The organism is Neoroseomonas terrae (assembly GCF_018129025.1).
GTDB lineage: Bacteria > Pseudomonadota > Alphaproteobacteria > Acetobacterales > Acetobacteraceae > Neoroseomonas > Neoroseomonas terrae.
The window spans coordinates 112,426-194,620 of the sequence record NZ_JAAEDI010000008.1; the positions used below are offsets into that span (position 1 = coordinate 112,426).

55 protein-coding genes (1 of these 55 cut by a window edge) are annotated in these 82,195 nt (G+C 70.2%); 36 read left to right on the forward strand and 19 right to left on the reverse strand.

The window, feature by feature from the left end; translation table 11 throughout:
• The 9 genes in view from GXW78_RS09190 to GXW78_RS09230 are tightly spaced (at most 26 nt apart) and all read left to right on the forward strand, a layout consistent with a single transcriptional unit that may run on beyond the window.
• A protein-coding gene (locus GXW78_RS09190) for an ABC transporter ATP-binding protein (RefSeq protein ID WP_211868093.1) crosses the window boundary here: on the forward strand, window positions 1–1,661 show its 3' portion. It extends 136 nt beyond the left edge of the window; the window shows 1,661 of its 1,797 coding nt (coding positions 137–1,797); the start codon falls outside the window, past its left edge; it ends in the stop codon at window positions 1,659–1,661.
• Complete coding sequence (locus GXW78_RS09195) at window positions 1,658–6,523, forward strand: non-ribosomal peptide synthetase (protein WP_211868094.1); 4,866 nt, start codon at window positions 1,658–1,660, stop codon at window positions 6,521–6,523. Before GXW78_RS09190 ends, GXW78_RS09195 begins: the two co-directional genes overlap by 4 nt.
• On the forward strand, window positions 6,520–18,960 hold the full coding sequence (locus GXW78_RS09200; protein WP_211868095.1) for a non-ribosomal peptide synthetase/type I polyketide synthase: 12,441 nt from the start codon (window positions 6,520–6,522) through the stop codon (window positions 18,958–18,960). The genes GXW78_RS09195 and GXW78_RS09200 overlap by 4 nt, the downstream gene beginning before the upstream one ends.
• Window positions 18,961–18,986: 26 nt before the next feature.
• The gene (locus GXW78_RS09205) at window positions 18,987–24,311 is read left to right on the forward strand and encodes a beta-ketoacyl synthase N-terminal-like domain-containing protein (protein ID WP_211868096.1); all 5,325 of its coding nucleotides are present in this window, start codon (window positions 18,987–18,989) and stop codon (window positions 24,309–24,311) included.
• Complete coding sequence (locus tag GXW78_RS09210; RefSeq protein ID WP_211868097.1) at window positions 24,308–25,441, forward strand: Gfo/Idh/MocA family oxidoreductase; 1,134 nt, start codon at window positions 24,308–24,310, stop codon at window positions 25,439–25,441. The genes GXW78_RS09205 and GXW78_RS09210 overlap by 4 nt, the downstream gene beginning before the upstream one ends.
• On the forward strand, window positions 25,428–26,309 hold the full coding sequence (locus tag GXW78_RS09215) for a class I SAM-dependent methyltransferase (RefSeq protein WP_211868098.1): 882 nt from the start codon (window positions 25,428–25,430) through the stop codon (window positions 26,307–26,309). Before GXW78_RS09210 ends, GXW78_RS09215 begins: the two co-directional genes overlap by 14 nt.
• Window positions 26,306–27,049 carry a thioesterase II family protein gene (locus GXW78_RS09220; protein ID WP_211868100.1) on the forward strand — a complete coding sequence of 248 codons (744 nt, stop codon included), beginning with the start codon at window positions 26,306–26,308 and terminating at the stop codon, window positions 27,047–27,049. Before GXW78_RS09215 ends, GXW78_RS09220 begins: the two co-directional genes overlap by 4 nt.
• Window positions 27,050–27,056: 7 nt before the next feature.
• Window positions 27,057–28,205, forward strand: coding sequence for an efflux RND transporter periplasmic adaptor subunit (locus GXW78_RS09225; protein WP_211868102.1), 1,149 nt, complete (start codon window positions 27,057–27,059; stop codon window positions 28,203–28,205).
• On the forward strand, window positions 28,202–31,318 hold the full coding sequence (locus GXW78_RS09230) for an efflux RND transporter permease subunit (RefSeq protein ID WP_211868105.1): 3,117 nt from the start codon (window positions 28,202–28,204) through the stop codon (window positions 31,316–31,318). Before GXW78_RS09225 ends, GXW78_RS09230 begins: the two co-directional genes overlap by 4 nt.
• A gap of 7 nt (window positions 31,319–31,325) precedes the next feature.
• Here the strand turns inward: GXW78_RS09230 and GXW78_RS09235 are convergent, their stop codons facing one another.
• The 12 genes from GXW78_RS09235 to zapE all read right to left on the reverse strand — a co-directional run bounded on the left by GXW78_RS09235 (window position 31,326) and on the right by zapE (window position 45,944).
• Window positions 31,326–32,531 carry an MFS transporter gene (locus GXW78_RS09235; RefSeq protein ID WP_211868107.1) on the reverse strand — a complete coding sequence of 402 codons (1,206 nt, stop codon included), beginning with the start codon at window positions 32,529–32,531 and terminating at the stop codon, window positions 31,326–31,328.
• A gap of 1 nt (window position 32,532) precedes the next feature.
• Window positions 32,533–34,542, reverse strand: coding sequence for a TonB-dependent receptor (locus tag GXW78_RS09240; protein ID WP_211868109.1), 2,010 nt, complete (start codon window positions 34,540–34,542; stop codon window positions 32,533–32,535).
• Window positions 34,543–35,065: 523 nt separating this feature from the next.
• A complete protein-coding gene (locus GXW78_RS09245; RefSeq protein ID WP_211868111.1) occupies window positions 35,066–35,713 on the reverse strand; it encodes an HD domain-containing protein in 648 nt (215 codons plus the stop codon).
• A 4-nt stretch (window positions 35,714–35,717) separates the two neighbouring features.
• Entirely contained in the window at window positions 35,718–36,110 is a 393-nt protein-coding gene (locus GXW78_RS09250) for a hypothetical protein (protein WP_211868113.1), read from the reverse strand.
• Window positions 36,111–36,234: 124 nt separating this feature from the next.
• Window positions 36,235–36,426, reverse strand: a complete 192-nt coding sequence (locus tag GXW78_RS09255; protein WP_211868115.1) for a hypothetical protein — start codon at window positions 36,424–36,426, stop codon at window positions 36,235–36,237.
• Between the two features lie 178 nt (window positions 36,427–36,604).
• Complete coding sequence (odhB, locus tag GXW78_RS09260; protein ID WP_211868117.1) at window positions 36,605–37,840, reverse strand: 2-oxoglutarate dehydrogenase complex dihydrolipoyllysine-residue succinyltransferase; 1,236 nt, start codon at window positions 37,838–37,840, stop codon at window positions 36,605–36,607.
• A gap of 31 nt (window positions 37,841–37,871) precedes the next feature.
• On the reverse strand, window positions 37,872–40,745 hold the full coding sequence (locus GXW78_RS09265; protein WP_211868119.1) for a 2-oxoglutarate dehydrogenase E1 component: 2,874 nt from the start codon (window positions 40,743–40,745) through the stop codon (window positions 37,872–37,874).
• 156 nt (window positions 40,746–40,901) lie between these two features.
• A complete protein-coding gene (gene sucD / locus GXW78_RS09270; protein ID WP_211868121.1) occupies window positions 40,902–41,798 on the reverse strand; it encodes a succinate--CoA ligase subunit alpha in 897 nt (298 codons plus the stop codon).
• Between the two features lie 3 nt (window positions 41,799–41,801).
• On the reverse strand, window positions 41,802–42,998 hold the full coding sequence (gene sucC / locus GXW78_RS09275; protein ID WP_211868123.1) for an ADP-forming succinate--CoA ligase subunit beta: 1,197 nt from the start codon (window positions 42,996–42,998) through the stop codon (window positions 41,802–41,804).
• A gap of 66 nt (window positions 42,999–43,064) precedes the next feature.
• On the reverse strand, window positions 43,065–44,018 hold the full coding sequence (gene mdh / locus GXW78_RS09280; protein WP_211868125.1) for a malate dehydrogenase: 954 nt from the start codon (window positions 44,016–44,018) through the stop codon (window positions 43,065–43,067).
• 113 nt (window positions 44,019–44,131) lie between these two features.
• Window positions 44,132–44,587, reverse strand: a complete 456-nt coding sequence (locus GXW78_RS09285) for a hypothetical protein (protein WP_211868127.1) — start codon at window positions 44,585–44,587, stop codon at window positions 44,132–44,134.
• 163 nt (window positions 44,588–44,750) lie between these two features.
• Window positions 44,751–45,944 (reverse strand): cell division protein ZapE, encoded by a 1,194-nt coding sequence (gene zapE, locus GXW78_RS09290; RefSeq protein WP_211868129.1) that lies wholly within the window; start codon window positions 45,942–45,944, stop codon window positions 44,751–44,753.
• 104 nt (window positions 45,945–46,048) lie between these two features.
• On the opposite strand from zapE, the gene GXW78_RS09295 reads away from it, so the two are divergent.
• Window positions 46,049–46,816, forward strand: coding sequence for a sulfite exporter TauE/SafE family protein (locus GXW78_RS09295; RefSeq protein ID WP_211868131.1), 768 nt, complete (start codon window positions 46,049–46,051; stop codon window positions 46,814–46,816).
• Here the strand turns inward: GXW78_RS09295 and GXW78_RS09300 are convergent.
• Window positions 46,803–47,489, reverse strand: coding sequence for an RraA family protein (locus tag GXW78_RS09300; RefSeq protein ID WP_211868132.1), 687 nt, complete (start codon window positions 47,487–47,489; stop codon window positions 46,803–46,805). The genes GXW78_RS09295 and GXW78_RS09300 overlap by 14 nt on opposite strands.
• A gap of 227 nt (window positions 47,490–47,716) precedes the next feature.
• On the opposite strand from GXW78_RS09300, the gene atpH reads away from it, so the two are divergent.
• The 7 genes from atpH to GXW78_RS09335 all read left to right on the forward strand — a co-directional run bounded on the left by atpH (window position 47,717) and on the right by GXW78_RS09335 (window position 55,614).
• On the forward strand, window positions 47,717–48,319 hold the full coding sequence (atpH, locus tag GXW78_RS09305) for an ATP synthase F1 subunit delta (RefSeq protein ID WP_338147713.1): 603 nt from the start codon (window positions 47,717–47,719) through the stop codon (window positions 48,317–48,319).
• A gap of 2 nt (window positions 48,320–48,321) precedes the next feature.
• Window positions 48,322–49,854, forward strand: coding sequence for a F0F1 ATP synthase subunit alpha (atpA, locus tag GXW78_RS09310; protein ID WP_211868134.1), 1,533 nt, complete (start codon window positions 48,322–48,324; stop codon window positions 49,852–49,854).
• 25 nt (window positions 49,855–49,879) lie between these two features.
• Window positions 49,880–50,764: a F0F1 ATP synthase subunit gamma gene (locus GXW78_RS09315; protein ID WP_211868136.1), complete on the forward strand. Its 885-nt coding sequence runs from the start codon at window positions 49,880–49,882 to the stop codon at window positions 50,762–50,764.
• Window positions 50,765–50,780: 16 nt separating this feature from the next.
• Complete coding sequence (atpD, locus tag GXW78_RS09320) at window positions 50,781–52,208, forward strand: F0F1 ATP synthase subunit beta (protein ID WP_211868137.1); 1,428 nt, start codon at window positions 50,781–50,783, stop codon at window positions 52,206–52,208.
• Between the two features lie 190 nt (window positions 52,209–52,398).
• Window positions 52,399–52,809, forward strand: a complete 411-nt coding sequence (gene atpC, locus GXW78_RS09325; protein WP_211868138.1) for an ATP synthase F1 subunit epsilon — start codon at window positions 52,399–52,401, stop codon at window positions 52,807–52,809.
• A gap of 137 nt (window positions 52,810–52,946) precedes the next feature.
• Complete coding sequence (locus GXW78_RS09330) at window positions 52,947–53,807, forward strand: ferritin-like domain-containing protein (RefSeq protein WP_211868139.1); 861 nt, start codon at window positions 52,947–52,949, stop codon at window positions 53,805–53,807.
• 676 nt (window positions 53,808–54,483) lie between these two features.
• On the forward strand, window positions 54,484–55,614 hold the full coding sequence (locus tag GXW78_RS09335) for a type III PLP-dependent enzyme (protein WP_211868140.1): 1,131 nt from the start codon (window positions 54,484–54,486) through the stop codon (window positions 55,612–55,614).
• A 235-nt stretch (window positions 55,615–55,849) separates the two neighbouring features.
• Here GXW78_RS09335 and GXW78_RS09340 read toward each other — a convergent pair whose 3' ends face one another.
• Window positions 55,850–56,302: a GatB/YqeY domain-containing protein gene (locus GXW78_RS09340; RefSeq protein WP_211868141.1), complete on the reverse strand. Its 453-nt coding sequence runs from the start codon at window positions 56,300–56,302 to the stop codon at window positions 55,850–55,852.
• 117 nt (window positions 56,303–56,419) lie between these two features.
• On the opposite strand from GXW78_RS09340, the gene carA reads away from it, so the two are divergent.
• The 9 genes from carA (at window position 56,420) to GXW78_RS09385 (ending at window position 65,418) form a co-directional block, all read left to right on the forward strand.
• Complete coding sequence (gene carA / locus GXW78_RS09345; RefSeq protein WP_211868142.1) at window positions 56,420–57,799, forward strand: glutamine-hydrolyzing carbamoyl-phosphate synthase small subunit; 1,380 nt, start codon at window positions 56,420–56,422, stop codon at window positions 57,797–57,799.
• Between the two features lie 85 nt (window positions 57,800–57,884).
• Entirely contained in the window at window positions 57,885–58,643 is a 759-nt protein-coding gene (locus GXW78_RS09350) for an SDR family NAD(P)-dependent oxidoreductase (RefSeq protein ID WP_211868143.1), read from the forward strand.
• On the forward strand, window positions 58,618–59,088 hold the full coding sequence (locus tag GXW78_RS09355; RefSeq protein ID WP_211868145.1) for a hypothetical protein: 471 nt from the start codon (window positions 58,618–58,620) through the stop codon (window positions 59,086–59,088). The genes GXW78_RS09350 and GXW78_RS09355 overlap by 26 nt, the downstream gene beginning before the upstream one ends.
• Window positions 59,088–59,720, forward strand: coding sequence for a LysE family translocator (locus GXW78_RS09360; protein ID WP_211868146.1), 633 nt, complete (start codon window positions 59,088–59,090; stop codon window positions 59,718–59,720). The genes GXW78_RS09355 and GXW78_RS09360 overlap by 1 nt, the downstream gene beginning before the upstream one ends.
• A gap of 44 nt (window positions 59,721–59,764) precedes the next feature.
• Complete coding sequence (locus GXW78_RS09365; protein ID WP_211868148.1) at window positions 59,765–60,019, forward strand: hypothetical protein; 255 nt, start codon at window positions 59,765–59,767, stop codon at window positions 60,017–60,019.
• A 3-nt stretch (window positions 60,020–60,022) separates the two neighbouring features.
• The gene (locus GXW78_RS09370) at window positions 60,023–60,214 is read left to right on the forward strand and encodes a hypothetical protein (RefSeq protein ID WP_211868149.1); all 192 of its coding nucleotides are present in this window, start codon (window positions 60,023–60,025) and stop codon (window positions 60,212–60,214) included.
• Between the two features lie 23 nt (window positions 60,215–60,237).
• Window positions 60,238–63,483, forward strand: a complete 3,246-nt coding sequence (carB, locus tag GXW78_RS09375; RefSeq protein ID WP_211868150.1) for a carbamoyl-phosphate synthase large subunit — start codon at window positions 60,238–60,240, stop codon at window positions 63,481–63,483.
• 122 nt (window positions 63,484–63,605) lie between these two features.
• Window positions 63,606–64,079 carry a transcription elongation factor GreA gene (gene greA / locus GXW78_RS09380; protein ID WP_211868151.1) on the forward strand — a complete coding sequence of 158 codons (474 nt, stop codon included), beginning with the start codon at window positions 63,606–63,608 and terminating at the stop codon, window positions 64,077–64,079.
• A gap of 91 nt (window positions 64,080–64,170) precedes the next feature.
• Window positions 64,171–65,418, forward strand: coding sequence for a threonine ammonia-lyase (locus GXW78_RS09385; protein ID WP_211868152.1), 1,248 nt, complete (start codon window positions 64,171–64,173; stop codon window positions 65,416–65,418).
• Between the two features lie 42 nt (window positions 65,419–65,460).
• Here the strand turns inward: GXW78_RS09385 and GXW78_RS09390 are convergent, their stop codons facing one another.
• The gene (locus GXW78_RS09390; RefSeq protein WP_211868153.1) at window positions 65,461–65,937 is read right to left on the reverse strand and encodes an Lrp/AsnC family transcriptional regulator; all 477 of its coding nucleotides are present in this window, start codon (window positions 65,935–65,937) and stop codon (window positions 65,461–65,463) included.
• A gap of 145 nt (window positions 65,938–66,082) precedes the next feature.
• Between GXW78_RS09390 and trxB the strand changes: the two genes are divergently transcribed.
• Entirely contained in the window at window positions 66,083–67,057 is a 975-nt protein-coding gene (gene trxB / locus GXW78_RS09395; RefSeq protein ID WP_211868155.1) for a thioredoxin-disulfide reductase, read from the forward strand.
• Window positions 67,057–67,947: a LysR family transcriptional regulator gene (locus GXW78_RS09400; RefSeq protein WP_211868157.1), complete on the forward strand. Its 891-nt coding sequence runs from the start codon at window positions 67,057–67,059 to the stop codon at window positions 67,945–67,947. Before trxB ends, GXW78_RS09400 begins: the two co-directional genes overlap by 1 nt.
• A gap of 627 nt (window positions 67,948–68,574) precedes the next feature.
• Here GXW78_RS09400 and GXW78_RS09405 read toward each other — a convergent pair.
• A complete protein-coding gene (locus GXW78_RS09405; protein WP_211868159.1) occupies window positions 68,575–69,369 on the reverse strand; it encodes an SDR family NAD(P)-dependent oxidoreductase in 795 nt (264 codons plus the stop codon).
• Window positions 69,370–69,391: 22 nt separating this feature from the next.
• A complete protein-coding gene (locus tag GXW78_RS09410; RefSeq protein ID WP_211868161.1) occupies window positions 69,392–70,234 on the reverse strand; it encodes an amidohydrolase family protein in 843 nt (280 codons plus the stop codon).
• A gap of 128 nt (window positions 70,235–70,362) precedes the next feature.
• Here GXW78_RS09410 and GXW78_RS09415 point away from each other — a divergent pair, with 128 nt between their 5' ends.
• The 7 genes from GXW78_RS09415 to GXW78_RS09445 all read left to right on the forward strand — a co-directional run bounded on the left by GXW78_RS09415 (window position 70,363) and on the right by GXW78_RS09445 (window position 79,672).
• Window positions 70,363–72,027 carry a flavin-containing monooxygenase gene (locus GXW78_RS09415; RefSeq protein ID WP_211868163.1) on the forward strand — a complete coding sequence of 555 codons (1,665 nt, stop codon included), beginning with the start codon at window positions 70,363–70,365 and terminating at the stop codon, window positions 72,025–72,027.
• Window positions 72,017–73,270 carry an aminopeptidase gene (locus GXW78_RS09420; protein ID WP_211868165.1) on the forward strand — a complete coding sequence of 418 codons (1,254 nt, stop codon included), beginning with the start codon at window positions 72,017–72,019 and terminating at the stop codon, window positions 73,268–73,270. Before GXW78_RS09415 ends, GXW78_RS09420 begins: the two co-directional genes overlap by 11 nt.
• Window positions 73,271–73,275: 5 nt before the next feature.
• On the forward strand, window positions 73,276–74,880 hold the full coding sequence (locus GXW78_RS09425; protein WP_211868167.1) for a flavin-containing monooxygenase: 1,605 nt from the start codon (window positions 73,276–73,278) through the stop codon (window positions 74,878–74,880).
• A 63-nt stretch (window positions 74,881–74,943) separates the two neighbouring features.
• Complete coding sequence (locus GXW78_RS09430; RefSeq protein ID WP_211868169.1) at window positions 74,944–75,852, forward strand: acetamidase/formamidase family protein; 909 nt, start codon at window positions 74,944–74,946, stop codon at window positions 75,850–75,852.
• 72 nt (window positions 75,853–75,924) lie between these two features.
• Window positions 75,925–77,109 (forward strand): sodium/glutamate symporter, encoded by a 1,185-nt coding sequence (gltS, locus tag GXW78_RS09435; RefSeq protein WP_211868171.1) that lies wholly within the window; start codon window positions 75,925–75,927, stop codon window positions 77,107–77,109.
• Entirely contained in the window at window positions 77,097–78,581 is a 1,485-nt protein-coding gene (locus GXW78_RS09440; RefSeq protein WP_211868173.1) for a TAXI family TRAP transporter solute-binding subunit, read from the forward strand. The genes gltS and GXW78_RS09440 overlap by 13 nt, the downstream gene beginning before the upstream one ends.
• Window positions 78,582–78,700: 119 nt before the next feature.
• On the forward strand, window positions 78,701–79,672 hold the full coding sequence (locus GXW78_RS09445; protein WP_211868175.1) for an acetamidase/formamidase family protein: 972 nt from the start codon (window positions 78,701–78,703) through the stop codon (window positions 79,670–79,672).
• A gap of 15 nt (window positions 79,673–79,687) precedes the next feature.
• Here the strand turns inward: GXW78_RS09445 and GXW78_RS09450 are convergent, their stop codons facing one another.
• Both GXW78_RS09450 and GXW78_RS09455 read right to left on the reverse strand, forming a co-directional pair.
• The gene (locus GXW78_RS09450; protein ID WP_211868177.1) at window positions 79,688–79,978 is read right to left on the reverse strand and encodes a hypothetical protein; all 291 of its coding nucleotides are present in this window, start codon (window positions 79,976–79,978) and stop codon (window positions 79,688–79,690) included.
• 45 nt (window positions 79,979–80,023) lie between these two features.
• Window positions 80,024–80,263: a phage baseplate assembly protein V gene (locus GXW78_RS09455; protein ID WP_211868179.1), complete on the reverse strand. Its 240-nt coding sequence runs from the start codon at window positions 80,261–80,263 to the stop codon at window positions 80,024–80,026.
• A gap of 270 nt (window positions 80,264–80,533) precedes the next feature.
• On the opposite strand from GXW78_RS09455, the gene GXW78_RS09460 reads away from it, so the two are divergent.
• Window positions 80,534–81,730, forward strand: a complete 1,197-nt coding sequence (locus GXW78_RS09460; protein WP_211868181.1) for a hypothetical protein — start codon at window positions 80,534–80,536, stop codon at window positions 81,728–81,730.
• Window positions 81,731–82,195: the final 465 nt, after the last annotated feature.

Here is an 82,195-nt window from a genome sequence, read left to right on the forward strand (position 1 = left end):
TGCTGGACCCAGCGCGGCAGCGCCTGCCGGAGTGGCTGAGCGGCCCCCTTGCGCCGCTGTGGATCGGCCTGTTGCTGCTGGTTGCCTATCTCGGCCAGGGCTTCTGCGCGAACCGCGCCGCCGACCTCGGATACGGAGCGGGATATCGCCTGACGGCGCGGCTTCGTGCGCGGTTGGTGGACCATCTCGCCCGCCTGCCGGTGGGATACCTGCGCGGCCGCGACACCGGCGATGTGACCGCCGTGCTGATGCAGGACGTCACCGCGATCGAGATCATGCCGGGCCTGCTGCTGCCGCGCTTCGTCGCCGCCGCGACGCTGCCACTGCTTGGCATCGCCGCAGCCTTCGCCGTGGAACCGATGGCGGGGCTGGTGCTGTCCGGCGCGCTGGCGCTGGCCTTGCTCATCCTCGCCGCCTGCCAGCGCATGTTGCGGGGCGCGAGCGAACGGCGCAGCGCCGCCATGGCAAAGCTCAACGGCCGGTTGCTGGAATTCGTGCGCGGCATCCAGGTGGTCCGCGCCTTCAACCTGGCCACCGGCCGGCTGCGGGAGATGGACGCCGCGCTGGCCGCGGCGCGTGACAGCGGGCGCGACATCACCATGCGCTTCGTGGTGCCCGCCAGCGCGGCACCCGTCGCGCTGGCGCTCGGCACGGGCCTGCTGCTGGCGCTGGTCAGCGAACGGCTGGTGGCCGGCAGCCTGAGTGCGGCCGGTGCGCTGCTGCTGCTGTTGGTCGCGGTGCGGCTGTTCGCGCCGCTGGCCGAAGCGGTCGATTTCTCCGCCATGGTGCGGCAGATGGAGGTGGCGATCGACCGGGTCGATGCGATCCTCGCCGTGCCGCTCATGGCCGCGCCGAACGACGCATCGCTGCCGCCCGATGCCACCATCCGGTTCGAGGATGTGGTCTTCGGCTATGGCGCCACGCCGGTGCTGCGCGGCGTGTCCTTCACCGCGGAGGCCGGCGCCGTCACCGCCATCGTCGGTGCGACGGGCGCCGGCAAGACCACCATCGCCCGGCTGCTGGCGCGCGAATGGGACCCGGAGGCCGGGCGCATCACCATCGGCGGCGTGGACCTGCGCGATCTGCCGGCGGCGCGCATTGCCGAGCTGATCGGCGTGGTCTCGCAGAGCATCGTGCACTTCTCGCTGTCCCTTCGCGACAACCTGCGTATCGGCCGGCCTGACGCGACCGAGGCGGAGATGCGCGACGCGCTGCGCGCCGCGCGCTGCGAGGATCTGCTGGCGCGGCTGCCGGAGGGGCTCGACACCGTGCTGCAGAATGCCGGCGCCGCGCTGTCCGGCGGCGAGCGCCAGCGCTTGGCCCTGGCGCGGCTGTTCCTCAAGGACAGCCCGATCGTCGTGCTCGATGAGGCGACGTCCTCGCTGGACGTCGAGAATGAGCGCCTGGTGCAGGAGGCGTTGGCCGAGCTGACGCGCGGCCGCACCGTGCTGGTCATCGCGCACCGGCTCTGGACCGTGCGTGGTGCCGCGAAGATCGTGGTGCTGGAACACGGCACGCTCCGCGAACAGGGCAGCCACGAGGCGCTGCGCGCCGGCGGCGGCGCCTATGCCCAACTCTGGGCGGCGCTGCGGCAGGCCCCGGGCTGGCGCCGTATCGACTCTGACGCCCCGCCCCTTCTGCTGCCTGGAGCCGCCGGATGAACCACGCCGTTGCGCCGGCGCGCCGCGCGCCCGCCCTGACGCCCGACCCGGCGCAGCGTCATGCGCCCTTTCCGCTGACCGACATCCAATACGCCTACTGGATCGGACGCGATTCCACGCTCGAACTCGGCAACGTGTCCTGCCATGCCTACTTCGAGTGGCAGCTTGGGGCGCTCGATCTCGCGCGCCTGGAGCACGCGTGGAACCAGGTCGTGGCGCGGCACGACATGCTGCGCGCCATCGTCCTGCCGGACGGGACGCAGCGCATCCTGGCCGACGTGCCGCATCATCCGATCGCCATGGCGGATCATGTCGCGCTCTCGCCGGATGCGCGGGCGCATCGGCTGGCCGCGACGCGCGAGGCGATGCAGCAGCGCGTGCCGGATGCATCGCAATGGCCGCTGTTCGAGATCCGCGCGACGCGGATGGCGGCGGATGAGATCCGGCTGCACATCGACCTCGATCTCCTCACCGTCGATGTACAGAGCTTCCACATCATCCTCGGCGAGCTCGAACGGCTCTACGCTAGGCCGGACACGACGCTGCCGCCGCTGTCGCTGTCCTTCCGCGACTACGTGCTGGGGCGCGGCGCCTTCGGCGATGCGGCGCGCCACGCCGCCGATCGGGATTGGTGGATGGCGCGGCTGCCCGACCTGCCGGCGGCGCCGCAACTGCCGCTGGCCGTCGCGCCGCATAGCATTGCGCGCCCTGACTTCATCCGCCGCCACGACACCGTGCCGGCAGAGGCGTGGCGCCGCTTCGAGGCGTTTGCCGCGAAGCGCAACCTGACCACCTCGGCCGCGCTTCTCGCCTGCTACGCCGAGGTGTTGGGGCAGTGGTCCCGCCAGGACGCCTTCTGCCTGAACCTCACGCATTTTCACCGTGAGAGGCTGCATCCCGAGGTCGATGGGATGGTCGGTGACTTCACCTCGGTCGTGCTCGTTCCACGTTCGGCGCCGCAGGCCGGTGCCAGCTTCGCCGAGCGCGCGCGGCGGATGCAGATGGAGACTTGGCAGGCGCTGTCCCATCGCGCCTTCAGCGGCATTGAGGTGATCCGCGAGCTGGGCCGGCGCGACGGCGGGGGGCGTGGCACGCCGATGCCCGTGGTGTTCACCAGCCTGCTCGGCCTCGACATCGACGCGCTGGCCTCGCCGGGTGGCGATGGCCCGCCGCTGCTGCCGGAACCGGAGATCGTCTACACCGCGACGCCGCAGGTGTGGTTCGACCACCAGGCGATGGTCCGCCAGGGCGCGCTGGTGTTCAACTGGATCACCATCGACGCGCTGTTCCCGGACGGCATGGTCGCGGAGATGTTCGCCGCCTATCGCGCCTTGCTCGGCCGCTTCTGCGAGGATGAGGCGGCATGGGACTCGCCCGTCCCGGCACTTCTGCCAGCGGCGCAGCGCGCGGTGCGGGACGCCGCGAACGCCACAGACCGGGACATCCCGCCCCGTCTGTTGCATGACGGCTTCCTGCGCCGTGCCGCCGCCGATCCCGATCGCGCGGCGTTGATCTGGCGCGACGAGAGCTGGACCTATGACCGGCTGACACGCATCTCCGCCGCAATGGCGCGGCGGCTGCACGAAACCGGTGTGGCCCCCGGCAGCCGCGTCGTCCTGTCCTTGCCCCGCGGCCCGTCGCAGATCGCCGCCGTGCTGGGCACGCTGCGCGCTGGCGCGGCGTATGTTCCTGTTGCCACCGACATTCCGGCGGAACGGCTGCGCCTGATCCTCGAGGACGTCGGGGCCGCGGCGCTGGTAAGCTCGCGGTCGGACGTCGACTGGCCGGTACGGATCGCGCCGCTCGCCGATGCCATCGCCGGTGTTGTGCCCGATGTCGGCGTCGATCCGGATGCGCTGGCCTACATCCTTTACACCTCGGGATCGACGGGACGCCCGAAGGGTGTCGCCATCCGCCATGGCGCTGCGTGGAACACCGTCGCGGACATCAACGACCGCACCGCGATGGGCGCGGATGACCGCGTGCTGGCGCTATCCTCCCTCGGCTTCGATCTATCTGTCTACGACATCTTCGGCCCGCTCGCGGCCGGCGCTGCGATCGTGCTTTGCGAGGATGACCGGCGGCTCGACCCCCATCACTGGCTGCATCTGCTGCGCCGGCATGGCGTGACGGTGTGGAACTCGGTGCCCGCGCTGCTCGACCTGTTGCTGGACGCCGCCAACGGCGCGGCGCTGCCGGTGCGCACGGCGCTGCTCAGTGGCGACTGGATCCCGCTGGGCCAGCCCGCGCGGCTGCGGGCCGTCGCCCCCGCCTCGCGCTTCATCGCCATGGGCGGCGCGACCGAGGCCAGCATCTGGTCGAACCTGATCGACGTCGATCGCGTGCCCCCGGAATGGCGGAGCATCCCCTACGGCTTCCCCCTCGCCAACCAATCCTATCGCGTGCTGGATCGGGAAGGGCGCGACCGGCCTGACTGGGTGGTCGGCGACCTGCACATCGGCGGTTCCGGTCTCGCGGAAGGGTACTGGAAGGACGCGGTCCAGACCGAGCGCGCCTTCATCACGGCCACGGATACGGGTGAGCGGCTATACCGCACCGGCGATCTCGCGCGCTACTGGCCGGACGGAATGCTGGAGTTCCTCGGCCGCGAGGACACCCAGGTGAAGATCGCCGGGCATCGGATCGAACTCAGCGAGGTCGAGGCCGTGCTCGCCGAGGCGCCCGGCGTGCGGGAGGCGGTGGCGATCGTCGTCGAGCGCGACGCCGGCGCGCGGCAGATCGCCGCCTTCATGCTGGATGAGCGTGATGCGCCGCTGGCCCCACCCACCGATGCCGGTGCCGTCGCGGCGGCCGGCGCGGCGGCCGAGACCGCCGCATCGACGCCGCTGCTGGATCGGGTGCGGGCGTTCCAGGCCGCCGCGGACCGGGTGGCGCGCATCGCCGTCGCGCATGCGCTGGGGCGGCTGGATGCGGGTGCATTCCGGCCCGACCCGCGCTTCGCCATCCTGCTGCGGCAGTGGCGGCAGTTGCCCGAGGAGCCTGGCGATTTGGTGGAAGCGTGCGAGGCATTGCGCGCGCAGCCTGCCTGGCCCGGCGCCGAGATGCTGGCGGGCTGGATCATCGCCTGTGCCGAGAAACTGGAGCCGCTGCTGACCGGCGAGCAGGCGCCGCTGGAATTGCTGTTCCCCGGCGCCGGGCTGGAGCACGCGGACAGCCTGTATCGCCACAACCCCGCCGCGGAGGCGCTGGGCAGCATCGCCGCCGCCATGATGGCCGCCGCGGACCGGCCCGCACCCCTGCGCGTGCTGGAAGTCGGCGGCGGCGTCGGTTCGGCCACCGCGCCCGTGATGCCGGTGCTGGAGGCGCCGGGCCTGCGCTACCACTTCACCGACGTGTCGCTGTTCTTCCTCGACGCGGCGCGCGACCGCTTCGGCGCGTCGGGCGCCTTGTCGGTCGGGCGGTTCGACATCAATGCCGACCCGGCATCGCAGTCGCTGCCCTGCGAAGCCTTCGACCTCATCATCGCGTCCAACGTGCTGCATGACGCGCAGGACCTGCCGCGGACGCTCGGCTGGCTGCGCGGCCTGCTCGCGCCGGGCGGGCGCCTGCTTCTGATCGAGGCGACGCGGAACACGCCGGTGCAGATGATCACGGGCGGCTTCCTCGAAGGCTTCGCGGCCTTCGCCGATTTCAGGCGCGATGCCGGCCTGCCGCTGCTCGACGCCACGGCATGGCGGGCCGCGCTGCACGAGGCCGGGTTCGACCTGCTGCACGCGGCCGGTGACGCGCTGGCCATCGGCCAGCATGTCATCCTCGCACAGCGCCATGGCGGCGCCGATCCATCCGCGCTGCGCGAACACGCCGCGCAGCGGCTGCCCGGATACATGCTGCCGGCGTTCCTGCGCGTTCTGGATCACCTGCCGCTCAGCGCCAACGGCAAGGTGGACCGCAAGGCACTGGCCGCGTTGGTGCCCCGTGCCGACGCGGCGGTACAGGAGGCGGGTCGTGCGCCGCAGAGCCTCACCGAACGCGCCCTGGCGGAGATCTGGTCGTCGCTGCTCGCCACCCCGATCCGATCCGCCGAGGCGAATTTCTTCCGCAGCGGCGGCGACAGCCTGCTGGCAATCCGGCTGGTGCAGCGTGTTCGGGAGACGCTGGGCGCGGAACTGCCGGTGCGCGCGGTGTTCGAGACGCCGGTGCTGGCGGACCTCGCCGCGCTGCTCGATGCAGCCCCGTCGGCCCCGGCCGGTGCGGATCGGCCCTTGCTGGTGCTGTTCCCCGGCAGTGATGGATCACCGCTGATCTTTGCCGATCTGCAGGCGGCGGTGGGCGACGCGGTTGAGATCCGCGCCTTCGACATCGCCTCCCGCGATCCCGCGCCGTTCCTGGCCGATCCCTTCGCCACGGCCGAGGCGATGCTGCGCGATGCTCTCCACGCCATCCCTGCCGACCGCCGCATCCTGATCGGCGGCTGGTCGTCCGGCGCGGTGCTGGCGGCTGCGGTCGCATCGCGTTGCGACGCCGCAGGTCTCGTGCTGCTCGATCCCGTTGATTGGCAGCGCCATGAGGTCTTCGCCACGCGCGCCGAGGCCCTCGCCCACCAGGCACCGCAATGGCTGCGCGATGTCGTTGCGGCGCAGCTCGCCGCGCTCGCCGCCTTCGCGCCGGCACCGCTCGCCTGTCCCGCGCTTTGTCTATGGGCCGATCGGCGCGAGGCCGACTGGCCGCGACCGGAACCCGCGTGGCGCGGCATCCTTGCCGGCCCCCGGCACGACCATCGCATCGCCGCCGACCATTGGTCGCTGCTGCGCGATCGCGAAAGCGTCGCCGCCATCGCCGAGGCCATCCGCGGCTTCATCTCAATGCACGCAATGACCAGTCTGCCGGAGGCCGCGCAGTGACGACCGGTGCCTTCCCTGATCTTGCCGCCCGCATCGCCGACCATGCGGCGCGGCGCGGCGACCATGTCGCGCTGCGCTTTGGCGGTGCCCCGGGCGCGCCGGCCGGCGAGCGCAGCTACGCGGCGTTGCGTCGCCGACTGGAATGCGTCGCTGCCGCCTTGCACCGCGCCTTCCCGCGCGGCCAGCGCGTCCTGCTACTGCTGCCGACCGGACTTGAGTACGTCGAGGCGATGCTCGGCTGCTTCCGCGCCGGTGTCATCGCCGTGCCCGTCAACCTGCCGGGTCCGTCGCGCGTGCGTCGCGTGCTCGACAAGGTCGTGCCGATCACCCGCGATGCGACGCCCTGCGGCATCGTCACCACCCGGGCCATCGCCGCGGAATCCGGCGCCGCCTTCGCGGAGTTCGCAGCGACCCACGGGCTGCGCCCCTTCTTCCTGGACGATGTCGATGACGGCGATCGCGCGGAGCTGCCTCCGCCGCAGCCGGAGGATATCGCCTTCCTGCAATACACCTCGGGATCGACCGGCGACCCGAAGGGCGTGATGAACACCCACGCCGCGCTCCTCGACAATTTTCGCGCGATCGAACGCATCACCGCCAGCGGCACGCATACGGTGATGGTCAACTGGATGCCGCTCTATCACGATATGGGGCTGATCGGCGGCGTGCTTCACGTGCTGCATTTCGGCGGCACCTCGGTCCTGCTGTCGCCGGCGCGCTTCGCGCAGGACCCGCTGCTCTGGCTGCAATTGGTCACCGAGCATCGCGGCACGCTGATGCCGACGCCGAACTTCGCGCTGGACCTCTGCGTTCGCCGCATTCCGGAGGAGGCGCTGCCTGGCCTGGACCTGTCGAGCGTGGATACCGTGGTGATCGGCGCGGAGCCGATCCGGCCCGCGACGGTGAAGGCGTTCCTGGATCGCTTCAGCGCCGCCGGCCTGCGCGCAGAGGCGATCTGCCCGTCCTACGGCCTGGCGGAAGCCACGCTGATCGCCAGCGGTACGCGCGTTCGCCGCGGGCTCGACCCGCTGCACCTGGATACGGCGGCGCTGCTCGGCGGCCAGGCCGTTCCGGCGGCGCCGGATGCGACGGCAAGCCGCGCCTATGCGACCAGCGGCGACGATTTTGTCGGGCTGGACCTGCGCATCGTCGATCCCGCCACCGGCACGGAGAAGCAGGAAGGCGGTGTCGGCGAGATCTGGCTGCGCGGTGGTTCCGTCGGCCCGGGCTACTGGAACCGGCCGACGCTGAATGAAGAATTCTTCCGGGCCGCGCTGCGGGCCGGCGACGGCACCGAGATCGGCCGCTATCTCCGCACGGGCGATCTGGGATTCGTGCTGGACGGGCGGCTCTGCGTCACCGGCCGCACCAAGGATGCGATCATCCTACGCGGCAAGTGCCACTACCCCGCCGACATCGAGCACACGCTGGAAGGCTTCGACGCGCGGCTGCTGCCGCATGGCGCCGTGTGCTTCAGCATCGAGACGCCGGCCGGCGAAGCCGCGGTCGTGCTGGCGGAGGCGGCGCGAGCGGCCCCCGCCGATGATGAGCGACTGATCGACGCGCTGCGTGCTGCCGTCGCATCGGAGCACGGCTTTCTGCCGCACGCCGTCGGCCTGATTCGCCAGGGCATGCTGCGCCGGACGACCAGCGGCAAGATCCGCCGGCTGGAGATGCGCCGCGCCTGGCTCGCCGGTGAGATCCCGTTGGTGGCGGAACGCCGGTGGGTGGATGACGTGGTCACACCACAAGCCGCCGTGCCCCGCACGGACGATCTCGCCGACCGTCTGAAGCGCGCCGGGCCGGCGCAGCGTCGCCTGCTGCTGATGGATGCGATCGGCGAAGCGTTGGCCCCGCTGCTCGGCCAGGCATCGGGCTATCGGCTGCCGGAAGATGCCGGCTTCTTCGATCTCGGCCTCGATTCCATCTCGGCTGTCGAGCTGGCGGCCGGGTTGCAGGCGCGTCTCGGGGTGACCCTGCCGGAACTCGCCGCCTTCGAGAGTCCCACGCTTGGCCGGTTGGCCGACCATCTCCTCACCCTCCTCGCACAGCGGGACGCGACACCTGCCCCCGTCGCAACCCAGCCGCGCAAGGGGGGTGAGGAAGCTATCGCGATCATCGGCATGGGGTGCCGCTTCCCCGGCGGCGCGCAGGGCGACCGGCGCGATCCGGGCGCGTTCCTCGACATGCTACTGGACGGTACGCCCGCCATTCGTGCGGAGACGCGCCACGGAAGCACTCGCGAAGGCCATCTGCTTCAGGCCATCGAAGGCTTCGACGCCGCCTTCTTCCGCATCTCATCGCGCGAGGCCGCTTCGCTCGATCCCCAGCATCGCCTGGTGCTGGAGACCGCGTGGCACGCGCTGGAGGATGCCGGCGTTCCGCCTGCCTCGCTCAAGGGCAAGGCAGCGGGCGTCTATCTCGGCATGACAGGTGGCGAGTACGGCACGCTGCCTTTCGGCACCGACGACCCCGCCGCCTTCGATGCGCATTACGGCACCGGCAATGCGCCGGCTGCCGCGGCGGGCCGGCTGGCGCACATCCTTGGCCTGGAGGGTGAGGCGGTCACGGTGGATACCGCCTGCTCCTCCTCGCTGGCCGCGCTGCACTTCGCCTGCCGCAGCCTGCGCGCCGGGGACACCGACCTGGTCCTGGCCGGCGGCGTGCAGGTGCTGGTCGCGCCGGAGATCGAGGCGGCACTCCGCCGGGCCGGCATGCTGTCGGCCGATGGGGCGTGCAAGACGTTCGACGCCGATGCCGACGGCTATGCGCGAGGCGAAGGCTGCGGCTTCGTCGTGCTTCAACGCCTGTCCGATGCCGTCGCCCAGGGTGTGCGCATCCATGCCGTAATTGCCGGTACGGGACTGCGCCAGGAAGGCGCGCGCAGCGGGCTGACGGTGCCGGACGCCACTGCGCGCGTCGCGCTGATGCGCGATGGGCTGAGCCGCGCGCATCTGCGGCCTGCCGAGATCGACTATGTCGAGTTGCACGGCACCGGCACGCGGCTGGGCGACCCGATCGAGTTCCGCTCCATCGCGGACGTCTTCGCGCCGAGTGGGCGCGTGAAGCCCCTGCTGCTCGGCACGGCGAAGACTGCGATCGGGCACCTCGAGGCCGCAGCCGGGATTGCCGGCTTGATCCGCACCGTCGCCGCGATGCGCCGTGGGACCGTCCCGCCACATCCGATGCGCCGCCTGAATCCGGCGATCGACCTGTCGCGCATTCCCGCGGCGCTGCCGGAACTTGCGGAACCCTGGCCGCGGCATGATCGCCCGCGTCGCGCGATGGTCGCCTCCTTCGGATTCTCCGGCACCATCGCGCAGGCCATCATCGAGCAGGCGCCTGCGCGGGCGGCGGCCGAGCCGCGCCGGCCTGCCCCGCACCTGGTCCTGCCGCTCTCGGCCCGCAGCGCCCCGGCATTCGAGGCGCTGCGCGCGGCCTGGACGTCGCGGATCGAGACCACCGACGACATCGCCGCGCTGTGCCGCGGCGCCGCGCGGCAGCGGATGCATCTCGACTGGCGCGGCTGCGCGGTGGGGTCGGATCGGGAATCCCTGCTGTCGTCCCTCCAACGGCTGCTGCCGTTGGAAGTCAGCGCGCCGCCGCGCATCGGCTTCCTCTTCACCGGCCAGGGGGCGCAATACGCCGGCATGGCGCGGTCGCTGCTGGCCGAGAGCCCCGCCTTTTGGCGCGCGCTGGACGAGGCCGATGCGGCGTTGCGGCCATGGCTCGCCCAATCCATCCGGTCCGCGATCCTCGGCGCCGATGGGGAGGCCCTTCGCCAGACCGCGATGGCACAGCCGGCGATCTTCGCCGTGGGATACGCGCTGGCACGGATGTGGGAGGCCTTGGGCGTTCGCCCCGCCGTCGTGGCCGGCCATTCGGTCGGGGAGTTCGCCGCCGCGGTGATCTGTGGCCAGATCGGCCTCACGGATGCCGCACGATTCGTCGCCGAACGCGGGCGGCTCATGCAGGCGCTGCCGGCCGGCGCGATGCTGGCGCTGCGCGCGACCGAGGACCAGGCCACCGCGCTGGCGCAGGGTCTCGCGGGCGTATCGCTCGCCGCCGCGAACGGGCCCGACGCCATGGTCATGGCGGGGGAGATCGCACAGATCGAGGAACTCGCGCGCCGCGCCGCCGCGGGCAAGGTGCTGCACCAGCGCCTCGATGTCTCGCACGCCTTCCATTCCCCGATGATGGACCCGGTGCTGGGCGCCCTGCGCGACGCCGGGGATGGCATCGTCGCCGGGGAGGAACGCGCGGTCTTCGTGTCCGGCGTGCATGGCGCGCCCGTCGCACCGGCGGAGCTGGCGTCCGGCGGCTACTGGTCCGCGCATGCCCGTCAGCCGGTGCGCTTCGCCGCCGCATTGGCCTCGATGCGGGATCTCGGTTGCGACGTGCTGGTTGAGATCGGCCCCCGCCCGGTGCTGACGCCGATGGCACGACGTGCCTGGCCCGCCGTCACCGGACCCTCCATGTTCCCAAGCCTCGATCCGGCGCGCGAGGATGCTGCGGTCGTGGCCGGAACGCTGGCCGCGCTCTACACGGCCGGGGCATCGCCCGACTGGGACGTTGCCTCGCCCGGTCCGCTCCCGGCGCCTGAAGCCTTGCCGCTCTACCCGTTCCAGCACCTGCCGCATTGGTACGGCTTTGCGCCGCGCGCGATATCGGCGCCGGCGACAGACGGTCTGTACGGGATGCGTTGGGCTGCCGCAGAGGCCCCCTCGCCGATCGCGCCGCAGCGCCTCGTCATCGTGCCCGATCACGGCGGGGAAGCAGCGAAGCTGTTGCCGCAGCTTCGCGCGAGCGGTGTCGCGGTCAGCGCCGTCGACGGCCGCGATGCGCGCGGCCTCGCCGCCGCCTTGCAGCCGGGTGATCGCGTGCTGTTCCTCCGGGCGCTCGACCTCGGCGATGCGCCCGATCATGCGGTGGTCGAGGAACTAATCGCGGTCGCCGACCAGCTTCACCGGACCCACGCGGGATGCGCGTTGCACGTCATCACGCGCGGCGCGGTCGCCGCGAAGGCGGATGACACGCCGCGCGCGGCGGCAGCACTGGCTTGGGGCGCGACCTGGTCGCTGATGGCGGAGTGCCGGGACATCACGGTGCGCATCGCGGATATCGACGCCGCGACCCTTGAGGCGAACAGGCTTGGGCACCTTCTCGCCGCACCGGCCGCGAGCGCCTGGCGCGGCGCGCAAATGCTGCGGCCGCGCATCGAACGCGCCATGCCGCGCGGGAAGGCGGCGATCCGTGGGGATGGCACCTATCTCATCGTCGGTGGTTTCGGCGCGATCGGCGGGGCCATCGCCCGAACGCTCGTCACGCTCGGCGCGCGTCATCTGGTGCTCGCTGCACGGCGCGCGCCCGACGCGGCCGGGCAGGCGCTGATGGCGGAACTCCGGGAGGCGGGTGCGACCGTCACCGCCGCCGCCTGCGACATCGCGCGGCTGGCGGAGGTGGAGGCGCTGGTAGCCGGTCTGCGGAACGGCCCCCCGCTGCGCGGCGTGTTTCACGCGGCAGGTCTTGGGCTGTGGGGACCGCTCTGGGACGACACCGCCGCGCAGTATCGCTGCATGGCGGAGGCCAAGGTCGACGGCAGCGTGAACCTGGACCGCGCGACGCAGGGCGTGGCGCTCGACCATTTCGTGCTGTGCAGTTCCATTGCCGGCGTCTGGGGGTCCCGTTGGCAGGTGGGCTATGCCGCCGTGAATGCCTTCCAGGATGCGCTGGTGGCGGAGCGGCGATCGCAAGGCTTGCCGGGCACCGCCATCGCGTGGGGCCCGTGGGACGGCGAAGGCATGGCCGCCGATCCGGCGGCGCGCGAGGCGCTGGCCGTCGCCGGCATCCGCGCCGCCGATCCGGGCTGGTATCTGGAACGGCTGCCGTCGCTGATGGATGGGACGAGCACGGTGTGCGCGGACATCGACTGGGATCGCTTCTCGGCCCTGCATGACAGCGTCACCGGGGCAGGGTTGTTCGGATCGCTCGCGACGCTGCCCGAAACATCGCAGGCGCCGGGCGCCCTGACCGGCAGCCCTGTCGAGAGGCTGACCCTGCTGGTCGCCGAGGCGCTGCGCGCCGACCCTGCGACACTCACGCCCGACACCAACCTGCTGGCGCTCGGGATGGATTCCATCCTGGCCATGGACATCGCGCAGCGCGTGAAGGCGGCGACCGGCCAGGACCTGCCGCTGCGTGCCGTCTTCGAAACACCGACCATCGCGGCCCTCGCCGGGCATCTGGGCAATGCCGGCGAGCCGGCTGCCGGCGGCTTCGTGATCGAGCCCGACGCGGCATCCCGCCACGAGCCCTTCCGCCTGACGCCGTTGCAGCACGCCTATTGGGTGGGGCGCAATCCGGGGCTGGTGCTGGGGAACGTCGCCTGCCACGCCTATCTGGAATTCGATCTGCCGAGGATCGATCCGGCACTGCTGGAATCCTGCTGGAACCTGCTGATCCAGCGGCATGACGCGCTGCGGCTGGTGTTCGACCGGACAGGGCGGCAGCGCATCCTCGCGGATGTCCCGCGTTTCGCTGTGACGGTGCAGGACCTGGCCGGCGCCGTGCCGGATGCCACCGCGGCGCAGCTCGACGCCTGGCGCGAGGCATTGTCCCACAAGGTGCATGCCGCCGATTCCTGGCCGCTGTTCGACCTGCGCGTGTCGCATCTGTCGGATACGCAGTCGCGACTGCATCTCAGCATCGACCTTCTGGTCGCGGATGCGACGTCCGGCCAGATCCTGCTCGCGGAGCTGGAGGCCCTGCTGCGCCATGGCGGCGACGCGGCTGCGGCGGGGCTACCGCCCGTCACGCTCAGCTTCAGGGACTACGTTCTCGCCTGCGACGACCCCCGCAGCGGGCTCGCCGGGCAGCGGGATGCCGACCGGCTCTGGTGGGAAGCGCGCGCCGACGATCTGCCGCCGCCGCCGCGCCTGCCCACCGCGATCCGGCCGGAGAGCATCGCCGCCCCGCGCTTCACCCGCCGCCGCACCACCATGGCCGCCGCGCCATGGGCCGAGGCGAAGCGGCGCATGGCGGCGCGCGGCCTGACGCCGGCCTCCTTCCTCCTTTCCGTGTTCTCCGAGGTGGTGGCCCGTTGGAGCGCGCTGCCCGCCTTCACCCTCGGCCTGACACTGTTCGACCGCAGGCCGTGGCACCCCGGCATGGCGCGCCTGATCGGTGACTTCACCGCGGTCGCGCTGCTGCCGGTGGACCGCGCCACCGCGCAGCCCTTCGGCGAGGCCGCGGCCGCGTTGCATGCCACCATGCTCGAGACGCTGGAACATCGCGCCTTCGACGCGGTGGACGTGCTGCGCCACATCAATCGCGCGCGCAGCGAGGATGAGCGCGTGATCATGCCCGTCATCTTCACCAGCCAGTTCGGCGTGGCGGGTGAGGAAGCGGGGCTGATGGCGCATCAGGCGCATGCGATCACCCAGACGCCGCAGGTCTGGCTGGACCACCAGGTAATGGAGATCGGCGGCGCGCTGGTCTGCAACTGGGATGCGGTCGAAGCCCTGTTTCCCGCCGGCGTGCTGGATGCGATGGCGGCGGCGCATGATGCCCTGCTGCGCCGGCTGTGTTCGGCCGATGATGCCTGGTCGGACGTCCTGGGCGACCTCCTGCCACCCGGTCAGCACGATGCGCGGCGGCAGGTTAACGCCACGGATGCGCCGTTGCCGGACCGCTGCCTGCATGAGCTGTTCTTCGACACCGCCGCGCGCCTGCCGGACGCCACGGCGCTGGTGGCCGCGGATGGTCGCCGCTGGACCTATGCGGGGTTGGAGGCATCGGCGCTCGAGCTCGGTGCACGCCTGGCGGCGACGACGGACGCCGCGCTGCCCGGCCAGCGCATCGCCGTGCTGATGGAGAAGTCGCCCTGCCAGGCGCTGGCGGTGCTCGCCATCCTCAGCCGTGGCGGTGTCTACGTGCCACTCGATCCCGAGCAGCCGGATGCGCGGCTCGAAGCCATCCTGCGCGGTTCGGGCGTGCGTATCGCGATCACGGAGGGCAGCCTGCCACCGCGGCTCGCCGCGCTGCTGGAACGGCTGTCTGTCACGCCGGTCGTCGCCGTGCTGGACGAAGCCGTGCCGGTCGTCCCCGCGCCCCGGCCGCAGCGCCCCGTTCAGCCCCGCGATCCGGCGTATCTGCTCTATACCTCGGGCTCGACCGGCACGCCGAAGGGGGTACTGCTCGATCACCTCGGGCCGGTGAACACCGTGCTCGACATCAATGCACGGTTCGGCGTGACCGGTGCCGATCGCATCCTGGCCCTGTCCGCGCTTGGCTTCGACCTGTCGGTCTACGACCTGTTCGGTGCCTTCGCCGCCGGCGCGGCGGTGGTGTTCCCCGACGCCGGCGCGCGGCGCGACCCCGCCCACTGGGCCGGGCTGATCCGCGACCAGGGCGTGACCGTCTGGAACTCTGTGCCCGCGCTGTTCGACATGCTGGTGACGGAGGACGATCGCGATGCGCTCGCGCGCCTGCGCACCGTTCTGCTGTCGGGCGACTGGGTGCCTTTGTCTCTGCCCGGCCGCTTCCGCGCGGCCAATGCCGATGCGCGGCTGATCGCCATGGGCGGTGCCACCGAGGCATCGATCTGGTCCAACTGGTTCGAGGTGACGGAAGTGGCGGAGGGGTGGTCGTCCATCCCTTACGGCTACCCCCTGACCAGCCAGCGCTATCACGTGCTGGATGGCGCGCTGCGGCACCGCCCCGACTGGGTGGAAGGTGACCTCCACATCGCCGGCCTCGGCCTCGCCATCGGCTATGAGAACGATCCCGAACGCAGCGCCGCCAGCTTCTACCCGCACCCGCAATCGGGCGAGCGCCTGTACCGCACGGGCGACCTCGCGCGGTACTGGCCGGACGGCACGCTGGAATTCCTCGGCCGGCGCGACATGCAGGTGAAGGTCGGCGGCCACCGGATCGAACTCGGCGAGATCGAGGCCGCCCTCACGGCGCATCCCGCCGTCGCCAATGCCGTCGCGGATGCGGTGGCCGATGATGGCGCCGACAAGACATCCCGCACGCGCCGCCTGCAGGCCTGGGTGGTGCTGAACGAGGATGGCGACGACCCGGCGCAGCCGCTGCGTCGCACACTGCGGATGCCGGAGGCGGATGCCGCAACCCGATGGACGGCGGCGCAGGACGCTGCGCGTGAGTCCCTGGCGCATCTGCCCGGCCATGGCGACGCGATCGCCCTGCGTGGCCTGATGACGCGCGTGGCGCAGCAGGCCGTGCGCGACAGCCTTCGCGTGCTGGGTGTGGTCGGGCAATCGGGCCTGCGCCTCGACCGGCGCGACGCGCCGGCCCGCCTCGGCGTGACGGCCGCGATGCAGCCTGTCCTGACGGATTGGATCGTGCTGCTGATCGAAGCCGGCGACCTCAAGCCGCAGCGTGACGGGCTGCACGCCCCGGACGGCTTTGCCGATGTCTCTTGGGATGCGCTGGTGGCGGACGGCGCCATGCTCGGTCTCGACACCGCGCCGATCGGACGGCTGCGGGATGACGGGGCGCGACGCGCGGCCGTGCTGCGAGGCGAGGCAGATGCGCTCTCGCTGTTCTTCGCCGCCGGCGATGCGGTGCTGTCGCCGGAATCGCTGTCGCGTGGCAGCCCGGCCGGGCTGGCGATGATCGCGGCCGGCTGCCGTATCCTGGCGGGCATGATTGCGGCTGCGACGGATGCGCCGTTGCGCATCCTCCATTTGGAAGCGCGCCGTGGCCTCACCACGGTGGACCTGCTGCGCAGCCTGCCAGAGACCGGTTGGGAACTGACCGTTGCCGATGTCTCCCCTGCCTTCCTCGCGGAGGCGCGGGCGACCTTGAACGCGGCCGGACTCGGCGACCATCCGGCGATCGAGTTCCGCATCGTCGATGCGGCGCGGCCACTCGCCACGCAGGGCATCGCGCCGGCCGGCTGGGATGCGGTGCTCGTGTTCAACGCCTTGCATCGCACCACGGACCTCACCGCGCAGTTGCCGCGCCTGCGGGAGATGCTGGCGCCGGGCGGATTGCTGCTGGCCCCGGAGATGACGGCGGACAACGACCTGCAGCGCGTCACCATCGCGCTGCTGGGCGAAGGCGCGGCGAGCGTCACTGATCAGCGCCGCGCGATGCGTGTCTGGCAGATGGGGGCGGCGCATTGGCGCGGCGCGTTGCATCGCGCCGGCTTCGCCGCGGCCGAGGCGATACACCCAAGCCCCGCGCGCGACGATTTCGCGCTGCTGCTGGCCCAGCAGGCACCCGCGGTGCAGGTGCCGGAGATGAGCGTGCTGCGCGCCTTCGCCGCCACGCGGCTGCCGGCCTACATGGTGCCGCAATCGGTGATGGCACTGCCGGCCCTACCGCTCAGCCCGACCGGCAAGGTCGATCGCCGCCAGTTGCCCCGGCCGCCGCGTCGTGCAGCCGTGGCCGATGCAGAGACGCTGCACGGGATGCAGGCGACCGTCGCCGCGGTCTGGCAGGAAGTACTCGGCGTGGCGCCGGCGCAGGCCGCGCAATCCTTCTTCGACCTGGGCGGCGACAGCCTGAGCGCGGTGCGCGTCATCGAGGCGCTGCGCCAACGGCGCGGCATCCCGGTGCAGGTGCGCGACCTGTTCGAGCACCCGGTACTCTCGGCCTTCGCCGCGCAGGTGGAACGGCGCGCCGAGGAAGCTCCCGTCACGGCGGATGACGCGCCGGTGCTGCTGCCCGCGCCGCATGATCGCCACGAGCCCTTCCCGCTGACCGATGTGCAGGAAGCCTACTGGATCGGGCGGCAGGGCGAGTTCGAGCTCGGCGGCGTCTCCTCGCATCTCTACATCGAGATCGAGGTGGATGACCTGACCCATGCGCAGGTGGACGCCGCCTGGCGGCGCCTGATCGCACGGCATCCGATGATGCGCACGGTGGTGGGGGAGGATGGCCGCCAGCGCGTCCTGCCGACCGTACCGGTCATTCCGATCCCGCTGCAGGAAGCGACCGATGCGGCGGGCGAAAGCGCCGCGACCGAGGCCGCCCGCGATGCGATGTCGCATCAGCTGCGCCCCGCGGATCGCTGGCCGCTGTTCGAGGTGCGCGCGCTGCGGCGGGCCAATGGCGGGCTGCGGTTGTTCGTTTCGCTGGAGAACATGCTGTTCGACGGCCGCAGCATGGGCATGCTGCTCGCGGAGTGGGGGATCCTCGCACGGGCGTCAGACCCGGATACGGCCCTGCCGCCGATTGGCTGCGACTTCCGCGACTACGTGCAGGCGCTGCGCGAGGCCGAAGGAGGGCCGCGCTGGCATCGTGCCATGGATTATTGGCTGCAGCGGCTGGAGACGATGCCGGCGGCGCCGGCCTTTGCGGTGCGTCCCGTGCCGGAAGGCCCGCCGCGCTTCACGCGCCGCGCCGGGCTGCTGCCGGCGGTGGCGTGGCAGGCGCTGCGCCGCCGCGCGCAGCAGCATGGTCTCACGCCCAATGCTGTGTTGTTGGCGATCTACGCGGAGGCGTTGCGCAGCCAGGCCGGCAGCGCCGCCTTCACGCTGAACCTGACGCTGTTCCAGCGCCTGCCGCTGCATCCCGACATCGACCGCGTGGTCGGGGACTTCACCTCCCTGATCCTGCTGGAATGCGACGGTGAGGAGGTCGCGGACCTGCTGAGCCGTGCGCGCGCCGTGCAGCAGCGGATCGCCGACGACCTCGCCCATGCGGAGGTCTCCGCGGTGCGGGTGCTCCGCGAAGTCGCGCGCCGGTCCGGTCGCTCGCGCGGCGTGGTCTGCCCGGTCGTGTTCACCTCCGCACTCGGTGCCGCGGGTGCGGGGGATGCGAGGCAGCCGCTCGGGCGCATGGGCTGGGGCATCACCCAGACGCCGCAGGTCTGGATCGACCAGCAGGTGCGTGAGGTTGACGGCGCGCTCGCCTGGAACTGGGATGCCGTGGAGGCGCTGTTTGAACCCGGCGTGCTCGACGCCATGGTGGAGGTGCAACGCCGGTTGCTGGAGCGCCTCGCCGCGGACGACGCCGCCTGGACGCAGCCACTGTTGGCCCTGCTACGGGAAACCGGCGCGACGCCCGCGCGCGCGCATGCACCCCCGGCGCGGCTGCTGCCGCCCCGCGACGTGCAGGCCGTCCCGGCGGCCACGTCAGCGCCGGACCGCATCGAGGCCCTGGTGATCGCCGCGCTGGAGGCCGAAACGGGCCTCGCAACCCCGCGTGACGTGAACTTCTTCGAGGCCGGCGCCACCTCGCTCTCGCTCATCCGCGTCTGCCAGGCTCTGCGCACCGAACTCGGCATCGTGCTGCCCGTGGTGGACCTGTTCGAGCACACCACGCCGGCTGCGCTCGCCGCCCATCTGCGGCGGCTGACGCGACCGACAGCGGCGCCCGACGTGGCGGCCCGCCCGATGCCTTCAGCGCACCGCCCGCAGCCGGCGCGGCGCCTTGCCGCGCGCCAGCGCGCCCGCGCGCTCTGACCCTTCCTCTCGAGACGGACGAAGCCATGCCCGACGTGAACGCCGCCCCGAACCCTGCGCTGGAGGAGATGCTGGAGGAGGATTGCCCGATCGCCGTGATCGCCGCCGCCTGCCGCATGCCCGGCGCGCCCGACCCGGCCACCTTCTGGCAACGCATCTTCGAGGGCCAGGACTTCACCCGCCGCTTCACGCCGGAGGAACTCGCCGAGGCCGGCATCGATGCCGCCACGGCGGCGCGCCCCGACTATGTCGGCGTCGGCGCCGTGCTGGATGACGCCTTCGACTTCGATCCCGCCTTCTTCGGCTACAGCGCTGCCGAAGCCCTCGACATCGACCCGCAACAGCGCCTGTTCCTGGCCTGCGCGGCGGAGGCGCTGCAGGTCGCCGGGCATGGCGGGCGGGCGCCACGCGGCAGCGTCGGGGTGTTCGGCGCGACGCGGCTCAGCACCTGGATGCGGCCGGACCGGGATATGCTGCTGCGCATCGCCTCGCCACGGAACTTCCAAGCGCTGACGGGCAACGACAAGGACTACCTGGCGACGCGCGTCGCCTACAAGCTCGACCTCTCGGGTCCGGCGCTCACCGTGCAAACGGCCTGTTCCAGCTCGCTCGTCGCCGTGCACATGGCCTGCGAGCAGCTCCGCGCCGGCGGGTGCGACATGGCGCTGGCCGGCGGCGTGGGGATCACCTTCCCCCAGGCGCTTGGATACCTGCATCGCGACGGCATGATCTTCTCTGCCGATGGCAGTTGCCGGCCTTTCTCCGCGGAAGCGAACGGCACCGGCATCGGCCATGGCTGCGGCGTGGTGCTGCTGAAGCGCCTCGCGGATGCCGAGGCGGATGGCGACGAGATCTGGGCCGTGGTGCGCGGCTCGGCCGTGAACAATGACGGCGCCGCGAAGGCCGGCTTCACCGCGCCGGGCATCGAAGGACAGGCGGCGGTGATCGCCGAGGCCCTGGACATGGCGGGCACCGACCCCGCAACGATCGGCCTGGTGGAAGCGCATGGCACCGGCACGCCGCTCGGCGACCCCATCGAGGTGGCGGCGCTGACGCGAGTCTGGCGCCGGTCCACCGATGCCGTCCAGCACTGCGCGCTGGGCTCGGTGAAGTCGAATCTCGGCCATCTCGACACGGCGGCGGGCATTGCGAGCTTCCTGAAGGCCGTCCTGGCGCTGCGCCACCGCGTGCTGCCGCCGACGCTGTATGCCGAGACGCCCAACCCCGCGCTGGAACTGGACACCAGCCCCTTCTTCCTGCCCGTCTTCGCGCTGCCCTGGGACAGCGACGGGCCGCGCCGCGCGGCCGTCAGCTCCTTCGGCATCGGCGGCACGAACTGCCACGTCGTGCTGGAGGAAGCGCCGGCCCGTCCGGTTGCCGCCGCCACCACATCCCCCGTTGCCCTGGCGGTGCCGGCCCTCAGCGCCGCGGGCGTCGCGCGCTATGCCGCGCGGCTCGCCGCCCGATTGGATGAGACCGACGCTTGTCCCGCGATACTGGCCGCCACCATGGCGCATCACGGGCCGGCGGCGCGGCAGGGCGACCTCATCCGTGCCGTGGTCGGTGCCGCGTCGCCGGATGCGCTGCCGGCGCAACTCGCGGCGCTGGCCCGGGGTGTGGTGCCCTCCGTCATCATGCGCGGCGACGCGCGGACGCTGCGCCTGACCGGTTGCGCGGCGGAAGCAGCCGCCGCGTGGCTGCGCGCGAGCTGGAGTGGCCGGGCCGACCCGTTCGGCCTGGCCAGGCTTCCCTGTCCCGCTGCGCTGCGCGCGTGGCGCGACGGGCATGACGCCGCCCTGCCGACATCGGCGCTGCTGCTGCCGCAGATGGCGCTCGCTTCGGCGCTGCTCGCCGTCCCAGGCGCGACGGTCGACGGCGAAGGCAGCGGCGGTGTCGCCTTGGCGCTGGCGCGGGAGGCCTTGCCCACCGAGGCGCTGGCCCGCCGCCTCGACGCCATCGATCGGGGCGAGGTGGCGTGCGGCGCTGTCGGGACGGACGCGGCCTGGCCCGTCGCGACGGGCATCATGGTCCATCTTGGCGAGAGCGATCCCGGGGCCCTTCGCCGCTGCCTCGACCTTGCTCTGTGGCAGGCGGGCCTCGGCGCCTGTCCCGTGCCGGTGCCGAGCCATCGGCTCAGCCTGCCACCCATGCCGTTCGAGGATCAGCGCCTGTATCGCCCCGTCGCGGCCGCAATGCCGCCGGCCGATGCGCCCTGGGCTGCCGTGCTTGCCGAGGGTGCTGCGGCCGTCGATGGCATCGCGGTGGATGCGGACCGCGTGACGCGGGAACACGCTGCCGTCGCCGCGCTGCATCGCCACCATGCCGGGCGCGCCTTCCTGTCTCTCGGCTGCCTCGCGGACAGCACGCCGCGCGATCTCGACAGCGTCGTGGCCGAGGCGCACATCGATCCGCGGTTCCGGCAACTCGCCTTCCGCCTGCTCGAGGACCTGGTGAGCGAAGGCGGGCTGCATCGGGACGCGGCCGGCCGCTTCGTCGGCCCCATCCGCCCCGGTGACGCGCCGGAGGCGAGCGACCTCGTCTCGCCGAGCCTCGCCGGGCTGATCGCGCGCACGGCGCCGCATCTCGATGCGGTGCTTACCGGCCGGACGCCGTTGGTGAACCTCGTCTTCCCGGAGGGCGACACCTCCGATGCCGCCGACCTGTATGAGAGCCACCACTACAGCCGCCATCTGAACGACATCGCGGCGCGTCTGGCCGGCGCGGTCGGGGCGGGGCGCAAGGTAACGGTCCTCGAGATCGGCGCCGGCACCGGCGGCACCACCGGCGCGGTGCTGGCCGCCCTTGGTCCGCAGGTCGGGCGCTACGTCTTCACCGACATCGGGCCCCTGTTCCTGGCCCGCGCGCGCGAACGCTTCGCGCAGGTGCCGGGCATGGAGTACGCCCAGCTGGACATGACGCAGGACGTGCTCGCGCAAGGCTTCGCGCCGGCGTCCTGCGATCTGATCGTGGCGGCGAACGTGCTGCACAATGCGGCCACGCTGCCGGGCGTGTTGCGCAACCTTTCCCGCCTGCTGAAGCCCGGCGGCGTGCTGCTGATGCGGGAACTCGTCGAGCGCAAGCCGCTGTTCGACATCGTCTTCGGCGCCCTCGCGCCGGCGGTGGACGACCATGAGGCCCGCGGCGGGCTGTTTGCATCAGCGGCGTTCTGGCGGGATGCGGCGCGCGCCGCGGGATTCGCCGAGACGGCGGCCTTCCCGGAGGAGACGACGCCGGAAGCGGCCATGGGCGAGGCCATCATCCTCGCGCGCATGCCGGGTGCCGTCGCGCCGGTTGGCGCCGACGCGCCACCCCTGTGGGCCGGTGTGGCGGGCGACGGCGACGACCCTCTCGCCCTGCTGGCCGAGGCGGCGCTCGCGGCGCAGCTTCTGCCCGGCACCCTGCTGGACATGGTCCCTGGCGCCCCGCTGCTCGCCGGGATCAGCGTTGAACTGCGACGGACGACCGGCCGTCTGCTGCTGCTCTCCAATGGCAAGGTTGTCGCGTCGGCGCGGCTTTCTCCGGTGGTCCCGCCGCTGCCTACGATAGGTCAGCCGACCGGCCCCGCGCCCGACGGGCTGCGCGCCGCCCTGGGCGGCCTGCTGCGAGATCCCGCCGAGACGCTCACCGTCCTCGCCGCGCCAGGCGATGCCACCCTGTGGTCAGCGTCGTTGGCGGATGGCGGTCGTGCCCTGGTCGCGGAGGGGACGGACTGCGCCCTGGTGTGGACAGCGCCTGCCACGGCACGTCGGTTGCTGCCGGCCACGCCCGCGACGCGCGCGATACTCGCGGCCGAGCGCTGGGACGCCGTTTCGGCCCCGGGAAGGCCCTCCGGGAAACCGATCCACCTGATCGGTGCCATCGGCGGCGTGATGACGGAGGCTTTGTCGGCCGAGGCGCGCCGCCAGGGTCGCGACTGCGTCCTCCGTGACGCCGGCGACGCCACGCTGGCGGGCAACGCACACACGCTTCTGCTGGTCGAGGACCTGATCGACGGCAGCGCCACCACGCCATCCGACCGCCTGCGCCCGGTGCAGGAGGCGCTTGCCGCCCTGGCCCGCGCCGCGCGCGCCGCACCCGATGGCGCGGGCGCCACGATCATCACGCGCAACGCCACGGCCCTGCCCGGCGAGACGGTGCAGGATCCGCTGGCGGCCGTGGCCCTCGGCATGGGCCTGTCCCTGGCGCGCGAGGCGAGCAGCGTTCCGATCGCGCTGCTCGATACCGATCTGAGCGCGACGAGCCTGACACGTCTGCTCGCCCTGCCGCCCGCGCTGTCCGAACAGGCGTCCTTCGGCGCCATTCGGCGCGGCCAGGCGTTCCGTCGCCGCTTCGCGGCGCTGCCCGATCGCGCGGACATCGCATGGTCGCTGCCGACGCAGGGCACAATCGTGGTGACCGGCGGCCTGTCCCGCCTCGGCCGTACCCTGATCGATTGGCTGGGCGGCCTCGGTCTGGCGGATGTGACGCTGTTCCTCCATCGCGAACCGACCGTGGAGGAACAGGCCTCCCTCTCGGCGTTGCGGGAGGCGCATGGCCTGTCCCTGCACCTGCTGCCGGGCATCGACTGCGCCGATCCGGCCGCCATCGCGCGCGGCTTCCGCACGCTGGACGCCGCCGCGACCGCACCGCGCGCCGTGTTCCATCTCGCCGGCATCGTGCGGGATGGGCTGATGGAACGCCAGGGTTGGGACGAAGCCGGGCCGGTGCTCGCGGTCAAGCTGAACGCCGCCGCCGCGATCATCCAGGCGATGACGCCGCATCCCGGCGCGCCGGTCGTATTCTTCTCCTCCCTTGCCGCTGTCGTCGGCCCGCCGGGAGAAGGCGCGCATGCCGGCGCCAATGCCGCGCTGGAGGCGATGGCCCGCCACGCCCGCAGCCAGGGTATCGCGGCCACCGCGATCGCCTGGGACTATTGGCGCGACGCGCTGCGCGACGAGCATCGCGCGCTCGCCGCCCGCTTCGTGACGCAGGGCCTGTCCAACGGGACGGGACTCGCTGCCCTTGCCGCCGCATTGGCGCAGCCGGAAGCGGTTGTAGTCGCGGCCGATCCCGCCGCTCTCGCCCTGCTGAACGGGGCGGCGGCGCGGCCTGTCGTGGAATCGACCGTCGAAGCGGACGACGTGCTCTGCTGGCTGCGGCATGCGGTGGCCAGGCTGGTCGGACGGCCGGCGTCGGAGATCGACGACGCTGCGGGCCTGATCCAGCTCGGCATCGATTCGCTGATGTTCCTCGATCTCGGCGAACGCGCCGGACGGGAACTCGGCGTCACGCTCAGCGCGGAAGCCGCGCTGGGGGCGGAGAACCTCAAGGCGCTGGCCGAGACGCTGCGCCAGCAGCGCGACGCCTCGTGATCGCTGCGACCCAGGGCGCGCCGCTGCGCATCGCGGTCTGCGGCGCGCGGTTCGGCGAAACCTATCTGAAGGCGCTGCGGGACGGCGTGCCGGGGCTGGTGCTGTCGGGCATCCTCGCCCGCGGCTCGCCGCGCTCGGCCCGTCTGGCTGAGGCCCTTCGCGTGCCGTTGTGGCAGGACCCGCGCGACGCGGTGCGCGGCAGTGACATGGCTGCCGTCGTGGTCCGCGCGGGATCGATGGGCGGCGGCGGCACGCAGCTCGCGGAAGCCCTTCTCGATGCCGGATTGCCGGTGCTCATGGAACACCCGCTGCATCCGGTCGAGATGATGCGGCTGCTGGATGCAGCCGCCCGGCGCGGCGTCGCCTTCCATGTGAACAGCGTCTACCCGTACCTGCCGGCGCCGCGGCGCTTCGGCCAGGCGGTCCAGGCCTGGCACGAGCACGCCGCCCCCGACCGCCCCGCCTATGCCGAGGCGACGACCAGCCGCCAGCTTCTCTATTCGACGCTCGACATCCTGGGCCGCGCGCTCGGTGGCCTCGCCGGGCTGCAGCTGGAACGCGGCGATGCGGCGACAGGCCAGCCCTTCGCGACGCTGGAGGGCGAGCTTGGCGGGTTGCCGCTGTCGCTGCGGCTGCAGGGCTATCTCGATCCGCAGGACCTCGACCACCACTCGCTGGTCATGCACCGCATGGCGGTGGGCGGGCCCGAAGGCAGCATCGAACTCGCCAGCAGCTTCGGGCCGGTGCTGCGCAGCCGCGCGCTCTACATGCCGGGCTATGCGGAAGGCAGCGCCTCCATGCTGCTGACGGACAGCGAACCCGCCGAGGCCAGCCCCTTCCTCGACGCGCCGATGCTCGGCATCGAGGCCGCGGAAGCACTGACGGGCCGCGATGCGGCGTCCGAGGCCCTGCCCGCCGCCGTGGCGCTCGCGCTGGCGCAGTTCGCGGCCGCGGTGCGCGGCGGTGGATCGCCGCCCAGCCAGGCGCCCGACTTCCTGACGCAGCTGGCCCGGGCCTGGCTGATGGCCGGGCAGAAGGCGGGCGCGCCGGCGCTCCGGCGCCTCGCGCCACCGCCGCCGCCCGCCAGCATCGGCCTCCATGCGACCGGGAGGGACCATGCCCTTGCCTGACGACATCCTGCGGATCAACGGCCGCATCTATGGCGAGCTCGATCGCGTGCTCGTCGCGCGCGGGCTCGGCGGCCAAGCCTTGTTCCTGAATTGGGGCTATGCGGGCAGCGGAGCCGAACCGGACGAGGCGGCATGCGAACCGCCGCAATACGTGCCGCAGCGCGCACAATGGAAGCTCGTGCTGGAAGCCCTGGGCGACGTCGATCCCTCGGGCCTGGACGTGCTGGATATCGGTTGCGGCCGTGGCGGCGCGCTGGTCGCGCTGGCGCGGCTGTTCGACAGCCGGTCTTTGTCCGGTCTCGACATCGGCGCGGCGAACATCGCGCATTGCCGGCGGCTGCCGGACCTCGCCTCGGCGCGGTTCCAGCAGGGTGATGCCTGCCGGCTGCCCTATCGCGACGCAGCCTTCGACCTGGTGATGAACATCGAGAGCTCCTGCGCCTATCCGGATGTCACCGGCTTTCTACGGCACGTGCATCGAGTGCTGCGGCCAGGCGGGCATTTCGTGTTCGTCGATCTCGTGCCGGCCGAGGCGCGCGGGGGGATGCGGGCGTTGCTGAAGGGCCTGGGCTTCTCGCTGCTGCGCGAACGCGATGTCACCGCAGCCGTGCTGCGCGCCCGCGCCGATGCCGCCTCGGCGGAGGATGCGGTATTCGCGGGCATCGCCGCCGCCTCCCCCGAAACGGCCGACTTCCTCGACACCTACCGGGCCGGGCCGGACACACCGATGTTCCGCGCCATGGGGCACGGCGCAGTGCAGTACATGATCTATCGCCTGCGCCGGATCGACGCGCGTGAGGGACCGCCACCGCCCGCGCCGGATCGCGGCGCGATGTTGCGCGCCCTGCTCGAAGGACAGCCGGCATGACGGGCGACGCCTGGTTCCCGCTGGCGCCCGGCACCGGCGAGACGTTGGTCTTCTGCTTCCCTTTCGCGGGGGGCTCGGCGACCTTCTACCGGCCCTGGATCGCGCCGGCCTCGGCGGCGGGCCTTGCGGTGCTGCCGGTCGAATTACCCGGTCGTGGCCTGAGGCGACAGGAGGCGCCGCAGCGGGATCTGCCGATGCTGATCGAGGCGCTGGGCCCCGCGCTGCGCGATCGCCTCGACCGGCGCTTCATCCTCTTCGGGCACTCGCTGGGGGCGCTCCTGGCTTTCGAGACGGCGCGGCATCTCCGGCGCCGCTATGCCCTGACCCCCGCGGCGCTGGTCGTGTCGGGGCGATACCCCCCGCATCGCCGCGGCAACCCGGACCGCTTCCGCCACGCCCTGCCCCCGCCGCGCTTCCTGGCAGCGTTGAAGGAGCTGGGCGGCACGACGCCGGAGATCCTCGCGCATCCCGATCTCATGGCGCTCGCGGAACCGCCGCTGCGCGCGGATTTCGCCCTGACGGAACTCTACGCGCATGTGGAGGAGGCGGCGCTCGACTGCCCGATCCTCGCCCTGACCGGGGAGGCCGATGCGGAGGTGAGCGTGGCGGAGATGGCGGAATGGTCCCGCCACGCCGCGGCCGGCTTCGAATTGGTCACGATGCCTGGCGATCACTTCTACCTGCGTGATCGTACGCCCGAGATGGTCGCCCATCTCACCCGCTGCGCCGCGCCGGCGTGAGGCCGCCGTGCCCGACACGCTGATGCCGCGATCCTCCGAGGATGCGGCGCGGCGGCCATCCGCACCACGTCGGTGGCGTTGGGTGGTGGTCGGCCTGTTGGCGGTGGCGCTGGCCGGCGGCATCGCGGCCTGGCGGATGCGGTCGCCGGCCGCGGTCGCGCCACCGCCATCCACCCCGACCGTCCTGACCGTCACCACGGTGGTCGCCACGCCGCGCAGCGTCCCGCACCGCATCCCGGCGGACGGGCCCATCGTCGCTTGGCAGGAGATGCGGCTCGGCATGGAACTCGGCGGGCTGCGCGTCACCGACGTCACCGTCGAGGAAGGCGACACCGTCGCCGCCGGACAGCTCCTCGCCCGCCTGGATGACAGCGTGATCGCGGCACAGCTCGACCGCGCCGACGCTTCGATCACCGAGGCGGAGGCCAGCCTGGCGCTGTCCCGCGCCGAGCTTCGCCGCGTCCAGTCGCTCATTGCCAGCCAGAACGCGGCGCGCCAGACGCTGGAACAGCGCGAGGCGGAAGTGCTGCGCAACGACGCCCGCCTCGCCTCGCTGCGCGCCTCGCGCGCCGAAGTCGCGGCGATGCTGGCCCAGACGCGCATCACGGCGCCGGATGCCGGCGTGATCCTCGCCCGCGACATCCTGCCGGGCAGCGTCAGCGTCGCGGGCCAGGTTGCCTTCCGCCTGCTGCGGCAAGGGCGCGTCGAACTGGAAGCGCGGGTGCAGGAGATGGACCTCGCCGCGATCCGGCCTGGGCAGGACGTGCTGGTGCGCCACGGCGCGCGCAGCGTTGCCGGCCAGGTGCGCGCCGTCGCACCCTCGCTGCCGGGGAACACCCGCCTCGGCGTCGTCCATGTCGCCCTGCCGACCGACCCGGGACTGCTGCCGGGCATGTTCGCCCTGGCCGTGATCGATGCCGGCGCCATCGAGACCATCGCGGTCCCGGCGGAAGCCGTGGTGTTCCGGGACGGCGCGCCGGCGGTCTTCGTGCTGGAAAGCGACCGCGCAAGGCTGCGCCGCGTGACCATCGACGCGACGCTGAAGGACGGTGCATTGGCGATCGCCGGCGGCCTTACCGCGGGCGATCGCGTGATCGCCATGGGTGCCGGGTTCCTCGCCGATGGCGACCGCGTGCAGGTTGGGGACGCACGATGAGCATAGCGCCGGACCGCGGCAACATCTCCGCCTGGTCGATCCGCAACCCGGTCGCGACCAGCGTGCTGTTCATCCTGCTCGCCATCTCCGGGATCGCTGCCTGGCCGATGCTGCGGGTGAACGGCATGCCGGATGTCGACCTGCCGGTCGTCACCATCACCGTCACCCAGCCCGGCGCCGCACCGACCGAGTTGGAAACCCAGGTGACGCGCCGCATCGAAGACGCGGTGGCGGGCATCAGCGACATCCGCCACATCTACTCGGCGGTGACCGACGGGGTCTCGACCACCATCGTAGAGTTCTGGCTCGGCAAGGGGATCGACGAAGCGACCAACGAAGTGCGCGACCGGATCGGTCAAATCCGCACGGAACTCCCCGCCGACATCACCGAGCCGGTGATCAGGCGTATGGAGTCGGCCGGTGGTGCCATCCTGACCTACACGGTCGCCGCCCCGGGCATGTCCGCGCCGGCGCTCAGCTGGTTCGTGGACGACACGATCGTCAAGGCGCTGCTCTCGGTCCGTGGCGTCGCCGGCGTGGCGCGGATCGGCGGCGCGGATCGGGAAATCCGCGTGGCGCTGCGGCCCGACCGCCTGCTCGCCTTCGGCATCACGGCGAACCAGGTGAACGCGCAGCTTCGCCAGGGCAACATCAACCTGCCGGCGGGGCGGATGACGCTCGGCAGCGCGGAACAGTCGCTGCGCACGCTGGGTTCCGCGGCGACGGTCGGCGCGCTGCGGGCGCGGCGCATCCTGCTGCCGGATGGCAGGGCGGTGCGCCTCGACAGCCTCGCGGAGGTGACGGACGGGACGGCGGAGACCCGCACCGCCGCGCGACGGGACGGCCGGCCCGTCATCGCCTTCGAGGTATCGCGCAGCCGAGGTTCCTCGGAGGTGCATGTGGCGGACGGCATCGAGGCGCGGCTTCGCACGCTGGGCGCAGCGCATCCCGATGTCACGATCCGTCGCGTGGCGACGACGGTCACAGATGTGCTCGATGGCTACCACGCGGCACTGGAGGCCCTGGTGGTGGGAGCGCTGCTGGCCATGCTCGTGGTCTGGATCTTCCTCCGCGACTGGCCGGCGACCTGGATCGCGGCGCTGGCCATGCCGCTGTCGCTGCTGCCGACCATCGCGGTCATCTGGCTCGCCGGCTTCTCGCTGAACAGCGTCACGCTGCTCGGGCTCACACTGGTCGTGGGCGTGCTGGTGGACGATGCGATCGTCGAGATCGAGAACATGGTGCGCCACCTGCGCGCCGCGCCGGAGCAGGGACCGCGCGCGGCGGCCTTCGCGGCCTCCGCGGAGATCGGCCTCGCGGTCATGGCAACCACCGCGACCATCCTCGCCGTCTTTGTCCCGGTTGCCTTCATGCCGGGCGTCGTCGGGCAGTTCTTCCGCGAGTTCGGACTCACGGTCGCGGCGGCGGTCGCCTTCTCACTCGTCGTTGCGCGGATGCTGACGCCGCTGCTGGGCGCGCACTACCTGCGCGTCGCGGTCACGCGGCCATCCGCGCGGCGCGAGGGCCGGATCTGGCGCGCCTTCCTGCCGCTGCTGTCCTGGTCGCTGCGGCATCGCTTCCTGACGCTGGCGGGCGCCATGGCGCTGATGGCCGGCACGGTCGCGCTGGTGCCGCTGATCCCGCAGGATTTCATGCCGGCCAGCGACGGCGGCCGCACCACGCTGGCGCTCGAACTCCCGCCCGGAACGCCGCTGTCCCGCACCGAGCGCAGCGCCCGTGCGGCGACAGAGATTCTCCAGGCGCGGCCCGAGGTTGCATCGGTCTTCGTCTCGCTCGGCACGATCGTGAGCGGGGAGGCCGGCATCGGTGCCTCGACCCGGACGGGCGAGCCGCGCATGGCGAACTTCATCGTCACTCTGCGCCCGCGGGGTGAGCGCAGCCTGACGCAGCAGCAGATCGAAGCGGCGTTGCGGCCAGCGTTGCGCAACATCCCGGGGGCCCGCATCCATTTCGGCGCCGATGGGCAGGGCGGCTCCCGCCTGCAGGCAACGCTGGTGGGCGATGACGCCGAGACGCTGGCGGCGGCGGGCCGCGAGCTGGAACGGCAGATGCGGGAGGTCCCGCACTTCGCGGCGGTGCGTTCAACCGCAAGTCTCCAGCGGCTGGAACTGCAGATCGTGCCGGATATCGAGCGCGCCGCCGATGCGGGCGTGACCACCGCTGCCATCGCCGCCGCCGCCCGCATCGGCACGACAGGGGATGTGGATCAGAACCTCGCGCGGTTCGACCTGCCGGGGCGGCAGATTCATGTCCGCACCATGCTGGATGAGCAGGCGCGGCAGGACCCGCACACGCTGCGCCAGCTGCGCGTGGAAAGCGGCACCGGGGATGCGGTACCGCTGGGCAATGTGGCGGAGATCCGGCTCGGCAGCGGGCCGTCGAGCATCGACCGCCTCGACCGGGCGCGGCGGATCACGGTGGAGGCGGAACTCGGCGCGATGCCGCTCGGTGAGGCGCTCGCGATCGTCGACGCGCTGCCGATCATGCAGGGGCTGCCTGGCGGCGTGCGGCGGCAGGACCTCGGCGATGCGGAGACGATGGCGGAACTGTTCGCCGGCTTCGGCATGGCGCTCGGCGCGGGCGTGCTGCTGATCTACCTGGTCCTGGTTCTGCTGTTCGGCGGGTTCCTGCAGCCGCTGACCATCATGGCGGCGCTGCCGCTGTCCTTCACCGGCGCTCTGCTCGCGCTGCTGGTGACGCAGCAGCCGATCGGCATCTCTGCCGTCATCGGGCTGCTGATGCTGATGGGCATTGTCGCGAAGAACTCCATCCTGCTGGTGGAGTACGCGATCATGGCGCGGCGGGAGAACGGACTCGGCCGCGACGCCGCGATGCTGGAGGCGGTGCGCAAGCGGGCCCGCCCGGTCATCATGACCACGATCGCGATGTGCGCCGGGATGGCGCATATCGCGATGGGCATCGGCGCCGATGCGGAGTTCCGCGCGCCGATGGCGATCGTCGCGATGGGCGGGCTCGCCACCTCCACGTTGCTGAGCCTGCTGGTCGTGCCGGTGGTCTACAACTGCATGGATGATGTCGAGGTGTGGCTGACGCGGCGGGCCGCGCCGCGCGGCATGGCGGCGGGGCGGTGACGACTTGTCAGGCGCCCCTCTCGGCCCGGCGCGCGAGGCCCGGGAGCAGGACGGCCATCACCAGCGCCAGCGCCGCCGCAAGGACGAAGCAGGCATCAATGCCGATGAACTGGCCGAGCAGCCCGGCGCTCATGCCCGCGATGGCCGCGAGCGCGGCGTCGGCACTCTGCAGCAGGGCGTAGTCCACGCCCGGCTGCGGCCCGGTCGCCCAGCCCATCATCGCGCTGTACAGCACGACGAAGGACGCGCCGGCGATGAAGCCGAGCAGCAGCGGCAGGGCCATCAGCGCCTCCCGCGGCAGGTCCGGCGTCATGGCGGCGGCGGCCAGGAGGATGAAAATCACGCCCTGGGTGGCGACCGCAAGGCGTAGAACCCGCCCCACATCGTGGTGGGCCAGGATGGTGGCGGCGACGATCGTGCCTGCGAGCCCCGCCAGCGTTCCGCCGAGCCCGGTCAGCCAGCCGAGCGTCTCGAGGTCGAAGCCGCGGTCGATCAGGAACGGCCCCAGCATGCCGTAGCCGATACGCAGCGCGATCTGCGCCGCGAGGACCGTCAGCAGCCCGATGCGGAAGGCGGGGCGACGGAGAGCGTCCCGCAGGGAAGGCCGATGGGCGGCCTGCCGAGCCGCGTCGCCCAGGGGCTCCGGCGTCAGCAGCAGCGGAATGGCGAACACTACCATGCAGGCGGCGATGGCCATGGCCGCCGGTTCCCAGCCGAACCGACCGACGGCGATGAGAAAGCCGCCGCCGCCGAGCATGATGCCGAGATAGGCGCCGCCGACCTGCATCGCGTTGCCCCAGCCGCGCGCCTGGCGGGGGAGCTGCTCGACCGCGAAGGCATCGCACGCGATGTCCACCGTGGCGGTGGCGATGGTTGCCAAGGCCAGGATCGCGAACAGCGTCACCGTATCGGTGCCTGCCATGGCGAGGACGGCGAGCAGTAGCGCCGTCGCGAGTTGTCCCGACAGGATGATGTGGCGCGAATGGCGCGTGCCGTCCGGGCGCAGCCGCAGGCTCTCGACCGCCGGGGACCAGAGGAACTTCAGCGCGTGGATCAGCATGAGCAGCCAGACGAGGCCGATCAGGCCCAGCGGCTGCCCCTGCTGCCGCAGCACGGCCGGAACGGACTGGAAGACCAGCCCGCCCACGATGGATTGCGCGGCATAGATGCCGACGACCGCGCCGAGGACGCGGCCGGTGGACAGGACCGCCACGTCAGTAGCTGGCGGTCAGGCGGACACCGACCTCGCGGCCCATGCCGACCTGGTAGAAGTTCCCGGCCGGGCCGGCCGAGAAGCCATAGGTAGCGTAGCGCTCATTCGTCAGGTTGTTGCCGTAGATCGTGGCCGTCAGGTGGCGGCTGGCTTCCCACGACAGGCTCGCATCGAGCAGGGCGTAGCTGCCTTGCCCCACGGTGTTCGCATCGTCGAAGAAGGTCTGGCTCATGTAGCTGACGCCGACGCGCGGGATCAGACGACCCGTCTCGCCCGGCAGGGTAATGGCGTAGGAAACGTCGAGCCCCGCCGTGACCTGCGGCGCATAGGCCGGGCGGTTGCCGACGTAGTTCACGTTGAGGCCGGTCGGGTCCAGGTACTTCGTGTACTCGGCCTGGTTGAAGGCGATGCTGCCCTCGATGCGGAGCCCCTCGACCGGCCGGAAGATCATCCTTGCGTCGATGCCGTAGGATTCGACGTCGCCCGTATTCTGCAGGTGTTGGAAGGGCTGCGCGCCGACGAAGGCCTGATAGCCTGTCGTGTTGGCGTAGTAGATCGCCGCCGAGGCCTCGAATGATCCGTCGGGCAGGCGGGCGCGGACGCCGAGCTCGAAATTGTCGGTGCGGGCGTTGCTGTACTGGAAGTTGAAGTTGTAGGGCGTGACCGTGCGCGTGAAGCCGCCCGGCTTGAAGCCGCTGCTGTAGAGCGCATAGACGCGGAATTCTTCGGAGATCAGGTAGCCGATCGAGATCTTCGGCGTCAGCGCGCTCTCGTTTCGTGTGCCGCGCAGGGAGACGTAACCCTCGGCGGTCGCCTCCGTGTCGATCACGTCGAAGCGCAGCCCGCCCGTGACGTCGAGCCGGTCCGTGATGTGCCAGGTGAGTTCGCCATAGCCGGCGTAGGTCTGCAGGTTCTGGGTCGAGACCTGGCCCGGGATGCGCCGCTCGAAGTCGAGGTTCTGGAACCACAGGCCGGCGACATAGGAGAACGGGCCGTTCTCGCCGGGGGTCGAGGCGATGCGCAGCTCCTGGGTGAACATGCGCTGCGTCTCGGGGGTGTAGGTATTCTGGATGGTGCGATCGAGGTCGCGGTCCTGCCAGCCGGTCATGGAGGAGATGACTGCGGGCCCCAGGTCGTAGGAGGCGACGAGGCCGAGGGTCGTCGTCGAGAGGCGGTAGTGCGAATCGTAGGGCAGCGCGACGCGGTTCCGGATGCCCTCGGTGCCGTAGACGAACTGCTCCTCGGCCGAGTTGGTCACCATGTAGCCGGCGTTGAACATGATATCCCAGGGACCGCCGGTCGGCGCGTAGCGCAGCCGCGCCATGCCGCTCAGATCCCGCGTGCCGCCATAGGCGGAATCACCGCCGGTCGGCGGGTAGTAGTTGCCGAACTGCTCGCGCCAACGGACCGTCACGTCGCCATAGAGGACGCCCGGCACGATCGGGCCGCTGGCCAGCGCGCCGGCCGAGGCCTGGCGGTTGCTGTAGGCGACGTCGCCGACGAGGCGCAGCGTATCGTCCGGGCGCAGCGTCAGAATGTTGATCACGCCGCCGATCGCGCCTGCGCCGTACAGCGTGCCTTGCGGGCCGTAGAGCACGTCCACCCGGTCGATCTGCATCGGGAGGAGCTGGCCGAGCAGCGCGAAGTCCTGCGGCAGCCCGTCCATCAGCACCTGGACCGAGGGGTTGTAGAAGTCGGAGGAGGTCTGGCCGCGAATGGTCACGTTGCCGTAGGCGATGGAGGAGCGGGGCCGGATGACCATGCCGGGGAAGGCACGGTCGATCTGCTCCACGGAAATGATGCCACGGTCCTCGAGAGTCTCCGCCCCGACCGACCGCAGCGTGCCATCCACCCGCATGGGATCCTGATCACGTTTGCCGCCGGTGATGGTCAGTTCGGGCAGCCGAACGGTATCCGGTGCCTCCTGCGCATAGGCGGTTTGCGCCGCCGTCATCGCGAAGGCCGAGACGGCCGCGATGCGGAAGGCGGAGCAAAGGGTCTTGCGGGTCATGGCAGCTCGTATGCTCGGACGGGACTGCCGCCCTAATCCGGCCGCTGCGGCATCCACGCCACCCGAAGCGGGGTTCGGATGGCTGGAATCGGGATCCATTTCGCAAACTGGAAAGAGCGAATTGCCGGCGAGCGCGATGAGTGAACAAATCGCGAAGGCCCGCTTGGGTTTTCAAGGCGATGGCCCGAGTGCCGTTCGGTTAAGGGGTGTCTGCCCCTCCAAGCCACCCCAGCAAAGGCCGAAGGGCCTTTGCAAACCTCAACCTGGTGCGGCGCGCTGCTGGCGGACTGGTTGCCGGAGGCCGCCCTTGCGCACGAAGCGCGCCTGAAACGGGCAGAGAGCCCGTCGCGTTTGGCACCAACAGATTGCGGTCCCGGGGGTCCAACCCCCTAGCGGGGTGGTTCGGAGGGGCAGCGCCCCTCCGATCTCCGATGGCGGAAGTACCGGGAGACCTCTCGACCTTTGGCGGGGCAGGTCCGGAGGATAGAGCCCCTCCTGTCCTTCCCATTCTCCCCGGTCGGGATCAGCCTGCCAGCGCTGCGATCTCCGTCGCCAGATTGGCCCGCGCCGGTGCGTCGTAGATCGCGGCGAGGCGCGTGCGGAACAACTGCTCCGCCGTGACGAAGCGTTCCAGCACGCGGCGGCGGCCGGCGCGCCATTCGGGTTCCGGCACCGCCGCGAATTCGCGCCGCAGCAGGGCGGTGTTGCGCGCGAAGACCGCCGGCGTCTCGGCCAGCGGCGTGAGATCGAGGTCCAGCAGGCGCTGGATACGGTCATCCCCGCCGGCATAACCGATGTGGTCGGCGGTCGCGCGGATCGCTGCCTGCACCCAATCCGATCCACCGGGAACGAGTGTCGCGAAAAGGTCGGCCGAGCGTGCTTCGTTGTCTCGCGCAAGCGGCTCGTAGATCGCGTCGTGGAACAGGATGGCGCGGGCCAGGTCGCGATCCGCCGGGTCGCCGCCATGCATCAGGTGGCGCAGCCAAAGCAGCCCGACATGCGCCGCGTCGTGGTAGCCGCGATGCGGTTCCGCGTGCCGGCGGCGCAGCTCGGCCACCGTCTGCGCCGGGACATCCGCCTGGGCGATCAGCGCGCCGAAGCTGGCCTGGCCTTGTGCCGGGTCAATCGCCAGGGCCTGCGTCGCGCGCAGCGAGACCGAATGGCCGGACATCGGTTCATCCGGCCCGGCGGAATTCGGTGCGGCCGCCGGGATCTTCGAGCACCAGGTGGTCGTTGTCGTATTGCAGGACGCGGAAGGTCTCGGCCGGCAGCATGCGGATGTCGGTGCAGCCGAACAGGCCGCAGGCGCGCCGCGGCGCCCAATCATCGACTGTCAGGCGAAGCCACGGGCCGGGGTCGGAAAGCGACCAGCGGCCGGAGACGGTCATCTCCGGGCCGGACGGACCGCGGTCGCGCCGGGCGAAGGCGCCGTCGGGGGACAGCGTGATCTCGACGGACTGGCCGCCCTCCGTCGCCTGCCAAGTGCCCGCAATGGGGTTGGCCGCGGCGCCGAGGAGGGGTGCCGCGATCAGGGCCAGCGTGAGCACGATGCGTCGGGAAAGGGCCATGACATCCTCCGTAGCAGGAAGACCCGGGGCGGGACTGTGCGGCAGGATGCAGCGCGCGACGATGAAGTGCTTCAGGTGGTGCATGGTACGCCGGAGAGGGGCCAGCCCCTCCCCGGCGAAAGCCTCAGCGTGACGATGGGCCGATCTCCGCCTCCAGTTCCTTGATGCGGGCCTGCAGAGTCGCGCGCATGGACGGGGCGGCGTGCGGCTTCAGCCCTGCCAGGGTTTCCTTCAGTTCGCGGAGCAGCTTCTCCTTCTCCGCGCGGCTGCGCTGGATGGGGCGTGCGTCGGAAAACTGGCCTTCGCGGCTGCGCATGTTGGTTCTCCTGCGTGTGACGACGGCGCGGTGCGCGCGCCATGGGAAGCGCAAAGGCCGCCCGAGTCGGGGCGGCCTCCGCGCCTTGCCGCCCCGCCGCGTGACGGCGGGGCTTCGTATGGATCGGGTGTCGCCCCGGACCGGGGCTACGCCCCGTCCATGGCGACGGATGGCGAGGTCAGATGTCGAGCATCAGCCGGCGCGGATCCTCGATGCTCTCCTTCACGCGGACGAGGAAGGAGACGGCTTCCTTCCCGTCGACGATCCGGTGGTCGTAGGACAGCGCGATGTACATCATCGGGCGGATCTCGACCTTGCCGCCGACGGCCATCGGGCGGTCCTGGATCTTGTGCATGCCCAGGATGCCGGACTGCGGCGGGTTCAGGATCGGCGTGGACATCAGCGAGCCGTAGATGCCGCCATTGGTGATGGTGAAGGACCCGCCGGCCAGCTCATCAAGCTTCAGCGCGCCGTCGCGGGCCTTCTTGCCGTAGCCGGCGATGGTCTTCTCGATCTCCGCGAAGGACATCTGGTCCGCATGGCGCACCACCGGCACGACCAGGCCTGACGGGCCGCCCACGGCGATGCCCATGTGAACGAAGTTCTTGTAGACGATCTCGTCGCCGGCGATCTCGGCGTTGACCGCCGGGAACTCCTTCAGCGCGGCGACGCAGGCCTTCACGAAGAAGGACATGAAGCCGAGCTTCACGCCGTGCTTCTTCTCGAACGCGTCCTTGTACTCGGCGCGCAGCGCCATCGCGGCACCCATGTCCACCTCGTTGAAGGTGGTGAGCATCGCGGCGGTGTTCTGCGCTTCCTTGAGACGCCGGGCGATGGTCGCGCGGAGGCGCGTCATCTTCACCCGCTCCTCGCCTTCCTCCAGCGCGCGCGGGGCGGCCTTCGGCGCGGCGGCGGCAGGCGCCGCGGCGGGGCGCGCCAGGTAGTCGAGCACGTCGCCCTTGGTGATCCGGCCATCCTTGCCGGTGCCCGCGCCGATGCCGGCGGCGGTCGCGCCGGTCTCGGCCATCATCTTCGCGGCGGCGGGGAAGGGGGCCTCGGCCGGGGTGCCGGGCACCGCGACGGGGCCGGAGACCGGGCGCGGCGTCTCGACCTTCGGCGCGGCGGGGGTCGAGGAGGCAGGCTGCGGGGCATTGGCGGGCTTCGCGGCCGCCGCGGCGCCGCCGGCGGCGATGGAGCCGAGCACGGCGCCCGGCTCGACCTCGGCACCCTCATCGGCGGCGATCGCTTCCAGCACGCCGGCCGACGGCGCGTTGACCTCGACCGTGACCTTGTCCGTCTCGAGTTCCACCAGCGGCTCATCGGCGGCCACCGCCTCGCCGGCCTTCTTCAGCCAGCGGGCGACGGTCGCGGTGGAAACGCTCTCGCCGAGGGTGGGAACAAGGATATCGGTCATGGCTTCGGTCCGTTCTTCTGCCCGTGCGCCGTCACAGCCCGAGGGCCGCGCGCACCAGGGCTTCCTGTTGCTGCTGATGGATGCGGGCGAGGCCCGTGGCCGGGCTCGCGGCTTCGTCGCGGCCGACATAGACCGGTCGCTTCGCCTTGATGCCGAGGCCCGCCAGCACCTTCTCGATGCGCCGGTCCATGAAGGTCCAGGCACCGTTGTTCTCGTGTTCCTCCTGGCACCACACCACCTCCGCGTTCTTGTAGGGCGCGAGGGCCTTGGCGAGATGCGTGGCGGGGAAGGGATGCATCTGCTCGACGCGAACCAGGGCGACGTCGGTGATGCCTTCCTCGCGGCGCTTCTGCAGCAGGTCGTAGTAGACCTTGCCGCTGCAGAGGACGACGCGCGTCACCTTCTCCTCCGGCGCGATCGCATCGATCTCCGGAATGACATAGTGGAAGGAGCTGCCCGGCCCGAAATCGGCCAGCGAGCTGACTGCCATCTTGTGGCGCAGCAGCGACTTCGGGGACATGACGACCAGCGGCTTGCGGTAGTTCGCCTTGAGCTGGCGGCGCAGCGCGTGGAAGTAGTTCGCCGGCGTCGTGAAGTTGCACACCCGCATGTTCCGCTCGGCGCAGAGCTGGAGGTAGCGTTCGAGGCGGGCGGAGGAATGCTCCGGCCCCTGGCCCTCCATGCCGTGCGGCAGCAGCATCACCAGGCCCGACATGCGCAGCCACTTCGTTTCCGCGCTGGCGAGGAACTGGTCGATGATGACCTGGGCGCCGTTCGCGAAGTCGCCGAACTGGCCTTCCCACAGCACCAGGGTGTGCGGGTCGGCCAGCGAGTAGCCGTAGTCGAAGCCGAGCACGCCGAATTCCGACAGCAGCGAGTTGAACGCGTCGAAACGCGGCTGGCCCTCGCGGATGTTGTTGAGCGGTACGTATTCGGCCTGCGTCGCCTGGTCGATCAGGTAGGCGTGGCGGTGGGAGAAGGTGCCGCGCTGCACATCCTCGCCCGACAGGCGCACGCGATGGCCGTCCAGCAGCAGCGTGCCGAAGGCGAGCGCCTCGCCGGTCGCCCAGTCGATGCCCTCGCCGGTCTCGATCGCCTGCTTCTTGGCCTCGAGCTGACGGGTGATCTTTGGGTTGATGGTGAAGTCCGCCGGCGCGCGGCAAAGCGCGCCGCCGACCTCGCGCAGCGTGTCGAGCGAGACGGCCGTGTCGTGGAGCTGTTCCACGTCCTGGCCCGCGGTCGCGTTCTTCAGGCCGGTCCAGTGGCCTTCCAGCCAGTCAGCCTTGTTGGGCCGGAACGACTGCGCTGCCTGGAAGGCGTCCTCCAGCGTGCTGTTGAAGCCGTCCAGCACCGCCTTCGCTTCCTCGGCGGAGATGCTGCCTTCCTTCGCCAACCGCTCGGCATAGAGCGTGCGCGTGGTCCGCATCTCCTTGATGCGGTTGTACATGATCGGCTGCGTGAACGCCGGTTCGTCGCCTTCGTTGTGGCCATGGCGGCGGTAGCAGACGATGTCCAGCACGACATCGGCGCCGAACTGCAGGCGGAACTCGGTGATCAGCCGCGCGCAGAACACCACGGCCTCGGGGTCGTCGCCATTCACGTGCAGGATCGGCGCCTGCACCGACTTCGCGATATCCGTGCAATACAGGCCGGAATAGGCGTGCACCGGCACCGTGGTGAAGCCGATCTGGTTGTTGGTCACGATATGGATCGTGCCGCCGGTGCGGTAGCCGATGAGCTGGCTCATCGCCAGCGTCTCATACACCACGCCCTGGCCGGCGAAGGCGGCGTCGCCGTGCAGCAGGATACCCATGACCGAATGCCGGCCCTTGGTGTCGCCAGCCATGTCCTGACGCGCACGCACCTTGCCGACCACCACGGGGTCCACGCATTCCAGGTGGGACGGGTTCGGCTGCAGCGAGAGATGGACCTTGCGCCCCTCGATCTCGATGTCGGTCGAGGTGCCGAGGTGGTACTTCACGTCGCCCGAGCCTTGCACGTCGTCAGGGTTGGCGCCGACGCCCTTGAACTCGGAGAAGACCTGCACGAAGGGCTTCTTCACGACGTTGACCAGCACGTTAAGGCGGCCGCGATGGGCCATGCCGATCGCGATCTCGTTCACGCCGCCCTTGGCACCGGCGCGGATCACTTCCTCGATCGCCGGAATGGTGGACTCGCCACCTTCGAGACCGAAGCGCTTGGTGCCGACATATTTGCGGGCGCAGAAGGCCTCGAAGCCCTCGGCCTCGGTCAGGTCCTGCAGGATCTGCTTCTTGGCGGCCGTGTCGAAGGTGGCGGACCAGGGCGCGCCCTCGATGCGGCGCTGGATCCAGGACTTCTGGTCCGGATCCTGGATGTGCATGAACTCGACGCCGATCGGGCCGCAATAGGAGGCCCGGCAGATCGCGATGATCTCGCGCAGCGTCGCCGTCTCCTTGCCCAGCACCATGTCCAGGAAGATCGGCCGGTCCAGATCGGCGTCCGTGAAGCCGTAGGTCTTGGGGTCGAGCTCCGGATGCGGCTTCGGCTTGGTCAGCCCCAGCGGATCGAGCTGGGCCTCCAGATGGCCGCGCACGCGGTAGGATCGGATGAGCATCAGCGCGCGCAGGCTGTCGAGCACGGCGCGGCGGGTGGCCTCGGGGTCGGCCGCGGCACCGGGCTTCGCGCCCTTGGCGGGGGCCGGGGCCTCGGGGTCGGGGCCGAAGGCGCCGCGCACGCGCGGGGCCCAGGAGGCACCGGTGGCGTCGGTCAGGACCGACCGCGCCTCATCGTTCAGCGCGGCGAAGAGCTCGGCCATGGAGGGGTCGACGCTGTCGGGCTTCTCGGCCCAACGGGCATATAGGTCCGCGAGGTACGCGGCGTTCGCGCCGGTCATCGCGGTTGCGAGGATGTCCACTCCGGCCATCGTTTCTCTCCGTGCCGGCGGGCGGCGCCGCCGGGGGTCGCATTCAGGGTTCTTGTTGCAGGTCCGCCGCCGAGCCTGACCCTCAGGCTGCGGCGGCGGTGCTTAACATAGGGCGGATGGCCCGATTGTGGCAGGGCCCCGGCCCTGCAGGGCTGATCAGCCCTTCAGCGCCTTGACCATGGTCGAACCGAGCGCGGCGGGGCTGTCTGCAACATGGATGCCAGCGGCGGCCATGGCTTCCATCTTCGCTTCCGCGGTGTCCTTGCCGCCCGAGATCACGGCGCCGGCATGGCCCATGCGGCGGCCGGGAGGGGCCGTGGCGCCGGCGATAAAGCCGACCACGGGCTTGTTCGGCTTGCCGGGGGCGAAGTTTTCCTTCTTCAGGAACTCCGCCGCGTTGATCTCGGACTGGCCGCCGATCTCGCCGATCATGACGATCGACTTCGTCTCGTCGTCCTTGAGGAAAAGCTCGAGCACGTCGATGAAGTCCATACCCTTCACCGGGTCGCCGCCGATGCCGACGCAGGTGGACTGGCCGAGGCCAGCGGCCGTGGTCTGGGCCACCGCCTCATAGGTCAGGGTGCCGGAGCGGGAGACGACGCCGACCGAGCCGCGCTTGTGGATGTGGCCCGGCATGATGCCGATCTTGCAGGCATCCGGGGTGATCACGCCCGGGCAGTTCGGCCCGACGAGGATCGACTTCGACCCGCCGAGGGCGCGCTTCACCTTCACCATGTCGAGCACCGGAATGCCCTCGGTGATGCAGATGATGAGCGGAAGCTCGGCATCGATGGCTTCGAGGATCGCATCCGCCGCGAAGGGGGCGGGGACGTAGATCACGGAAGCGTTGGCCTGCGTCTTCGCGACGCATTCCGCCACTGTGTCGAACACCGGCAGGTTCAGCTCGGGGTGCATCGTGCCGCCCTTGCCGGGCGTCGTGCCGCCGACATAGGTCGAGCCGTAGGCGATGCCCTGACTGGCGTGGAAGGTGCCCTGGGCGCCGGTGAAGCCCTGGGTCATGACGCGGGTGTTCTGGTCGACGAGGACGGCCATGGCTCAGGCAGCCTTCTTCACGGCGGCGACGACCTTCTGGGCGGCGTCGGCCAGGTTGTCGGCGGGGATGATGGCGAGGCCCGATTCAGCAAGGATCTTCTTGCCGAGTTCGACATTCGTGCCTTCGAGCCGGACGACCAGCGGCACCTTCAGCGAGAGGTTCTTGCTGGCGACCACGATGCCCTCGGCGATCATGTCGCACTTCGCGATGCCGCCGAAGATGTTCACCAGGATCGCCTTCACATTGGCGTCCGAGGTGATGATGCGGAAGGCTTCCGTGACGCGCGCGGCGTTCGCCGTGCCGCCGACATCGAGGAAGTTCGCCGGCGAGGAGCCGTACAGCTTGATGATGTCCATCGTCGCCATGGCGAGGCCGGCGCCGTTGACCATGCAGCCGATCTCGCCGTCGAGCGCGACGTAGTTCAGGTCGTGCTTGACCGCGTCCAGCTCCTTCGGGTCCATCTCGCTGTCGTCGCGCAGTTCCTCCAGGTCCTTGTGGCGGAACAGGGCGCTGTCGTCGAAGGACACCTTGGCGTCGAGCGCGACGATGTCACCCGCGCCGGTAACGACCAGCGGGTTGATCTCGACGATCATGCAGTCGAGCTCGATGAAGGCGCCGTAGAGCGCGGTCACGAACTTGGTGAAGGAGGCGACCTGCTTGCCCTCGAGGCCGAGGCCGAAGGCGAGCTTGCGGCAGTGGTAGCCGGAGATGCCCGAGGCGGGGTCGACCGCGACCTTCAGGATCTTCTCGGGGTGGTTCTCGGCGACCTCCTCGATCTCCATCCCGCCTTCGGTCGAGGCCATGATGGTGAGGCGCGAGGTGTCACGATCGACCAGCAGGCCGAGATAGAGCTCACGCTTGATGTCGCAGCCATCTTCCACATAGACGCGGGAGACGAGCTTGCCGGCCTCGCCGGTCTGCTTCGTGACCAGCGTCTTGCCGAGCATCGCATCGGCGGCGGCCTGCACATCCGCGATCGACTTGACGACGCGCACGCCACCCTTGCCGTTCGGGTCTTCCTTGAAGCGGCCGGCGCCGCGGCCGCCCGCATGGATCTGCGATTTCACGACATAGACGGGACCCGGCAGGGCCTCGGCAGCCTTCACGGCTTCCTCGGGCGTCCAGGCGACATGGCCGTCCAGCACGGCGACGCCGTAGCGGCGGAGCAGTTCCTTGCCCTGGTATTCGTGGATGTTCATGCCGGATTCCCTTTAGGGGGGCTTAAAGGAAAAGGGCCCGGCGTCGCCGCCGGGCCCCGGGGTGGGTCAGCCCACCAGCTTCTTGGACGCGTCGATCAGTTCCTTGACCGCGTCGCAGGACTTGTCGAAGGCGGCCTTCTCGGCGCCGTTCAGCTCGATCTCGACGATGCGCTCCACGCCGCCGGCGCCGATCACCACAGGCACGCCGACATACAGGTCCTTGATCCCGTACTGGCCTTCGAGCCAGGCGGCGCAGGGCAGGACGCGCTTCTTGTCCTTCAGATAGGCCTCGGCCATCGCGATCGCGGAGGCGGCCGGCGCGTAGAAGGCCGAGCCCTTCTCGAGCAGCTTCACGATCTCGCCGCCGCCATTCGCGGTGCGCGAGACGATCGCGTCGATCTTCTCCTGCGTCGTCCAGCCCATCTTGATCAGGTCGGGCACCGGGATGCCGGCGACGGTGGAATAGCGGGTCAGCGGCACCATCGTGTCGCCGTGGCCGCCGAGCACGAAGGCGGTCACGTCCTCGACGGACACGTTGAACTCATGGGCGAGGAACAGGCGGAAGCGGCTGGAATCGAGCACGCCCGCCATGCCGACCACCTTCTGCGGCGGCAGGCCGGACTTCTGCTGGAACACCCACACCATCGCGTCGAGCGGGTTGGTGATGACGATGACGAAGGCGTCCGGGCAATGCGTCTTCACGCCCTCGGCCACCTGCGCGATGACGCCGGCGTTCTTCGAGACGAGGTCGTCCCGGCTCATCCCCGGCATGCGCGGGAAGCCGGCGGTGATGATGACGACGTCGGAACCCGCGATCGCGCTGTAGTCGCCCGCGCCGGCCATGGCGGAATCGAAGCCGTCCACCGGGCCCGACTGCATGATGTCGAGCGCCTTGCCCGCGGCCACGCCCGGGAACACGTCGAACAGCACGACGTCGCCGAGTTCCTTGAGGCCGATCAGGTGGGCCAGCGTGCCACCGATGTTGCCGGCGCCGATCAGCGCAATCTTCTTGCGGGCCATGGGACTTCCTTGCAGGATGTGGTGCAGCGCGAAAAAGCGCCGCTACCTACTCCGTGGCCCGCGGCGCGACAAGGCTTGGAGGGCGGACCCGGCCATGCAGGCCGGATTGCCGGTCAGAGCGGCATGCAGCGCACGATGTCGTTATGCCCGCGGGCGAGGGTCGCCATCGTGCCGACCGGGCAGGACGCCGCCTGCGCGTTGGTGGCCGGCGCCAGACCCGACTGCCAGGACACGGCGCGGCGCGCCGGGGCGCAGTTGCGCCCACGGCAGGTGGCCGCTGCCTGCTGGCGGCCGGCAGTGCGGGTCGTGGTCCGCGCCGCGGTCTGGCGGCTGCGCGTCGTCGTCCGCGCCGTCGCCTGGCGGTTGGTGGTGCGTGCGGCCGTCTGTGAGCGAGGCTGCGGCGTGGCGCGGGTCAGACGCTGCGGCGCGGTCGCCCGGCGCGTGGCTGACGCACGGGCCGTCTGCGGCGCCGCTGCGCTGCGCGACTGCGCCTGGGTCTGCTGCGACCGGCTGCGGGCCTCGGAAGGCACAGAGGTCCACGCCAGGGTGGCTAGGGCGACCAGAGCCATGGCCAGCATCCGCATGAACCTACCTCTCATCAAAGGTGTGCAATGATTCTTTGACACTTCTAGCGGCGAGGGTGAGCGACGGGAAGAGGCGGGTTTGCTGCGATGCGGAACGAACCGGCGCGCCGGACGGCCGAAAGGAGCCTGGCCCCTCTCCATGATCACCTCATGTCAGATGCGGCAGGGCCAGGTAATCCTGCGACTGCATCTCGACCAGCCGCGACGCCGTCCGCTCGAACATGGCCGCGTTCTCGCCGCGTTCATACAGCCGGTCCGGGTAGTCCTCGGCGCTCGCCACCAGCTTCACGCGGTGCTCGTACAGCGCGTCGATCAGCGTGATGAAGCGCCGGGCCTTGTCGAAATTGTCCGGGCCCAGGCGCGGGATGCCGTCCAGCACGACAGTGTGGAAATGCGTCGCGACCGCCAGGTAGTCCGCCGGGCCGAGCGGCTTGCCGCAGATGTCGTTGAAGTCGAAGCGGGCGACGCCGCGCGCCGCCTGCGGCACCTCCACCGCGCGGCCGAGCAGTGTCAGCTTGCAGGGTTCCGCCGGCACGTCGCCGGTCATCTCGGCGAAGGCGGCATCGAGCGCGCGTTCGGCGCGGCCGTCGGGCGGGACGTGCCAGGTCGGCAGGCCGCGGATGCGGTCGCGGCGGTAGTCGCGCGCCGAATCGAGCACCAGCACCTCGATCCGCTTCTTGATGAGCTGGATGAAGGGCAGGAACGCGTCCCGCCCCGGCTTTCCCTTGAACAGGTTGTCCGGCTCGGTGTTCGACGTGGCGACGATGACGGCGCCCCGGGCGAACAGCGCCTCGAACAGCCGGCCGAGGATCATCGCATCGGCGATGTCGTGCACCTGGAACTCGTCGAAGCAGAGCAGCGCCGCCTCGGCGACGATGGAATCGGCCAGCGGCGGGATGGGGTCGGCGGTATCCCCATGCTGCTTCTTCCAGGCGTGGATGCGCTGGTGCGCCTGCTGCATGAACTGGTGGAAGTGGATGCGCTGCTTCCGCGCGACATCGGCCGAGGCGAAGAACAGGTCCATCAGCATGGACTTCCCCCGCCCGACCTCGCCGACGAGGTAGAGACCGAGCGGCGCGTCGACCGGCGCCTCATCCACCGGCTTGCGGCGGAAGAAGCGGCCGAGGAAGCCGCCCGTCTCGGGCGGCTCGACCTTCGGGTCGTAGCCGCGGGTGCGGCGCCAGAGGTCCTGCAGCATCTCGGCGGCGTGGATCTGGGCGGGGTCGGCGATGATATCGCCCGCGGCGATGCGCGCGCGCAGCGCCGGCAGCGGCCCTTGGGCAAGCGTGCGGGCTTCCGGGCCCGCGGCAGTGGCGGGCTGGGCGTCCGGGGGAGGGGTCATGATGCGTCCCGCTGTAGCCCGGGGCCCGGCAAGCGACAACCGCAGCCCGGCCATGTCCCCGGCGCCCTGGACGCCGGGGCCGCGCGGCCGGAGGCTGCCGGATCATGGAACAGCTCCTGTCCCATCTGCCGCCCCCGGGGGCCCTTCTCGGCATCGCCTTCGCGGCGCTGGCGGGTGGTTTGTCACGCGGCTTCTCGGGCTTCGGGGCGGCGTTGGTCTTCGTGCCCCTGGCGTCGGCCGCGGTCGGGCCGCGCGCCGCGATCCCGGTGCTGGCGCTGCTCGAGATCGTGTCCTGCCTGGTGTTCCTGCCCGGCGCCTGGGCCTATGCGGCGCGGCGTGAGGTGCTGGTGATGGCGGCCGGGGCAATCCTGGCCGTGCCGGTCGGCAGCCTGGTCCTCGCCCATTCCGACCCGGTGGCGCTGCGCTGGGGGCTGACGGTGCTGGTGCTGGTGGCGGTGGCCGTGCTCGCCTCGGGCTGGCGGTATCGCGGATCGGAATCGGTACCGCTGACGGTTGGCGTGGGCATGGCCGGCGGGCTGATGAGCGGCGCGGCCATGCTGGGCGGCGTGCCGCCGGCGGTATGGTGGCTCGGGCGGGCCGCCTCCGCGCGCGTGCTGCGCGCCAGCATGAATCTCTATTTCGCCATCCTGACCGCCGCGATCGTCGCGGCTTTCGCCCTGCACGGGCTGTTCGGCTGGCCCGCGCTATGGCTGGCGCTGGCGGCCGGGCCAGCCTACGGGGTCGGTCTCTGGGCCGGCGCCGCGCTGTTCGGGCTGGCCAGCGAGACGACCTTCCGCCGCACCGCCTACGGCCTGATCCTGGCCGCGGCGGTGCTCGGAATGCCGTTGTGGGACCCCCTCACGGGCCGATGATCCGGGCGGCGGCCACGATGTCGCGGATGCGGTCGGTGTCGGTCGCGCCGGCTTCGACCCGAGCGATCGCCTTGACCTCCGCCGCCTGGATCGCGCGCAGGCGCTCGAGGATGGCCGGCGCGCGGTCCAGCGGAATCACGACGACGCCGTCGGCATCGCCCACGATGATGTCGCCCGGCCGGACATGCTGGCCACCGAGGGTGACGGGCGCACCCACCACCGCGGGGCCGTTCGCCGCCGGGGAGGCCGGAATGATGCCGGCGGCGAACAGCGGCAGGCCGGTGGCGACGATGCCGGATTTGTCACGGGCCAGCCCGTCGGTGACGAAGGCGGCGATACCCTTGTTCTTCATCATGCCGGCGACGATGTCGCCGACCACCGCCGTCGCCGTATAGGCATCATTGGCGATGACGACGACGTCACCGGGCTGCGCCTCCGCCAGCGCGCCGTACACCCCGACCACGTCGGCGGGGTAGGACAGGGCGGTCATCGCCGGGCCGACGAAGGCCGCGTTGCCGGGGTCCATCGGCTTGATGCGGTGGTCGAGCGCCCCGCGACCGTCCATGGCGTCGGCGAGGTGCGACGTCTGCGCGCCGCGGAAGGCTTCGACCAGCGTCGGGTCCGGGCGATGATGGCCGCGGTGGATCGTCATCAGCGGCGGGTTGTCGAGCATGGCGGTTTCCCCTGCATTTTCCCTGCGGGGAGCCTCGCCTGCGTCAGCCGATGCGTCCAGTCGCCATGGGGCGGGCGGGCGGAATGGCAACCCGCGGGGGCACGAAAGCGCGGGGCATCGGTTGCGGTGCGGCAATCCCCGTGTTATCCGCCCGCCGCCGCCCGGGGGCTTCCCTGCGCGGCCATGTCGTATGCCGCAGCCCAGAAGAAACAGGACCGCGATCGCCAGTGGCCGCCGCCGAGACCAGCCCGACCGCCTCCCTCGCCGCCGTGAAAACCGGTGGTGCCCCTGAGCGCTATGCGCTCGCCTTGCTCGGCCTCGCCGACGACAAGCGCCAGACCGATCCGGGCGCGCTGGATCGCATCGCAGCCGATCTCGAAGGACTGTTCGGCCTTTGGCGCGACGATGCCGCCTTCCGTGAGTTCGTCGCCGATCCGCGCCTCGATGCCGCCAAGCAGCGCGCGGGGGCCTTCGCGATCCTCGACCGTGCCGGCATCGGCACCGAGGTGAAGAACCTGGTCGGCGTGCTGATCACCAATCGGCGCCTGGCCCAGCTGCCTGCTGTGGCGCAGGCCTTCGGCACGCTGCTCGCGGAACGCCGCGGCCAGCAGACGGCCGACGTGACCACCGCGCATCCGTTGACGGACACGCAGCGCGCTCAGATCACCGCCCGCCTCACCGAGGCCGGCTGGTCGAATGTGCGCCTGTCCGAAAGCGTCGACGCTTCCATTCTCGGCGGGCTGATCGTCCGGATCGGTTCCCGCCTTTATGACAACAGCATCAAGTCCAAGCTGCAGCGCCTGCAGTACGCGATGAAAGGGGCCGCCTGACCATGGATATTCGTCCCGCCGAAATCTCCGAGATCCTGAAGCAGCAGATCGCGGGGTTCGACGCCGACGCCAACGTGGCCGAGGTGGGCACCGTGCTGACCGTCGGTGACGGCGTCGCCCGCGTGTACGGCCTGCAGAACGTGATGGCCGGTGAGCTGGTCGAGTTCCCGTCCGCCGGCCTGCGCGGCATGGCGCTGAACCTCGAAGCCGACAATGTCGGCGTCGTGATCTTCGGCGACGACCGCGGCATCCGCGAGGGCGACACCGTCTCCCGTACCGGCTCGATCGTGGACGTCCCCGTTGGCAAGGGCCTGCTCGGCCGCGTCGTCGACGCGCTCGGCAACCCGATCGACGGCAAGGGCCCGCTGACCGACGTGACGCGCACCCGCGTCGAGGTGAAGGCGCCCGGCATCATTCCCCGCAAGTCGGTGCACGAGCCGATGCAGACGGGCATCAAGGCGATCGACGCCCTGATCCCGATCGGCCGCGGCCAGCGCGAGCTGGTCATCGGCGATCGCCAGACCGGCAAGACGGCGGTGATCGTGGACACGATCATCAACCAGAAGCCTGTGAACGCGACGGGCGATGAGTCCAAGAAGCTCTACACCATCTATGTCGCGGTCGGGCAGAAGCGCTCCACCGTCGCCCAGCTGGTGAAGACGCTGGAAGAAAACGGCGCGCTCGAATACTCCATCATCGTCGCGGCCACCGCTTCCGACCCGGCGCCGATGCAGTTCCTCGCGCCCTATTCCGGCTGCGCGATGGGCGAGTTCTTCCGCGACAACGGCATGCACGCGGTCATCTTCTATGACGACCTGTCGAAGCAGGCTGTCGCGTATCGCCAGATGTCGCTGCTGCTGCGCCGTCCGCCGGGCCGCGAGGCGTATCCGGGCGACGTGTTCTACCTGCACTCGCGCCTGCTCGAGCGCGCGGCGAAGATGAATGACGATTTCGGCAATGGCTCCCTGACCGCGCTGCCGGTCATCGAGACGCAGGCCGGCGACGTGTCGGCCTACATCCCGACCAATGTCATCTCCATCACCGACGGCCAGATCTTCCTCGAGACCGAGCTGTTCTATAAGGGCATCCGCCCGGCCGTGAACGTCGGCCTGTCGGTTTCCCGCGTGGGCTCGGCGGCGCAGATCAAGGCGATGAAGCAGGTTGCCGGCAAGATCAAGCTGGAGCTCGCGCAGTACCGTGAGATGGCGGCCTTCGCGCAGTTCGCGTCGGACCTCGATGCGACGACGCAGGCGCTGCTGGCTCGCGGCGCGCGCCTGACCGAGCTGCTGAAGCAGCCGCAGTACAAGCCGGTTCCGGTCGAGGAGCAGGTGGTGTCGCTGTTCGCCGGTACCCGCGGTTATCTCGACCGCATCACGGTGAATCAGGTCGGCGAGTTCGAGCGCCGCATGCTGGCCGACCTCAAGGTCCGCGAGCCTGCGATCCTTGACGCGATCCGCACCGACCGGGAGATCAAGAAGCCGACCGAGGACAAGCTGGTCGCCTTCCTCGACTCCTTCGCCAAGTCCTTCAGCTGAGCGGAAAGGGGGCGGAGAGCCTCACATGGCCAGCCTGAAAGACCTCCGCATGCGGATCAACAGCGTGAAGTCCACGCGGAAGATCACGCAGGCGATGAAGATGGTGGCGGCGGCGAAGCTTCGCCGCGCCCAGTCCCGCGCCGAGGCGGCGCGGCCGTATGCCGAGCGTATGGAGCGTATGCTCGGCTCGCTCGGCGCCGCGGTGGCGGGGCAGCCCGATGCGCCGAAGCTGCTGGTGGGCACGGGCGGCGACGCCGTGCATCTCCTGGTGGTGGTCAGCGGCGATCGCGGCCTGGCCGGCGCCTTCAACACCAATGTGGGCCGCTTCGCGCGCGCCCGTATCCGTGAGCTGGAAAGCCACGGCAAGACGGTGAAGGTACTCGCGGTGGGCCGCAAGGCGGCGGTGTACCTGCGGCGCGAGTTCGGCTCCCGCTTCGTGGGCGACATCTCCTTCGCCGGGAAGAAGGTGGTGGGCTTCGAGGATGCGGCCGAGGTCGCGGCGAAGATCACCGAGATGCTGGAAGCCGACGAGTTCGACGTCTGCACGCTGATCTACAACCGCTTCAAGAACGTCATCACGCAGACGCCGTCCGAGCAGCAGCTGATCCCCGGCGCCCTGCCGGAGCAGGAAGCCGCCGACGCGACCGCACCGCAGGCGCTGTACGAGTATGAGCCGGCCGAGGACGAGATCCTCGCCGCGCTGCTGCCGCAGAATCTCGCCGTGCAGATCTATCGCGCCATCCTGGAGACCAGCGCCGGTTTCTACGGCAGCCAGATGACGGCGATGGACAACGCCACGCGCAATGCCGGCGACATGATCAACCGGCTGACCATCAACTACAACCGTACACGCCAGGCCAACATCACCAAGGAGCTGATCGAGATCATCTCCGGTGCCGAAGCCGTTTGAGCAGGGAACTCGCACGATGAAGAACAACGTCGGCAAGGTCACGCAGGTGCTGGGCGCCGTCGTGGACGTGCAGTTTCCGCAGGAGCTGCCGTTCATCCTGAACGCGCTCACCACCAAGGTCGAAGACCGTACCCTGGTGCTGGAAGTCGCGCAGGAACTCGGCGAGCGCACCGTGCGCTGCATCGCCATGGACACCACGGACGGCCTGGTGCGCGGCACGGAAGTCGTCGACACCGGTGCGCCGATCTCGGTGCCGGTCGGCCCGGGCACGCTCGGCCGCATCCTGAACGTCATCGGCGAGCCGATCGACGAGCGCGGCCCGGTGCCGCACGACAAGGCCTACAACATCCACCGCGAGGCGCCGGCCTTCGACGAGCAGGCGACGGCGGCCGAGATCCTTGTCACGGGGATCAAGGTCATCGACCTGCTGGCCCCGTACCTGAAGGGCGGCAAGATCGGCCTGTTCGGCGGCGCCGGCGTCGGCAAGACCGTCACCATTCAGGAGCTGATCAACAACGTCGCCAAGGGCCATGGCGGCGTGTCGGTCTTCGCCGGCGTGGGTGAGCGCACCCGCGAGGGCAACGACTTGTACCACGAGATGGTCGATGCCGGCGTCATCAAGCTCGGCGACGGCACCACCGAGGGGTCGAAGGTGGCCCTGGTGTACGGCCAGATGAACGAGCCGCCGGGTGCGCGCGCCCGCGTCGCGCTCTCGGGCCTCTCGATGGCGGAATACTTCCGCGACGAGCAGGGCCAGGACGTGCTGTTCTTCATCGACAACATCTTCCGCTTCACGCAGGCGGGCGCGGAAGTGTCGGCGCTGCTGGGCCGCATCCCGTCGGCGGTGGGCTATCAGCCGACGCTCGCCACCGACATGGGCGCGCTGCAGGAGCGCATCACGTCCACGAAGAAGGGCTCGATCACCTCGGTGCAGGCCATCTACGTGCCGGCCGACGACCTGACCGACCCGGCGCCCGCGACGTCCTTCGCCCACCTCGACGCCACGACGGTGCTCAACCGTTCGATCGCCGAGCTCGGCATCTTCCCGGCCGTCGATCCGCTCGACTCGACCTCGCGTGCGCTCGACCCGCGCATCGTGGGCGAGGAGCACTACAAGACGGCGCGTGAAACGCAGCGCATCCTGCAGACCTACAAGTCGCTGCAGGACATCATCGCCATTCTCGGCATGGATGAGCTGTCGGAAGAGGACAAGCTGGTCGTGGCGCGCGCGCGCAAGATCCAGCGCTTCCTGTCGCAGCCCTTCCACGTCGCGGAAGTCTTCACCGGCACGCCGGGCGTGTTCTGCAAGCTGGAAGACACGATCCGCTCCTTCGCGGGCATCGTCGCCGGCGAGTATGACCACCTGCCGGAAGCCGCCTTCTACATGGTCGGCACGATCGAAGAGGCCGTGAAGAAGGCCGAATCGCTCAAGGCCGCTGCGTAAGCAGCGTCTTTGATTGACCCTCAGACGCCGGGCGGCGGCATCCGCCGCCCTTGGCGTCGCCGCGTGACTGGCGCGCTTGAGGGGTAAGCCTTATGGGCGGCGCCGGCCGCTGTGCGGCCGGATTCTCCGAGGTCGGCGTCCCGATTGGGCGGGCACACCGGTTGCAGTGTAGGTTTCGGGAGCGTTTGCGATGGCCACCTTCCAGCTCGAGTTCGTCTCCCCCGAGAAGCTGCTGCTCTCGCGCCCGGTGGAGATGGCCGTGCTACCCGCCGCCGAGGGTGAGATGGGCGTGCTGCCCGGCCATGCCCCGATGATCGTGGCGCTGCGCGGCGGCGTCATCAGCGTGACGGAAGACGGGCAGGTCACCGAGCGCCTGTACGTTGCCGGCGGCTTCGCCGAGGTGACGCCGACCCGCGTGACCATCCTGGCGGATGAGGCGACGCCGGTTGCCGAACTGTCGAAGACCGATGCGATCGAGCGCATTACGGCCGCCGAGGCTGCATTGCTCGAAGCGCAGGACCTTTCACCCGAGAAGCGCGAAGCTGCGATGAATCGCCTGCTCGCGGCCCGCGCGATGCTGGATGCCGCCCAGGCGGCGTGATCCACCGGCCCTGCGTTACTGCAGCGCAGTCACGGCGCGACAATTCAGTGACAGCTTGCCTTGAATCTGCCCAGCGTCCCATGAGAATGAGGCGCAGGCAGACGCGGTTCCGACCAGATCCACCGGCGAGGTAGGCGATGAAGCATTGGCATATCGACGAGGTGGGCTGGGACAGGTTCGATCCATCGAAGGTCGATCCGCAGATCGTGCCGCTGGTGAAGGCCGCGGCGATGGTCGAACGCAATGCCGCCGACTACGTCACCTACCTGACCCGCATCTTCGCCGACGATCCGGACTTCCGCGCTGCGGCCGAGCATTGGGGCGTCGAGGAGACGCAGCACGGCGACGCGCTGGGCCGCTGGGGGGAGATCGCCGACCCGGGCTGGAACTTCCAGGATGCCTTCGCGCGCTACCGCGCCGGCTACAAGATCCAGCTCGATGCCGATGCGTCGATCCGCGGATCCCGCACCGGCGAACTCATCGCGCGCTGCATGGTCGAGACCGGCACGTCCTCCTACTACACCGCGCTCGGCGAATCGACCGAGGAGCCGGCGCTGAAGCAGGTCTGCCGGCTGATCGCGGCCGACGAGTACCGGCACTTCAAGCTGTTCTACGACCACATGAAGCGTTACCTGGCCCGTGAGCAGCTTTCCTTCACGCGCCGCCTGCGCATCGCCCTCGGCCGCATCGGCGAAAGCGAGGATGACGAACTCGCCTACGCCTTCCACTGCGGCAACGAGGCCGAAGCCGTGCCGTACGACCATGCGCGCTGCATCAGCGGCTACATGGGCCGGGCGATGGGCTTCTACCGCTTCCGCCACATCGAACGCGCCACGGGCATGATCTTCAAGACGATCGGCCTCGAACCTCGGGGGCGGGTTTCCGACATCGCGGCGAAGGGTGCCTGGCGGCTGCTGTCCTGGCGGCGGGACCGGTACTTGGCGGCGCTGCGCAAGGCAGCAAACGAGAATGCCGGGGACAGCGCCCAGGCGGCGTGACCCTGCCGGCGGACGGGCCTTCGTGCAGGCCCGGCGCAGGCGACGACCTCGGGGACACACCCCGATCCGACGACAGCCGCGCGCCATGTGGCTCGGCGGGCGAGCGCCGGCACGACCCTGGCACCTTCATCGGCCATGCTTTCCCCGACCATCACCTATGGGCTCTCGGCGATCGGCATCGCGCTGTGGGACATCCGCGCGAAGGCCGCCCATGGGGGTCGCGGAAGGGTCGCCCTGCATGGGGTTCCCAGCCGTTCGGCACGCCCGGCCCGCGCCGAAGGCGCCGCGCCCGCCCGGCGCAGGGTTCGGCCCTGGCGAGCCGGCAACCTTCCGGCGAATCGCGATTGTGACAGCGCGAAACGCCCGATCTCCTGGGACTACCCTGGCTCCATTCCGGACAATGACGCGCGGTTAAGAAAAATCTTCGGCCCGGATCGATTTTCCCTTTGCGGCGCGGGCGGGCCGGTCCTATACGCCGGCCCAGACGCAGTACGCACGTGCCTCTGGCCCCCGGCCGCCTAGCGGCCAAAGGGTTTACGCAACGACGTCAAGCGTTCTGGCAACCCCGTCCGGCCTGGCCGGGCGGCCTACTTTGGTCGCTGGTTCGTTCGACCGTTTCGTCAACCTTGGGCCGTCGCCGTGACAGGTGGCCCACCGGAGCCTGGAGTGTACGGCGATGACCCCGAAGATCGCCCGGTATCTGCGCGATTCCGCGCCGGCGACGCCATGCCTCGTCGTGGATGTGGACCGCGTGGAGGAGAATTATCGCCGCCTGAAGGACGTGCTGCCGCTGGCGCGCGTCTACTACGCCGTGAAGGCCAATCCGGCGGCCCCGATCCTTGAGCGCCTGACGGGCCTTGGCTCGTCCTTCGACGCAGCGTCGTGGGAGGAGATCGACGCCTGCCTCACCGCCGGTGCAGCGCCGAGCGCGATCTCGTTCGGCAACACGGTGAAGAAGGTGTCGGCCATTCGGGCGGCGCATGAGGCCGGCGTGACGATGTTCGCCTTCGACAGCGAGCCCGAGCTTCTGAAGATCGCCCGGCACGCACCCGGCGCGCGCGTCTATTGCCGCATCCTGGTCGAGAACAAGGGTGCCGAATGGCCGCTCAGCCGCAAGTTTGGCTGCGAGCTGGACATGGCACGCGACCTGATGGTGCAGGCGCAGGCGCTCGGCCTCGACCCCTACGGCATCTCCTTCCATGTCGGCAGCCAGCAGACCAGCACCGCGGCCTATGAGGGCGCGATCGCTCGCGTCGCCATGCTGTTCACCGACCTCAAGGAGGCCGGGGTGAAGCTGCGCATGGTCAATCTCGGCGGCGGCTACCCGGTGCGCTACCGCGCCGAGGTGCCGGCGATCGACGATTTCGGCATGGCCATCATGGGCGCCATGACCCAGCATTTTGGCAATGATCTGCCGGAGATGCTGATCGAGCCGGGCCGCTTCATGGTGGGCGATGCCGGCGTGGTCAGCAGCGAGGTCGTGCTGGTTTCCCGCAAGGGGAAGGACGACCCGGTGCGCTGGGTCTATCTCGACATCGGGCGCTTCGGCGGCCTCGCGGAGACCGAGGGCGAGGCGATCAAGTATGCGTTCCGCACGCCGCATGAAGGCGGGGCGGACGGTCCGGTGACGATTGCCGGCCCGACCTGCGACAGCACCGACACGCTATATGAGAAGTCGAACTACCGCCTGCCGCTGGCGCTCGACTGCGGCGATCGCGTGGAGCTGCTGTCCACCGGCGCCTATGTGACGAGCTACGCCTCGCAGAACTTCAACGGCTTCCGGCCGCTGGCGGAACACTACATCTGATGATCGGAGGGGCTCTGCCCCTCCGCACCACTCCGCCAGGATGCTCGGCATCCTGGACCGCAGTCTGTTCGCGCCACGCGGAACAGACGCGTCGGGACTCAGAAGCGCGCCCGGTGCGCGGCAGCCCGCCGTGACAGTGGCGCCCGGCGCCAGATCGAGGTTTCCAAAGGCCCTTCGGCCTTTGGTGGGGTGAGGTCCGGAGAGGGGCGACGCCCCCTCTCCGCCGCTACCGGCCTCAGCCGCCGAGCCGCGCCTTCACCATCGGCCCGGCCTTCGCCATGTCCAGCGTCGCGGCGTGCTTTGCCTTCAGCGCGGCCATCACCTTGCCCATCTCCTTGATCGACCCCGCGCCGGTCTCGGCGACCGCCGCGTCGATCGCGGCGGCCATGGCGGCGTCGTCCATCTGCTGTGGCAGGAAGGCTTCGATCACGGCGATCTCGGCTTCTTCCTTCGCGGCCAGTTCCTCGCGCCCGCCCTGGCGGTACATCGTCACGCTCTCCGCGCGGGACTTCGCCATGCCGCGCAGCATGGCGATGATGCCTGCCTCGTCGACCGGCGGGTTCGGCCGGGCCGCGATGTCGGTGTCCTTCAGCTTGGCCGTGATCATGCGCAGGGTGGAGACGCGGGCGCTGTCGCCGGCGCGCATGGCGGTCTTGAGGTCCTCGGTGAAGCGGTCGCGCAGGGACATTTGATGTGATCCTCGATCAGTATGTGCGATATAGCGCGTTGGCGGCCTGGGAGGAAATTTCCCGCGCGACTGATTCAGCTTGCGGCGGGAATTCCTTTCCCGGCATAAGCCCTTCCCATGCGCACCGTGGAAGAGATCATCGGCCTGCTCGGCGGGCTGGACGCGGCAGCCGCGCGCTGCGGCGTCGGGACCGAGGCCATCCGCAAATGGCGGCAGGCCAAGGCGATTCCGGCGAAGCATTGGCCGGCGGTGCTGGCGGCCACGGGCCTCGCCTTGTCGGACCTGCCCGGCGCGCCACCGGAAACCCAGAAGACGGAGACCGCCATGGACGCGGCCGATACCCCCCCTGACGGCGCCACGGGCTGCCTGGTGCTGGCCGACGGGACGATCTTCTGGGGCCGCGGCTTCGGGGCCGAGGCCGCGACGGTCGGCGAGATCTGCTTCAACACGGGCATGACCGGGTATCAGGAAACGCTGACCGACCCGTCCTATGCCGGGCAAATCATCACCTTCACCTTCCCCCATATCGGCAATGTCGGGACCAACCCCGAGGACATCGAGACGATCACACCGGCCGCGCGCGGGCTGATCGTCAAGCAGGACGTCACGGAGCCGGCGAATTACCGGGCGACGAAGCACCTTGATGCCTGGCTGCTGTCTTATGGCATTCCGGGCGTGTCGGGGATCGACACCAGGGCGCTGACGGCCCGCATCCGTGATCTCGGCGCGCCGAACGGGGTGATCTGCCACCGGGCGGATGGGAAGTTCGACATCGCCGCGCTGAAGGCGCAGGCGGCGGCGTGGCCGGGGCTCGAGGGCATGGACCTCGCGAAGGAAGTCAGCGTCCGCCAGACCTATCATTGGGACGAGACGGAATGGGCCTGGCCGGAAGGCTTCGGCCGGCAGGCGGCGCCCGCGCACAAGGTCGTCGCGGTCGACTACGGCGCGAAGCGCAACATCCTGCGCTGCCTGGCCTCGGCCGGCTGCGAGGTCGTGGTGGTGCCGGCGACGGCGACGGCCGAGGAAATCCTCGGCCACAAGCCGGATGGCGTGTTCCTGTCGAACGGCCCCGGTGACCCGGCCGCGACCGGCGAATACGCGGTGCCGGCGATCCAGGGTGTGCTGGAGAGCAGGGTTCCGGTCTTCGGGATCTGCCTGGGGCATCAGCTCCTCGCGCTCTCGCTGGGTGCGAAGACCTACAAGCTGCCGCGCGGCCACCGCGGCGCGAACCAGCCGGTGAAGGACCTGACGACGGGCAAGGTCGAGATCACGTCGCAGAACCATGGCTTCGCCGTGGACCCGAAGACCCTGCCGGCGAATACGGCGGTCACGCATGTCTCGCTGTTCGACGGCACGAATGAGGGTATCGCGGCGACCGACCGCCCGGCCTTCTCGGTGCAGTATCACCCCGAGGCGAGCCCCGGCCCCTCCGACAGCCACTACCTGTTCCATCGTTTCGTGGAGATGATGGAGGCGTCCAAGGCCGCGCGGGGCTGAACCCCGCCGGCGGGTCGCGTCCGATGATCGTAGCGCCGCAGGGCGCGAAGGTCTGAATCGGCCGCGCGAACAAAGGGGAGATGGCATGTTCGATCTGAAGGGGCGCGCTGCGCTCGTCACCGGCGGCAATGGCGGCATCGGGCTCGGCTTCGCGCGCGGGCTGGCAAAGGCCGGCGCCGCGGTCATGGTCGCCGGGCGCAACGCCGCGAAGAACGCGGCGGCTGTCGCGGAGCTGAAAGCGCTGGGTGCCGTCGCCGACAGTGTCGAAGTGGACGTGACCGACGAGGCCTCGATCCGCGCCATGGTCGCGACCACGGCCGAGCGGCTCGGGCGGCTCGACATCCTGGTCAACAACGCCGGCACCAATATCCGCAACCGTCCGGAAAGCTACCGGATGGAGGATTGGCACACCGTCATCGCGACGAACCTGACCAGCGGCATGATCGCCGCGCAGGCGGCGCATCCGCATCTGAAGAAGGGCGGCGTCGGGCGCGTCATCAACAACGGGTCGATGCTGTCGATCTTCGGTCTGCCGTTCCACGCCGCCTATGGCGCGTCGAAGGGCGGTGTGGTGCAGATGACGAAGTCGATGGCCGTGGCCTGGGCCGCCGACGGCATCACGGTGAACGTCATCCTGCCCGGCTGGATCGACACCGACCTGACCCGCAAGGCGCGGCAGGACATGGCGAATCTGAACGAGGACGTGCTGCGGCGCACGCCTTCCAAGCGCTGGGGAACGCCGGGCGATTTCGAGGGCGTGGCGGCCTTCCTCGCCTCCGACGCGGCAGCCTTCATCACCGGGGTCGCGATCCCGGTCGATGGCGGGTTCTCGGTTCACGGGTGACGATGTGCGCTGGCGGCGAGCGATCCTGATGGGACTGGCGGCGAGCCCGCTGGTGGTGGTCGCGGCGCTCGCCGCGGCGCCGGAGGGCAGCCTGCGCTGCGCCGAACCCGTCCTGCGCTCCGTCAGCCCGGATGGCACGCATGAACTGACCGTCTGCCCGCGCCGGTCCTGGCGCTTCGCCATGCCGGGCCAGGGCAGCGACGTGCCCGGCTGGGTGGTGTTGCGAGACGGTGACGGACACATCGCGGGCGTCGTCGATGTTGGCGTCATGCTCGAGATCGACCAGCCGGCCGAATGGGAGAGCGGCGTTGCGCTGATCCCGCTCGCCGCGCGGATCGAGCCTTTCCCGCGTGACCTTCCGGCATGGCGGCGCGTGCTCGACGACCGCCGGCGGCGGCTCGCCGCGCATCTGGGCCTGGCGCCGCGCAGCGAGGAATTCCGCTGATGCCGACGATCGAGACGCTGCTGGTCTTCGCCGCGCTGTCCTTTGGGCTGGCGGCGACGCCCGGGCCGAACATGCTTTACCTCGTCTCCCGCGCGCTGGCGCAGGGGACGGCGGCCGGGCTGGTTTCGCTGGTGGGCTGCCAGGTCGGCTCGCTGGTCATCATGCTGTGCGCGGCCGCGGGGCTGACGGCAGCGCTGTTCGCGGTGCCCTACGCCTGGGATGTGCTGCGGATCGGCGGGGCGGCGTATCTCGCCTGGCTGGCGTGGCAATGCCTGCGGCCGGGCGGGCAGCCGATCTTCGCGCCGCGCGCCATGCCGCGGGAACCGGCGCTACGCTTGTTTTCCGTCGGCTTCGCGACGGCGGCGCTGAACCCGAAGGTCGCGCTGTTCTATGTGGCGGTGCTGCCGCCCTTCATCGATCCGGCGCTCGGCAGTGTCTTCGTGCAGGGCGCGGTGTTGGGCGCGGTGCAGATCGGCGTCGCGATCGTCTTCGATGGGCTGCTGGTCTATGGCGCGGCGGGTGTGGCGCGGTTCCTCGGCACGCGGCCGGCCTGGATGGCGGCGCAGCGCTGGCTGCTCGGCGTGGCGCTGGCGCTGATCGCGGTGAAGCTCGCAACGGACGGGCGGCGCTGATGTATCTCTACGGCCTGGACGCGCTGATGCACGGCGGCATCGCAATGACCATCGTCCTGCTGCCGGCGGTCGTGCTGTTCTGGCGCCTGACCGGAACGCTGCGCGGAGGGCGCGCGCTGCGGCCCTTCGTGACCGTCGTCGCGTCGTACGGCGCGGCGTGCGCCGGCGCCGGGCTCTGGGCCTTCAATTTCGAGCGCCCGAGCTTCGTCGACGAAGCCATGGCCGGCGCGCTGATCATCGGCGCCGTCCTCGGCCTCGTCGCCTTCCTCATTCTCCTTCTCCTCCCGCGGAAAGCCTGAACCATGCGTCGCACCGTTCTGCTCGCCCTGCCGCTTCTCGCAGGCTGCGGCACCTCCGGCTGGCAGGACCCGCCGCGCGGCCAGCAGACGATCTGCGACGACACCGGCGCGCGAACGAATATCGGACCCGAGACGCGGCTCGACGCACGCCCGCGCCCTGAATGCCGGCCGGCCCCTGCCGCGCCGCAACGCTGAACACCGAGCTGGATCCCTTACCCATGCCGAAGCGCACCGACATCAAATCCATCCTCATCATCGGCGCCGGCCCGATCGTCATCGGCCAGGCCTGCGAATTCGACTATTCGGGCGCCCAGGCCTGCAAGGCGCTGCGCGCCGAGGGCTATCGCGTCATCCTGGTCAATTCCAACCCGGCCACGATCATGACCGATCCGGGCCTGGCGGATGCGACCTACATCGAGCCCATCACGGTCGAGATCGTCGAGAAGATCATCGCGAAGGAACGCCCCGACGCGCTGCTGCCGACCATGGGCGGGCAGACCGCGCTCAATACCTCGCTGAAGCTCGCCGAGGCGGGCATCCTCGAGAAGTATGGCTGCGAGCTGATCGGTGCGAAGGCCGAGGTGATCGACAAGGCAGAGGACCGCCAGAAGTTCCGCGACGCCATGGCAAAGATCGGCATCGAGAGCCCGAAATCCGCCATCGCCCACACCATGGACGAGGCGCGCGAGGGGCTGAAGCTGGTCGGGCTGCCCTGCGTCATCCGCCCCTCCTTCACCCTCGGCGGCACGGGCGGCGGCATCGCCTACAACCGTGAGGAATTCGAGCAGATTGTCTCGGCCGGTCTCGCCGCCTCCATGACCTCCGAGGTGCTGGTCGAGGAGAGCGTACTCGGCTGGAAGGAATTCGAGATGGAGGTGGTCCGCGACCAGGCGGACAATTGCATCATCATCTGCTCCATCGAGAATCTCGACGCGATGGGCGTGCATACCGGGGACAGCGTGACCATCGCGCCGGCGCTGACGCTGACCGACAAAGAATACCAGCGGATGCGCGATGCCTCCATCGCGTGCCTGCGCGAGATCGGCGTCGACACGGGCGGGTCGAACGTGCAGTTCGGCATCAACCCCGCCGATGGCCGCATGGTGGTCATCGAGATGAATCCGCGCGTGTCGCGCTCCTCCGCGCTGGCGTCGAAGGCGACGGGCTTCCCGATCGCCAAGGTCGCCGCGAAGCTCGCCGTCGGCTACACGCTGGATGAGCTGCAGAACGACATCACCATGGTCACGCCGGCATCGTTCGAGCCGACGATCGACTACGTCGTGGTGAAGATCCCGCGCTTCACCTTCGAGAAGTTCCCCGGCACGCCGCCGACGCTGACGACCAGCATGAAGTCGGTCGGCGAGACGATGGCGATCGGGCGGTCCTTCGCGGAGGCGCTGCAGAAGGGCCTGCGCGGGCTCGAGACCGGGCTGTCGGGTCTGGATGAGATCCCCGTGCCCGGCGACGGATCGGCCCAGGCGTTCCACGCCGCGCTGGCGACGCCGAAGCCCGACCGCGTGCTGGTCGTGGCGCAGGCGATGCGCGCCGGCGTGTCGCTCGAGGAAATCCACGAGGCATCGAAGTTCGATCCGTGGTTCATCCGCGAGGTCGAGAAGATCGTGCAGGCCGAAGCGACGGTGCGCGAGAAGGGCCTGCCGCAGAATGCGACCGCGCTGCGCAAGCTGAAGGCGCTGGGCTTTTCCGACACGCGGCTCGCGACGCTGGCGAAGGTCAAGGATGCCGAGGTCGCTGCACTGCGCGGCCGGCTCGGCGTGCAGGTGGTCTACAAGCGCATCGACACCTGCGCCGCGGAGTTCGCCTCCGAGACGCCCTACATGTACTCGACCTATGAGGGCGGCTTCGGCGTGCCGGTCTGCGAATCCCGCCCGACCACGCGCAAGAAGGTGGTGATCCTCGGCGGCGGGCCGAACCGCATCGGGCAGGGGATCGAGTTCGACTATTGCTGCGTTCATGCCTGCTACGCGCTCCGCGACGCCGGCTACGAGACCATCATGGTCAACTGCAACCCGGAGACGGTCAGCACCGACTACGACACCTCCGACCGCCTGTATTTCGAACCGCTGACGGCCGAAGACGTGATCGCCCTGATCCGCAAGGAACAGGAATCCGGCGAGGTGCTCGGCTGCATCGTGCAGTATGGCGGGCAGACGCCGCTGAAGCTGTCCCAGGCGCTGCACAAGGCGGGCATCCCGATCCTCGGCACCAGTGCGGAGGCCATCGACATCGCCGAGGACCGCGAGCGCTTCCAGCAACTGCTGAAGGGCCTCGGCCTGAAGCAGCCGCAGAACGGCACGGCGCGTAATCTGGACGAGGCGATCACCGAGGCGAACCGCATCGGCTATCCGGTCGTGGTGCGCCCATCCTACGTGCTCGGCGGCCGCGCGATGGAGATCGCGCATAATGACGAGCAGCTCCGCCGCTTCGGTGCGGAGGCGGTGAAGGTCTCGGGCGAGAACCCGATCCTGATCGACCAGTACCTGCAGGATGCGATCGAGGTCGATGTCGACTGCATCTGCGATGCCGAGGGCCGCGTCTACGTTGCCGGCGTCATGGAGCATATCGAGGAAGCCGGCATCCATTCGGGCGACAGCGCGTGCTCTCTGCCGCCCTACTCCCTGCCGCCGGCCATCGTGACGGAGCTGAAGGCCGAGACGGAAGCCATGGCCCGCGCGCTGAAGGTGCAGGGGCTGATGAACGTGCAGTACGCCGTGAAGGATGGCGACATCTACGTTCTGGAGGTGAACCCCCGCGCCTCCCGCACCGTGCCCTTCGTCGCCAAGGCGACGGGCGTCGCGGTCGCGAAGATCGGCGCGCGCGTCATGGCAGGCGAGGCGCTGTCCACCTTCAAGCTCGATGACGACGCGGTTTCCCGTCACGTCGCGGTCAAGGAGGCTGTCTTCCCCTTCAACCGCTTCCCGAACGTGGACGTCATCCTCGGACCCGAGATGAAGTCGACGGGCGAGGTGATGGGCCTGGATCATTCCTTCGAGCGCGCCTTCCTCAAGGCGCAGCTCGGCGCCGGGGTGAAGCTGCCGGAGGCCGGCACCGCCTTCATCTCGGTGAAGGACAGCGACAAGGCGGCGGCGGTGACCGTGGCGCGGCGCCTGGCGGATATGGGCTTCAGCCTGCTCGCCACGCGTGGCACCGCGGTCCGCATCCGCGAAGCGGGGCTGGAGGTCCAGGTGGTCAACAAGGTGCTGGAAGGCCGGCCACATTGCGTGGACGCCATGAAGTCCGGTGACATCCAGCTGGTGATCAACACCAGCGGCGGCGGGCAGTCCGTGGCGGACAGCTTCGACATCCGCCGATCCGCCCTGACCCACGGCATCCCGCACTATACGACCGCGGCCGGTGCCCGGGCTGCGGTGCATGCGATCGCGGCCCTGAAAGCCGGAACGCTTGATGTGGCGCCCCTGCAAGCGTATTTTGCCACGTCGTTCTGACCGCGTGGGGGCCCCTTCGGGCCCCCGTGGCGTCTCTTCCCCCCGCCGCCCGTCAGGCCTGGACAACCGGACCGAGGGGCCGGGCTCCGGGGGAGTGCTGCTATCTCTGGGAAAGGATCGCCGTGCAGAAGTTCCCGATGACCGCCGAAGGCCTGGTGCGTCTGGAGGAGGAGCTGAAGCTCCTCAAATCCGAAGAACGCCCGGCCATCATCCGCGCGATCGCCGAGGCGCGCGCGCATGGCGACCTGTCGGAGAATGCCGAGTACCACGCGGCGCGCGAACGGCAGTCCTTCATCGAAGGCCGCATCGGCGAACTCGAATCCATCATCCCGTCCGTCGAGGTGATCGACGTCTCCCGCCTGTCCGGGGACAAGGTGCTGTTCGGCGCCAAGGTCACGATCGTCGATGAGGAAAGCGAGGACGAGAAGACCTACCGCATCGTCGGCCAGTACGAGGCGGACATGAAGAACGGGTCGATCTCCGTCACCTCGCCGCTCGCCAAGGCGCTGATGGGCAAGAAGGTCGGCGACTCGGTCGAGGTCCCGGCCCCGGGCGGCGCCCGCTCCGTGGAAATTACCGCCGTTCATTACGCCTGACCGCCGGCGACATTGCCGTGCGGCCAGGGCGCTCCGGGGTTTCCCCGCGGGCGCCCTTCCTCTTTCTGGTCAACCGATTCAAGGAATTCCGATGTCCGCCGTGAATGCGATCCGCACCGACGAGGCCCCTGTCGCGCCGAGCGTCACGCTCGCCGACATCCGTGCCGCGGCCGAGCGAATTCGCGGGGCCATCATCCGTACGCCGACCATCGAGAACCCCGCGGTGAACCGCGTGGCCGGCACGCGGGTGTTCCTGAAGCTGGACAATCTGCAGGCCACGGGCGCCTTCAAGGAACGCGGCGCGGCGAACCGGCTGGCGCTGTTGTCGCAGCGGGAGCGGGAGGCCGGGGTCATCGCCATGTCCGCCGGCAACCACGCCCAGGCGGTCGCGCGGCACGCGCAGCTTGCCGGCGTGAAGGCGACGATCGTCATGCCGAGATTCACCCCGGCCACGAAGGTGGTGCGCACGGAATCCTGGGGCGCGCGCGTCGTGTTGCATGGCGCGACGCTGGCCGAGGCCGCCGCGCATGCGCATGACCTCGCGTTGCGCGAGGGGCTGGTGTTCATCCACCCCTACGACGATCCGGGCGTGATCGCCGGCCAGGGGACGATGGCGCTGGAGATGCTGGAGGACGCGCCGGAGATCGGCGCGCTGGTGATCCCCATCGGTGGCGGCGGGCTTTGCGCCGGCGTTGCGACCGTGGCGGCCACGCTGCGGCCGGGTGTGCCGGTCTTCGGCGTGGAGGTTCAGGGCTATCCGGCGATGGCGCAGCGGCTGGCGGGCGAGCCGGTTTCCGTCGGCGGGCCGACCATCGCGGAAGGCATTGCCGTGCGCGATGTGGGCGAGATGCCGCTCAGCATCCTGCGCCGCTGCCAGAGCGAGGTGCTGCTGGTGCCCGAGCGCGCGGTGGAGCAGGCCGTCGCGCTTCTCGCCGAAGGCGCGAAGGTCGTCGCGGAAGGCGCAGGCGCCGCGGGCCTCGCGGCCGTGCTGACCTATCCGGAGCGCTTCCGCAACCGCGTGGTCGGCACGACCGTCTGCGGCGGCAACATCGATGCGCGCGCGCTGTCCAACGTGCTGCTCCGGCAGTTGCTGCGCGACGGCCGCATCATGCGCCTGCATTTCGACATTCCCGACCGGCCGGGCATGCTCGCCGACATCGCGCAGCGCATCTCGGATCTGGGCGGCAACGTCATCGAGGTGAAGCACCAGCAGCTGTTCGGCGCGCCGACGGTGCAGAGCACGGAACTGCACCTGATGATCGAAGTGCGGGACGCGGCGCAGGGCGACGCGATCATTGCCGCGATGGAGGCGGCCGATTACGTCGTGCGGCGCGGATAGCCGGCATCCACGCGCCGGGCGGGGGTGCGAGGCGATACGGCCTCACTCGATCGGCACCCCCGCCGTATCCTTCGCCGTCCGGATCGTCTGCAGCGTCTGCACGCGCAGCACGGATGGCGCGTTGGTCAGCCGTGTCGTCAACTCGTTCTCATGCGCCGTGTCGCGGGCGACCAGGCGCAGCAGGAAGTCGCCGCCGCCGCGGATCATGTGGCACTCACGCACTTCCGGCCATGCCGTCGCGAGCGATTCGAAGGCATCGAGCACGGCGAGCTTTTGGGATTCCAGCCCGACCAGCGCAAAGAAGGTGATCTCCCAACCCAGCGACACCGGGTCCACATCCGCGTGGTAGCCGCGGATGATGCCGGCTTCCTCCAGCCGGCGCACGCGTCGCAGGCAGGGGGGCGCCGACAGGTTCACCCGCCGGGCCAATTCCACATTCGTCATACGGCCGTCCTGTTGCAGCTCGGCGAGAATGTGCCGGTCCACCGAATCGAGGTCGGCTTCGTGTTCACGGTTCATCAAGACAGCTCGTTTGCTTCGTTGCTCAGCCGCAGCCGCTGGCGCAATATCATTGCAGCGGCCCGGGGCTTCAAGGCATTGGGTTGTGACGGCGCCGGGAGTGCCCGATATCCTGTGAATTGCAACACGGTATGGAATGCCTGACGTGGCCGAGACGCACCGCACCCGCCTTCTTATCATCGGCGCCGGCCCGGCGGGGTACACGGCCGCCATCTATGCCGCCCGTGCGGGCCTTGCGCCGCTGGTCGTCGCCGGGCTGCAGCCGGGCGGGCAGCTCACCATCACCACCGATGTCGAAAACTACCCGGGCTTTGCCGAAGCCATCCAGGGCCCCTGGCTGATGGACCAGATGCAGAAGCAGGCCGAACATGTCGGCACGAAGGTGATCTACGACATCGTCACCGGCATCGACCTGTCGCGCCGCCCGTTCCGGGCGACTGGCGATTCCGGCGATGTGTACGAGGCGGAATCGGTCGTCATCGCGACCGGCGCCCAGGCGCGTTGGCTCGGCATTCCGGGCGAGAAGGAACTGGGCGGCTTCGGTGTCTCCGCCTGCGCGACCTGCGACGGATTCTTCTATCGCGGGAAGGACGTGGCCGTGATCGGTGGCGGCAACTCCGCGACGGAGGAGGCGCTGTACCTGTCGAACCTCGCGCGCCACGTCACGCTGATCCATCGCCGGGATTCGCTGCGGTCGGAGCGCATTCTCCAGCAGCGGCTGTTCGCGAAGCCCAATGTGACGGTGATGTGGGATACGGTCGTCGATGCCGTGCTTGCCGACCCGTCAGGCCGGGTGCCCGTGGCGCGCGGCCTGGCGCTGCGCCATGCGCGGACGGGCGAGCCATCGGAACTGAAGGTGGACGGCGTCTTCGTGGCCATTGGCCATGCGCCGGCGACCGCGCTGTTCCAGGGGCAGGTGGAGATGGATGCGGAAGGCTACATCGTGACGCGGGCCGGCACCGCGCGGACCTCGGTCCCCGGCGTCTTCGCCGCGGGCGATGTCCAGGACAAGGTGTACCGCCAGGCGGTCACCGCCGCGGGGACGGGCTGCATGGCCGCGCTGGAGGCGGAGAAGTTCCTCGACGCGGCGGATGCCGAGACAGAGCAAGCAGCAGCCTGATGCCAATCGATTGGGACAAGCTCCGCGTCTTCCACGCGGTCGCCGAGGCCGGGTCCTTCACCCATGCGGGGGAGACGCTGAACCTTAGCCAATCCGCCGTTTCCCGCCAGATTCAGGCGCTCGAGGAAGCGCTGACGGTGCCGCTGTTCCACCGCCATGCCCGCGGCCTGATCCTGACTGAGCAGGGTGAGACGCTGAACCGCACGGTGCGGGAGGTCTTCGCCAAGCTGGCGATGACCGAGGCGTTGCTGACCGAGAGCCGCGAGCGCCCGGCCGGCCGGCTGAAGGTGACGACGACGACGGGCTTCGGCAGCGCTTGGCTGGCGCCGCGGTTGCGCCGCCTGCTCGACCTGCATCCCGAGATCAGCGTGACGCTGCTGCTGGACGATTCCGACCTCGACCTCGCCATGCGGGAGGCCGATGTGGCGATCCGCATGCATCCGCCCCGGCAGCCGGACCTGATCCAGCGCCACATCGCGACCTTCGGCTGGAAGGTTTGCGGCTCGGCCGCCTATCTCAAGGCCACCGGCATTCCGCAGCGGGTCGAGGATCTCGATGCGCATCGGTTGATCGTCTACGGCGACTACCGCCCACCCATCGACAACATCAACTGGCTGGCCGAGGCCGGCCGGCGCCCAGGGGCGCCGCGCCGCGCGGCGATCGAGATCAATTCCCTGCCAGGCATGCTGGAGGCGGTGCGCAGCGGCCTGGGGCTGGCGGCATTGCCCGACTACATCGAGCCCCTCGAGGACGTCGTGCAGGTGCTTCCGGGCGTTAAGGCGCCGCGGATCGAGGCCTTCTTCGTTTATCCGGAGGAGATGCGCCATTCCAAGCGCGTCGCGGTTTTCCGCGACTTCCTGATGGCGGAACTGGTGCAGGCGAGCGGTTAAGGCGTCTGTCACGCGCATCACACAAGGGTGAAGGCGAGCCATGCGCCGCCGGAATACCGGGGTGGTGCAGATCGAGACTCCCGCATGCCGATTTTGGGATTAGATTTCTTTCATCCGGCGACTAGGTCGGAAGGGGTCCTCTGGATCCCTCGTCTCCCAGACGTGAAGCCTCCCTGTTGACTTGGCCCGCTCCCCTCAAGGGGTTGCGGGCCTTTCTTTTGGGGACTGCCCAGGTTTCATGGCGTGTGGATGCACTGCCGAAATGCACCGGTTGCGGGTACGGGGCAGCCGTCGGCAGCAAATGACGCGAACTTCCCGGCGGCCTATTGCGGCTGGGGCGCTCGCTTCGTTCTTCATTCGTTCAAATGAAATCGCATGCTGCCAGCCATTCATGCGCGCGAAGGCTGTTCGCATGACCGCGCGACAAAGCTGCCGCTAGTGGCGGGGTGCGCTTAGGACGACGCTATCCGGCGGGCTGGTGTGGCGGGACCCGCGATCTGTACTAACCCGGCGGCGTTCGCGCCTCTGATCCGGGTATCCGGCATCCGGGCGCGCCAGTGAGCGGATGGGAGAGGGGCCTGCGCCCTCTCCAGCCCGTCGCACCTGGCGGAGGCAGAGGCCCCTACCTCACTCCATCCGTCCCAGCGATGCCCCGCCTGTCGGCGCGGCCGTGCGCCCGCCATCGATCACATACTGCGCACCAGTCACGTTTCCCGCCAGGTCGGAGCACAGGAACAGCACGACGTTCGCGACTTCCTCCGCCGTGCCGTAGCGGCGCAGCGGAAGGCCGGCCGTGTAGCGTTCCTCGACGCCGCCGGGGTTGTTGGGCGAGACTTGGCGCGCGATGTCCGCGATCATGCGGGTCGCGATCGGGCCGGGGCACACTGCGTTGACCCGCACGCCCTGCGGGCCGACCTCGCTGGCCGCCACCTTCGTCAGGCCGATGACGGCGTGCTTGGACGCGACATAGGCCGGCATGCCGGGCGTGCCGATCAGCCCGGCGGTCGAGGCGGTGTTCACCACCGCGCCGCTGCCTTGCCCGATCATCACCGGCAGCACGTAGCGCAGGCCGAGGAAGACGCCCTTCACATTCACGCCCATCACGGCGTCGTAGACGGCTTCGTCGTACTCGGCGGTCGGCGCCACGCGGCCTTCGATGCCGGCATTGTTGTGAAAGCAGTCGATGCGGCCGAAGGCATCGAGCGCGCGCGCCACATAGGCCTGCACGTCGGCGGCGCGTGTCACGTCGGCGGTGACGGCAATGGCGTTGCGGCCGATCTCCTCGGCGACCGCCTGGGCGGCGTCGCCATCGCGATCCACCACGACAACCTTGGCACCGCGCTCAGCGAAGGCGAGGCAGACCGCGCAGCCGATCCCGTTGCCGCCACCGGTGACGATGGCGATCTTGTCCTTGAAGTCCATTGTCGTTTCCTCCCCCGTTTCGTCACGCCTTGCCGGGCGACCAGCCGTAGATCTTCTGGATCGTGCCGCCCATCAGCGCCGCGCGCTCGGTATCCGTCAGGCGATCCTTCTGGAGGAAGGGATCGACGCCCTGCGCGTAGGTCAGGAAGGCCGTCGCGCGCGTCCAGTCGGTGCCCCACATGCAGCGGTCGAAGCCGAAAGCGTCGAAGATGCGCGCCAGCGGGTCCCAGATGTCGGGGAACGGATAGCCCTTGTGGGAGAGCGTGCCGGCGCCGCTGATCTTCACCGCGACGTTGTCGTGCTTCGCGAGTGCGAGCAACTGAGGCATGGCCGACCAGGGCTCGGCCGGCACCGGCGGCTCGAAGGGCTGTTGCAGGCCGAGATGATCGATCACCAGCCGCGTGCCGGGATGCTTCGCGGCCATCGCCGCCACTTGGTCCAGCCGGCCCCAGCACAGCAGGTTCACCGGCAGGCCGTGGCGCCCCGCGGCCGCGAGCGTCCGGTTGATGCCGGGATCGTCGGGGTCCGTGGTCAGTTCGTCATTCATCATGATGCGGATGCCGACGGTGCCGTCGGTCTTCGCCCAGTCGGCGACAACCTCCTCGACCGCAGGGTTCTGCGTGTCGACGGGCTTCACCAGCGCGAAGCGCGTGGGATGCGCCGCCCGCACCGTCAGGGCATAGGACGCATCGAAGCGGTACATGGCGAAGATCGACACGATAATCGCGCCATCCACGCCGACGGCGTCCATCGCCTTCACCATGTCGTCGCCAGTGACCTCGGGCGGCCCGTGCAGCGCGCCGACCCAGGGGCGACCCGGGTGGTTGCGCTCATAGACATGCACCTGGACATCGACGATCGGCATGGCCTCGTTTCCCCTTGCGGCATCGAACGCTACGCAGGGGCGGCCGGCGCATCAAGGCCGCGCGATGTCGTCTTGCAGCGCCGCGCGGAGCGCGGGAGACTTGGGGCAAACCAAGGAAGCGATCCGCAATGTCCCCTGACGCGAACCCCGCATCCGCCCCGCCCAGGACCGTTGACGCGCTGGTGATCGGCGCCGGCTTCGCCGGGTTGTACCAGTTGCATTGCCTGCGTGACCGGCTGGGCCTGTCGGTCCAGGTGCTCGAGGCCGGCGGTGGCGTCGGCGGCACCTGGTACTGGAACCGCTATCCCGGCGCGCGCTGCGATTCCGAAAGCCATTCCTACGCCTACTACTTTGACGAGGCGCTGTTGCAGGACTGGGAATGGTCGGAACGCTATCCCGGCCAGGCCGAGATCCTGCGCTACCTGAACCACGTTGCGGACCGCTTCGACCTGAGGCGGAACATCCGGCTGAACGCACGCGTCACCTCGGCGGAATACGATGCGGCGGGCAATCGCTGGCGTGTGCGCACGGAGGATGGCAGCCACTACGTCACGACCTGGCTGATCACCGCGGTCGGCTGCCTGTCCGCGGCGAATGTGCCGAACATCCCTGGCCGCGACGATTTCGCCGGGCAGTGGTACCACACCGGCCAGTGGCCGCATGAGGGCGTGGACTTCACCGGCAAGCGCGTCGGCATGGTCGGCACGGGATCGACCGGCATCCAGGCCGCGCCAGTGATCGCGGAAACCGCGACGCATCTGACGGTGTTCCAGCGCACCGCGAACTACTCGATCCCCGCGCGCAATGCGAAGCTGACGGACGAATTCAAGGCCTGGGCACGCGCGAATACCGGCGAGATCCGCCAAGTGATGCACAGCTCGGTCAACGGCCATCCTTGGCTGGTCGCGGAGCGCAAGGTGGGCGACGTGACGCCCGAGGAACGCGAGGCGATCTACCAGCAGGGTTGGGATCATGGCGGCCTGCGCTTCCGCGCGAATTTCCGCGACCTGCTGACCGACAAGGCGGCGAACGACACGGCGGCCGAGTTCCTGCGCGCGCAGATCCGCAAGGTGGTGAAGGACCCGAAGACGGCGGCGGTACTGTCCGACATCGACCACCCCTTCGCGACCAAGCGCCCGCCGATCGACAGCTACTATTTCGAGACCTTCAACCGCGACAACGTCTCGTTGGTGGATCTGCGCGAGAGCCCGATCGAACGCATCACGCCGAACGGCATCCTGACATCGGACGGCACCGAGCATCCGCTCGACATCATCGTCTTCGCCACGGGCTTCGACGCGATGACGGGGCCGTTGCTGCGCATGGACATCACCGGCCGCGACGGGCTGACACTGGCCGAGGCGTGGCGGGAAGGGCCCAAGACCTATCTCGGCCTGCAGGTCGTGAGATTCCCGAACCTGTTCACCCTCACCGGGCCGGGAAGCCCGTCCGTGCTGACCAACATGCCCGTCTGCATCGAGCAGCATGTCGAATGGGTCACCGGCTGCATCGCGCATCTGCGTGCCAATGGCGTGCGGACCATCGAGCCCGCGCCGGACGCCGTGGACCGCTGGGTCGCGCATGTGAACGACGCGGCGAATGCCACGCTGATGCCGCAGGCCGGGCATTCCTGGTATCTGGGCGCGAACGTACCGGGTAAGCCGCGGGTCTTCATGCCTTACGCGGGTGGCATGGCGCGGTATCGCGCGACCTGCGCCGATGTGGCGGCGCGGGGCTATGATGGGTTCGTCCTCGGCACCGCCGGGGCGCTGGAGACGATCGATGAACGATGACGTGGCCGCCGGCGCGGCGCTGACCTTCGAGCAGCGGCTCGACCGCCTGGCGGAGATCGCCGTGCGCGTCGGACTGAACATCGCGCCCGGGCAGGAAGTGGTGATGACCGCCTCGGTCGAGGCGCTGGACCTGTCGCGACGCATCACCGAGAAAGCCTACAAGGCTGGCGCGTCCCTGGTGACGGGGCTGCTGTCGGATGATCGCGCGGCGCTGGCGCGGTATCGCTACGCCAGCGACGATGCCTTCGACACCGCCCCTGGCTGGTTGTTCGACGGCATGGCGGCGGCCTTCCGCGGCGGCGCGGCGCGGCTCGCCGTCGTGGGCGACGATCCGACGCTGCTGGCGAATGAAGATCCCGAGAAGGTCGCCCGTGCCAATCGTGCGCGGTCGAAGGCGTATCAGCCGGCACTGGAACTCATCACGACCTCGACCATCAACTGGTCGCTGGTGGCTGCGGCGACGCCGGCCTGGGCCGAGACCGTGTTCCCGGATGACGCACCGGACGTCGCGCTGGCGAAGCTGTGGGATGCGATCTTCAAGGCGTCCCGCGTCGATGCGCCCGATCCGGTCGCCGCCTGGGCCGACCACAACGCCGCGCTGATGCGCCGCCGCTCCATGCTGAACGACAAGCGCTTCCGCGCGCTGCAGTTCCGCGGGCCGGGCACTGATCTGCGCGTCGGCCTCGCGGACGGCCATGCTTGGATGGGCGGCGCGAGCCCCGCAAAGAACGGCATCAGCGGCAACCCGAACATCCCGACCGAGGAAGTCTTCACCACCCCGCACGCCGCGATGACCGAGGGCGTTGTGCGCGCGACGAAGCCGCTCGCCTACCAGGGCACGCTGATCCGTGACATCGAGGTGCGCTTCGAGGGCGGCCGCATCGTGCAGAGCCATGCCAGCAGCGGTGCCGCCGTGCTGGAACGCATGATCGGCACCGATGACGGCGCGCGGCGCCTGGGCGAGGTCGCGCTGGTGCCGCATTCCAACCCGATCTCGCAGAGCGGTGTGCTGTTCTTCAACACGCTGTTCGACGAGAACGCGGCCTGCCACATCGCGCTCGGCCAGGCCTATTCCAAGTGCTTCGTGCGCGATGATCTCAGCGCATCCGAACTCGACGCCGCCGGCGCGAACCGGTCGCTCATCCATGTCGACTGGATGATCGGTTCCGCCGAGACCGATGTCGACGGCGTGCACGACGATGGCCGCGCGGAGCCGCTGATGCGCCGCGGTGAGTGGGTGTAGCGCCGATGAGCGAGCCGGACTTCGACGCCATCATCATCGGCGCCGGCATGTCCGGCATGTACCAGCTGCTGCGGCTGCGCGAGCTCGGCCTCAAGGTGCGTGTCTTCGAGGCCGGCACGGGCGTCGGCGGCACCTGGTACTGGAACCGCTACCCGGGCGCGCGGTTCGATTCCGAAAGCTACTCCTACGGATTCTCCTTCTCGAAGGAGTTGCTGGAGGAGTGGAGCTGGTCCGAGCATTTCGCGCCGCAGCCGGAGACGCTGCGCTACCTGAACCACGTCGCCGACCGCTTCGACCTGCGGCGCGACATCCAGTTCCGCAGCCGCGTTGCCAGCGCGGCGTGGCGCGAGGCGACGCGCGACTGGGAGATCGCGCTGGATGACGGCAGCGCGCACACCGCGCGCTTCCTTATTACCGCGGTCGGGCCACTCTCGGCGCCGACGCTGCCCAACATCGAGGGGCGCGACAGCTTCGACGGCCAGTCCTTCCATACCTCCCGCTGGCCGCATGAGGGCGTGGACTTCGCCGGCAAGCGCGTGGCGGTGATCGGCACCGGTGCGACCGGCGTGCAGACCATCCAGGAAGTGGCGAAGACGGCGGCGACGCTGACGGTCTTCCAGCGCACGCCCAACTGGTGCGCGCCGTTGCACAATGCCCCGATCACCGAGGCGGAGCAGGCGGGCATCAAGGCTTCTTACCCGGAGATCTTCCGGCGCTGCGAGGAGACCTTCTCCTGCTTCCTGCACACGCCCGACCCGCGCGGCACCTTCGAGGTCACGGCGGAGGAGCGCGAAGCGTTCCTCGAAAAGCTGTATGGCGAGCCGGGTTTCGGCATCTGGGTCGGGCTCTATCGCGACATGCTGACCGACCCGGCGGCGAACGCGATCGTCTCCGACTTCATCGCTCGCAAGATCCGCAGCCGCGTGACGGACCCCGCCACGGCCGAGAAGCTGATCCCGACCAACCACGGCTTTGGCACCCGCCGCGTGCCGCTCGAGACGCGCTACTACGAGGTCTACAACCAGCCAAACGTCACACTCGTCGACATCCGCGAGACGCCGATCGAACGCATCACGCCGACCGGTATCCGCACGAGCGGCGGCGACCATGAATTCGACATCATCGTTTTCGCCACCGGCTTCGATGCGCTGACAGGGTCCTTCGACCGCATCGACATCCGCGGCATCGATGGTCGCAGCCTGAAGCAGGCCTGGACGGGGGGCGCGCGCACGCTCGTCGGCATGATGGCGGAGGAGGTGTTTCCCAACCTGCTGATGCTGCTCGGGCCGCATACGGCGCTCGGCAACATTCCCCGCAGCATCGAATACAACGTGGATTGGGTGACGCGGCTGGTCGCGCATGCGCATGCGCACGGCCTGACCCGTGTCGCGGCGCGGCCGGAAGCGGTGACGGCCTGGATGGACCACGTCATGGCCATCGGGGAGGGGCTGCTGTCGAACCAGGTGGATTCCTGGTTTACCGGCGTGAACCGCAATGTCGCGGGCAAGCATATCCGCACCATCGCGCGGTACAGCGGCAGCGCACCCGACTATCGCGCGCGCTGCGAGGAGATCGCGCGCGGCGGCTACGGGGAGCTGAGCCTCGCCTAGCCCCCCGCCTTGACCGCCGCGCAGCCCGCTCCCTAGCCTGCCGCCCACCTTCCGGAGAGCGTCATGGCCAGGCATCATTTCCATCCGACCCGCTACTACAACGCGATCGGCACGGCCGAGCCATGCCTGCGCGTCGCCGATGGCGACACGGTCGTTACCGACACGGTCGACGCATCCGGCCTTGATGGACGGGAGGTCGCGGTCGCAAGCCGCCCTAACCCGATGACCGGGCCCTTCTTCATCGAGGGTGCGGAACCCGGCGACACGCTCGCTGTGCGTATCGACCGGCTGACGCCCAACCGCGCGACCGGCTGGACCTTCTCGCCGCTCGCCCTGACCGTGCTGGATCCGGCGGCGATCGTCGACCGGCCATCGCCGCAGCGCGTCGTATGGGACATCGACCAGGCGGCCGGCACGGTGAAGCTGCAGCAGCCGCCGAAGGGTCTGGAGGGCTTTGCGCCCCCGATCCAGCCGATGATCGGCTGCTTCGGCGTCGCCCCCGCCGGCGGCCAGGCGCTGTCCACCGCCACCAGCGCGCAGAATGGCGGCAACATGGACTACCGGCTGTTCGCGCCGGGCACGACGGCGTGGTTCCCAGTCTCGGTGCCGGGCGCGCTGTTCTATCTGGGCGACGGCCATGCCTGTCAGGGCGATGGCGAGATCGTCGGAACCGGGATCGAGACCTCCTTCGAGATGGAGGTCACCTTCCGCGTCCTAAAGCGGACCATCACCTGGCCGCGCGGCGAGACGGCGGAGGACATCTTCACCATCGGCAACGCCCGCCCGCTCGACCAGGCGCTGCAGCATGCGACGACGGAGATGTCGCGCTGGCTCGGTGAGGATTACGGCCTCGACGCCCGCGCCGCGAGCCACCTGATGGGCCAGGTCGTGCGCTACGACGTGGGCAACGTGTTCAACCCGGCCTTCACCGTCGCGTGCCGCATCGCGAAGCGCTGGCTGACGAAGGCATAGCCGGCGCGGCGACGTTGCCCGGCGCCTTCGGCTTCGTCACACTGCGAAGCCGATGAAGGTCCGGATGCGCGCATGAGCCTGTCTGCCGTCGCCACCCTCTTCGCCACGGCCTGCGTGCTGCTGCTCGGCACGGTGGTGAACCGCGCGGTGCCGCTCCTCTCGCGCTACGCCATTCCCGATCCCGTGACCGGCGGGCTGATTTTCGCGCTCGGCGCCTGGGCGGCGCAGGCCACCAGCGGCTTCGAGATCCGCTTCGACCCCGTGATGTCGCGACCGCTGCTCCTGGCCTTCTTCGCGACGGTCGGCCTGTCGGCGGATTTCCGAGACCTCGCGCGCGGCGGGCTGGTGCTGATCCGTTACCTCGCCGTCCTCGCGCCCTTCGTCGCGCTGCAGAACGTGGTGGGCATGGGCACCGCCTGGATGCTCGACCTGCCGCCGAGCATGGGACTCATCGTCGGGTCCATCACGCTGGTGGGCGGGCACGGCACCGGCGCGGCCTATGCCGATCTCTTCGTCGATAGCTACAACCTGGCCGGCGCGTTGCCGATTGCCATGGCTGCCGCGACCTTCGGCCTGGTGCTGGGCGGCCTGACGGGCGGGCCGGTCGGCAACGTCCTGATCACCCGCTTCCGCCTCTCCGGCAGCGCGGCCGCGATCGCGCAGGAGAAGGATGAGGCGGCGGAGCACGTCACCGTCACCAAGACGATCGCGGCGTTCGCGGCCATCACCTTCTGCATGCTCGTCGGCGGATGGTTCGCGGAGATGATGGCCGGCGGCGCGGTGACGTTGCCGGCCTTCGTCTGGGCTCTGCTGACCGGCGTGCTGCTGCGCAACGGGCTGCAGGCCGCGGGGCTGTGGCGCATGGGGACGGGGCCGACCGACCTGCTCGGCGGGGTGGCGCTCGGGCTCTTCCTCGCGCTCGCCATGATGCAGATGCGGCTGTGGGAATTCGCGACGCTGGCGGGTCCGCTGGCCGCGATCCTCATCGCGCAGACCGTCGCCTGCGCGCTGTATGCGATGTTCGTCGCCTTCCCGGGGATGGGCCGGAACTACGACGCGGCGCTGATGGCCGCGGGCGTGATCGGCTTCTGCATGGGATCGACGGCGACGGCGGTCGCGATCACCCAGGCGCTCGCCGCCCGCCATGGGCCGAGCCCGACCGCCACGCTGATCGTGCCGCTGACCGGCGCCTTCTTCATCGACCTCGTCAATGCCGGCGTCCTGACCGGCTTCCTGGCCCTGCCATGGTTCAGCTGATGCGCCATCTGATCGCCATCCTGCTGCTGCTGGTCGTCGCCGCCTGCGGCGAACAGCCCGATGCCGCGCAGCTTCGCCGCGATGTCGAGGCGCGGTTGCGCAGCGCCTTCCCCGACCAGGCGCTGGCGCTGGAATCCGTCGAGCGGCAGGGCCGGATGGAAACCCTGGACGGCGGCCGCGTGGTGCATTTCAAGGCCGAGCTGCGCGTCGTCCGGCCGACCGATCTCGGCCAGTGGGGCGGGCCCAACGCGCAGCTTCTCGCCGGCGTCCTCGGCGCCGGCCGGAGCGGAATCACCGGCCTGACGCAAGGCGGCAACGCCGCCGGCGACACGCTGACCGTCTTCGGCACCGTGCCCTATCGTCGTGAGGGCAATGGCTGGGCGGCGGCTGCCGTGCCGGGGCCGGTGGACACCACGGTCGAGGGACCGCCCGGGCAGCAGACCCCGGCCGAACGCCTGCTGGCCTCGCTCGGCGAGACGCTGCGTGCCGCCCCGGCCCATACGGCGCCCAGCGGCGACGCCATCGTCGCGCAGGAGCTCGAGATCGCCCGGCGCAACATCGAGGCGCGTTTCGCCAGGCTGACCGCGGGATACCCGCTGGCCGCCGGCCCGCCCGGCGGCGCCTATGCGCGGCTGGCGACGGCGCTCGCGGCCGATGCGCAGGCGCGCGGCGTGCGCATGGTGGTGCTGCCCACCGCGGGCAGCGTCGAAAACCTGACCCTGCTGCGGGACAGCCGCGTGTCGCTCGCCTTCGCGCAGGCCGATGTCGCCGCGCTGGCCGTCGCGGGGCGCGGCCCCTTCGCCGAGGTGGGTCCGAACCCTGAGATCCGCGCGCTGATGGCGCTGTTCCCCGAGCAGCTCCACATCGTCGTCCGCGCCGACGACCCGGCGCAGGGGATCGGCGACCTCGCCGGGCGGCGCGTGGCGACGGGGCTCGCCGGCTCGGGCAGCCGCGTGACGGCGGCGGAGGCGCTCGCCGCCGCCGGGGTGCATGTCGAGGATCCTGCCGACGCACGGACGCTCGATCCGAGGGCATCGTTGGCGGCCCTTGCGGCCCGCCGCGTCGATGCGGTGATGCTGGTCGGCGCTGCGCCGTTCCCGCCGGTCGTCGAAGCCTTCGGCGCCGCGCCGCTGCGGTTGCTGCCGGTGGACGCGGCACTGGCCGACCGTGTGCGCGGAGCGGGCCTGGTGGCGCTGCCGATCCCGGCCGGGGCCTATGCCGGCCAGCCGGGCGCGGTGCCGGCACTCGCCGTCGCCGCGCTGCTGGTGACGGAGGCGAACCTGACCGAGGCCGAGGCCCGCCGGATTGGCGAGGCGGTGCTGGGGCGCGTCTCCGACGCCGCACCCGGGCGGCACAGCGCGCGTGAGCGCGAACCGTTGGCGCTGATGGTGACGGCGGCGACGGCGGCGCGCGGCATTCCGATACCGCTGCACCCCGCGGCGGAGGCGCTGATCCGGGCGGAGCGGCGATAGGCGCGCGCGATGGGGGAATGACGGAACGGGGCAGCGACCCGATGCGATGACCTCGCGCGGCGGCCGTTTCCGCCCTGCTTCATTCCTGCTTGGATCGGCCCTGCCAGCAGGAGTCGAGCATGAGTGTACCGGTCCGCGTCCCCGCCTCTCTCACCACGTGCCGCTGGGGCGCCTTCGATGCCTCCTTCCCGCCGGTCGCCTCGATCGACCCGGGCGAGGTCGTCATCCTCGAATGCCTCTCCGGTGGGCCGGACGTGATGCCGCCGCAGGAGAAGATGATGGCGGTGCCGCCTGCCCTTCGGGAGGTCCACCAGAAGCTGCCGCGGCTCGGCGCCCATATCATCACCGGCCCTGTCGAGGTGCGCGGCGCGGAGCCCGGCGACGCGCTGCGCATCGACATCGAGAAGATCGAGCTCGGCAACGACTGGGGCTTCTGCGCCTTCCGCCCGCTGTTCGGCACGCTGCCGGAGGACTTTCCCTATCGCCGGGTACTGCACATCCCGGTGGACAAGGCAGCGATGACCTGCCGCCTGCCGTTCGGGCCGTCCGAGAAGGGCACGGAGCTGAAGCTCGCGCCCTTCTTCGGCGTGATGGGCGTTGCGCCGCCGCGCGACTGGGGGATGATCAACACCAAGGAGCCGCGCGCGATGGGCGGCAACCTCGACAACAAGGAACTGACCGAGGGCACCACGCTGTTCCTGCCGGTGTTCAACGAGGGCGCGCTGTTCTCGGCCGGCGACGGCCACGGCGTTCAGGGCGATGGCGAGGTCTGCATCAATGCGCTCGAGATCTGCCTGACGGGGCATTTCCGCCTGTCCCTGGTGAAGGGCGGTGGCCCCAGGGACCCGGTGCTGAAATTCCCGCGCGCCGAGACGAAGACCCACTACATCACCATGGGCATGAACGAGGATCTGGACCTCGCCATGAAGCAGGCGCTGCGGGAGATGATCGCCTTCATCTGCTCCCGCACGAATCTCTCGGACGCCGATGCCTATCAGTTCTGCTCGCTGGCGGTGGATTTCCGCGTGACGCAGACGGTGAACGGGGAGAAGGGGGTGCACGGAATGCTGAAGAAGGGGCTGTTGTTCTGATCCGAGCGGGTCTGCTCAGCGCCAGGACCCGCCCCGGCCCGGTTGCATCCACAGGTTGACCGGCGGCAGCGTCGCCGGTTGCTGGCTGATCGTCGGGTCGGGCGGGCACATCGGGCGCATCACGCCGCAATCCCACACGAAGCGGTCGCCGCGGCCAGTCAGCTGGCCGCCGCGCTCGAACCGGCATTCGCACAGCTTGCCGGCCATGCAGGCGGCCTGGCCCTCGATCTCCGGTGTGCAGGCCGGCGGCGACTGCGCCCCCGCGGGCATGGCAACCACGACAAGAAGCAGAAGCATCCGGCGCATCGCAGCAGCCTGCCCCGGGAATCCTTGCCGTTCCGTTGCCGCCGCCTATTGCGGATGGGTGCCGACCACCACCGGTCGGGTCGGGTCGCCGCCCTCGAACATCACCCAGACCGCTTCGCCCACCGACGGCGGCGCCGCCCCTGGCGAACCCAGCGCGCGGCACGGGAGCGCCCAGCCGTCCCTGTCGTCGCCCGTCACCGCCGGCACGCGCACCTGAACGCGGCCGAGGGCCATGGGATCCAGGTTATTGACGCAGATGCCACGAAAGATGCCGTGGTAGTTCATGGGAAGAACCTCCGTCAGCGCGTATCGAGCATGACACGGCGATGCCGACCGCGCACCGCGATCCGCGGCGCTTGACGCGGCGCAGCACAGGGCGTCTAGCTACAGACAGGCGGGCCCTGATCCCCGTCGTCGGCGGCCCGCGCGGCATCCGGCAGCGAGGGCTCACGACGCGACGGGAGGCACTGCGCCGATGCGGCACGGGGCCGGCCAGGGGCCTTCGTCGGCACGCGACCCGTCGTGCGCCGGGCAACGCGCTTGCGAGGCTTCCCGATGCCGCTCGGCGACCCTGATACCGCCCCCGCTTCCACCGCCTTCGTGCGCCTGGTGGGCGACCGGGCCTGGTCCAACCGGCTCGCGGACCTCGCGCAGCGGGCGCAATCCGGGCCGCTGTCCGGTCGCGCCGCGCAGCAGCGCCACGCCCTGGAATTTGCCCTTGCCCGCGCCGCGGACCCCCATGCCGCGGCGAAGGCCGGGCCGGCGGAACGCCGCGTCCTCGCCTTCGCCCAGGATGCGGTGCGACTGGCGCAAAGCCTTCCCGCCGGGCCGCGCGCCCGCCTGCGCGCCCTGCTCGCCGAGGGCCTGACCGGCGAGGCCACGCTCATCCCCCTATGGCACCTGCTGCGCAGCGCCGCGCTCTATCGGGCGCGCGGCTTCGACGTGGAATTCGCGGGCCTTGCCGAGGAAGCCCCGTTCGACCTTCGCATCACCCGCGCCGGCATGGTGGCGGAAGTCGTCTGCGAGACCGTCTCGGCCGAGGAAGGCCGCCCCGTCCATCGCGGCGACTGGTACGGGCTGGTCGATCGCGTCCACCCCGAGCTGCAGACCTGGCTCGCCGCCCATCCCGGCCGCTACCTGCTGAAGGTAACGCTGCCCGAGGGTCTGTCCGGCCCCGACCAGGCGGCCGAGCTTCAATCGCGCATCATCGGCCTTCTCGCGGCGCAGAAGCGGCAGGACAGCAGCGCGGACGCGGTCCTGAAGCTGGATCCGCTGGTGCTGGCCGGTGCGCAGGTCGGCGCCGGGCTGCCGCGGCATCTGCGCGCCCAGTTCGGGCCGGAGGCGCACCTCGCCGTCACCGCCGGCCCGTCGGGGGGCTCGGTCTTCGTCATGGCCGCCCGTTCGGGGCGGGAGAACGCGGTGGCCGACGCCGTCGTTGCCCGCATGCGGAATGCCGCTCGAGACCGGCTGACCGGCGCGGTGCCGGGCATCCTGTCGGTCTTCGTGGAGGATCTGGACCGCGCCGAATGGCGGTCGCTGCGCGAGACGCTGCAGTTGGAAGGCGCCGTGCGACGCTTCCTGACGGAGCCCGGCGCCCGGCGCGTGGTCGCCGCGGCCTGCGCGTCGCGGATGGAGATGTTCGGCATGGCACCGCCGGATGCCGTGGCGGATGGCGAATTGCGCTTCCGCAACCCGGGCCATCCGGCCGGAAAGCTGCCGGCCCTGGCGCCGGCGGTGACGTCGGTCGGGTGAAGGTGGCCTTGGAGAGGTGCGTTGCCTCTCTCTAAGCCAGGGGTATTCATTGACGTTGCGCGGCAACGCGACGGAACCCCACCGGCTAAAGGCAGTTCGCCGTTGGAGATCGGAGGGGCGCTGCCCCTCCGAACCACCCCGCCAGGGGGTTCGACCCCCTGGACCGCAATCTGTTGGTGCCGCGCGCGACAGACACGCCACGCCATCCGAGAGCGCTTTCGTGCGCGAACCAGGATCTCGGCACCGGGCCCGGCACCAAGTTGAGGTTTGCAAAGGCCCTTCGGCCTTTGCTGGGGAGAGGTCCGGAGAGGGGCAAAGCCCCTCTCTGGCAACTCGCTACCCGCGCCGCCCCCGAGGAACCCGGCCTCCGGTCGCGGTGTCCCGCCGTCATTCGCGAAAAGCCGCGCCCGCGTCACCGGGGCCGGCCCGCGCGGCCCGCCGCGGCCCGCCGCGGCCGCCGCTGCC

Bases quoted from the DNA above. Each gene is read 5' to 3' on its own strand.
- GXW78_RS09195 (WP_211868094.1), top strand. From the start codon at position 1,658: ATGAACCACGCCGTTGCGCCGGCGCGCCGCGCGCCCGCCCTGACGCCC.
- GXW78_RS09205 (WP_211868096.1), top strand. From the start codon at position 18,987: ATGCCCGACGTGAACGCCGCCCCGAACCCTGCGCTGGAGGAGATGCTG.
- GXW78_RS09215 (WP_211868098.1), top strand. From the start codon at position 25,428: ATGCCCTTGCCTGACGACATCCTGCGGATCAACGGCCGCATCTATGGC.
- GXW78_RS09220 (WP_211868100.1), top strand. From the start codon at position 26,306: ATGACGGGCGACGCCTGGTTCCCGCTGGCGCCCGGCACCGGCGAGACG.
- GXW78_RS09230 (WP_211868105.1), top strand. From the start codon at position 28,202: ATGAGCATAGCGCCGGACCGCGGCAACATCTCCGCCTGGTCGATCCGC.
- GXW78_RS09240 (WP_211868109.1), bottom strand. From the start codon at position 34,542: ATGACCCGCAAGACCCTTTGCTCCGCCTTCCGCATCGCGGCCGTCTCG.
- GXW78_RS09245 (WP_211868111.1), bottom strand. From the start codon at position 35,713: ATGTCCGGCCATTCGGTCTCGCTGCGCGCGACGCAGGCCCTGGCGATT.
- GXW78_RS09250 (WP_211868113.1), bottom strand. From the start codon at position 36,110: ATGGCCCTTTCCCGACGCATCGTGCTCACGCTGGCCCTGATCGCGGCA.
- GXW78_RS09255 (WP_211868115.1), bottom strand. From the start codon at position 36,426: ATGCGCAGCCGCGAAGGCCAGTTTTCCGACGCACGCCCCATCCAGCGC.
- odhB (WP_211868117.1), bottom strand. From the start codon at position 37,840: ATGACCGATATCCTTGTTCCCACCCTCGGCGAGAGCGTTTCCACCGCG.
- GXW78_RS09265 (WP_211868119.1), bottom strand. From the start codon at position 40,745: ATGGCCGGAGTGGACATCCTCGCAACCGCGATGACCGGCGCGAACGCC.
- sucD (WP_211868121.1), bottom strand. From the start codon at position 41,798: ATGGCCGTCCTCGTCGACCAGAACACCCGCGTCATGACCCAGGGCTTC.
- sucC (WP_211868123.1), bottom strand. From the start codon at position 42,998: ATGAACATCCACGAATACCAGGGCAAGGAACTGCTCCGCCGCTACGGC.
- mdh (WP_211868125.1), bottom strand. From the start codon at position 44,018: ATGGCCCGCAAGAAGATTGCGCTGATCGGCGCCGGCAACATCGGTGGC.
- GXW78_RS09285 (WP_211868127.1), bottom strand. From the start codon at position 44,587: ATGGCTCTGGTCGCCCTAGCCACCCTGGCGTGGACCTCTGTGCCTTCC.
- zapE (WP_211868129.1), bottom strand. From the start codon at position 45,944: ATGACCCCTCCCCCGGACGCCCAGCCCGCCACTGCCGCGGGCCCGGAA.
- GXW78_RS09295 (WP_211868131.1), top strand. From the start codon at position 46,049: ATGGAACAGCTCCTGTCCCATCTGCCGCCCCCGGGGGCCCTTCTCGGC.
- GXW78_RS09300 (WP_211868132.1), bottom strand. From the start codon at position 47,489: ATGCTCGACAACCCGCCGCTGATGACGATCCACCGCGGCCATCATCGC.
- atpA (WP_211868134.1), top strand. From the start codon at position 48,322: ATGGATATTCGTCCCGCCGAAATCTCCGAGATCCTGAAGCAGCAGATC.
- GXW78_RS09315 (WP_211868136.1), top strand. From the start codon at position 49,880: ATGGCCAGCCTGAAAGACCTCCGCATGCGGATCAACAGCGTGAAGTCC.
- atpD (WP_211868137.1), top strand. From the start codon at position 50,781: ATGAAGAACAACGTCGGCAAGGTCACGCAGGTGCTGGGCGCCGTCGTG.
- atpC (WP_211868138.1), top strand. From the start codon at position 52,399: ATGGCCACCTTCCAGCTCGAGTTCGTCTCCCCCGAGAAGCTGCTGCTC.
- GXW78_RS09330 (WP_211868139.1), top strand. From the start codon at position 52,947: ATGAAGCATTGGCATATCGACGAGGTGGGCTGGGACAGGTTCGATCCA.
- GXW78_RS09335 (WP_211868140.1), top strand. From the start codon at position 54,484: ATGACCCCGAAGATCGCCCGGTATCTGCGCGATTCCGCGCCGGCGACG.
- GXW78_RS09340 (WP_211868141.1), bottom strand. From the start codon at position 56,302: ATGTCCCTGCGCGACCGCTTCACCGAGGACCTCAAGACCGCCATGCGC.
- carA (WP_211868142.1), top strand. From the start codon at position 56,420: ATGCGCACCGTGGAAGAGATCATCGGCCTGCTCGGCGGGCTGGACGCG.
- GXW78_RS09350 (WP_211868143.1), top strand. From the start codon at position 57,885: ATGTTCGATCTGAAGGGGCGCGCTGCGCTCGTCACCGGCGGCAATGGC.
- GXW78_RS09355 (WP_211868145.1), top strand. From the start codon at position 58,618: ATGGCGGGTTCTCGGTTCACGGGTGACGATGTGCGCTGGCGGCGAGCG.
- GXW78_RS09360 (WP_211868146.1), top strand. From the start codon at position 59,088: ATGCCGACGATCGAGACGCTGCTGGTCTTCGCCGCGCTGTCCTTTGGG.
- GXW78_RS09365 (WP_211868148.1), top strand. From the start codon at position 59,765: ATGACCATCGTCCTGCTGCCGGCGGTCGTGCTGTTCTGGCGCCTGACC.
- GXW78_RS09370 (WP_211868149.1), top strand. From the start codon at position 60,023: ATGCGTCGCACCGTTCTGCTCGCCCTGCCGCTTCTCGCAGGCTGCGGC.
- carB (WP_211868150.1), top strand. From the start codon at position 60,238: ATGCCGAAGCGCACCGACATCAAATCCATCCTCATCATCGGCGCCGGC.
- GXW78_RS09385 (WP_211868152.1), top strand. From the start codon at position 64,171: ATGTCCGCCGTGAATGCGATCCGCACCGACGAGGCCCCTGTCGCGCCG.
- GXW78_RS09390 (WP_211868153.1), bottom strand. From the start codon at position 65,937: ATGAACCGTGAACACGAAGCCGACCTCGATTCGGTGGACCGGCACATT.
- GXW78_RS09400 (WP_211868157.1), top strand. From the start codon at position 67,057: ATGCCAATCGATTGGGACAAGCTCCGCGTCTTCCACGCGGTCGCCGAG.
- GXW78_RS09405 (WP_211868159.1), bottom strand. From the start codon at position 69,369: ATGGACTTCAAGGACAAGATCGCCATCGTCACCGGTGGCGGCAACGGG.
- GXW78_RS09410 (WP_211868161.1), bottom strand. From the start codon at position 70,234: ATGCCGATCGTCGATGTCCAGGTGCATGTCTATGAGCGCAACCACCCG.
- GXW78_RS09415 (WP_211868163.1), top strand. From the start codon at position 70,363: ATGTCCCCTGACGCGAACCCCGCATCCGCCCCGCCCAGGACCGTTGAC.
- GXW78_RS09420 (WP_211868165.1), top strand. From the start codon at position 72,017: ATGAACGATGACGTGGCCGCCGGCGCGGCGCTGACCTTCGAGCAGCGG.
- GXW78_RS09425 (WP_211868167.1), top strand. From the start codon at position 73,276: ATGAGCGAGCCGGACTTCGACGCCATCATCATCGGCGCCGGCATGTCC.
- GXW78_RS09430 (WP_211868169.1), top strand. From the start codon at position 74,944: ATGGCCAGGCATCATTTCCATCCGACCCGCTACTACAACGCGATCGGC.
- gltS (WP_211868171.1), top strand. From the start codon at position 75,925: ATGAGCCTGTCTGCCGTCGCCACCCTCTTCGCCACGGCCTGCGTGCTG.
- GXW78_RS09440 (WP_211868173.1), top strand. From the start codon at position 77,097: ATGGTTCAGCTGATGCGCCATCTGATCGCCATCCTGCTGCTGCTGGTC.
- GXW78_RS09445 (WP_211868175.1), top strand. From the start codon at position 78,701: ATGAGTGTACCGGTCCGCGTCCCCGCCTCTCTCACCACGTGCCGCTGG.
- GXW78_RS09450 (WP_211868177.1), bottom strand. From the start codon at position 79,978: ATGCGCCGGATGCTTCTGCTTCTTGTCGTGGTTGCCATGCCCGCGGGG.
- GXW78_RS09455 (WP_211868179.1), bottom strand. From the start codon at position 80,263: ATGAACTACCACGGCATCTTTCGTGGCATCTGCGTCAATAACCTGGAT.
- GXW78_RS09460 (WP_211868181.1), top strand. From the start codon at position 80,534: ATGCCGCTCGGCGACCCTGATACCGCCCCCGCTTCCACCGCCTTCGTG.